Origin of the sequence: Mycobacterium sp. smrl_JER01, from assembly GCF_048513595.2 — a bacterium.
Lineage (GTDB): Bacteria > Actinomycetota > Actinomycetes > Mycobacteriales > Mycobacteriaceae > Mycobacterium.
Map to the genome: position 1 here is coordinate 115,344 of NZ_JBLXXK020000003.1, position 104,310 is coordinate 219,653.

The window sequence follows — 104,310 nt, forward strand, 5'->3', positions numbered from 1 at the left end:
ACGTGGCCGGGCTGCAGGTCGTCGGGTGCGACCACCGAGCCGATATCTGCACCGGGCTCGCCGATAGGGATCCCCAAGTCCTGTGCTGCTGCTCGCACCGATACGGGTGCTCCGTCCTCGGCGTTCTGCATCCGCTGAACGACCTCAGCGATCTTGGGGTCCTTGAAGTCAACAGGGCCGACACCTTCGACGTTGACCACCGCCGACGGCTCAGTCGTGGCGCCGATCTCGGCAATCTCCGGACCGGGCTCGTCAACCTTCACCACCGGTTCTGGCTGAGCTTTCGGCCGGGGACCTTCGTCGGGCTTCGGTTCCTGCGGGCCATCGTTGTCCGTGGTCTTCTGCTCATCGTCGGGCAGCACGTCGTCGCTGATTTCGCCGGCGTCGTCGGGCTTGGTGGGGGGCTCGGGAAGATTGGACATGATGTCGCTGAGCGGCTTGGGGCCCGCGGAGGGGCCGGCACCGCCGAATGGGTTGCCGGCCCCGCCCAGCGGTCCCATCCCCATCGGAGCCCCGCCTGGCCCGGCCAGAGGATTGTTGATGCCCTGCGGGGGCGTGAGGTCGGGCCCGGGAGGCGCAGTGTCGGCTGACGGTGACGTGGCGATCGGCGATGTCGGCTCAAGCAGCGCGGTGTCCTTCTCCTCGGAGTCCTTGTCGGGCTCGGGTGCTTTGCTCTCGGGAACGGGCAGCGAGGCACCGATTGGACCGGGCTCTGCGCGCACCGCAGCGGTACTCCAGTCGCGCACAGCGTCCGAGATGCGTTGATCTGCCTCAGCAACGCCTCGTGCGGCCTCCTCGATCGCAGGGATGTTGGCCGACAGGTTCTCCGCGCCGTAGCCGCCGCCGAGGAAGCCGAGGAACCGGCCATGGGAGTTGGCCAGCTGTTGTCGGGCCATCGCGTTACCTTCACGGACCCGCTGATACGCCTCATTTCCAGCTGCCGCAGCGGCAGACAATGCAGTCGCCATCGGCGCCCCGGCCTTCGGCCCGAAATCCGCGATCACCTGGGCCGCATCACTGCGCGCCGTCTTCAGCTTCTCGCCCCACTGCTCAGGCGCATTATTGAGCAGCGCAGTGTAGTTCGACGACACCTCTGCGGCTCGCGCAGTCGCCGCATTGAGCTTGGACACTGCACCGCTGAGGTTCGTCAGAGCGGGCACTTCGGAATCCTGCAGGTGCCACAATCGGCGGCTCCCGGGCTCGATACCGGAGATGTGCTCGTTGAGCGCAGCGAGTTTGGCATCAGCGGGACCGATATCGTTCTGCCGGTTGTCATCGGTGGCGGGTAGCCACGTCGTCGTCGGCGGCGCCGGTGGCTGGTTGGCGTCCAGCCCCGAGGCAAAGATGCCGGTGATCATGTTCCGCATCTGCTGATCGATGATCAACGAGCCGACCAGGAATCCCCCGGCGACGAGCCACCCCGGCCCGGGAATCGCGGCACCGACGGCCAGCGCCGCCGCCCGTAGACCCGCCTGCTTGGCAGCCAGCACCGCGCCCTTCTTCGCTGCCAACTGTGCAGCGCGACCGCCGATCTTGCGGCTCAGCGCGCTCTCGGCATCGGCGGCAGCTTTTCTCGCCGCCTTCTTCCCGGCGCGCGCCGCATCCTGTTGTACCGCCGGGTCCGAGGCCTTGTTGCCCGCCGCGCGCAGATGGTCGGCTACGGCGTCTTTGCGGGCCTGCTCGGCAACAGGTTTCACCGCGTTAGCGGTCTCCTGCTTCACCTTCGTGTCGAACGTGCCGTCTTTTTGGGCCTGCGCCCATTCCCGCGCGTCAACGCGGTCGGTTACAGCTTGCTGGTGGCGGTCTTGCATGCTTTGGGCGGCACGCTCTTTCAGATCTGTGAGCTTGCCCGTTCCGCCGCTGGCTTCGCGGGGGATGGCGGCCCATCCGCCGGCGGCCGTCGAGCCGGCCACAAACGCGAAGTCGGACACATCGGGTCCGGAGATGCCGTTGGGCCCGGACACATCTGATAGATCGCGTCCTGCGAACATCGGTTCAGTGGCCACTTGGATGCCGGTGCTGGAGGACACGACACCGGGGTCTGGCGAGGTCGTCGTGGGGGAAGTCATAGGTCACCGGCCCTTTCCGTCGCCGCCGACATCTGGCGGTCAATGCTGAGTACTGCGTGTGGAGGCGTCGTTGCGATCGTCATGACTCACATCTCCTGGGGCAGTCGAGCGGCGGCGGCACCGGCCGGGGCGTGGCCCACGTACTCGCTGTTGAGTGGATGCGGGTCGTAGCGCACCATTGCCGGATCCGGTACCCATTGGCCTGTCTGCTCGTCGCGCATGTCCAGGTTCACCACGTCGAGTTTGCCGATCTCCGAGGGTGTGAACAGTTCGAAGTCGATGAATCCCAGTTCGTTTCCGTCAGCCTCTTCGAGTTCTTGTTGCCGGTTGGACGGCTGGTCGAGCCGGAACCACATACGTGGATGAAGCCGCGTTATGCGGTCGGACACTGCAGACTTGAACTCGTTCCAGTTAGCCTGCCCATGTGGGTCTTTGGGGAATTCTTCACCGGGGGCGTATCCGTAGTAGCCCTGGAACTCTTTGATCGCGGTGGCACCGGAGTCGCTGTCGTATGCCGCGACCATTCCCCGGCCTCGAATTGAGTCGTCGAAGCCTGCGGCGACCCGCAGCACCTCGGGCTGGATGGATGGCTCGAATGCCTTCTTGACCTCACGTTCGGCCGGCTTGGCCAGGCACACCCTCAGCTGTGCGTTGTTCAGCCAAGAACCACGGATCGACTTGTCGTACAGGTCTTGGGTCGCCATCAACAGGTGGACTCGTGGTTGACGGCCCAACGCTCCGATCTGGTCGACACGGCTTTGGATGAAACGTTTTTCGTCGGCATCGAGATCGGAGTTGTCCCAGATGCCGAGCATCGACTTGAGCTCGTCGAGCACCAGCAACACTCTCGGGACATCCTCCCACGTCTCAGGGTTCGCCATCTTTCTACTTGGACCCAGGTCGAGACGTTGGTTCATGATGCGATGGGCAAGCTCGATCGATCCGAAGTAGGCCATGCCGTTTCCGCCGCGCGCGCCAACTGCGACCACATTCGGGCGGTTGCGGTAGGTCGGGTAGTCGGTGCCCTTCCCATCCCCGAGCAAGCCGATACCTCCTGCGGCGAGGAAGCGCTCGATGTTCGCTTTCACCAGGATCGACTTGCCTCCGCCGGTTGGGCTGAACACCACGCCGTGTGGGAACTTGTTGAGCGCGAGCTCCATGGGGCCGTCCGCGGATTCGCCAAGCCGCCACGATAGGTCGCGGCCGACGATGCCGGCCTCCTCGCGGCTGTTCACCACGTGCCACTTCGGCGGGTACACCATGCGGGGTATCTGCTCGACACCGGAGAACAGCAACCGGTCCGCGCCACTGTCGAGGCTCATTTTCCACAAGGCGGCGCCGGAGGGCACCGGCACCGCTTTGCGGATCGCGTTCTGCGCCCGGGTGGCCAGACCCGGAGAGGCCAGCCCTCCCGCGGTCACGCATCTGAGGCCGAACTCGACGACGTTGCCGCCTTCGCGTCGGACAGCGTTGACATCAAGGACCATGTGGTCACGCAACGCGCCCTGACAGACCGCCATGATCCGGCTGATCGTCGGATCGTGACGCAACTGTGCAGGCAAGACGATGCCCTCGGTCGCTACGGGCTCGGCGCCGGGCTGCGCCGCCGCTGTCGCAGGGTCGGGCGTTCTCTCTAGTCGCGATCCGATCCACCACATGAGCGCCCCGGCAGCCGCGGCGAAGAAGACTAGTTGCACGGGCACAGGTGACCCGGTCAGCAGTCCGGACACCCCGATCGCGGCGAAGCCCACCGCGATGATGTTGGCGGCTTTCGCTTTCCGCGCATTCTTGACGTACACCAGCGGCGCCATCAGTCATCGGCCCTCGACCAGGCGAGCCGAGGCCCAAGCCTGAACACGAATCCATGCCGCATTGCGTTCCACGGATCGGTCCCGTATCGACGACTTCGGCGACCGGGACAGTGTGATACCGGGGATCGCCATCAGGGCTGCCCGCTGGATACCGGATAGCTGCGCACTGTGTTGCGACTCAAGCCACTGACCCACGGCGAACCCGTGGTTCCTGGCTGCCGCCGCCGGCGGACCACCGTGGCGGCAGACGTAGGCGACGACCGCGGTGTAACCGGTGCACCAATCGCGGCTTTGGGCATCCAGCGCGCTTGCGGTAACACCGGCAAAGATCGACGACGCCCCGGACATGTCCCGGGCGTAGCTGTCGCTGTGCAATAGCTCCGCTGAGCTTTCCGCCCTGTCATGACGCTGCTCTCGCTCGGCTTCGCTGACCAGAGTTGCTTTGCTTGCCATAGATCACCTTGGTCTCTCCGAGCTGTCCCTGCGCTCGCCACGATTCTTCAGGTCGTCCCGAAGTCTAGGAGCGTTGCGCCCTTCCTACGTGCGACACACCTTTTGAGTTCTACGAGACGACTTCTCTTGCCGCTCAGCTCTACCCGGGACTCTGAGTGCAGAAAGGCCGCGCCCCCGGACTTGCTCCTGGGGCGCGGCCTGACGTGCGTGTGTTCGCCTTGCGTGGTTACCCGCCGGCGATCGCACTGCCGTACTGGGCGTCCATGTGAGTCATGTTGTCGCCGTAGTTCGACACATGCCCAGCCACCTGGGACGTGGTGTCCCTGACGGCCTGCGCTGTGCCCTGGATTCCTGCTGCCAGCTGATTGGCTCCCTCACCGGAGGAGCCAAGCAGGCCGTCGCCGGTGAGTTGATGCATGCTGTGCAGGACCTGCTCGCCGAGATCGAGAACAGTGGCGCCCTCTGCGTTCAGGTTGGACACCAAGTCCATTCCCTGCGAGGGGTCCCAGCTCGTCACATCAGACATGTTTTCTGTTTCCTTCCAAATGGTCTCGTGGATCGGTGGATCGTCAGATGAATTCGGGGATCTCTACCGAACTGACGTGACCAGCACCCTCGGAAGCGGTGTTCGCGCCGTGTTCGGTGACCTGGCGGATGCCGTCGACACGCTCACCGGCCTTCGCCTGCACTCGCTGGCCCGCGTCGGCGATCTGTTCGCCGTTGTTGATCAACGCCATCCGGGTCTCACCCTTGAGCGCCATGGTCTCCTGAATGTGACCCGAGTACCGCTGGGCGGCCTGCTGATACTGGTCGAGCAGGTCGTGCGCGTGCGAAACCGCCGGCAGCGTCTGAGTCGCGTCCTGCTGAGTGAGCTGCGGCACTGAATTCCTCCTTGAAAGTGGTACATGCTTTCTAAGCTGGTTCCAACGATACGGACCTAAACGCCGCTGTGCGGACGACTTTTCTGGCCACCTAGCCGAGGGTCAGCGGGTTGTGCCAGGCCTGCTTGAGCTGCGCTGACAGCTCGCTAGGGTCGGCCGCGGTCTCCGCGAACAACCCCGCGACAAGCTCGGTTAGATCACGGCTCGTAGCCGGGCGATAGTTCACCATGAGGTGCCCCGCTGCATCGCGTGACGGCCCCCTGGCCACCATCCCACCTCGCTCGTCGCCGAGCATCCACACCTCGACCGCCGACCCCATTGAGATGTCTTGGCCGGTCGCCGTCGTCCGCGCCGCCACCATGGACATCTGCGCAACCACAGGAGCTTTCACCAGATCTGCCAAGACTGCGACGGTCGCCCGGGGCACGCCAGATCGCTCTGCAACCCGCGCTACCGCCGCGGTGAAGTCCTTCTCCTCGCGAGAGCCGTCCTGGCGCCCCAGGACCGGGTCGTCGGCGAACACGTCAGCAGCGCTGCGCGGGATCCGTATTGCGGGAATCGTCCGCGCACCCCATTGCCCTGACGGATCGACCATGTGCAGTATCTCGCGGGCAAGACACACATCAGGAACATCGCCGGGATCACAGTTGAAGGTGTTGACCGACAACGCATCTGCGGTCGAAACAGCCGACGTCACGCGTTGCTGGTCGCACACCGTGACCATGAAAGGCACCCGCGGAACGATGTGCACAGTGCTCGACAGTCCCCACTCCTTGGCTTCGGCCGGGAAGTCAAAGGTGCGGTCGTGCGCCCGGGCAGGGAAAGTGACCTGACCAAAGACCGCGTGACTGTAGTTGCGTGTCAGATCTGCAAAGAGCGCGGCCGCATCGTCGAGGACGTCTCCGGTCGTCGGGTCGAGAATGTTCCAGGCCACCAGCTGCTCTTTGAGATCCTCTGGGTCGTGGACCATCGGCGGAAACGGTGCAAGCTGATGGGGGATCTGCGGAACCTTCTCGGCCCAGTGCAGATACTGCCAGTGCTCCATCGTGAATCGGTCAGGAAATGGCACGTCAGCAGGTAGTTGCAGACGCATGATCGGCGTGTTCGCGAGACCGTCTTCAGACACGTTCACGACCGTACCGGCGCCGCCTCGGCCGTGGGGCATACGCTCGGAGAGTCTCTTACACACAGGCATTCACCGCTTGTTCGAGCAGACGTCCCGCTTCCTGTTCGTCGCTGACGACGCGGATGGCACTCAGCCGTAGCATCACTGCCGCGGCCAACGCGTGAGTCGGTGTCAGATCGGATCCCGGGGCGAAGAACACCGATGCGGTCCCCAGGGCGGCGCCCTGGTCCGCGGGTGTCCCCAGCCGCAGCTGGGTGGTGATCGACACGAACCGCTGCCACGAATCCACACCGCCGTTGACGGCAGTGAGCACGAATGCGTACGTCTCGTAAAACACGGCGCCCCTCGGGATTGTGGCGATCACCGCCTCGATCTCGGGCAGCAGGGCCGCGGTGTTATCTGTGATCTGGATCGGCTGGCCATCCACGACTGCGGGTGCCGTCGCCGACGGTGGCTGGCCGCCTTCGTGCATGACCATGAGCGGAAGCGCAGTGGATCGCATGTCGGCGCTGGCTACACACCGCAGTGGGTTCTGCGGGTCAGACAGGATGTCGCGCCGGGCCTGCGCGGCCTCAGTGATATCGACAGCGACACCGGAGTGCGCATACGGCTGAAAGGCCATCACTGCCGCCGCCGGCGCACCATACAGACCTGCGAACACCGTCGTTGCAGCCAACACTGCCAGGGTGAGGCCAACGATGACCGCGAACAACACCGCACACACCAACGCGGTCGCTACCACGCTGCCGGCAAGCGAGCCCGGGATACGGCGTATCCATCCCGTGGTGGCACCGAGAAACGCTCTCAGGGATGGCTGGCGAGCCAACATCTCTGCATCCCGTCAGAAAAAGCGACGGAACTCGGTACCGGGGCTGACTTCATTGGTCAGTAGGAAAGTGCCCGACTTCTGGGCTTCAGCCACCATCCCATTGCCGATATAGACCTGTATGTGGGTGGGGGGTCGTGTCCCAGACGGGAATGCGGCGTCACCGACCTGTGGCGATGACACCGGCATGCCGGACGACCACAACGACTGTGATGTGCCATTGGCGATGTCTTCACCGGTGGCCGCGTAGGCCATCCACCGGTAGAAGCCCGAGCAATCCACGCCCATCTTGTTGTAGTCGCCGTTCTGGTCGGCCCAGCCCCCACCGTCCGATGTCCCCTGCGACGGCCCAGGCGCTCCGCCATGGCCACCGCCCCATGCGTACGGAATCGGCGGCTGTGAGTTCAGTGCGGCGTCGACCGCCGCCAGCAGCCGCTGCTGGGCTTCGGTATCCCCAACGCCGGTGTCGATGGCGTGGCGGCCTGCACGCGACCCCGGCAGCGAACCGTCGGCGAGACCGTCGCGCGCCGCGCTGCGAAGCGCGTCGCGGTTGGGCGCGTTGTTCATGTCGAACTGGCTGGCCATCGGCGGTGTGGGAAGCGCGCCGGGGCTGTAGGACGGCATTCCCATCTGAGGCATGCCCTGTCCCGCCATGCCGCCTAATGGGTTTGCGTTGACCGGGCCCTGCTGGGCGGCATCGGCAGACGTTGCTGTGCCCGGCTTGCCGTCCTTGAAGTCCTTGTCCACCTCATCGTCGACGGACTCCACGTCTCTGGCAGATTTCGTTGCTTCGTCCTCCCCGTCGCGGACGAAGCTGCGGCCCTGTTCGCTGGTCTTCTTGCCGCGCTCGATGAGATCTTTGGTCTGCTGGATGGAGGCATCGGTCGCCGCGATCGACGACGGGTCAATACCGTCGACGGGCATAGCCCCAGCGCCGGCCAGTCCGTCATGCGCGTTGCCGAAGCCAGCGCCAGTAGACAGCAGCCTACTGTCGAGCTCCTCGGAAATCTGAACCCTACCGGTCGTCACCAGAGCCCCCTTTGCCTAGATCGTGAAAAGCGTTTTGGTGCCAGAAATCTGAGCAGCCGACTCGGTTGCACCCTGTCGCACCTTCTCGGAGTACCGAAGCACAGATTCGGTGTCCTGCTTCATGTTCTTCTGATGCTTGACGATCTGCTCTTTGAGGTGCCCAATACCAGCTTTGGTGTGCTCGACGGTGTTCACGTATATCGGTGCGGGCGCTCCGCTTTCGGTGTACCGGGAGGTCTCCGCAATCACCTCGGCGACTGCCTCATCCAAGAGTTTCAACGCCTCGTCGAACTCGTCGTGAACCGAGTCCGATTTACGCGCCCACTCGGCAACCTCGTCATGGTCGATCTGGATCTGCTGATCACTCGTTGTCACGAAAACCATCGCCTTCCGTTGTGGGGGTGAACGCCTCAGCCCGGGACGTGGGACGCGGCGCAGGCTCCGCCCGCCGTCCGCTGGCCTGGCCGTCGTCGAGGGACACCTTGATGTCCCGGTGCTCGCCGACGTAGAAGGCGCAGCCAGCGACGAGCGCTCCGTACCCGAAGATCGCCACCAGTCCTGTCACGGTGATATGCAGCGCCGGGGAACCGCCATTGTCGAAAACCGCGAGATTCCACCCGGACGGGCGCGGCAGCGCCAGTCCGGCGCTGGCCACGAAGTCAGCAACTGCCACGCTGGCCGGCGCCACGACGAAAACCGCCAGGCACACCAACAGCAGGTACCCGGCAACTGCCACGCACGGAACAATCGTCGACCTACGCATCGGCTCGATCCTCACAGAGAACCGAGCACTCGTGGGCGACACACCGCACAGACGTTATGGCCGCCTCAGATGGTCCAGATCTGCTCGTTAACGTCGTGCTCACCCACTTTCGCGCCGTGTTCGTCGTCAATAAGGCCCGCGCTTTTCAGGAAGCCCTGCAAACTGTCCCTGATCTGCTCGGTCTGCTGCACGTAGTCGCGGGCCGCGGCCAGCATCTTGTCGTAAGCCCCACCAAGAGCTCCGGCAGTACCCCGGAAAGGCACAGCGACACTGGAAGATTCGTCGACAGCTTCGCCGTGGAGCTCAGCGATCCTCTGCTGGGGATGATTCACCGCGCTGAGCCGAGCATTCAGCACATCCAGGTAGGCCAGCAGCTGGCCGTGGCCCACTGAGGTCGGTGCAGGTTCACCGGTTGTCATAGAGTCACCAGCTCCTCGGCAGGGTCTCGGTCTCAATCACGGGAAACGGAAGGTCACGCTCTGGCGGGCCGGCGGCCCCACGGCGTTCATCGACGACTTGCTCGGCCGCGCCCACCTCATCCGGCTCCGCCGGCCTCACGTCCGGAGCCGGCTGAGGTGCGTCAATCGGCGCCGGCCCCGGCGCATCGTCGCCGCCACCCGCGGATCCTGCGGCAGCTGTGTCCAGCGAAGACCCCGCTCCTGCTCCGGGTCCGCCTGGGGCATCACCTTCAGGCAACTCCGGCAGGTCCAGGCGGAAGAACCCCGAATGCGGCGGGCGGAACTCGAAAACATCGACCAGCGGCTTCACCGATCCGTCCTGCATGAGGACCTGACCGCCCTCCAAATACATGCCGGTCCCTTTGCCGCCGGTCAGCACATCGCCGGTCTTGGCCGTCATGGGGTCATCAAGGAACTGCCCGTAGCCTGACAGCGGCATCTCCGCACGCGCCGCCGCATCCAGAACATCCACCGGAGCGTCGGGGGTGGCCGCGCCCAACGTGTTCATCATCTCCAGCAGCCTCGGATCGTCGATCGACACCGCGTGGGGAGCGCCACCGATCATGACGGCGGAGGCCACCCGATCCGGGGTGCCATCCTGGTCAAGGTCCATGTTGTTGCGCGTCGGCGCTATCGCGTCTGCATCCATCCGCCCATCACCGTCTTTGTCCAGCGGCTTCATATCTGCACCCAACTGACTGGGCCGCACTCGGTCGCCAGGGCGCAGCACCGCCGGTGAGGCCAAGGCCGCATCGGCGGCCCGTGCTTCGCCAGAGATTCGGCGGTCGGGCTGGTCCCTGCCCGGCTCCAGCGAGTCCTGCACAGGGCGCTCCGCGGGGGACCCCGCGGACAACCCAGTCTGCGGCCCCCCATCAGCAAACAGCGGAGGAACCGTCGGGCCGCTGGGCACCTGAGGCATCTGCGGCATGGCGGGCATCGGCGCCATCCCCGCCCCGGCGATCGGCGACAAAGCTTCCTGGACCGTAGGCCACGATGATCCCGGTTCCGTGCCAGCGATGGCGCCGCCGAACGATCCGCCGCCACCGCCACCTCTGGCGCTGCCCTGCGAACTGGGACCACCACCAACAGTGCCTGTGGCCCCAGGCAACGGCACCTCAACTGCGGTGCTGTCGGCCACCACCGCAGTGAACAACGCGCCCATGGCCTCGCCGGCAGCCACCGCTTGGGCGGCACCAGCAGCCACGCTGGTCTTGGGGTCACCCTCATCAAGCCCGACGTCGCCGGCGCCGATGAACCGCTGACCAAACTGGGGCCAGACCGCATTCTCCGGCCCCGCCAGATGGGCATGGCTAGAGCGAGCCGCGAACCGCGCGATGTCCTCCCGGTATCCGTCGACCACATCGCGGAATCCGCGGAACGCAGCTCGGGCCCCGGAGCCGGTGTCAACGACTGCTTGGCGCGCGGCGGCCGCGTCGGCAGACAGCGCTGCCACGTACTCGTCCAGCTTCGGGATACGTGCTTTCCCAATCTCGGCCAGACATTCCGACACGTGGTCTGCGCTGTAGAGCTCGCGGACACGGCCATGAATGGCGAGCACCCGGTCGACTGCGGATTTCAGCCGGTCCGCGGCGGCGACCAGGTCCGATACATCCTCGGCTGAACCACCCAGATGCGCTGAACGATAACCGATTTCACTCGGACGAACAGCGTTGGTCGCCTCGTTGACCCGCTGCAGTTCAGCGTCCTTGGACAGGATCCGTTCCCGGGTGTCGTCATCACCGATGAGCGGCAGGAAGCGAGTCTGTCCGTTGATATCGGGGTTCGCATGCAGCCACGCGTTGGCCAGATCGTCGACCCCCAGCTGATCGGGGCTGACGGCTCGACCGAATACGTCGACATGCGGGAGGAGGGGGTCGTCGGCGTGCGCGTAGCGCCGTGCCATCACCTCCAACTGCGCTGGGCTCAAGCTATTGGGGTCCCACCCCCACTCTTGAAGCTGCTGGGCGGCAGGCCGCGACGGGTCGAACTGAGCGGCAGTATCACCGCGTTCGACGGTTTCAAGTCCCTGACGATCGGCCTCTAGGCGCTCATCCGGCTCCACACTGGTCACGCCCAGCACCTCCATCCGCACGCCAGAACCGACATTGCTCAGTTTCAACACTAGCCAAAAACACGGCCCTGAACGGACGACATTCCAGCTGTACGTGCCCGCCTAGTTGTTGTGTAGGCTCCTCGTGAAGCAGTGCAGACCGGAGGCCCCGCGATGATCAGGATCGACGCGATTAAAACCGCAGTGTCCCAAGTGGATCTAGCATCTCATCTGCTGCCCGGAGAACCTTTCGTGTTGACCATTCCAACCACACTGGCCCACCATCCTCTCGTGAAGCACCCCACAGACCAAGAGGTCTATGCACTGCGCTCGGCAATCTTGGTCGGAGAAGTGTTTCCCTCGCTGTACGGCAAGCTTGAAGTCGACTTCATCCGCACCGCAGACACCGACGCAACAGACGGCAATGACACTGTCGAACGCATCCCCGCGCTGCAAATAACCTATATCCCCGAAGGGATTACAGACTCCCACGCCACCGTACGCCCGGTTAAGAACGCTGCGTTCCCCGAAGCCGTGCACAAAGCGATTGCACAGACCTCACACCGCCCCGAGCTCGCCCGTGCACTATGGGAAAAACGCTGGGCCGTCCGCCTGATCGCGCAGGCATTCGGGTGCTCAGTGTCACTCATACGCCGCGACATCGGCCGCACGACCCTCGACCTCGACCTTGTCACCACCTACGCCGACCAGCTTCCCAGCGCACCGATCACGCTGATCACCACCAGGCAGGGCATCCATGCACGCGATCGTGACCGCGAGTTCGAGTTCCGCAAAACAGTTGGCGAAGAACACCTCCGTGAGCTCAAGAGTCGCGTCGAGCAGTACACGTCCATGTGCCTAGAGCACAGCCGCGCAGACAAACGCACGCGCGCGTTCGCCAACCAACTGTGGCTCGATGTCGACGACACCATCAAGCAGCGCAGGGTTTCGGTGTCGCGGCTCGCAGTGGAGCTGGGCTACACGACATCGGGCTTACGCAACGCCATCGCACAGGCCCGCAAAGCGCAACAAACACCGTTCCCCGCCCCCACGGAAGGCGCCACCGGATGAACACTCAGTTCCTGCTCGCGCCACCACGTTCGACCACCCAGGCCCATGCCGCCGACCTGCTCGGGCGCTCAGCAGCAGCGGCAGCCATCCTCTGGAACACCCACGTCGCGCTCACCGGCCCAGAGCAGTTCCTGCGCGCGCTCACCACTGCACTGCGCGTACCAGCCGAGCGCCCCTCCCCTACCCCTGACGGGCTGCACTCTGGTGCCCTACTACGTTTGGCGACCCGCACTCACCGCCTGGCCGGCGACCTCACAGCTGCGGCCACGGCGCGGCGGCGAACACACACGAGCACGTGCCAAGCGCTGTACACCGAAGCCTTCAACGAGTACCTCAGCCGCCATCCGCGGCCACCGCGCCAATAGCTCAGGAGTGCGCCGACCACCATCGGTACAGCTGCTCGGGGCTACTGCCGCCGCGACCAGAACTGATCAGGGCGAACACTTTCTGCTCGTCGTCTGTCCACCCCATCACCGACTGGCTGGCTCGCTGGGCACAGAAGACGATGCCACCGACCTGCTGGGGCGCACCTCCGCGCCGCCAAGGCCCGGGTGACTGGATGCGCCCTGGACATACGCGCACGATGGAGGCATCCTGCGCTGACTGCAGCAGCTCGGCCAGCCTCGCGCTGTCGTCGGCCCGCTGATACACCGCCCGATCCGGGCCACCGACCCCGCGATAACGTCCACACTCGATCTGCGCCAGCACGCCGGCAGCCCCCGGTGCGACGGTCAGACACGAGCCTTCAGGGAATCCATCCGGGATGAGCGACCGCAGCTCGTCGGCGTCTCGCCCCTGCACCGCAGCCGCGCTCGCTGGCGAGTGCATCTGCCCGCCATCCATCTGATCAGACTGGCCCGCATCATCTTTCGCGCCGAGAACAACACTGGCAAACACGCCCGCCACCGCGATTGCGACCACAGCGATGAGCGCCGGCACCACCATCTTGCGCCCCGCCCTCGTAGGCGGGATGCCACTCAACGCCAAAGAGATCGACGGATCACCCAAGGCCCCTTGCCCTGACGCCAGCACGCCCTCCGATCCATGCTGGTCTCGATGCGACGCCTCCGAAGCGCTCACCCAGTCATCGCGCCGATCCTGCCACAGCGGTTCAGCCACCGACTCGACGCTCTGCTCAGGCACCGCCACAATTTCGGAGACCGCCGGGGCCTGCGGGCCAGCGTCGGTTCGTTGTGTCGTAGGAGCGTAGAGCTCAGCGAAGAACGCGTGCTTGCTCACCGGCAGACTGTGCAGCCCATCACCGTGAGGGTCGCCAGTCGGCACGACCGGTGGCAGCGGTGCCCGCTCGCCATCGTTCTCCTCACCTATGGCCCTGTTGCCCAACGTCTCTCACCCCTCTCTGCCTTCGGCCGCGATGCGCCACTGACCAACACGCCCGACCTAGGAGCCGACGTGAACGAAGCGGCGTTCATCCGCGGTGATCGACCAAGGCACCTTGACCTGATCGTGACCGGTTGTCGCCACCAAACTTCCCCTGCTCTCCACGACCGAAAACTCCGGCGCAACACCGAAATGCTGCGCACAAGCGATCGCCGTCGCCCCGGTCGCCGCCACACGATCGGCTTCCGAGCCAGGACACACCACGATGCCCGCACCACTTGCACCGCCGATGCTCAGCAGTGGGGAGTTGACCCGTTCCACGAACTCTTCCCAAGCACCCGCTGGATCATCGCGACGGCCGAAGTCGACACTGATATTGGCCGCAACCAGACTCATCCGTAACACCATGTGCTGGGCCATCAAATGCGATCCCACCAACCACAGCACCTTCCCGCTACCAGGATCCACCCGCAGAAAACAACGACCAAGCTCCGCTGAAGACCCCAGGTACATACCAGCACCGCCGGGCCGCGCCGCGGGCATGTCCTCACCCGCTACCGAGTACAGGGGAATCGCAGGTGCAGGAACAGCGGCGGGCGGCATGGTCTGAGCAAGGACACCCACCTGCTGACCCCGGGCCGCGCGCAGACCGGCGCCCTTGAGCGAACGCGCAATGCGATCCGACTGTGCGACATAGCTTGCCGTGTAGCCCGCTCGCAACAATCCGTTGCCTTCCCGGACAACAGCCAGATTCTCATAGATCCGGTGCGCGGGAATCTGCCGGGCCAGATGCTGCGATCGCGCCGACCACGAAGCACCCTGAGCAACCACGCTGAACACCTTGGGCGTAGACGCATCGCCCAGGTGAGTCGAGTGGATCCGCTCCAGAGCGGGCGCAACCTGCTTGACCTGCTCTCTGCCAAGGGCCCGCAACCCCTTTTCTGACAACAGCTTCGCGGTGAATCCTTGGGCTTCGAGCTCCACGCGCACCCGCGACGCGGCTTCCCATGCCACAGCCGGGATCCCGCCGTCCTTCGTTCGCGCCCGGACCGCCGAGAGCGCTCCCATGGTGGAGACGGTGACCACTGCGAAGGTGCGCCCACCGGTGTGCACCGGCACCGGCCCGATCGCGTCGCTGACCGCGGCCGAGGCCGCGTGCCCAATCGGCAGCGCAGTGCGATATCCGTGTGTGACCACCCTGATCGATTCGCATACGATGTCGCGCTGACGCATCTTCTTGGCCAACCGCTCCATGTCAATCGACGCACCGGAGATGGTGCCCGCCGACGAGACAGTGGTCAACGCAAAGCTCTGTCCCGGCGACACGTCCACCCATACACGCATCGCCGCGCCATCCCACACCCACCCAGCACCTTTGTGCGACCCATACTGGCCAAACACAATCGCTGTGCTGCCATCGCGCCGAATCCGGTTCCACTGCCACAAGGTGGCTCCGCGGTAGGTCACCACCACCGACAGAGCCGCACAAACCGCGACAGTCGCAATGATCAGAAACGGCACCTTGGAAACGTGCCCCAACGACATCACCGGAACCAACAGGATGACCGCACAGATAGCGAGACTTTGGGCCTTCCAACGAATCCCGAGCAGACTTCCGTACATCACCGATCCCCCTCATCGCCACGCAAACCCGCACGCAAGTACCCGTAAAGCCCCATACACAGCGCCACCAACAGCCCGACACCGAGCATGGACAACCCGACCACTTTCGCCTTATCCGCCGCCACCGGTATGACCGGTTCAGGCGCGGCAAAAGAATCCGGCACGGCCCTGGCGCGCTGCGCGCCGGCCTCCACAACCCCCGTCAATGCACGTACCGCGTCGACGTGGCCACTGCCGAAGACAGGATCCATCGTGCTGGCGGTACGACGCGTCGAGTTGACGATGATCTCGCTGACTTGCCGGGCGCTCAACGACGGATCAGCCTGCCGTATCAACGCGGCCAGGCCCGCAACGAGCGCCGAAGCGAACGACGTCCCCGACAGTGGGTTGGTGCCGTCCCTTGTGAGCTCGGCGTTCACCAGCCCGCCTTTCTCCCGGCCTTCAGGGTCGAGCGAGATGATGTTGATCGCCGGGGCTGTGACGTCAACCCAGGGGCCCCACAGCGTGTTGACGTACTGGTCGCCCTCCAGCGTCGATCCGCCCACGCTAAGCACGAAGTCTTCGACGATCGACGGGATGGACCAGGTGGCCAGCGAGTCCCAACCGCCACCAGAATCAGGCAGGTCCGGCCGTGGGTTCTGTTCGCAGTCCTCGGACCCAACATTGCCCGCGGGTGTCACGAGCACTACATCTTTCTCGACGGCCGCGTAGCGCATGGCCCCCCGCAGAGCGGCCATCTCCTCAATCTGCGTTCCGGCCGGAACACACGCCGTTATCGACATGTTGATGACCTGCACGTCCATATTCGCCAGGTGCACAATTGCTTTGGCGAGCAGATCCAATGATGAAGGCTCCGGATCGTAGTAGTTTGCTTTGCGGTACGCACCCGAGGTCTGGCGCACAGTCACGATCTCAGCGTCAGGTGCGACCCCCACGAACGAGTCCGTGTCTGACGGCGCCCCGGCTATCAAGCCCGCCACCAGCGTTCCATGGTGGTCGCAGTCAAAAGTTCCGTCGCTGTCTCCGATGTAGTCACCGCCAGGCTGCAAACGCGGCAACCGTATGTTCGGGTTGACTCCAGAGTCGATCACCCCGACACGGATTCCAGCACCCGTGGCGTACTTGTGCAGTTCATGCACATCGAAAACCCCTTTGCTCATCGCCGGAATCGTGGAGAACTGCGAGTCCGGCAACACAGCGGACGTCGCGCAGGTCACGGTCTGGCGCATCGGAACGGGTTTGCCGTCCACCGCCGACATCGGCGGACCGTCCGCCGGCACTGGATCCGAAGGTTCCCAGACCCCGGGGTGAGCTGGCGCGGCGTGCCCCAGCGCAGGGCTCAACACAGCCGCCGGCGCCGCGACGAGCAACACCGCAACCGCACAGGCCGCCGCACGCACTGCACGCACCGATCGATTCACTGCCCCAGCCCGCCCTCACGCCCCGATGTTGAGTTGCCGGATCCGCGTGTATCCGTCAACGAGGAAATAGAGCAGCACGATCGGCGGAATATAGAGCGCAGCTTCGAACAGCAACAGCTTGCGACGCACTGTCTCCGACATCTCGGGCGCCTGCCGCCAGGTGCGCGCACCGTAGATGAACATCAGCGCCGCCGTGGCGGCCAACGCACCGCCCATCATGATCGCAGTGGTGTGTTCCGACAGCAGCAACCCAACGACGCAGGCAAACCAGGACATCAGCCCCGCAGACATCACAGTCGTGCGCAGACCCTGGTCGACAGCCCAAGTGCCGAACAGATACAGCAGCACCGTGACCGTCGCAACGTAGGCGATCTGCAGCCACATGTGACCGCTGTCAACGAGCACGATCGACGCGAACCCCGAGAATGCCACCAAGATCGAAGAGCCACCGGCCACCGCAACCATCAGGTTGTGCATGGTGATCGCGCGAGCTTCCTGGTTGACCTCACTGGTAAGGCTTTGTCCCGACGATGCAGAGCGAGCCATTTCCACCACGTCCATAGCCCGTGTGAGCCGTAGACGCTCCCCCGGCGCCGGCATACCCGGCAACTTGACCCGCGCTCCCGACATCGCAGTCTTATCGCAGAAGTACACCGACACCGCGGCCAACAACATGATCTCCGACGCGACGATGTTGCCGCTCTCGGTCCATAGCAGGTTCACCAGCACCACAACCGTCACCACAGCGGCGGGCACCCCCACCCCATAGTGCAGCCACAGTGGATCGCGGATCGCTCCGGCCAGCAACAACGCGGCCAGGATCACGCAGACCGCCCCTGAGGCAATGTGCCACCGACCCGGCGCGCCGGGAACAATCAGGACACCGACGGTGAACGCACACACGTACGCGGTTATCGAGTAAGACAACAGGATCGACACCACGTTGCCGCGGGACAGGTTCTTCAGCGCGGCCATGATGAACACCGCCAGAATCAGCATTGCCCCTGCTGCGCCGACGAGAGGCCAACGCAGGTAGTCCTTCTCGCCGTACAGCACGCCGACCATCCCCACGCTCGCTGCCACCGCAGCGACCAACGGTGAGGCGACGCCATAGAACCGCTGTGCGGACTCGCTGGTCCACCGCGAGAAGAACTTTTCCTGTGTCGAGGCGACGGCGCCGGCCGGGTTCGACGTGAACTCCGGGTAGTACTCGTTACGGTCGGTCGAGGTCAAGACCAGGCTGTCGCCATCGAGGACCTTCATGCTCGCCAACGTCGCATCGGGAGGGAATGGCCTGCCGATCTCCGGTGTCAGCATCAGTTCCGCAGTGGGCTGCGCCAAGAACGGCAGCGCATACCCTTTTTTGTTGACGAAGTAGTCGGCAACCGAGTAGGCCAGCGACTTCACTGGCCGATTCAGCGGCAGCGAGACATCGACAACGATATCGCCCGCGTCGACGCTGACCAGAACCTTGTCTTTCTCCGCGGCTGCCATCAGTCGTCCAGATCCGCAGGCTTGATCTTCGAAACCACCGGCTTGAGCTTCTGCTTGCTACGCGGTGTCGAGAATCCCATCGCAGCAAGCAATTTGCGGGACACCAACCCTGAGGCGACCACCTTGTCGATGGCTTCGCCGTATCGCGCCCCGGCGGCAAACAGATCTCTACTCGCTGCTTCCACACGTTCGGTCAGACGTGCTTGCGCTTCGCTGATCTCAGCGTCCACGCGCCGCTGCACGTCGCGGACCTCGGTAAGGGCACGGCGGGTCACGTCATCGATCTCGGTCTGCACTTCATGCTCCACTCCCGCGAAGCGTTGCGCGGCCTCGTGCGCGGCCTGCTTACGTTCGTTGAGCTCCGCCGAGATCCGAGCGAGGTAGTCAGAGGCCTCTTCGACACTCGTCGGTGCCGGCGTACCTGCCTCGCTCCCAGCCCGTTCGCCGATCTCTGCAGCGTTATCCAATTCGGTATCAGTCATTCTGGTCGTCCAATCCTCTATACGGTCAGGCGGGCAACGGTGGCCGCAGCGATCGTGACGTACCGCTTGCGGGTGTCCTTGTCGACGAGCGTGTAGTCCACGGGACCGCCTTCGGCCAGGTGCTCGTCGTAGCGGGTGTACAGAACGCGCTTGAGTCCGGCTGCCGCGCCGCGATCATCACCGCGCTCGAAGAGCGGCTCTAGCTTCTTCTCGTCGATCAACGGATCAGCAGGACTGCGGTGATTGACCACAACCACCATTGAGGCCACCAAGTCGGGACGCCGCATCGGCCCCCGGATCGCATTGATGAGGCTCTGCGAGAGTTCCACCGAGTCTCGTTCAGGGGTCGTCACCAGCACGATGCTGTGCAGTCCGGCCAACAGCGGCTCGAACAGCGTGGTGTCGCGGTGCGGCATGTCGATCAGCCGCAGCGGACCTTCCTTGGGGAACTTGTTGAGAACCTCGACGAACTCACTCGGCGTCATTCTCTCGTCGTCAGTGTCGTTCGGATTTCCAATGACCATGAGGCCCTGCGGTGTTCGGGTGAACATCGACCCGAAGTGCTCGCCGCTGGCCGGGTTCCAGCGGTGCAGTGTCCGCGTCGACTTCGGTGAGTTCGTCCCCGATGCATCCAGCGTCCGCCGAAGCAGGCTTCCCCCGTAGTCGGCGTCGATCGCATACACCGGTTCACGCCGCTGATCGGTCAGCGTGTTGCCCACCATCTGCAGTACAGACGATGACCCCACGCCGCCCTTGGCGTGCAGCACTCCCACATACTTGATCGTCGGCACCGGCGCCTGAATGGAGCGGCGCTCCGCCTCGTATGCTTCCTCAGCCGCCGTCGGAGGCAACCTGGTACCCAGAAGCCGGTTGATCCTGCCACGGGCGCCGGTGGTGGCCTGTGGACGCCGCGCAACCCCGAACTCCAGGCCACGCGAGGAGGTCACCTCCGAATCGGCATCCCAGGACAAATCCGCGCCATTGCGCTGGGCGAACGCCGCTCCGTTGCGGTGCCGCCCTGGGCCAACCGGCTGCGGCGCCGACGGGCCAGAACCACCCAGTTCGGGCGAGCCCCACCGCTGTCCCCCAACACTGCCCTCGGCGGACTGCCGCAGTGGCGGCGCTTGCCGCGCAGGAACCGGCTGCTGAGGCCCTGGTGGCTGTTGAGGCGGCGGCTGATTCGACGGCGGGTTCTGGGACGTCCGATACAGCGCCCGATAGTCAACCTTGTCGGACATGACCCTCTCCTAACGAATTTCGACTCGGAATGCATCCTCCCGTGTCCCGCACCCCCATGGGCGGACACGCCGCAACGCTTATATCCGTGAACCCATCACATACTCGCCCTCAGCTGGATCAACGACATTGCGAGTTCCGTTGTTGTACATGAACACCCGCAAACCAGGATCATCATCAGCCGCGACCGGGACAGTGTTGTTCCCACTGGCCGCGAGCACATACCGCGCGCGGTCCCGTTTCGCAGCCGCCACCGCCGCGTCACGCGCGGCAGCCCGCCCCGTACGCACGACACCCGACTCCGAGGTGACACCGGATTCACGCACCCGCGACGGCGAAGGACTGTAGGAACGCACCATCGGTGCGATCACCTCATCCGCTGCGGCCTCGCCCTCGGCCGCGTCCCCAGATCCCGCACCGAGCGCGCCGAATGCGGCCGCACTTCGTTCCCGCACTCGCCGAGCGTTGTCGTCCGCGGTTTCGGTGAGCACCTGGCCGTCGCGGGAAACCCCACGCTGCTCGGCCGCCGGTGCCTGTGGGCCCTCAGCGGACGTAGGTTCCAATCGGTGCGGGCCCAGCCCTCCGAACACGACCGGACTGGAGACGTCCACGCTGGCGGCAGGTGCCGGCGTTTGCTTGCCCGCCTCGGCGTCTGGTCGCCTCTGGTCGTCGAGTTGTTGGCTGGCCTCGCTGGCTGGTCCCGCTTCCGGCGGACCTGAGTCCGCAGCGATCACCTCAGTGCGACCGGCTGAGGGCGCGGCTGGCTTTGGAGCCGGCGGCCACGTGACGGTGTGGGTGGTCTGCTGTCGGGCTGTGCCTACGGCGATCACGTCGATCGCGCCATCGACTGTTTCGCGGTCTTGTTCACTCAACCTGGGCACCGCCGATGCCTCTCCTTCTGCGTGTGCGCTGCCACCGCGCAGCCGGGTCTCCACGGCCGCCGCACCGGCCGCCAGGACCGCCGCGCCGGGGAACATCGACGCTGCTGCCGCTACCCGAGATGTGAGGCCTGCGACGTTGGCTGCTGTCTCGCGTTGCCGCGCATAGGCTTCGCTACCGAACATGGCCCGAGGCGCCACCACACGATTGATCACCGATCCTTGGTTGCCGTGCACGGCGCCCGTCTTGCGCAGTAGCCCACCGACGGCCTGCCGCGACACGAAGAACAGCAACACGATAAAGACGGTGTAGAGAATCACCGAGAACGTCGGATCACCATCGGTGAGTTCGTTGACGATGGCGATCACCAACGCGGGCCCGACGATCGCGAATATGTTCACCACCGCTGCCGCGCCCGTGTGCCCGGCCGCCACCATCACCTTGCGGCCCGGGACCGTGATGGCTTTCGCATCGAACAGCGACTTGCCCAGGTAGTACAGCAGCGACACCCACGACCAGGCGGCCATCGTCGCGTGGTAGAGGTACATCGCGAACAGGGCCAGCCCGTACATCAGCAGCACGAAGAAGAAGACACCCAGCGTGATAGCGGCTGCCAGGGCACCGGAGGGTGCCTCCGCGAGCGCGGGCGCACACGCCGGCGCATTTCCCCGGCTCATCGCACGAGAGAACTCGTGGACACACTCGCCGTCCAAGAGCCGCCCGTACATCAGGGATTGCGTCACTGGACGGACCACCGAGTCCATGAGGTAGCCGGCCACCCCGGCCCGGGAGCCATCGGTGTGGCCGGACCCAGTCGAGCCCTCGCCCACGAAGTCGACGACCAAATTTGGGATCGAAGTCAGCGCCTGGTCCATCAGGTAGAACGGGTTGCGCAGTAGCCACGAGAACGCCACCGCCACCACCACCGCAACCGCGATCCGGTTGCGGTCCTGCCCGAGGTCGCGAATATTTCTGCGCCGGTCGATCATTGACCACACCACGTAGATCATCAGCGCCAACGACATCACCGCGGCAGGCGGAACGATCTCGAAGAGCCGTCCGAACACACTTCGGTAGACGTCACCGAGAGCAGTGAGCACCGTGTTCGTCGACGACATCAGGGACAGAACCCCGAGCGCAGCACTGGCCAACCAGGTGTCGGCCTGGTTGTACACGACCATCACCGTGGCGTTGGTGGCTGAGCGCACGACTTTGAAACTCAGCAGCTCGGCGTAGAACACCCGGTACCGCGACAACGGTGTGCCATCGGAGTCTTGGAAGTCGAAGAACACGACGCGCCCTCTATCGCTGCCCTGCAGGCGTTTTGAGGTTCGCAGCGTTCGCGTCTGCCGCGTCGTAGCGTTGCATGCGAGCCGAGTCGGTGTCGGCTTTCTGCGCTCTGACCGCGATCACTTCGTTGAGCGACTTGATCCGCAGCTTCATCCCTCTCGTGGAGAAGTACCCCTCGCCTTCTCGGCCCCGGATCGGCTTGCGCTTGCGGTTCGGGTCCGGATCCAGAGGTGATGTGTCGGCCAGCAGCCGCTCAAGTAGCCGATCGGTGACCGGATAGTCAGCCCATTCGAATGCCGCGGTAGCGTTGACTGCAGTTTCCTGACGGTAGACCAGTTTGGTGTTGATCCGGCGGTAGTGCCGCTTGCTCAGCTCCTCGGTGAGCTGCGAGAACGCGTAGACCGCCTTGTTGAACTTTCGGCCCTCCTGATCGGGAGTCGCGATCAGATCCGACAACACATCCTGGTCGTCGTAGGAGGCCAGCTCATCGGCAAAGAACCTCGCCGGCCCCGGCATCTGGTCGAAGAAGTACTTCGTGATCCGGGCGACGGCAGTGTTCACCATGTACGTGTACCGCTCTTCGATGTCGAAATCCGCTCGCGCCTTCCCCGGCCGCGGCAACCGCAGGCCGCGCACCATGAACACGATGTTGCGCGCCTCGGGACTGAACACCCGGCCCGCGGCCAAGTCATCGGCGGTCGGAATCATGCACCGCAGCATCGGCGTGTTCAGCGCTTCCCGCGCCAGCGGCTGCAGGTCCTTCCACTCAAACTTGCTTCCCTGAACGATGTGGGTCAACACATCCCGCGACGTCCGGAGCCCGAAGTCGCGGCGATAGCTGCCTTGCGCGATCCGCGTCAGCTCCGAGGAAGCCGTGGTGCCAGGCCGCACTGAGAACAGCAGCGAGAACCACTCAATGAATGCACGCGCCGCGGTATCGGGGTCCTCGGCGAACACCAGGAGCGGATCACAGTAGGTATTGCCCCGCAGAAAGTCGACGATCTGATACGAGTCGTAGGCGGTGACGGCGACGGCCCATTCGCCTTGGGGGTCAAGGATGAACGCCGGGATCTTGAAGTCGTTGAGCCACGACAGGATCAGCTTGCCGGTGTGGGACTTACTGGAGCCCTGGGCGCCGGAGAACATCATCGACGCGTTGCCCCGCGTGGTCCCAGTAAGCACATCAAGATGAACGAACTTGCGCAGCGCGTTCTCGTCGGTGCGGAAGATTGGTGGTCCCATGCCATCGCCGGCAGCGATCCGCCGCACCGGCATGAAGCCGGCCAACCTGAACGCAGTGGTCGGCTTCTGCAGCGAACGGATCGTCGCGGTCTGCGGTGTGCACGGGAACATCGATTTGAACAGCGTCAGCTGCGCCCCAGGCACCGTCCGGACGACGAAACCACGCGCTCTGGCCTCTTTGGCGGTGGCGGAAACTTTGTCGTTGAGGTCGTTGAGGTCTGCGGATCCGAACGCGACCAACACCGTGACGCGCAAGCCACACGGGTCTTGCTCGTCATGCAAGGCGTTGGAGACATAGGACGCCAGTTCCTCGCGTTGCGCCTGATACAGGCTCGCGCGGATCTCGGTTCGCGAGTTCGCGATGTCGTAGACATTGATTTCGTCGAGTCGTTCCTCCAAGTTCTCGACGTCAGTATCTTCGGGCGCGGGCTGCACGTGGATCATGAAATCGCCGTCTGCGCCGCCGAGTTCGTTGACGATCTCGGTAAGGCCGTTCACTGTCGGGGTCAGCTTCCGCGGGAACTGCGTGAACGCGAGCACCTGCTGATACGACACCGTGCCATCGGGTGCCTCTGGCTGACGTGCCGCCGGCGGCATCACAGCCAACGCACCCCCAGCCCTCAATGTCTTGAAGTTTGTCCTGAACGATCGCTTGTACTGCTTGACCCGGTCCTCGAACTCGTCCTTGGGCAGCACCGCCCTCATATCGGCGAGAAACTGTGCATACAGCGCCCGGCTATCAGCAGCGTCGTCAACGATCATCGGCTCAAAGGAACGGCCCCCGGTGACGTACCCCGCGTACGGCTGCCGATCAAGAGAAGGATCCGTCGGAAGATCGAACACCGGCACGTCGATACCACGCAGCCGGTTCCGTTCGTACACCCACGTCAGGTCACTAGGCACAGTGCGCCACGGCATCATCGCCGCCGGGATCGCCGCTTCCACCGCCGCTCGAAACTCCAACACCTCCCGGTCTTTGACGTGCTCATGAGGGTTGGACTCGAAGAACCGCGACGCCAGACGATCGAAGAAGCTCACTGCGGTCCGCATCCGAACCGTCAACCAGAACACCCGGTCAATCTCAGCGTCACCGGACTGCTCCATGTCGCGCCGGAACACCTCCAGGTGGCGCCGCAACTCCGCATACTCGGCAGCCCCGTAATTCCTGAGCCCTTCGCCATCGACAATGCGATTCATGACGCACTGCGCCGATGTGCGGGTCTTGAACCCACCCAGCGTGAATTCCGGCGGATCCAGCGCAGCAATATCTGCGAACAGATCAGCGTTGAGCTGCTGGCACGCCGTTTGCATCGTCAGGTCGTAGGGGCTGAACATCGGCCCCAACAGCAGGTAGTTGAGATATACGCCGCCATCGTCGGTGTACACCACGTTCTCAGTTCGCCGAACGATCCGCGTTGGGTAGTCAGCCACGAGAAGTCAATCCTCCACAGTCGTATCGAGATTCGTCCACGTCCGGTTCCGCGCACCGGTGATGAGCGACCTGACGATCAGGGGCTCCGACAGTGTGTGATGCCGGTCTACTGCATGCAGCCAAAACGCCACCCACATGGTGACCATCAGCGACACCACCGCGATGCAGGCCGCCGTGATCGCCCCGATAGCCCCGGGCACGAGCAACCCGACAACGACAGCCGATGTCACACCTGCCCCCAGAACCGACAGGCTCACGCTGCCAAAACGCACACCGAGCAGAACCAACTCAACGGTGAACGTGTGTGTCCCGTTCCAAATCCGCGCTCGCACAGCTGAACTCCTCCGCAGCGTCGATTAGAAGGGGAGAAAATCCGACAGGAATGTGTTCGAGAACCCAAAAACATTCGGGATCTTCAAGCACAACAAGCCCAAGACCGAGCCGCACGCCATAATTCCCAGAATCTCTGGCATTGCCTGCTTGAACTTGCCCTTCTTCTCTCGGAAGGAATCGAACGAGTACCACATAGCCAGGCCCATCACACAGGTCGCAAGAACCGACGCCGCCACAGCAACGAGGTTCCCGATGACGTTGCTCGACGTCCCATCGTTGATACGCGCGGCAACGAACTGGGTCACCGCCGCATCGACGACCAACATTTCTAGACCCATCAGCAATCTCCATCCCGCAGTCCCGAAACCGGCATGCCCGGCGCACTGCACTGATCATCACCGCCGCAACGACTTCGTAGTTGCGACACACCCCCACCACTTGACGACTGCCTCCGCACCTATGCGCCCACAGGGCCACAACGACGCGCGCCACGAAACCGCCATCAGCGAGCACCCCGTATACGCCAAAGACCAGTTCAACCGGGCTCCCACTACGCCGGCCACACACATTGTTCCGCAACGATCCGCACCACAGAAGACGCAACAACCGCCACCCCAGGCACTGGCACGAAGCACTCCCCCGCACCGACAACAACTTTCGCTACGCGGCCGACCATGACTGCGAAATCTACCCGCGTCATGGGTTGCCGGCGGCGCGGGAACAGGCGCCTTCAATCAGCCGCGCATACGACTTGCCCCACCGATCGACTCGCTGCTCAGACCGCTCGATACCGGCGGAAAACCACCCTCAAAGAACCCACTCCGTGCGCTCCAGTCCGCCATGAACCATCAGGCTGGCACGGCGCATCGGCACCAGCTGTCCGGCGAACTAGTCGCATCCCGCCCGACTGCTCCCCCGCGCTCCGCGCACACGAAACTTCCTGCCCAAGCGTCGATCCGGACGTTCATCCGACCGCGTCCTCCACGATCCCCAGCGACTCTTCCACCGCCCCCTGCGTAGCAGCGACGATCTTCTTCAAGATCTCGTGCGCCTGGGTTTGCGCGTACTGCTCGGACCGATTCCGCAGTTCCCGGAAGAACGCAATGTGTTCCTCAGTGAACGTGATCGCGTACTTGTCGATGTTGTCGGAAACGAACTGTTTGCGGTCATCGGAGTATCCATACGTCAGCAACGCGACACCGTTGATCATCGCATGCGCCTGCTGCACCGGATTCCTCGTCGCGTGCTCCGGGGCCGTGTAGTGGTTGAGATCCACCACAGTGAACGGATCGAACGTGTACGTACCACCGTGCCCCGCAATGTGATTCGAGTTCGCGACGATCCCAACCGTGGCATCTGGATCCGGGTGGGAAAGCACGATCGTCGAATGCACCTCATCAAACCCGGGAACGTTACCGATGTAATACGTCGCCTCCGGCGAGGTCACCGACAACGCCGAAGTACGCGCATACTTCGCAGCCACACGGGTCAGCCGAAACCACCCCGGATACACACTTCGATGCATCCGCACGTGCGTCGACTTCTCTGCCAACACCCACATCCCCAACTCGGGAAGATCACTATTGATCCACACCGTGGAGTCATACGGCAAGAACCCTTTGAGGTGCATCTCCACAACCCTGCTCAACGACTCGCCCAGAGCCACGTGTGCCAGCGGCGAATTCGCATCGGCCCGCACGTAAATGATCATGCCGCGGCCCCCTTCCTGAGGTACGTGCCCGCACATTCGGCAACGTCGTCGCACTGACCATGGCGACCGGTGTCGTCAATCGTGTAGAGCCTGTCGTGGTCGGAAGTGTAGCCACCTTCGTGGCGTCATAGGCCGCGACACGGCACCCAATCTGGCGGTCTAAAACACCAGGCAGCGACCAATTTCACTGGGATCATCGCGATTAGCCATGAGGACGCAGTACCCGCGATCCGTGGCGCAAGTCGTTGCGCGCATAACGGAACCTTCAGGAATCGCCGCGGCCGCCAGAAGCGGCCACCCACAGCTAACCTGACCGAGCGCACCGGGTGATCGAGCCGCCTACCACCGCGCACGCGAATCAGCACAGGTCACTGCCCGACGGTCCACAACCGGGCATCGAGCAAGCTCATCCGCCCGGCCGACTTGCTTTCGGCCCACTCACCCGTGGTAGGTCTAGCTTGTGTCTTCGACCATCCGGGCGACGGGAACAGCCCACGCGAGTAAATCCGTCACGCCCGCCCAAGAAGTCACAATCACCACGCAACGCGCGGCCGCGCGCATCGCAGGCGTCAGCGCGACGACCATCGGCGGCTGGCTGCGACGCGGACTCCTCGGACCAAAACCGTGGACCGCCCGCGAGATCCTCAAGGCCAGATCGCTTGCCCCATCCCGCGGAATCCTCAGCCCCCACGGCACGACCTCACGGTGGCGAGTCGGATGCGACTGCCCCCGGTGCACTCACGCCCACGCCGCGGAAGCACGGCACCTCCGACAGCTCGGAAACCCAGTCTGCTGGGACCTCATCGAGATGAGTCTCCTCGATGCCCTCGCCAACGGAACGTCTTACCGGCAAGCCCTCGATGACGCCGGCGTCACCGCCCAGGCATTCTCCCAGAAGCGCCGCCGCGATCCCGCGTTCGGCCGAGCCGCCAATGCTGCCCTGATGGCCGGCCGGAATCCGAACTTGCACCACGGCCGCGACAGCGCATGGAAAGCGGGCTGCCGCTGCCCGGACTGCACGGACTACCACGGCCGGACTCGTAAACCGAAGGCGTAAGCCTCCCCCAGGCCCATAGCCCGCATTTCGTACCGTGACGCAACAGTGCCTGCAGGCAGGCTTTGCCGCAGATATGTTCGCGGCGCGCGACACGCCCACAACAACTCGCTGACCACCAGTCACTCGGATACGGGCGGCCGTACGCGCAGCGCGACGCTACTTCGTTGGCCGCACAGGATGCACCCGCAACAGCGCCTCATCGATCCCGCGATCTGAGGATGCCACCGTCTTCACCTCCGACACCGAGGCGCCGAACACTTCGGCTGCAACCTTGGCCGCCTGCACCCCGTCGCCCCGAGAGAACAGCTTCAACGTCCGCCCGTCGTCTTGAACATGAACGTCCCAGCTGTCGGCCCAGAACTCGGTATACACACCGTCTTTCTCCACCACCAGCCGCGTCACGTCAACCAGGGCAACACGCGCATCCCTCGACCGTGCTCCCGCAATTCCACTGCGCTCCAAAGTAATTACCTTCGTTTCAGGATCCGGGCTGCACCGATGCCACAGAGGTGCCGTGGTTGGCGGTAGGCAGTGGAGTTCCCTGGCTCGGCCCTGCCGGCGCACCCGAACCATGAGCCGCGCTCTGCGTACCGACACGAGTCGTGTCCGCAGCCACCTCCGGCGTCGACTCCGCTTCGCTGTCACTCAGCGGCACAGACGCGCCCCGGCTTGCCTCGTCGTCGAGGGGAGTGCCCTGGCTACCGCCCGGCACCGACACCTCAGCGCCTACCCCGTCGACGGCCGACTCGTTCTCGTCCCCGGCCTCAGCCGACTCGGCACTGGCATCTTCAGCCGCGCCAGACGATCCCGCGCCCGACCCCGCGGACACACCGGAACTCGGCGCCGACCGCGCCGGCGCCGGCGGCGGCTGAACCCACACCGCGAGATCGGTACCACCTGCGCTGTACACCACGCTCTCCGGCGCTTCACCGGTCACATCGAAATACACCTTGCCCGTGGCCTTTTCACCCTGCCCCAGAACCGACGGATTCACACCCTCCGGCGTCGCGGCACCCCACAACACGCGATAGGTCTGCCCATTGCGCGCCCGGGCGTTGAAGTTCGGCACCATCGGGACCACCGAACCCTGCACCGCAGTATCCGTCGCAGCCGCCTCCCACAGCGTGCCGACCACCCGATGCGGAATGGCGTCCTCGCTCGGCCTGAGACCACTGATCGTCCACTCCTGAACAACGCTGCCGTTGACAATCTCTGCGGCACTACCGAAGTGATGAATCGTCGAATCCTCAGCACTAGCGACCGGGGCCACCGCCACGCCGACAACAGCGCCGCCAGCCAGCGCGACCAAAACTTTCCCGAAGGGCGTCATCACAATTCAACTTTCGCTCGCAGCCAACTCCTGCCCACAGACGGCCTCCGCCTGCCGCCGAGCGCTGTCCACTCGGCGGCATCATCATCACCGGACCCACACCGCCACGGTTACGACACGCCGCCATCAATTGACCGCTGCAGGTCGGGTGGCCTCAGCGCCCCTCGACGCCCGCCGTCGGAACACACGACCGCCCACGCGCCGGCCCGTAGGTCACATCACCGCACTGCTGGCACGCCCACGTAGTGTGCCGAACCCCGCACAAGCACGCCGTCGTGCCAACGAGCACCTGGCTGCCACCAAGCCGGTGGCCCTGCGCGCATTGTCTCGGAGCAACCAGCACCCACCTGCCTCCGCGCCGCTCAAGATCACCAACGCTCGACGAAGCCGACAGCAAACGCGCTCCTTCCCCAGCCAGATTCGTTACCGCCAATCGTAGGCGCGCCTCGCTGCGCGGCGGTCCTGGCGTCCCTGCCTCCCCAGACGTTTGCACAAAGCCGATTGTGGCGCTATCAACTCGCCGCGGCCGCAGGCACCCTCGCCATCGGGGCACCCATCCCCCGCTGCACCGGCGAGAAAGTGGTGCTTCACCTCATCTTGCGCAACGCCGCCATCGCCGCCGGCTGCCCGACCGATCGGATTCACGACTGGCCCGAGGATCCGACCAGTGGCGGCGATGGCCGGGGCGACCTCCTGGACACTTCTTGGCATCATCAACGGTTGCCGCGCTATAGTGGCGATTGAGCTGGTGCATTGCGGTGTCATCAGAAGTGGACCCCAGGAGTTCCTGCCGGAAGACAGGGCCTGGGGTTCCGCGTTTTTTCAGGGCTGGATTTCGAGCATAGTCACTCTGGATTGGATCAGTGCGTAATTTCCGGGGGCGCCACAGCGGAGCTGGGTGACAGCCCCGCAGCATGAATCCGCGACCCAGAGTATCGGCTCGGCAGGGCCGCCGACGTGGTCAAGGTGTAGCCGGCCGCCGAGCGCATGCTTTCGGCGCAGGTTGTCGAGAGTCTGGTGGTCTTTTTTGTCGTCTTTGCGGCCGCGCGATTCGATGATCGCTTGTTCGACGCCCATGGCGACCAGTTCAGGCAGTAGGCGTTCCATGCACAGTCGGCGCTGCCGCTCGGGATGGTCAGTGATGGTGGCCTCGGAGCGCACCACGACTAGGTGCTCGACGTCGAGGTCGGCGATTCTGGTTGCGATTGCGTGCTGTCGTTTGGCGTCTGTTGACCGTCTCTGCTCATGACGACCACGGGGATTGGATTCGTCATCGGCGGTGACGACCGGGGGTTGGTCTTGCGGGGTTCATCGGCACCGTCAGCGCGACGACGAACGTGGCCGCCGCTGCTCGAAGCTGTTGGCCGGGGTCGTGGTGGGCGACACGGTGACGGCGACCTGGTGGTCGTCAACGACAGTGACGGCGGCCGGGCGAGACCGGTTGAGACCAACACGAATTGAGCACTCCCGCCGATCGGTGTGGTAGGCAACCCTGGTGATCGATGACGACAACCCGGCTATGCTGTGATCGTTGCCCGCACCGCGGAGCTGGCCGAGGAGTACCTCGACGCCGACACGATGATCTGCTCCCAGTGTCGCGGCCGGCTGATCCGGTGGGGATACGGCCGAACGCGCACGATCCGCTCCCACGGGCGCACCACGGTCACGGTGCGCCCGCGCCGGGTGCGCTGCACCGACTGTCACAACACCCATATCGTCTTGCCAGCCGCGTTCACGGCGCGGCGCGCCGACACCACGGCAGTCATCGGAGAAGCCCTGTCGCACAAGGCGAATGGGATCGGATACAGGCGTATCGCAGAGTTACTGGACCGCCCCGCTGCTACGGTGCGGCGCTGGCTGGCCCGGGCAACCCCGCATCATCTGCGCTGGATGTGGCAACAAGGCGTGTCTCGGCTGATCATGGTCAACCGCAAGGCGTACAGCGGGCTGGCGTTCAGCGCTGACGGCGTTCGTAACGCCCTGCTGGCGCTGTGCGCGGCCGCGTACTGGGACCGCCACCGGTTCGGCTTCCCGGAGTCGCCATGGACACTGATCGGCATCTACACCCGCGGCAGGCTCCTGGCACCGCCCCGCTGAACCAGCCACGTCACGACCCCGCTGTCCGCGCCCCGACCGGCGGCGGTAATCCACCGATGCCCGGCGCCCCTCGGGCCGTTTCTCGTCACCACCGGTGACGAGCCACTGACATCACCATGCCCACGATCCCGTCACCACGCCGATCACCCCGTCACCATGACGACCAACCGCCGAAAACACGTCGTCAAAATCAATGACGCTGTCATCGTCATCCTCAGCGACGGCGAACACGCGTCTTCGTTGCGCCAATGCAGCTTGCGATGACCGGATTCTTGGGCGCAAGCCTCGGACTTTAGCCTCGATCCACTGATGAATTGGCTGGTCAGTGAGTGTCGGAACGAGGAAAGTGCCCCTTGAGCTGGGATGATTGGTGTTCTCTAGGCATCAATCAGACCGGTTCAGAAAGGCACTTCCAGTGCAAGTGTCCCATAGGTTCGCCGTGTCCTCGGCAGTGTTCGACGATGCCCATCTCGTGTCGTGCGCTGGGCTTGTGCCGGTGATGACCTTGGCGGAGCAGTGCGGACTGACGGCGCTGCTGGAACGCAAGGTTCGGTTCACCTGCGAGCGGATCAAATCTGGTGCGGCCAATCCGTCACCCAAGCTGAGCACGCTGATCGCCGGGATGTGCGCCGGTGCAGACAGCATCGATGACCTCGACATCGTGCGCTGCGGCGGGATGAAAACGCTCTTCGACAGTGTGTATGCGCCATCCACGATCGGAACTTTGCTGCGGGAGTTCACCTTCGGTCACGCTCGCCAACTCGATGGTGTGCTGGGAGAACACCTGGGCGCACTCTGCGAGCGAGTGCCACTGCTGCCCGGTGCTCACGAACGGGCATACATCGACATCGACTCGCTGCTGCGCCCGGTCTATGGTCACGCCAAACAGGGCGCTTCCTACGGACACACCAAGATCGCCGGGAAACAGATCTTGCGCAAAGGTCTCTCACCGTTGGTGACCACCCTGAGCACCGACCACGGCGCTCCGGTGATCACCGGAGCCCGACTGCGGGCCGGAAAGACCAACTCTGGCAAGGGCGCAGCGAGCATGATCGCTGCGGCCGTGGCGACCGCCCGCGGGGCCGGAGTCAGTGGCCAGATCCTGGTCCGCGGCGACTCCGCCTACGGCACCAGCACCGTGGCCGCGGCCGCCCGCCGCGCCGGAGCCCGGTTCTCGCTGGTGCTGAACAAAACAACAACCGTGGCTGCGGCGATCGAGTCGATCCCCGAGAACGCCTGGACCCCCGTGTCCTACCCGGGTGCGGTCCGCGACCCCGACACCGGTGTCTGGATCTCCGATGCCGAAGTCGCCGAAATCGGCTACACCGCCTTCAGTTCCACCGAAACCCCGATCACCGCCCGCCTGATCGTGCGCCGCGTCAAAGACGCCCGCTACCCCGACGCGTTGTTCCCGGTGTGGCGGTATCACCCGTTCTTCACCGACTCCGACGAACCCATCGATGCCGCTGATATCACTCACCGCCGCCACGCGATCATCGAGACCGTGTTCTCAGATCTGATCGACGGACCCCTGGCCCACATGCCCTCAGGACACTTCGCCGCGAACTCAGCATGGATCCTGTGCGCGGCTATCGCCCACAACCTGCTGCGCGCCGCCGGCGTACTCGCCGGAGGAACCCACGCGGTGGCCCGCGGGGCCACCTTGCGCCGCACAATCGTCAACGTCGCGGCCCGGCTGGCCCGGCCCCAACGCCGACCGATCTTGCACCTACCAACACATTGGCCGTGGACAGACCAGTGGCTGGCACTGTGGCGCAACACCATCGGCTACAGCCCACCAGCAGCCACCCCCGCCTGACCACCGCCGAGAGGCCCGACCAGAAAACCACAGGAAAAGCTGGACAGACCAGCGACTACCTCGTGCTCACACCCCTGCAGACCGAAAAACAGCCACAACAGACACATCAACCACTTCAGTCCACGGATCGAGGTTTAGTCCGGGGCGAGCCCGTCCTGTTTGTCGCCGGGCGTAGCCCGGCGGTCAGAGCGGTCGGGCTTGGCCGTCGATGTATTGCTTGATGATCGATAGTGGTGCGCCGCCGCAGGAGACGGCGAAATAGGACGGCGACCAGAGGTGCCCGCGCATTCGCGCACGGACACACGCGCCGGTGAATTCGCGGCGCACGGCGTACGCGGTGCGGCCTTTGAGGCGCTGGACCAGAGTCGAGATCGCCAGCGTGGGCGGGTAGGCGGCGATCAGGTGCACGTGGTCAGCTTCGCCATTGAACTCGACCAGATCGGCGCCGAGCTCGTCGCACACGCCGCGCATGGTGTGTTCGGTGAAGGTGAGCATGTCATCGGTGAACACCGCACGGCGGTATTTGGTCACGAACACCAGGTGGGCGTGCAGCAGCGACACCCTGTGTCGGGCGCAGCGATAGGCCGGTGTTGTCATAGGTGCGCCTTACAGTCGTGGGTATGCAGATGCGCTATCGGTACCGCATCGAACCGACACCCGGCCAGCAGGCGATGCTGGCGCGGGTGTTCGGCTGCTGCCGGGTGGTGTTCAACGACGCGCTGCGGATCCGGGATGAGGCGTATCGGGCCGGGGTGAAGCTGTCCGACAGCGAGATTCAGCGCCGGGTGATCACCGCCGCCAAGACGACCGAGGAACGGGGCTGGCTGGCTGAGGTGCCCAGTGTCGCGTTGGTGCAGTCGGTCAACGATTCCCGGCGGGCGTGGCGTAATTTCTTCGACTCGACCAGCGGGAAACGCAAGGGCCGCAGGGTGGGGCGCCCACGGTTCAAATCCCGCAAGGACCATCGCCAGTCGTTTCGGCTCACCCGCAACGGCTTCTCGATCCGCGACAACGGCCGGCTCTTTGTGGCCAAGGTCGGAGAGGTTGCGGTGCGCTGGTCGCGCGAGCTGCCGTCGACGCCCTCTTCGGTCACGATCATCCGGGAACCGGACGGGCACTTCTACGCCAGCTTCGTCGTCGACGTCGCGGCCGCACCGCTGCCGGTTGTCGACCGGGAGGCCGGCGTGGATGTCGGTGTCGCTCGGTTGGCCACGGTCGCGACCACCGACGGCCATCGGATCGATGTCGAGAATCCGAAGCATCTCGGGCACAAACTGCGTAAATTGCGTCGGTTGGAGCGGGAGAAGTCCCGCCGGCAGAAAGGATCAGCCAACAGGGCCAAGACGCGGCGCAAGGTCGCCATCGCGCACAACGAGGTTGCTCGTGCTCGGCGGGACTATCACCACAAGCAGGCTTTGGCGTTGGTTCGCGACAATCAAGTGATCCACGTCGAGGACCTCAACATCGCTGGGATGGTCCGCAATCGCCGGCTGGCACGTGCAATCAGTGATGCCGGGTGGGGCCAGTTCGTGCGGATCATCGGCGAGAAAGCCGACCACCACGGGCGCACCGTGCACACGGTGTCGCGGTGGTTGGCGTCGAGCAAAACCTGCTCCACCCCCGACTGTGATCATCGGCTCGACGATCTTCCGCTACAGATCCGCACGTGGACATGCCCGCAGTGCCAGGCGGTCCACGACCGCGACCACAACGCCGCCAAAGTCATTCTCGCTGCCGGGCGGGCAGAGAGACTAAACGCCTGTGGAGCCCATGTAAGACCGCAACCCGTTGCGGCAGTGGGCGATGAAACAGGAAGCACCCCAACAGCGGCGTGAGCCGCCAGCGGGAATCCCCGGACTTTCAGTCCGGGGAGCACGTCAACCTTTCCGATCAGCAAAGCGCGCATGGCCTCGCGAACTGACTCCACGTGCGCATGCTCGCAGATTGCAGCACTGAGGATGTAGGTGCCGGGGTCTGCCTGCTGGCTTGAGCCCGACTCATCAATCCAGGCCGCAAACGGCGTCACGCGGCGCTCCTCCGGAGGTAGCGATTGGCAGTGGCGGCAGTCCGCGCCGAATGATTCGATACCAGCCGGGCTGGCGTCCGCACGTCGAGCCACCGCCAGCCCGCGGTCCCTTTCCCACAGAGGCCGCGGCCGCCGTAATAGAGATTGACCCCGTCGATGTACATGCCTACTCACATGGGTGCCGACGCTAACGGTCCACCGTGCAGGGACGCCGGGATCACCGATCGTGGCGCACCCCTAATTTCGCCGCGCTGTGCGTTGAACATCCAAGGCCGGACGGGTCGACACCACGGCTTCACAGGCTTGAGCGCCAGATGACAATGCCGGCCAGCTCGGCGACGAGGGCGTGACCGATGTCGGCCAGACCGGCGGTGCTGCCGGTCTGATGGATCCCATAGGCGCACACCTGACGCGCTCGCCGGGGCCCGCCGCGCTACGTTTCCCATCATCGAAAGCGCCTCACTGCGCGGCCGGGCGCTTGGAGATCAAACACGTGGGCCAGATCCGGTGGATACCATCTCGGGATGGACGAGCTGACCGAGTTGGTGGGCGAGGTCGGCGAGGACCGACGCCCACGCATCGCGCAGGCTGCAAAAGCACTCGCTGAAGCCATCCGCGCCGAAGCTGACACTCTAGGCACCGCCGCGATCGCCTACGGCAATCAGAACGCCGTCCCGGTCCTGGCGTCTCTGCCCCCACAGACGTTTACGCAGAGCCGCTTCTGGCGCTACCAACTTGCCACGGCCGCGGACAACCTCGCCGCCGATACCGACACCATCGGGGCTCCCATCCCCCGCTGCACCGGCGAAGAGATGATGCTCCACCTCATCTTGCGCAACGCCGCCATCGCCTCCGGCTGCCCGCCCGATCGGATTCACGACTGGCCCGAGGATCCAACCAGTTGCGACGATGGCTGGGGCGACCTCTACGAATACCTCTTCGAAGATCACGACGTGCTGATGCTCTACGAAGCCGCCAGCCACGACATGAACGGTCTCGGTGCTCTCAACATGGAACCCGGACAATGGTTCTCTGAGTTCATCCCCGCTGTACCAGTCCCCGACCGACCCGCCTCAGCCACCCCAGGCCACAAGGCCGGTGGCACCCACGACTGAGCTGGCGCCGAAATCGAGATCGGCGTCATCGCTAAGGAGCGCACACCGATCCGACCCAGGTCGGGTCTTAGCTGATCTTGAAGCAGCGCGTTGCGTCCCAGGATTCCTGCCCGAGCGGATTCTCCCTCATTGAAGGCACCACGCGAAGCGCCGATCCGGGCGAGCCAAGGGCGTAGTCGGACGGAACTTCGTGGTTGCGCTCCCAGTTGATCCGGTCAATGGCGGCCAATGCACGTTGCCGCGCGGCAGCGCGCTCCGCCGCGGAGTCGTAGCAGTGGACTCCGGCGCTGAGTAGCTGGTCTAGGGTGGCGTCCCGGTCGGTCGGCGCTGCTTCAGAGTCGGGCCAGATCGAGGTGACTAAGACCAGGATTAGGGCGAGCGCAGCAGTCCCGGCGATCGCCCAAGTGAGTTGCGTGGAGTCCCGATCCAGCCCCTCGATTCTCGTCTCCGCTGCGTGCAGTCGATCCTCAACGCTCAACTGTTCCTCTGCCACTTCCCCAGACTCGGTGCTCATACCTGGGACTCTATGGGGCCCAGGTCAAATGCGAGGCGGCACACCGAGCGAAAGTTCAGCGCTTCTACGAATCTCCGACAATGCGCGATCAACGGCTGCAGATTTGCTGACTGCTCCGCTGCTGACACGGCCGACTGCCGGCAACACTTCTGCGTCGACCTCCTCTGTGCACGCCTCAACGGCGTCACAAATCCCGTCGTCCCGTTCGAACGTAGGCATTGCTATACCACCAGTGATCGTCGATTCGTAGCATTGGCTGTGCCCCCCTTCATTTTCCTAGTCGTTGCAGTTATCGTGGCATATGAGGTTGTGGCATTCGTTGTGGGCTCGCGTCTCGCCATGCAACGCGGCACTCTGGTTGAAAACACAGTGTTCAAACTAGCTTTTTTACAAGCACAACACTCTGCGCTGCCCCACTGCCGGGAACCCTGTTCGTTGTGGTGCCCGTTGCGCATGTTTTCGACATAGAGGGCAGCGGCTCACCGGCGCAAGAACGTGGCCCTGCCCCCAGTCCGTATCGCCTGTTTGCAGTTAGCCAGACACAATGGCCCAACCGTCATGAGCCTTCGCCACCCGACGCTTCCACCACTTCGGCACCTGAACACAGCCTGCGTCCCACGTTCCGCCCTCCCAACCACCTGACCATGTTCGCTCCCCAGCGCGAACTGAGGTCGTAGCAAGCCGCAGCAATAGCCGAACCACGCCCCGATTGTCAGCGACGGACGGCGTAGCGGCCATTACGAATCAGCGGCGCTCCAGAGGGACTGAGGAATGAACGTTTGAGATCAGCAACAGGCCAGCCGAGAAGGTGTGACAGCGGCACCAAGGCCAGCAGACTCAGCACAGGATCCGGCGCCGCAGCAACCGGTCGACCGTCACTCTGAGTGAGAGTGCGGTAGCCGCGCACCATCTCACTGAGCCGGTAACCAGCCGCGAGATCCGCCGCGGTGTAGCGAAGTTCGAGAAACGGAAGATCCAAGTCTTCACGAATGTCGTCTGCAAACAAGCCGACCAAGTACTGCCCCAACACGGCGACCTCAGCAACGAACAACAGCAACTGTTCAGCGTCGCCGTCAAAACTCTGCGTCAGTTCAAAGCGGTCTGACCCGCGCCGGCGAACGAAATAGCGCGTGGGTGCGCCGACCTCGGAACGGAACTGCAGATCACCATTTTCGGCGCTCACGGGGACATAGCGCGCAACGCGCGACCAGCCCAGGACGTCAGCACTCAGCATCGGCGAGCCTCAGCGGCCGTCAGCGTTGGCGGATGATTTCGATGTTGGCGGTGAGTCCGTCGGCAGTGGTGGTGACTTGACCGATGCTGTATCCACCGGCGGAGAACATGCCGTTGAGACGTTTGCGACGAATGTTGATTTCGGCGGCAAGGTCTTTGGGGCGCGTGACGGTGACGGTTTCCCATCGGACGTGTTCGAAGCGGCCACCGGTGGCGGTTGTCGTCGGTGGTGCGGCAGCTGGCGGCGTTGAGGGCGTGAAGAACTTGTAAGCGATGACCGCGAGGATCGCGAGGACGACGAGAGCTTCCATGGGGCATGTGCTTTCTAGTTTGGTGCGCAGCCGCAGACTTGGAGGTTGAGAGTTTCGAGGAGCGGCGCGATCCAGAAGAACTCTGTGGTCTCGTCTCCGGAGTCAACGCTTGAAGTCAGGCCAATGATATCGACGGTTCCGTCGTTGTTCTTGCGGTAGAGGGCTGATCCAGAATCACCTTCGATCGCGCGTACCTTCGCGGTGATCGTGTACTTCGACGCGACTTGGATGGGGCCGCAGGTCTCGCCTGTGCGCATGCCGTACTTGCAGACCTCGGTGCCGTATGGGAGGTCGGCGCGGTCGGTGACGACGCCGCGCACCGGGTAGACGGCGGCGATCTTGAACGACGAGATCGGTGTGCGGTCCTGGATCTCGATCACTCCGGCATCGGTGTAGAGCGGCAGCTCGTCTCCCCGTCCGACAGTGTCGCCATCCGTGTCGCGGGAGGCGATGTAGGTGCCCAGCGGGCGAGCGACGTCGGGGCTGTTCGCCTCGGTGTAAAGCACGGTCTGTCCTTTGGTGTCGCTGTGGTCGCAGTGGCCGGCTGTCAGTGCGTAGAGCCGGTGGGTGTCCGGGTCACCGGCGATGACCCCCAACGTGCACGCGTAGTAATCGTCTTCACCGATCTGGGCGATGGTGGCGCCGGGTGCGATGCCTCCGGGGAATGACGTCCATTCCGAGTCTTGGGCACCCGCGGTCGCCGGCGGGGGTGCGATCACCGCCGCGACGAAGATCGCCGCGGCTCCGAGGACTGCTCTACCACTTCTCATCGTCTCGGGGTTCCCCTGGGTACTGCGCCGGCGCGAAGCCAATCGGGCGCGGCGGTGGCGGTGGCGGCACGTTCATCAGCACTGGCGCGGCGGCCGGAATATCGGGCAGTACGGGCGATTCCGGATCATCGCTACTCGCCGCGCGGGCATGGCGCTCATCGGGCAGTAGCTCGGCCAGCGCGGCGCTGCTGTCGACGTATTCTTCGGCGATCGGGTCATCGTCGCGCAGGATGTGCGACACAAACGCCTTGTCCCGGGCTTCCTCGCCGGTGAGGATCCGCTCGGAAGCGCGGTCGCGTTTGGGCTGTGGCATGGCGGTGCGCGCGCCGGCTCCATTGCCGCCCATGCCGCCACCCAGGGGCATGCCGCCCATGCCGCCCATCATTCCGGTCGGCGCGGAGGGCCCCATTTTCAGAGGCGCTGCGCCTGATGACGGTGATGTCGACGCGGTGCGTCCTGAGATCTGGGCGGGGTCGACGCGGCCGCCCGTGACGCTGGGGTTGCCGGCAGTGCCCACCGGGGCGGCTACCAGGCCGCCGCCGGCCAGCGATGTTCCGTCAGTGCGTTCGTCGCGTCGCCGCGGCGGCTGCGGCGACGTTCCTGCGAGGGAGCCGCCACCGGGGCTGAATGCGGCTGGCGCCATGGCCGGTCCCCCGCCGCCGGCGGCTGCGGGGCCCGCAACCGGTGCTTGCGGGGCCATCGCGGCGGGCTGCATTGGGGCACCTGCCATCGGGCCCTGGCCGGCGGCCGGCGCGGTGGCCGGCGCTGCGGGGGCGTCGGCGGACGTGCGGGTGCGCGGCGGCAGCCCATCAGCACCGGCACGGGCCTCCGGCTCCGGGCGCTCATCGTCAGTGATACCACTCCGACCGCCACCGACACCTACCGGCGTTTTCTCCAGGGGGACGATTTCGGGCACTGACTTGTATGCGGCTGACGACCGCTCCAACGCCGACTGCACCTCCGGGTCCGCCGCAGTCCCCACCCGAATCGGTGGCGCCGCATCCTTCGCCGCTTCCCCGATCGTGCGCAGGCCATCAGCCATCTTCAACATCCGGCCGCGCAGCTTGTTGATCCGCTCCTCTGCCTGCACGATCGTTGCCCCCGACCCGACGTCGGACGGGAACTCGATCAGCTCGGTGTCATGCTCCAACTGCGCAGCCAGATCAATGCAGAACTGGTGCTTTTCGTCATTGATCAGGGCGTCACCGTCGTAGCGGACCGCGCCCGGGCCGCCGCGCGCCAGCGAGCCCAGAACGTTGTCGTAATTGGTGGCCATGATCACCCCTACCTGCTGGAAGTTCCTTTGCTTGACGAGTCTATGTGTCGGCTTGGACACCAGCTTTTGCCAGCCGAGGAGCGCTTCAGGCCTCGTTTTGCCAGTCGAGCCAGGTGTTGGGGTGGCGGTCGAGGATCTTGGTGGCGAGCGCGAGGTACCAGCTGTGCTGTTTCGTTGCCGGGAGCTATGTCGCCATCATCGAGTAGCGTCCGCGCCATGGACGATCCCGACATCGCAGCAAAGGCCGTCACGCTGTTGTGCCTCATTGTTTTCGGCGGCTTCGCCGCCTGGTGGACCGGAACATGGCTACGAGATCTGTGGCGTGCGGCCCGATTCGACACCAAGGCGCTGTACTCCGAGTTTGACCGGCTGATCAACGCCACCAACGAGGACAATGAGCTCCGCATCGACCTTCTCAATCTCGGGTTCACCGAGGATGACCTGCAAATCCACCACATGGTGGTCGGCCATCGCGGGGTCTACACGATTCCCCGTGGGTACTTCGTTGAACAGGTCAGGCAGGCCGCGCATTTGCATAGCCGCATCCTGCTCGGGCTTGGCGGTCAGCGACATTCGGGTCAAACCCAACTGACCAATTGAAGCAACTTCGCACTTAACTCCAGAGCCCTCTGTCTAGCCAACAAGACGGAGCACTATGACCTTCACGTTTTTGTGCACGACCGCGTAGACGATGAGTCCGGCTCCCCCGCCGAATTCGGTGGTCCACTGGTCGCTGGCCTTGTCGTAGTCGCCGTATCTTTCGGGGTCGTCGAGCAGCAGGTCGAGCTTGAGGTCGATCTGACGCTGAACAGATTCGGGGAAGGCTTCGTACTGTGCCCGCGCGATCTCCAACCACATCGGCGAATACCTCGCCATCAGTGCCGTTTCCAGCCCGCGTCGGTGCGTGTCAATAGGCCGGCGGTGTCACCTGCAGCAGCGCGGGCTACCGCGTCGCGTTCAGCGTCGGTAGGAGGGTGCAGCCGTAGATGGGCGCGACCCCACCACTTGGTGATGACGGCTTCGACGCGGCGGAGGTCGAGGTCGTCATCGGCTTCTGCCAGGGCGATGCGGAATTCGGCTTCGAACTCCACTAAATCTTCGGGGGCGTGTTCCGCTAGGACGGCGCGGATCGCCGGGCCCGTTCTCTCTAGACCGACAGTCACGGCTTCGAGTGTGGCACAGATGCCGACGCATGCGTGGGCGACACAGTGCCCGTTCTGGGGCTGCCAATATGTTTGCTGCCGGATCGGGTGATCCAGTTCGTCGCAACGGTTGTGGGATAGTTCGTCGTGGTTTGCATGGTATTAGGTGTGGCATTGCCTGTGGTGCGTTTCATAGCGCTATTGACGGTCAGCTGCGGCACACGATTGAGGACACGATACCCAGTGTTCTGGCTACTTTTCTGACATGTCGACTATCTCGCCCCACTGTCCGCTGAGCGGCCGGGTTCGTTGCGCAGTTCGTTGCGGCATCGAAGGCGGAGGCCGCCTTGGGTGCGGAGCCACGGTCCACGCCGGTGCCTGGTTTGCCATCTTTCCGGCATTGACTTAGCTGGGCATTGGCGCGAGAACCTCGGTGACCGCATAGCGGCCCAATCGCGCGGGCCTCGTGTTACTGCGGGGGCTGGATGATTCGGATCTGCCTGCGGGCGGGGATCTGGGCGATGGTCAGTCCGGCTTGCTGGCATGCTTCGATTCCGGTGATCGGGTGTTGATCGTCCGGCCAATCATGTTGGCCGGCTTCGCCGAAGAGTGCTACCGCATTCGGCCGGGGGCTGGTGGTGAAGCGGGTTTGGTAGCGCAGGCCGGCGAAGTGGTGGTCGTGGAATGCGGCGGCCCATGCTTGCGGTGCGGCGTAGCTGGCGCAGGTCCCGAGCTCTCTGGTGACACCGTGTGTGGCGGCGTCGTCGTGGCAGACGTTGGCAAGCCATCGGCCCTTGGGGACCTGCAGTCGCGAAACCTGAGTGTTCTGGGCCGCTTTCCAGGTGACGACGCCTTGCTCGACGAGGTCGTGTCCGAACCGTTCTCGTAGAGCGGTGGTGATGTCGGTGGCGAGGTAGCAGGTTCCGGAGGGGCCGACCAGATCGAACCGTCCGGAGAGATCTGAGGAGAACCACCACGGTGACATCCCGGCGCGGTGCGCGCGGGTGAGGGCGAAGCTGGGGCGTAGTCGCCATCTGGGAAAGCCGGTGAGGTCGGGCGGCGGATTCCCGATCGCGGGTTCTTGCCGTGGTCGGATCACCGTTTCCAGCTTTCGGCGGTGTCGCGGGCCATGTCGAGGACTCGTTGCGGATCGCGGCCGTTGCGGAGCCAGCTGCTCGGCCGGTGATCGTCGAGAAGTTCCGAGGGGGCTTGCAGCCATAGCGCGGTCATCCACGGGTCGTCGTCCGCTTCGCGCAGGATGGTGAGGACTTCTGTGAGTGCGGGCAGGGCGGTGCCGTTGGGTAGGAATTGCCAGGCCGGGTAGACGGTTCCGCCGTCGGCGAGTGGGCAGGCCAGGATGGCGTGCTTGGCGGCTTTCTGGTGGAGGGCTTGGCGTGTGATTCCGAGCCAGCGGGTGAGTCCGGCGGTGTCGTAGAACGGGCCTGCGATCTCGTCGAAGACGTGGCTGTGAGGCAGCGCGGAGACCATGGCTTCGGCGAGGTCCTCGGGATCGCCGAATGTTGTTGCCAGGTCGACATCAGCTGCGCTGGCCCTGGCCAGGTGAGCGTGCAGCCTGGCATTGACTGCTCGCATCACTCGGCGTTCGTAGGACGCGATGTCAGTCATGTCTGCTCCTCTCCCCGTGGCTATGCTCAACGTACAATTGACGTCAAGCTCGTCAAGCATTTTTCGTCAAGTACGTCAATCTTACTTGAGCGCCGGCAGGGGTCTCGCGGCAAGCTCGGCGGCAGACAGGTCAGAGTTGCCAGGAGGCTGCAGCGTCAGGGTTCCGTTGCGGTTACTGTGGCGAGGTTCGTGCTACCTAGCGTTGTGCATGTCGTGGCGTGCTTCGTAGCAGAAGTCGTTGTGCGTCTCTCACTTGTGGCGCGAAGTTCGACATAAGCCATAGATGCACTGGATAAGCTAGGTTTCTAGGATTGCCTCCAGGCTTCGCATCATCGCGCCCCACGGCTTCGTTCGTTGCGGTGTTCGTTTCGCAGCTCACATCCTCTGATTGTGTGCGTTGGACGGTCGTTCACATCGGATATGGCCGCTTGCACTTTGGGTATGAGAGGTTAGCTGTGAAGGTCCGGCTTGAGGGCTCCACGGACTGCCGCCGCGAACCTTAGCTTGGCAGCGCAGACTCGCTGACAGCCAGTTATTTGAGACCTTGGGCCGGAATCCACCAGCCTGCGGTGGTATCGGCACCAGCTCCTGGACACCCCCAGCAGCAGCAGGGTAGGTGCGCTGGGACGTCGAAGGTGGCCGGCTCCTCCGCAGACGCGAAAACCGCCCTCAGCCGCATGGGCTGAAGGCGGTCTCGCTGCCCGTTAGTTACTACGCAGCTGCGCCGGTCGACTTGTTCTTTCCGCCGCCCTCGTTGCCGCCGCTTGTGCTCGACGTCGAGGTCTGCCCGCGGTCCTTCTTGCCGGTGACCTTGTCGACGCCGTTGCGGATGTCCTTGCCGAGTCGATCGACGCGCTTCTGGACGTTCTTCCCAGCTTCCTGCGCTGCTCCGCCGATGTCACCCTTGGAGAGCTTGTCGGTGACGGCCTTGGTCTCGGCGGCCCGCTTGTCGAGGCTGCGTTGCGTCTTGGCGACCCGCTCATCGGCGGCGTCACGCAACGCCTCGCGCTGCTTCTTCAGCGACGTCGCTACCGACTTGGCGTCCTTGGCGATGCCCTCGTCCTTGAGCAGGTCGACATCCGGAGCCAGATCGGACAGCGATGGCGCGGCCGGCGGCTCCTGCTCGGTGACATCATCGGCCGCGTCGAGCTGTTCGGCCTGCTTCTCGGTGACCTGCTTCTCGACGACAGGGGCCTCGGTCGTTGACATCAGTCGGGCCTGAGTGCCCGATGTGGTGACCGGCGCCGGGTTGGGTGCCGGGTCGAGTTTGTCGACCTGCATCGCGTCGTCGATGGCGCCCTCGGCCTGCGCGTTGAGCTGGTCGGCGATGTCGAGCATCGGCTTGAGGGCGTCGCGCAGCGCGGTGAAGCCCTCGTTGGCCAGATCCTGTCCGGCGTCGAGTGCCTCGTTGATGAACTGCGAGACGGCCATGAAGACGGCGTTCTGGATGATCGCCTTGGCCGCATCGTTGAACCCGGCCTGGCCGACGATGCTCGGTGTCCACGCGACCGGGTTGAGCAGGTTCTCCTGGATCCCGTCGAGCAGGGTGTTGCTGATCGTCCAGCCCGCGTCGAACTGCTGGCTCGGGGTCAGTGCCGAACGCCAGATCAGCGCCTGGTCGCCCGCCATGTCGAAGCCCCGCTCAAGGGTGACGGGGTCAACGTCCTGGTATCCGGCGTTGATCGCCATCCGCAGCGCGTCTTCGATCGAATTGTGGAACGGCTGCGGCACATTCACCCCGGCGAGCCCGAGCAGGCGCGGCAACAGGTCCAGTGGCTCGAGGATCGGCAGGTTGCCGGAGTCGTAGGTGACGAAGTAGGACTGTCCCTCGGGGAGTCGAAGTTCGTCGGAGATCAGGTTGAGGGCGCCGGCGAGAAGATCGCCGACGATGGGCACATCATCGATGACGTTCACCAGCTGTGCCCACTGGGGTACGGCATCCAACCCTTGCCCGCCCGTCGGGTCGAGCATCACGATCCCACCGTTGGTGACTGCGGCGAGCAGTATCGGAATCTGGTTGCCCGGCTTCAAGACGCCGAGCGGATCGATGTTGGTGTTCGCGAGGTTGAGGCCGTCCGGGATCAGGTAGGTGATGAGGAAGCCACCGGCCGCAGCGTTGGCCCACGCCAAAGGATTCAACGTGGTGGGGGCGTCCGACCAGATGTTGTAGGCCGCGGTGATGTCGAGCACCGAGGTGTTGAGAATCTTGGTGATCTGGCCGTTGGAGTCCTCGTTCGTGTAGCTACCGCCGGCCGGGGTGGAGAGGTTGAGCCCGAACAGATTCGTGAACGGGGTGAACAACGCCGCCAGCCCACCGCCCGGCCGACTCGGGTTGTTGACGAAGATCAGCCACTGCCCGGTGACGCCCTCGCCCCAGTCCGGGTTGTTCTCGGTGACCGCCTTGATCATGTCCCGGTAGGCCAACGACGTGGTGATGCCGCCGAATCCCTCCGACAGGATGATCGCTCGGCGCTGGTTCAAGAGCGGAGTGACCCCGACGATCGCCTGCAGCGTCTCGTCGACGGTGGTGTTCCATTCCACGTCCGCGCCCGGGAAAATACCGTTGATCAGGCCAGGCAGCAGCGAAAGTGGCGTGAGCCCGAGTGGCCTATCCAGGACACCTAGATTGAGAAAATCGACGGCCTCGATGACCTCGCGAGCAATGCCCAGAATCAGATCACCGCTGTACTCCAAACCATTGACGGAGTCATACACGTCACCGGGCAGCGGACCCGGGGCGCCGGTCTCCACCGCCAACCCGAGGAGATCAAACACCCCCTGCACTGCCTGTTGCGCTTCCTCACCCAGGACCCCGGCCAGCGCGAGGACCGCTTTCTCCGGCGTGAGCCCGAGAGCGTTGGCGACCCAGAAGATCGGTCCGACACCGTAGAACCCCGCGACGGCGGTCAGGTCGACGTCGGCGTTGACGACCTGCGCGGCGGCGATCTCCTGATCGGGGCGCGCGTGGATCGTCGGCGAAGTAACCCCGAAGGTGAGCGCCGCGGTGGTGGCCATCGCTGCGGCGGTGACGGCGGCGGCTTTCGCTTTGCGGAGCTTGGGAGGGGTGGGAGGGGTGGGCTGTTCGTACATGGGCACTCCCAGAGGTCGGCTGCAACGTGATCTGAGTTACACGTCGCCGACACCGTAGCAGATGCCTCTCAGGTCAATCTCAGCTTTGCCAAAGCACTCACCGGCAACTGGCCATCAACCCGAGAACCCCCCCTCTGAACAGGCAACCAGACACTCGACCCGGTTTGCCGACAAGCCTGCTCGTCCTCGCTACCATCGAACTATGCAGTCCCCCAGCCCAGAGAAACCTAAGAGACTCTGCGCGAAATGCGACAAAACTGAGAGCTACAAGGGCCTCTGCTCGAAGCACTTCAGAGAAGCCAACGGCCTCAGCGGCGCGAGTCGACGCCAGCTCACCGAGGAAGAAGTTCGGGAGATCCGCCGCCTGGCCGCCGACGGTGTGAATCGGTGGGATCTCGCGTTCAAGTTCGGCGTGACGGCGGGCACCATCACCACGATCACGTCTCGCAGGTCATGGAAGCACGTCAACTAAGCACCCATTTCGTTTCTCGCTTGCTCGCCAAGCGCCTCGTTCAGCGCTCCCCTACTGATGCTGCGCTCGACCGCGACTGCGCGGGTGGCTAGCCCGGAGTGGTCGCCGGCCGCCGCAAGGTGCCGCCACACACAAAGCGGCGGCTTTGCCACCGGCAAGCATGGACATGCGGAAGGGGTTCTGCGGGCGGGGAAAGACCGCCGCGTTGAGTGCCTTGCCCCGGGGGAGCGCATCGACGCGGCGGGGCGGCAATTCGGGCAGTGTTGGCGGCCCGCCGGAAATCAGACACGTGAAAAGAAAAGGCCCCCCGAAGCCATATGGCCGCGGAGGGTACCTTCAGTTTTCGCAAGGTCCAAGCCCTCGCCTCTAATACCTAGACTAGCAAGGAGACGCCCCGTGCTTCAAGGTCCGAAGCTCACGGCCGTCACCGATCACATCACCAACGCCCGATTGACGCCGTACTTGCTCGCCACCAGCTCTGACCTGGGCGCTGCACTCAATCTGTACTCCTGGAACATCGAACTGGCCGGAGCGATGTATGAAGCACTTGGCGTTGCCGAAATATTCCTACGCAATGCCATCGACACGCAGTTGAGAAGCTGGAACGCGGGACAGCCGCACCACCCGACTCGTGGGATCACCTACAACCATGAATGGGTCAAAACCCCGGCCACACCGCTGTGGGGTGTACTCAATCCACGTAGGCGCGGAGCTCCCGGAAATCACTCAACTTACGGCGACGCATTGCGCCGCGCGGAGAAAGACCGCGATGCGCGCGCGCCGGGACACCGCCGCCACGGTCATGCGGTCGATCACGACGATGTCGTTGCGCACCTGACGTTTGGTACGTGGAACGTGCTGTTGCCCCGCAAGGACCCCTCCACCACTCCGGCTGGGTTGAAACCGGCTCCCCAGGCCCGCTTATGGAACGAGGCGCTACACCAAGCGTTTCCGCATCACCCCGACCCTGCGGTGGTGAAGTTCTGGGTCGAGCGGTTGCACAGCATCCGCAATCGGGTAGCGCACATGGAACCGTTGCTCGACATCGACGCCATGGGATACCACCGGACGGTGGCACGACTACTCAAAGCCATCGACCCCGCACTGACCGACTGGTATACCGCCAACAGTCGTGTACCAGGGGTGTGGCGACGACGACCAGCCCGCTGACTCGATTCTCGAGAAACGAGGCAGCGCACGCGACCAACGCTACGGTCGCATAGCACCAGGTCGCGGTGTCTCATTTGTAGTCTCACGCAGCAGATCCGCGATGTCAGATGCTCGTCACCCCGGCCGGTGCCACGCCTCGGTGCGTGGGTCGGCGGGACGCACCTTCTCGGCGAGTTCGCAGCGGCCTGTTTATCGCAGCAGGTGATGCAGTCGCACCTGCACTGAGGCGGGTTCTGTGTCGCCGGCCTCGGCCAGGCGGCGGGGATTCGATGCGGCTGGCATCTATGAGTTCGATAGGTCGAGCAGGCCGCGGACGTCGCAGCGGGTCCGTGGGTTAGGCATCGGAGTCGTCGACCACATCACCCTCACTGATGGGCTGCGGCGCGTCTCCCGCAAAGGAAGTCGATCGCGAATCGGCGGCTCGACTACCATGGTCGATGTAACGCCCCGGCGACTATTCAAGCTTCACGGCTTGGACTCCCGGGGCAACAGTCTTTTGGGGGCTGCGTGGATGCGGCTGCGGGCATCGATGGCCTTTCAGAGCGAGGCAGACCTTAGCTCGACAACCTGCCCTAACGGCTATAAGCTAACGTTAGTTTCCGTTAAGGAGGTGTGGGATGGTTTTGAATCTTGAACTTGATCAACTGCTGCACGACCGATTCGACATCGGCACCGCTGACTTTGTGGCAGCGCTAAAGGCGCTCCCGGCGTTGCGGCCGTGGGCTGCCTCCCTCACCGAGGAAGAGGCCCGGTTGCTCGATGACGCCGGTTTCGCCGAGGACCGCGAAGCGTTGCTCGCTGCCGGCGCCGAGATCGCCGGCCACGTCGCGCACCTTGCTGTCACTGCGTTCACCGCAGAAGAAGTCGCGACCGGGTTGGGCGTCAGCGCGTCGCGGGTGCGGCAGAAGAGGCTGGCCGGGGAGCTGTGGGCCATCCCTGATGGCCAGACGTGGGTGTTTCCGGTGTTGCAGTTCGAAACCGGCACCGACGGTGGTCCATCCCGTCAGATCCGTGGGCTCGACCAGGTGCTCAAAGCGTTGCCTGATGGCATGCATCCTGTTGCCGTGGCCGGGTTTCTGCGCTCCCCGCAGCCGGACCTCTATCTCGATCGTGCGCTGACCCCGGTGGAGTGGCTGCGCAGCGGCGGCGACGTCGCCCAGGCGGTCGCCGCGGCCGGCAACATCGTCTGGTACACCGTGTGAGCGTTCGCCTCCCAGGGCCGCCGCCCGTTGGTGAGCTTCGAACGCTCGGCATCCGTGATGTCGAGTACTGCCTCGTCTTGACTTCTGAGTTGTGGTGGCGCGTTCACCGCACGACTGGGACTCATGTGCTGGCGTGGAATGGCTTCCGTGAGCATGGCCCTCATTTGAGATTCGATCCCCATCCCCCACCGGCGCGCGAGCATCCAGGTGTTGGTGTCTGGTACGGCGCTTCGGCACCCACGCCGGCCCTGGCTGAAGCTTTCCAAACCACGCGCGCGATCGACCGCCATCACGGCGGCCCGTACCTGACAGGTCTGCGATTCACCCGGGAGCTGCGGCTGCTCGACTTGTCGATGGACAGCACGGGGGCCTGGCCCACCAGAGCTGGCGGCACCTTCGCGTTGTCGACGGGGCCCCACTCGATCACGCAGCGTTGGGCCCGGCGGATCTGTGAGGCATTCCCAGATCTGGACGGTTTGCGGTACAACAGTCGCTTCGCCGGCCAACCCTGCGTTGCGCTGTTCGCGCCAGCCAAGGCTGCCATGCCAGCTCGTCCTGTGTTGTCGCTGCCGCTGAGCCATCCAGGGCTTGCCCTGCGGGTAGGTGCCGCCGCACAGCGGCTCGGCTATCTGGTCCTCTGAGGGACCTTCGGCTGCTGACGCTGAGGTCCGGCAGCCTTGCAGGCAGGTGGACGCGCTGCGGTGATCGTGTCCCATGTGGGGGTTTGCGGCCGGGACGTGCGGTGCGTGTGTTGGTTTGTGATCGCGTGGGCTGCGGGCTCGCTTCGCCGACCATGTTCTCGGCTGTCGTGGTGGCACGGCGCGTCGTGGTTCGTGTGTTGCTGTCACTCGGTTCGGCGCTGGTTCGTCGCGTGGATCATTGCGGGACGGCTGCTGGTCTCTGTGGCGGCTATTGTGGCGGTCTTCGTTGTTGCATTCATTGCGCAGTCGGGCGTGCCTCCTGACGTCAAAGGCATGGCGATAAATATGCATGTCGGACTAGTTTTCGGGCACAGCCCAGCGATCAGCGCGGCACTGACGCTGGTGGGTGGTTTCGTGGCGAGTTTCGTTGCGCCCATGTTCTCGACCTGCTGGGCACCAGACGAGTCCGTCAGGCACCACTCCACTAGTTGCGTCAACAAGGGCATTGACATTTGCTGGGTTCTCCGGGGTTCCGAAGTACCTCCCGCGGACCTACCTGTGGGCTCGAACGCCGGTGCACACCGACAGCACAGCTGAGCTGGGCGTGACAGGTCGGTTGCCAACTGTTCGCCAGGACAGGTCGCATCGGGGAACTCTAGACACCCGTAGACAGAGATCCGGCCCGCTCCCAGCTGCCTGGTGCGGGCCGAACGATAGTTCCCGGTATACCCAGGCTGGGGGTCGTGTCGATTGCGCACCGCGCCACGCGCTGCGTCTGCGACAGGCTGTCGCGTTAGTTCTTTTTGCGATTCTTTCGCGTATGGTTGTGTCATGTCACCGATGCGCATGGGAAGTGCCACTCTTGTTCGGTGGTCGGCCAACGCTGGCGCACTGGTCGCGAACCAGACACCCGCCACCGCCCTTCGGTGTTTCGGTGCATACCGCCACGAGAGGACCTCGTCATGATCAGGACACTTGCAGTCACGTTCGCCGCCTCAGCGTCGATCGCCTTTTCGATGGCCGCGGCTGCGGCAGCCTCCCCCGCTGTTCAAGCCCAGGAGGACCAGCCTGGCTGGGACTGCCGCACGATGGGGAACCACGAGTGCGGTCCCGCCAACTCCCAGGGTGTCCCGGCCGGCCGCTACGAAGGTGGCGTGCTGGTGCAGGCGTGGGACACCGACCGATGAGGACGCAGAACCCGCACGGTGCGCTCACGTGGCGCACCATGGGCACCGATCCTTCGTGCGACGAGCTGCGCATCGAGGTCTCGTGGGGTGCGTGGCCCTACAGGATCGTCGCTTATGCCAACGACGCTCTGGTGGAGCGCTATGTACCCGATGCCCCGCGCCGGCACCACTTCATCGAGCGCGGCGATCGTGCGTTCGAGTCCATGCTGAGCGAAGCGAGAGCCATCGCCGAGCGCTGGGATGCCGAAGTTCAGGTCGGCGCCGCGCGTCAAGGGTTCCCTGTGTCTCGGTGAGCAGAAACGGCGGCCGCGGCGTTCAGCGCCGACTCGAAAGCGTGGCCGTGGCGATTCCGCCCGCCATCGGTGTTGAGCAACCGGGGTGGGGGCCGTTCAACGGTGGCGGTGGGTATGTGATGAGGAAGCCCTTGGTGGTGTTCCACCGGCGCGGGTTCGGTATCGGTGCGGCGGCCGTATGCCGTCCGGGCGGGGGCGCCGCTCAGGGTGATGCTGACACTCTCAATGGCGGTGGATTGTGAGCGTCTCGCGGCTGCTGGGGTACGCACGTGTTTCGCGTGGACACCCGGCGTCGGTGCAGCACGATGCGCTGCTTCTGGCTGGCGTTGAGGTGGACCTGGTGTACACCGACGAGCTCGACGGCATCGGCCGGGATTCGCGGTCTGCGATGGCGGCGTTGCTCGACGATGCCCGTGCCGGGGACATTCTTGTGGTGGTCGGCATGGATCGGCTGGGCCGCTCCCCCGCTGAGGTGCTGGAGACGCTCGTCGACGTTGGCGACAGGGGTTTGGCGTTGCGGTCGCTGCGCGAGGATCTCGACACCAGCACGGCGGTTGGCCATGTGGTTGTCGGCGTGTTGGCGTCCCTGGGCGTGCTGGAGCGGGAAGCGCGGCGGGAGCGACGGGCGGGCCCGGCACGTCGGCGGCGGGAGCGTGGTCAGCATGTAGGCCGGCCGCGGGCTCTGACGGCCGAGCAGCAGACCGAAGTTGCCCGCCGCTACGCCGATGGCGAGTCTGTCGCGAGCTTGGCCGAAGCGTTTGGCGTGAGTCGGGACACCGTGTACCGGGCTTTGGCGCGCGAGGACTGAGGCCCGGCGCGGGCTGCGATGGGCCTTGGGGCCGCTGCGATGCATGCGCGTTCGCGGCGCGTGGTGGCCCTGATGCTTGCGGCGGGTGCGGGTGTCGTCCGTTCACGCGGCGCCTTATTTGGCTGGACCTGTCGACGTGCGGCTCTCGGCGCGCGTAGTGACCTCGGAGAATGCGCTGGACGGCCCCCTGGCTGCTGAACGTGCGCAATGTAGGGGTTTGGGTGCTGATCGGGGGTCGAGTGCCTCTGCGGCCACGTTGGGGCCTTTTGCGGCCTTGCGGCATTTCGGGGCGTTCATGCCGTTTTGCATTTCTGCAGGTCAGCGGTCTGGACGCGGGTTGAGCGCACTCCCCTGCCTCGCGTTCGCCTGTCGGGTGTCCGCGTCTTGATTTGACCGGAAGCTGCCTCGTTTGCCCCTTGCGGTGCGCATCCGCGTAGTGCAGGGAAGCCGTTTGCTTGCAGCGACCTTGAGTAGGTAGGTCTGCGTTTCCCACAGGGGTGGGATCGAGGCTGTGGTGCTGGCGTTACGCCGAGTGCTCGCCATGCTGGGGCTTCGTGTTCTTGTGGTGGATGCAATCACTGCGTTCATGCCAGGTTCATTCTGCGCCCCCGGACAAGCGACCGGCACCTGGTGGTGAGCCGAACTCCGGCCGAGCGGCCAGCGCACCGACCGGCGACTGTGGCCCGGCGAGCGTGCCCTGTTGGCTGCGACCTATCCCAAGGGTTGGCGCGCAGTTTGGCGGGCGGCGATGGGCCGCAAACGGCCCCTGCGCGCCCTGCAATAGGGAGGGGCGTTTCGCTAGGGGTGATAGCAGATTCGCCGACCACTGGGCACACCCCACATCTACGACGATCGTCCCTGCCATGTCGTCATACTCAGCGCCCGGCGGAGTAGCCAATCAGTAGTCATGCACAGTTGCGCACCGAATCGCTGGTCTCCAGTTATCCTGGACAGGTGCGCCACTCCCCCGCATGGAGGGCACTGGCGGACGACGGGACTTGTGTACGTGATTGGAGAGCTATGGCCGGTGTTTCTGCTGGTAGATGCATTGCATCGCGCTCTCTGTCGCGCTTGTCTGTCGCTTCATACTGCGCTCTTAGTCGCGCATCATTGCGCGCGTTTACGACGCGGTGTATCGCGCGGGTCTATGCGCTCTCATATGCGCTGTGTATCCCGCTTTGGTTAGCGCCCTTGTCCACGCTGTTACTGACGCGCATGCACCGCGCTTCACTCCGCCTGCACGAACGCGTCTATGTCTGCCCGTTTATCCGCGTTGCATCCCGCTGGCTCCCCCGCGTTGCTGTCGCGGCTCTTGCCGCGTTGCATCACGCGGCTCTAACGCGTCCTGCTGCGCGTTGGCATCCGCGTTTTTCTCCGCGCCTTAGTCCGCGTTTTCCGTCGCGTAGTCATGCGCGTGGTAACCGCCCAGCCACACGCGTTCTACTCCGCGTAGATAACGCGCGTCTTGCCGCGTTTCACCCCGCCCTGGCATGGGCGCTTATTCGCGCTGAGTGACGGGCGTTATAGAGGCGTTACGTGTCGCGTAGTGCCGCGCGCGTGTTTCCGCGCTAGTATCAGCGTCAATCACGCGTGATCATCCGCTCGTCGCTCAGCGACATATCGCGCGCGATACACCGCTACACATGTCGCGGGTTATTGGGCGTAACGCCTTGGGAGGGCAAGGAAATGATGACCGAGACAACCGCACCAACTCATCCGCTGGCCGCAGTGGTACCGACGCCGTGGCAGGTGATCGCACTGGCCAACGGCAAGGGGGGAGTGGGCAAGACCAGCATCACCGCCAACCTGGCGGGGCTCTACGGCCAGGGCGGATTCAAGGTGCTCTTGGTGGAGTTGGACCCGCAGGGCAACCTGGCTCGCGATTTCGGCTTGCCGGTCGCCGAGTACGAGTCCATCAATGACCTCATCGACTCCAACGGCTCTCAGCACGCCGCAGCTCTCATGCTGACCAACGACAGCGCACAACCGCCGCTCTATGAGAATGTTCGGCCCAACGTCGACTTGATCGCCGGTGGCGGCGAGCTGCAACGCATCTTCAACTACTTCGGCTCCAACCCGAGGGAGAGCCTGGCTGCAGCCATACGGCGCGAGATTCTTAGGCTCAATCGAGCCTATGACCTGGTGCTCATTGACGCGCCACCGATCGATCTGACGGCCCTTGAGGCAATTCTGCAGGTGGCCGGCACCGTGATCATTCCGGTGCGCGCTGACGACGCCAGCATCGACGGTCTGTCGACGATTGCCGGGCAGTTCGGGCCGGCGCAGCTTGAGAACCCTGCACTGCGACTTGGGGGAGTGGTCCGGTTCGGGCTGGGGAGCCGGTCCACGCGTGTCGCCGAACGGGTGCAGTCCACGATCGAGGAGATCTTGGGCGGTGTGGCGCCGATCTTCGATTCGATCGTGCGGCATTCAGACTCCGGCGGTTATGAGGCGCGGCGCCATGGGCTGCTTGCTCACGAGTTGGAGTCGGCCAGCAGTGAGGCCAAGGGGAAGAGGCTTGCTGCGTTGAAGACAGGGGCCAAGCTCAGTGGCGACGTTGTTGGGACAGGTACGGGAACGAGTAGGGGTCTCGCTGAGGACTACGAAAACCTGGCGGCCGAGGTGCTGTCCCGGGTGAACGAACTGATCAGCGAGAACAGCTAGAAGGGGAGTGGCAGCGATGGCCTCGAATGCAAAGCACAAGAATCTGGCTAGCTCATTCGGCACGCCGGCACCGGAGCGAGGGAGCAAGCTGCAGGGAATGCTGAAGTCGCCTGGTCGGGCCGCAGCGCCCGCGGTCGCGCCGGCAGCGGAGCCTGTGCCTGACGTTGACGTCGTTGCGGCGCCGGCTTCCGAGCTGGCGCCGCCGCCGGTGCCGGTTCAGGCGGATAGGCGTGGAGCAGCAACCTCGGCCGGTATTGAGGAGAAGCCGACCCAGGTGCATCGCAAGCGTGCCGGGGAGGGGCGTGGGTCGGCGTCGTCGGTGTATCTGTCCGCCGAGACGTACAAGGCGCTGACAGTCACCAAGTCGCGCAAGATCAAGGGCTACGCACAGATTGTTCAGGATGCGTTCGCTCAGGTAGCGCGGGAAGCCGCTGAGCAGAAGAAGTCACCTGAGGAAGTGCTGGAGGCGCTGTTTGAGGTGCCCGAGGATCACGACGGGTGGCTGATGCCGTCGTCGACGGCGCGGTCGAAGTCGGCCACCCCGTTGACCGAGGCACGCATCTCCCTCAGCGCGCAGCAGCGGGCATGGATCGAAGAGAAGATGGCGGTAGTCGGTCGGTCGGTGACGTTCTCGGAGTTCGTTGCGCGGGTCCTCGATCATCATCTGTTGCCGGCGAAGCGCCGGTAGCTGAGGGCGGCCGCGCGGTCTGGATTTGTTGTCAATCCTGCGAATTGACGCGGGTTGGTCTCCGCCGTGTGGTGGCCTAGATTCGCCAGCAGCGTACGACTGTCAGCGGCCTGGTTGTTTCTCACCCGCTGGGGATTCGGTGGATGCGCCGTATCGCGCGTCGGTGTCGAGGGTGTTGACGACCCATTGTTGTTGGTCGGTGTAGAGCATTTCTAGTGGCAGTGTCACGGTGTTGAAGGCGTTGCCGCTGATGGTTGCTTTGATGCTGGCCAGGACATGGATCCTTGTTCCCGGGTCGGGTTGTGCCGGTGGGATGTCGCTGGCGTAGATGGCGAGGGTTTCGGTGTTCTCGTAGGGGGAGGCCTGGGCGGGTGCGCCGCGGAAGTCGCCCGATACGGTGCGGCCGAGGCTGGCGTTGTCGCCTTTGCGGAGGTAGGCGTCGGCGAAGTCGCTGGCGGCTTTTCCGAGTGTGCTGGTGGGGTCGATGTTTTCGGGGTAGCCGGTTTCGACGCGGAAGGGGGTGGCGGTGGCGTTGATGGGTAGTGGTGTGCGGGTGGCGCGGTAGGAGACTCCGTGTTGGACGAATTGGACGCTGTAGCGGCGTTTCTGGGGTGCGAGGTCGCCGGGGGCGGTGCCGATTACGTCGTACTCGAAGATCCAGTTTCGGTCGCCGTCGGGTTCTTGGGTGTATTTCTCAGGCCCGAGGTCTTTTACTTCGGTGATGCTGAACGATGTGGCGGGAAGGGTGATTCCGCCGGGGATGCTGGAGATCTCGTCGATGCGGGCTTGCAGTGCCTTGTCGTTGGGACCTGCTGCGCCGGCCAGCCAGAGGATCAGGAAATCGCGGCCGAAGGTGGATGCTTTGGCCACGAGGGCGGTTTCTGTGGGGATGTCGACGGGGTTGGGTGCGGGGATGTCGTTGACGCGTTCGTTGACGATGAGGCAGAACAGAAGTGCGATGGGTCCGCAGAGGTAGCCGAGGATGTAGAGGCGTTTTTGGGTTTTGCGGTTGAGCTTGCGGATTCTGTCGAGAACGCTCACTGTGCCTCTCCTTGCGCATCTGGCTGGCGGTCTTTGCATGATTGCGGGGTCGTGGCGTGTGTGGTGGGGACACGCCACCGAAGTTGGGCAGCGCGTGGTTGTCGGCGCACGGATGGGACACAACGAACCTGTGGGGTGCGTCGCGCCTGCAGGCGTCTGTGCGGGTGGTTTGACCTGGTGTTCTCATCGGTTGCCGGGCATACGTGGGCGCGACGGTGGGCACAACGAGGCACGCCACGGTGCGTGCTCTAGTGGTGGCTACCGGGCGACGGGTAGTGGTGGCGTTGGGCCGACACGCCGCTGTGGCCCACGGGAATCGTGGTCACCGCAGATACTGACTGCGGAGTGCCCATGAGTGACTTTGGCGATCGTTGGAGGTCTGGAGCGTTGGATGCCAGCGAGCTCGACGCTCACTACTCACGTGTGCTGAGTGAGGCTCGGGAGTCGATTGGTCGGTCGGCAGCGTTGACCGAGGACCAGCGGGTGGCAGTCGCGTCTAAGTTGGGCACTCTCAAGGAGATTGTCGATCGTGGTTCGGTTGGGACGCTGATCGAGAGCTTGGCGATCAATGCAGATCGCAGGTCCGCGCGGGGCCGCCATGACGACTCGGTGGCAACGGTGGCGATCGTCGATGACGAGCAGGAGCACCAGCGCCGGGTGGCGCACGAGGCGCGGCGTCAGGATGTTTTCGCCAGTGAGTCGGTCGCTGATGCAGTGGCAACGATCACCCACAGTGAGGGGCATGTTGACTCCGCTGTTCTTCCGGTTCTAGAGGGGCAGGAGCAGGAGCCGGTGAGTGAGTCCGGGCAGCAGGCTTCGGCGGGGTTCGCCCCGTACGAGGCGACTCCGATCGTTGCGCCGGCGCCGCCGCCGGTGCCTGATGCAGATCCCGGGCCGGGGCCGGCGATGCAGTATCCGTCGGGGGCGGGAGTCGGGGATGCTGGCGTGCCGCTGGACGACGTCGGTGATGTCTTTGAGCGTGACGCTAAGCCGATGCCCGGGTTTGTGCGTGTGCCAGCGGAGTTGGCGCAAAAGGCATGGGCGCGGTTTCGGCGGGCGCCGCTGCCGGTCCAGGTTGTCGCCGCGGTGTTGGTGGCGGTCTTGGTCGTCGTGGGCCTGTTCGGTCGTGGCAGTTCCCCCGCTGAGCAGATCGTGGATACTGCTGGGCCGCCGACCATTGTGAATCCGAACGGTAACGTGCCGGTGGTCGATGGGGACCTGGTGGAGCTTCAGCCGACTGGTGGTGTGGGCTCTCGCTGTGAGTTGCGGGGTTTCGAGGCTGCCCGTGCGTTCGGCAAGAATGAGGGCGACGCATGGGTGTGCCGTCGGGCCCGCAACATCGATGCCGCGTTCATGGAGGTCGATTTCGGCCATCCGGTGACGCTGGTCAGCGTCGATTTCATTCCTGGGTTCTGGTTTCCGCACGCTGGTGGAACCAACGAGTGGTATCTGCATCGGTTGCCGACGCTGGTGAAGATCCTGGTTCCCCAGGGCCAACCGCAACCTGATCCGATTCGGATCGAGGCGCCGGGACCCAAGCCGGTGACGGTGAAGTTCGCCAAGCCCTTCACTGCCACACGTATCAGTCTGATCGTGCAGGCCACCCAGCGGCCGGAGAATCCTGATCAGACAGGCCTTGGGGCACCGGGGGACAGCGACGATATCGACGAGACGTTCGCGCTGTCCGGCCTCAAATTTATGGGGTACGACGATGCCCGCCGATGACCGCCGGTTTCACGTTGTCGTGTTCGTCCAGAGGTAGGGAGTTCTTTAGATGCAAGCGTCCGTTTCGATCCCTCGTGTGATGGTCCGCCAGTATGCGGATGCGTTGGAGAAATGGGTTGAGTCGTTGCGGTGCAATGCGGCGGGGGAGGCGTCGCGGGCGCGCGAGGCAGCTACTGAGGCAGCTGATCGGTTCGACTACATTGCCCAGCAGCTCACCGTTGGTGGGGGCGAGGGTGATCCGCATCCCGATGCGGTGATCGCGCAGTACGCGATCCGTGAGTACATGACGCCTGATGCGGCCGTGGAGATCAGTACCGATGAGTTGGAGGCGCTGAACCGTAATCGAAATCTGGTTGGCACGTTGTATCAGCATGGCGCGGAGTTCTATTCGCAGCGCAATGGTGGTCAGCCTGTAGAGCGGCCGTATGCGACGTTCGGGTGGAAAGACACCGGGACTCGGTGGGCACTCAACAGTCCCGCAGAGGCCCGCGCCGCGCTGGCGTTGCGCTACATCGAGACCGGTGACTTCGCCAAAGCCAACGACCTACTCGGTCGGTTCGATTCGAATCTGTGCCCTGGCATGGACGGTGCGCACATGATTCTGCTGGCGCAGGCCGGTCTTTGGGACACGCTGATCGACGTCGCCGGCCTGGTGGGCACTCGCTACAGTCATGAACGTACGCGGTCGTTGCTGCCCGGCGATCCGGACGCGCTCGGACATACGATGCGGCTCCACACGTGGTACTTGGCGACCTACTTTCAGGCTCTGGCTTATGCCTCACTAGGTGAGTTCGGCACTGCGGACCCGATTTTCACCGAAGTTGAGCGTGCGGAGTCTTTGCCGGTGTTGGTGTCGCTGTCGTCGTTCAACCATGCCCGGATGGCCAAGGCGCAGGGCCGTGACAGTGTGGCCTCGGAGTGGTTGCGTCCAGCAGCGTGGTGTACGAGTCGGACCTGATCAGCGGTACCGGCGTGTCGTAGCCGAATGATTGAGGGTCATCGCGTGATTCTTCGAGGGACCGTCCAAAGTCACTCGAGCAAAGGAATCAACGCGATGACCACTGCCCACAATATCGACCTGCCTGCCGTGCTGGCCGAACGACTCACCACCGCCCATCCCGACGTGCTGCGTGAGCTGCTGGCCACGTTCATCCACACCCTGATGGGTGCCGAAGCCGACGCACTGTGCGGTGCCGGCTACGGCCAGCGCAGCTCCGACCGGACGAACTCGCGCAACGGGTATCGTCACCGCGAGTTCGACACCCGTGCAGGCACATTGGATCTGGCGATTCCCAAGCTTCGGCAGGGCTCGTACTTCCCGGATTGGCTGCTGGAACGCCGTAAACGCGCCGAGCGGGCCCTGACCACGGTGGTGGCGACGTGTTACTTGCTCGGGGTCTCGACGCGGCGGATGGACAAGCTGGTGGAGACCCTGGGCATCACCAGCTTGTCGAAGTCGCAGGTGTCGGTGATGGCCAAGGAACTCGACACCGCCGTCGAGGCCTTCCGGACCCGCCCGCTCGATGCCGGCCCGTACACGTTCGTCGCCGCTGACGCGCTGGTCCTCAAGGTCCGAGAAGGCGGCCGAGTGGTCAACGTGCACGCCCTGATCGCGACCGGCGTCAACGCCGAGGGCCACCGCGAGATCCTGGGCATCGACGTCACCACCGCCGAGGACGGGGCCGGCTGGCTGACGTTCTGGCGGTCGCTGACCGCCCGAGGCCTCTCCGGGGTCAAACTGGTCACCAGCGACGCTCATGCCGGGCTGGTGGCCGCGATCGGCGCCACGCTGCCCGGGGCAGCCTGGCAGCGCTGCCGCACCCACTACACGACGAACCTGATGGCGATCACCCCGAAATCGTCGTGGCCGTGGGTCCGCACCTTGTTGCACTCGGTGTTCGACCAGCCCGATGCGGAATCAGTTGCGGCGCAATATGATCGGATCGTCGATGCACTTTCCGATAAGCTACCCACGGTCGCCGATCACCTGGAGGAGGCGCGGCCAGATCTGTTGGCGTTCACCGCGTTCCCCAAGCAGATCTGGCGCCAAATCTGGTCGAACAACCCCCAGGAACGGCTCAATCGGGAAATCCGCCGCCGGACCGACGTCGTGGGCATCTTCCCCGACCGCAACGCCCTCATTCGCCTCGTCGGGGCCGTGCTGGCCGAACAACACGACGAATGGGCCGAATCCCGCCGCTACCTCGGCCTCGACGTTCTCAGCAAATCACGTACCGTCAACGACACCCCAAAAGAACAGGAGGCCAACCCGGCGGCACTGACCGCCTGAACCATCACCTCGAAGAATCACACGACGACGTCGTACACCACGTCCGTGGACTTGACCCTCGGAGTTGCTGTCGGAGTCGCTGCGTATTCATCCAACGCAGCGGGCGCGGGCGGCGATGAATACCGGGATTCTGCCTTTGCGGGTGACCAGTTCGGATCTGATTGCGCGGCGCGCCGACCGCTGGGATCCCGATACCGAGCCGGATCCGGAGCTGGAGCGCAAGCAGCAGCGTAGATCTGAGCAGAGCCAGATGCTGGCGCAGGCCGAGTTGAAGTTGCAGGAAATTGTGGGGATGAAGCCGCTGAAGGCCGAGATGCAGGAGTTGGCCTACGCCGTCGCTGAGGAAGGTGTGCAGCGGTCACGGGGAACCTCGGCCAGGCGCTCGAATTTCAACTCGATGTTCCTCGGGCACCCCGGCACCGGGAAGACGACGATCACCGAGTATCTGGCATTGGTGTTCTGCGCTCACGGTCTGGTCGATGAGCCGGAGCCGGTGGTGTTGTTCCGTGCTGATCTGGTGGCTGGATTTCAAGGGCAGTCGGCGGCGAAGACCCGGGAGTTGCTCACGAAGAACATCGGGCGTCTGATTCTGCTCGACGAGGCTTACGCGATCGCGCAGCAGCCGGACAGCAACGGCCAGGTCGATCCTTTCGGGGTCGAGGCTTTGGACACGATTGTCGCGATGTCTGAGTCGCTGTACGAGAAGAACACGGTGATGGTGATGGCCGGCTACCCGGACAAGATGCGGGGACTGCTGGAGGTCAACCCGGGTCTGGGAGGTCGCTTCCCGCTGCGCTACGAGTTCGCGTCGTACTCCAATGAAGAACTCTACGAGATCTTGGCGATCCGGGCGGCGGAGAGAGGCAAGGTTCTCGATGCTGATGTCAAGGATCTGTTCGGCGGCGACGAGTTTTCCATTTTGCAGCGTGAGGTGACCCCTGGCACCTTGTTTGCCGACAAGCTGAACAATGCCCGATTCATGCGAGATCTGATCGAGCTGGCCAGCCGGATCGGTTCGACGCGGCGCGGCCGCAGCGGAAAGGACGTGTATTCGTTCACCGATGCGGAGATCGCGCAGGTGACTGCCGAAGATGTTCGTGCGGCGTTCTGGCGGCTGGTGGAACCCAAGCGCTACTTGCTCTCCGGGTAACCGGGCAACTGCTCCAGACCGGGACCGTGGGGCGCGAGATCATCGCTGAGACACTGGCTTTAGCAGTCGCCGCAGATCTTGAGGTTCAGTCCGTCGATGATGGGCCGTAGGTAGTAGGCCCGCGCGACGCCTGGGTCATGGGAGAGGTGTCCCGACAAGATTCCAACGGCGGTGATGGTGGTGGGTGCTGTCTTGATGTAAACCGGCGAGCCCGAGTCGCCGGGTATGAGATGCATCCGCACGTGGAGTTGTTCGGGACCGGCGTAGACCACCGGGCCGCACGTCTCGCCGGTGCGTGCTCCGAATTTGCAAACTTCGGTGTTTGTGGGCAGCGGTGGCTCTGTGGGCAACACGTTGTCGATGCGGTAGTGGGCGGCCACCCTGTAGGACAGGATCGGGGCGCTTGAGGTGAGGTCGATGATGCCGGCGTCGGTGTATGACGGCAGTCCTACTGACGAGGTTCCGGTGGCGGCGCCGCGGTCGATGGATCTGCTGTATGTGCCGAGGGGGCGGGCTTTGTCAGGGTTCGACGACTCGCTGTGAATGACGGTTGGTTGCCCGTCGGCGGTGCGGTCGCAGTGACCGGCGGTGATGCCCTTCTTGGAGTAGGTGGTGTTGTCACGGGCAATGAAGGCCAGTGTGCACCTGACCAATCCACGGCCGTCGAGCAGCCGTTGCGCGATGGTGGTTCCTGGGACCACACCGGAGAACGCCGTCCATTCGTTGGGTGTGGCGGCCGCGGTCGGCAATGCCCTGGCCAGTAGGGCGATCGCAGTGGCTGTCGCGAACAGGGCGGTGAGGGCGTGGCGGCCGCGCTCCCGGTTGCGGGTTGGCGCGCGGCGGTGTTGTCCAAGCCGCATAGCAGGATGCAGTGGTGTCACCGCGTGGTTGCGGTGTCGTGCGCACCGGCCGGCGGCGGCCGGCGGCTGTTCTCGGTCAAGGCAAGTGCTGGCCGCGCTGGTGCCGGGCCCTCTGCCATCTCCGCTGTTACTTTCCTATAAGTCATCTTGTGCACACACTATAGGGCATCGTTTGCCCGCCGGTGCGCCCTGACGTCGCGCGGTGCACACAGCCGCTGTCGCATCCCACCGGCCTCTTTCGGCGTTTCTGCACGTAATCACGCTTTCAGGGGTGTTTCTCGTCGCTGCATTCGTGGTTGTGTCCAAGCCGTCTTGTAGCGTTTTTTGCACACGAGATTGAGGTACTGCTATTAGCCGGAGGGGGCTATATGTACACAATGAGTGACGGTTCCGAATGCGCTGTTGATAGGACGTTCGGTGAGGCATCTCGGGGCTCTGGGCAGTTGGCGCTGTCGCTGGTCCCGCCTCGGCCCGGCGATGAGGTTCGCACGCCGGGCCGAGGTGTTCGGTGCGTTGATGGGTTGGATCATCCTGATGAGGCCGAGCATGCCCGTCGCGTCGCTGTGGGATATGGGGTGCTGGGGGAGGTCGCGTTGGCGGAGAAGGCGATCCGCAGCGCCTACCGACGTCAGGGTGGTCGGCGCCTGACGACGCTGCCGCATCGCCACCCCGATGTCGCCGGGTCTCGGTCGAAATGCGCAGTGTGTGCGGTGTACGGGTCGTCGAGCACGCTGATGGCCAAGTTGGCGATCAGCAAGCTGGAGTCGGTTCCGCGTGTTCATATGGGCAAGGACGCGACGCTGTACCGCAAGAGCGTCGCCGATACGTACTTGGCGACCGGGCAGGAGTCGCTGGGGCCTGAGGACCTGTTCACGATGTTCGGCGACTACTGGTGGGACACCGTGTCTTTCGCGGTTGGGGTGTCGAAGCTGGTGCCGCGTGATCTGGCGGAGTTGGCGCTGCTGCTGCCGGCGGGGCCTTCTCCGTTCAGTGGTGCGCCGGCGTCGTTGGCGGTGCGCTGGCTTGCTGATGCTGCGTTGGTTCGGCTGCGTGGGCTTATCGCGAAGCGTAGCGACTGGGCCGCTATTCACGCCCGTATCGTCGCCGAGGTCGATCAGCGGTCCCGTGGCAGTCAGTTTGGCGCTCCGCCGGAGACCCTTGAGCTTGAGTTCTGGCGGATGAAGAACCCGACGCTGGCGCGCCGTGAATTGATCGCGCTCCGGCCGGTTGATCAGCTGTCTCTGCAGCAGGAGTTGGTGGCCTTGTGAGCAGCCGTGATCGTCGCGCGTTACCGCCGACCCAGCCGTTGGGTTCGGGCTTCGTCATGGATCGAGCGGCTGACCTGTGGGACGTTGTTCTGGCCGGAATTGCTTCTGCTACGGGCAGTCTCGATGATGCATCGCAGGCGTGGTCGGGTGTGAACTGGCTTCGCAGCTGTGGTCGTGCGTTCCCGCTGCCGCTGTGGTGGGCTGCGGCCGCGCGTTCGGATGAGGTTGAGCATTTGGTGCTTCCTCCCTCGCTGACGGAAGCGCCGGCGGCGGGGGAGGTCGCGGCGCACACGGTGGCGTGCCTGTCAGCAGCGGGGCTGATGAATGTCGAGGACGCTGCGCGGTGGCAGCGGTGGGGCAGTCCGCTGGCGGGGTTCGCCGCTGATGTTGCGGCGTCGCAAGTTCGCGGTGGCGCGGTGGAGCTGCTGGGTACGACCGCCGGCGAGCAGCTTGAAGACATGGCGGTCAAGTTGGGGCGGCTGAACATTGGTGTGCGGGTGGGTGCTGAGCCGCCCGGGTTCAGTGAGCGTTATCTTCTGGCGGTCGCTGGGGTGACCGAGAGTTTGCAGTATGTGGCTTCTGGCCTGGCGCGGGCACTCGGTCAGATCAGTGAGGCGTTGGCCTCCGGTGGGGAGGGGGAGTCTTCTACTGGCGAAGTTCCTCACGATCTGCGCACCAGCGTCAGTGCCGAGATCCACCTTGGGTTCGTGCAAGCGGCAACCCGGATCCAGCTGGGAGGCGTCCCGGCACAATGACGGCTGGATCAGATGTTCGGTTGGCGCTTGCTGCGGCGACGCCGCCGGCATGGGATTGGCCGTGGCGTGACGATTCGTCCTGGTCAAAGGTGTTCGGCAGCAGAAATTTTGCTCCGCAGCGGCGGGATCTGGCCGATACCATTGAGTTAGCCGTATCGGCGTTCTGTTGATGTGAGAGGAGCTTTACGTGGCGCTACCTACTGGTGTGCTCAGCTACGGGACTACTGCCGGAATCCAGTCAGCGTTGTCGAGTTTGAACATGGAGCTCGCGGCGATGTCGGGGTCGACGATGGCCGCTTCGTCAACGATTGAGCCGATGGGGTCTGAGGGCGCCTCGATCGTGGCGTCGGTGCAGCAGCTGGCCAATCAGTCCGTCTGGGAAGCGATGTTCACGACGGGCTTGGGCTTCATGCAGGTGGACACCATCGCCAACATCGTTCATGTCGCTGAGGTCCAGGCCGCCGACGGTGTGTCGCAGGCTGTCGTGGCCGCCGTCGACCTCGGCGCGACCGCGTTGGTTTAGCTGGCTTCGCGTTCCAGCTGTGGGGCGTTCGGGTGCACCAGATCTGGGTGGTTGTGCGCCAGGCATCTCACGATGATCTCGGCCAGTTGAGGGCCGTTGACATGCGGCAGGTGCGGCATGTCCACCATGGGGATGCCACCGAAGTCGAACGTCCTGATTACCGGAAGTCCCGCGTTGTCAGCCATGGCCGTGATCGTATCGGCGCTCACAGCTTTGTTGTTCTGGAGCGTATCGGCGTGGCGCACATGGGCGTTGCAGACGCCGATAGGGTTTTAACACGTAACCGCAGCATGAGGGGACAGTGATATGGGCAGCGACGTCACGCAGCCGTCGGGGACCGAGGGTGCCGATCTGGTGGCCCCGCATTGGCCGGAGTGGAGCGAGTCGGCCTACGTCGATGGGTCGAAAGTTGCTCTTGCTCGGGGCACCGAGGCGGGCCGTGGGTCTGCGGCAGGGTTCACTGGCGCTGAGGCTGTCCCGTTGTCTGATGGTGCGGGTATAGCAGCTGATTCGTTGGTCACGACGTACACCAGCATCGGCACTAATCTTGAGGGATTGGCGGCCCAGCACACCGCCGAGGCGCAGGGGTTTGCACTCAATGGTTCCAATCATCATGCGACGAAGACGATCCTTGCCAGCCTGGCTGAGGATCATGATCGTGCGCGGGAAGCGTTGATCGCGGCAGGGATGACTGCTGGTGTGCCGCAACCGAAGATGCAGGAGGTCCTTGATGAGCTCAAGGAGGCGACGACTACCGCTGCGTCGAATGTGGGGCAAGCCAATCAGGAGACCCACCGGACTTTGACTGAATCCATCAACACCGGCGCTGCGTTGAGTGCGCCGCCGTCCAGCATGCCGGGCGGGGCTGGCCTTCCAGCCGATGTCCCTTCTGCGTTGGCGCCTTTGCTGCAGATGGGCACCCAGGGGCCGCAGATGGCTTCTGGTGCTGCGGGGCAGCTTGTTTCGAGTCTGTCGGGAATGACGGGTGCGTTTGTCGATCCGATTGGCCAGTTGGTGTCCGGCATAGCCCAAAGCGCGGCGCCGGCAGCCGAGGGCATCGTCGACGTCGCCGCTGAGGGTGGCACGGGTGCCGATGTCGCTGATACTCAGCTGGCATCTGAGCGCAGCGACGACAAAGACAGTCGAGAGTTGGCGCGCGAGATCTCCGAGAAGGAGGAGGAACCCGCGCGGGATGAGCCCCGAGATCTTCGGCCGGGGCCTGCTGAGGGCCCGGCCGGTGGTCGCGACCAGGTTGCGACCACGCATCTGGCGTCCTCGGGCAATACTGTGCAGCTGGGGAGCGCGACCACGCATGTTTCTGCGGGATCTATGGTTGCCGATGCGCCTATCGGGGCGCCGGCACAGGCTGGGCCGGCTCAGGCTGTCGGCGGCGCGGCCGGTGGCACGGCCGGTGGCGCTGGGGCTATGGGTGGTCCGCTTGCCGGTGCTATGGGCGGTTCGTTGGGGTTCGGTGCGCCGGCTGGTGCGCCGTCGGCGGCGGCGGCGCGAGCTGGAGGTCCAGGTGGTGGGGGTGACCGCCGCGATGGTGATCAGTCCGAGGTTGCAGGTGCGGCTTCGGCCGCTGCGCTGGCTGTGGCGGTGCCGGACTTGTTCGGAGGCGGAGACGGCGCGCTGCGCGCCGAGGCGATTTTCGGCACCCGAATTCTGGCTCATCTAGTGCATCAGGATCCGCGTTTGAACGCCGCGGCTGTTGCGGTGTTTCCGATGGATTTGGGTGTGTATGCGGTGACATGCACTCCGGATGCTTTGGGAACGTTGCGGGGTGGCGTTGTCGCGCCCCATGCAACTATGCCGTTGGCGTCACTGACGTCGATCCCGGGGGAGTTCCGCACAGCCTGGGTGGGGATGGCGGATCCGGTTGTTCCGTTGTGTGATGCCCTCAAGCGTGGGTTTTTGGCTCGGCCTGAGGTGGTCGTCGCGTTGCGGCCTTCGGGTGCTCCTGTGGTCGATTCCGATGGTGTTGTGGTCGTGGACGTTTCTATGGAGCAGCTGCTGGCCACTGATCCGGTCGACGATGCAGCGACGGTGGCCGAACAGCTCGTTGCCTACGAGCACATCGCTCCGATCATCGAACAGATGGCTGTCGAGTGGTCGGTGCCTTCCGACATGGATCTCGCTACGGCGTTTAGGTCCATGCAATCTCGTGCGTGGTATCAGCATCGCGATCCTGAGTACGTGTATGCGATGGCGTGGTGGATGGTGATCGAAGCGCGTACCGCGCTCGCTGGCGGCGATGCAGACCACGCTGCGGCGTTGGCGTGGCAGTTGGTGGCACTTCCGCCGGCCGAGGCTCTGGTGACGTGAGGAAGTGGGTATGAACGCGGCCCGTACCGAGATGGAGGTAGTCGCTATGTCTGTGGCAGTTACGGATTCGGTGATCCAATCAGCATTGGCTCTGATTCCTCCGATGTTCGGTGAGTCCTGGGTTGTCGGTCGCAGCGGTCACGGCGGTGACGTCTCGTGGGTGCAGGCAGTGATCCCGCGCGGCAGCGTGTCGACTCCTGATCATGTGCTGCTGTTTCATCGCGGCGTGTATGTCGGTACCGCGACTGAAGCGCCCGTCCCGTACACGCGAGTGCTTGACGTGGCCGACGATGGGATCACGGTGGAGTACCGGTGGATTATCGGGGAGGAGCCGTCGGCCGCTCCGGCTGGTGTGGGCACAGTTCGCTATCTGGTGAGCGCGCAGGGTGTGGGTCCGATCGACCCGCCGCAGTGGTGGAGCGCCGCTGGCCTCTCAGGTGTCGTTGAAGGCTGAGCGCAGGGCAGCGATCTTGATGTGCCGCGTTGTTTCGCAGAGCTGTCGAGTACGTCGAGGGCTGTGACGCCGATCCAGTACTGGGGCCGGACGTTGTTAGGTTGAGGCGTTGAACGTTGGCATCGGCAAGCTGTGCGGGCTGCGGATCGGCAGTGAAATCCCATTTTCCCGAGCGGATTTCAATGTGCAGATGAATATTTCAGTGAGGACCTGGGCGTCGTCGAGCGCGTCGTGGGGTCGGCGCTGGGTGACGCCGTAGTACTGGGCGAGCGCGCCGAGCTTGAGGCTGGGGACGCCGAGGCCGAGGCGGCTGGCCAGCTCCACGGTGCACATCACGGTCTCGGTGGGCAGATCCGTGTGCGCGCGGTCGGCTTCTGCGGCGAGAAAGCTGTGGTCGAAGGCCACGTTGTGCGCGACGAGCGTTCGGCCGCGTAGTAGTCCAGTGAGGTCGGCGGCAATGTCTTTGAAGGTTGGCTTTCCAGTGAGCATTTCGCGTGTGAGTCCGTGAATGTGGGTCGGGCCGGGGTCGGTGCCGGGGTTGAGCAGACTGATCACTGAGTCGGTGATGACGCCGGCGTCGGTGACCGCCAGTGCGGCGATGCTTATCACTCGACAGGTTGCGGGGTCGGTGCCCGATGTCTCCACGTCGACGACAGCCCAATTGGCGTTGCTCATAGGTCAATGTTGGCATGCGCCACCGACATTGGGTGGCCGCAGAGTTATTCGTCGCGTTCGGCTGGGGGCAGCTTTTCCAGTTCGCGCACGTTGTCAATGATGGCCCTTAGGCTTGTCAGGGACTGCTCCGACAGGCCTGATGCTCGGGTGGCGATAGCGCGGATCTTCTCGTCACGCAGCAGTCGCAGGAAGCTGAGTTGAGCTTCGATGTCTTCTTGTGGGCCGCGTTCGATCAGGTAGCTTGCGGTGACGCCGAAGTGCTCGGCCAAGGCGCGCAGTGTGTTGGCGTCGACGTTGGTCTTCTTGCCGGCTCGGATCTGCCCGAGGTACTGGGGGGTGATCCTGACGCCGCGTTCGGCTAGGGATGCGACGACTTTCTCGTTGGAGTCGGGCTTCTTACCGTCGGCGTGCATGGTCGCGAACAGTTTGTTCAGCTTCGCGGCGAGGTCGGGATCGCCGACCTCGCCAGCGTTCGGCGCTTCGCCCATGGCGCAAAACTCCAGTTTCAGAGGCCTGTTTTCATCTAAACTGACCTTACAGTATCGAGCGGTATCGCAGCTAGAGGTTGTGAGAACGCTTATCCAAAGTTTGCTGGAAACCGACACTCCTCAGTTTCGGTTGACTCATCACGATGAAACTGATATTTCTTAGCGGTGCTTGACCTCCAAACTTGCCAGCCCAAGGGCGGTGACGGGCGGTCCGACGGGCAGCTCCGACCGCGGCCTCACGCTCCCGGCGGGTGTGCTGACACCAGCCCCTCGCGTTGTTCAGCACGTTCGGAGGTGCCGGCTTTGCGTAGAACTGACAGCTCGGACCCAGGCGGAAGGAACGGCGCCGCGCCCTCCCACCCAGGACACTTCCGCCGCGGCGACGCGCCCGCAGGGCACCTGTGCCGAAGCTACGACCCCGAGATCTGGCACACGCCCGAGCTGGTCGACCATGGCCGTGCGATCTGCGCGCAATGTCCAGTGGTCCGCAGGTGCGCTGCCTACGCCCTGGAAATTTCAGCCGTCACCGCATACCGGCTCAGCGGCCTTTGGGCCGGCGTCGATATTCCTGATGCGCTGACGCGCAGCGCCTACCGCAATCGGCTCAATCGGCTCCGCCATGTCGCAGCCACCGGAACACAACTACCAGTGCGCCGTCGAGCGCCCCGCGTCGCGGTCTAACCGGCGGGAGACAGCCCAGTGCTCACAGAACCGTCACACCGGCTCACCAGGAGGCCGAACCAAGGCCCGTCGCCAGGCGGCTCGATACTCTTCCGGGGCGGTCTCCAACAACTGCGCCAGCACTTCCACCTGCGCGTCAGTGGGCTCAGTTTCTCCACACTCAATCCGCTGCAGCCTGGCCGTCGCAATGCTCGCCGACGCGGCCAGTTGCGGTTGTGTCAACCCACAAAGCACTCGCCAGTCCCCGGGGTAGCGCTCGTCGACGGGGATCCCTACGACGTACTCGATCGGGTGACCGAGGACCCTCATCACAGCCGCCAGCTTGTCCACCTGCGGCGTGTAAGTTCCTGCCTCCCAGGCATAAATGGTCGAAGAGGTCACACCCGACAACCGCGCCAGATCCGACATCGTCATGGTGGACTTCCGCAGCTGCTTGAAGCGGTGCCGATCGAATCCGCGCAGAACGCGTCGACTCACACGACCACTTCCAGGCTCACGGTTCTCAACCATCATGCACACCTCCCGCAAGACGTTAATTCAATGGGTATAGACAGTGAATCTATTCCAGACTATTCTACGTTCCGATGCATAGCCGAGAGCCTTAAGGGGAGGTGTGGCGTGAGCCCAGCCAACATTGAGTCGCGGGCCGGCGGCGCGGATCCGAGTGCCGGGTCGGGTGCTCATCGATGAGCAGCGGTAGCGGCGTGGCGGTCGACGACGACGGTGCGGCGGTCGAGTCGGACTTCATCATCGAGTACGAGTGGCTACGCAGCTTCGGCAAGACCGATGCCGCCATCGCTCACGCACTGGGGCTCTCGCATGCAGGGTTCGTGAAGCGGCTGCAACGGGCCGGGGTGCGACGCGCGGAGCTTTCCGCCGACTCCGAGATCGACGCGCGGCTGCGGTCCTTGATCGCCTCGGGGGCGCCGTTTGATTCGTGGTCGTTTCCGTTCGCGTGCGATCCGGGCCAGGTATCGGCGGCGCTGTCGTCGGCTGTGCGGCGCGGGTTGGTCGTGCGGGTCGGTGGCCGCCTTGGTGGCTCGTGTCGAGCGGGTCGGTTCATGGGAGTGCACGCCGCACCTACGGAGGTGACGTGGGATGTTGCCTGACATGCGTCTCGTGGCTGTCGGTTTCTGTATTGGCTTGCATCACTGAGGTTTTCCGCGACGGCGGGTCGGCCCTGTGATTGTCCGGGTCTCAAGTTTTGGTCGAATGAGGGGAGTGGCAGATGACGGTACGGATGGGTGAGGTTTCCCGGTCGCGTCGAGGATGGGACGTCACCGCGACGCTGTCTGGGCCTGGTCGCGGTGTTGTGGGGGTAGACGGTGACGCTGCTATTTGAACCTGCTGGCGAACTGATGCCGAGAACACGACTCAAGCTGGCTGCTATTGCGGCCAATCTTTCGCGGGCCGAGGAGGTTGGGCGTGTGCAGGCCGACCGCGCCCGGCGTGCGGTGCTGGTGTTGCGTGCCGCCGATGATCGCTGCCATGAGCGGTGGATCGAGGCGCTGCAGCATCGCGTGGATCATCCGACGTTCACGTTGCGTCAGTGTGGCGAGACGATGACGCCGCCGATGTCCAAGCATCAGTATTCGGCGCTGTTGCGGCGGGCGCTGCTGGCGGCCCAGGCGTTGGAGGACGGGGGTTCTGCTGGGGCTGTGGCGCTGGTGCGGTCGGCTGCGCCGACCTGGCCTGCTTTGGCCGCTGCTGACTTCGCGCTCGACGATGATGAGGCAGAGCGCGTGTGGCCGTTCATCGAGGAACAGGCCAGTGGCTGTGTGGTCGGGTACGGACATTGGGATCCTGCTCAGTTCGCGGCTGCGGTCAGTGAGTACTGCCAATCGATACCTGGTCACGCCGGGTATTCGGTGGGCGATGTCGATCATGTGTGGGCTGTTGTCGTTGATCCGGATCTGCGACGTCTGGCTTGGTTCGGGGTCACGGCTGAAATGCCGAATGCGTTCGCTGTGACGGTGATTCATGGCGCTGTTCGAGGTAGGTGCTGATGCTCACGTTGCAGGTGGGTGGGCCGGCTATCGGGTCTTCCGGTGGTGCGGGGGCCGTGGGCAGGTTGCGCCTGGCGATCAAGTTGGACTGCCCCTTGTGCGGGCAGGCGCCAGCAGAGCCGGTCCGTGTTGATGGTCGGGTCGTGTGCCGGTCGTGTGCCGCGACATGTTTGGTGTGCGGGTGTGCGTGTTTGCCGGGGGGTGAGGTGTGCGGGGAATGTGTTCGCCACTTGGCAGGGTCTTGTGAGGTGGTGTTGGCGTGAGGACACCACATTTGATTGCCGCGGCCTATGTGGCGGGCGACCGTGGCGCCGGGTACCGCCATGCCGAGTTGGCGGTGTGGGATGAGCTGCAGGCCAGCCGCGAGATGTTCGCGGCGCCGTGGCTGTCGCCGGAAGAGGGTGCCATGGTCCTGGCAGAGGAGCTTGACGAACTGTGGGATGAGATCCGCGGTAATCGTGTGGGCCTTGCTCGGGCGGAGGCTGCCCAGGCCGGAGCGATGGCACTGCGGTTCAATGCTGATCTCTACGAGGTTGGCGGTTCTGCGCTGGACAGGGACCGTCTTGCTGCTGGTGCTGCGGTGGCGGTGCGGCGTGGGGTAGGTCCGCAGGGCCGGGTGTTGGCGTCAAGCCACGAGGGCTTCGGGTTTCTTCGTCGGGAGTTCGATGCATTGTGGTCGGCGATCCGCTTCGATGATCCGCCGAGTCTTCCGGCGGCACGGGTGGCCGCCATGTCGGTGCGTTTCATCGCTGAAATTGGTTCTGTGGCAGCGGAGTCGAGGGTGGCATCGTGAGCGAGGGCTGGTCGTCTGATTGGCGGCACAAGGCGTTGTGCGCGAAGAGCGGGATACCGGCCGCGGTGTGGACTGCTGATCGGCGGCCGCGGGTCGCGGTGCGCCGGCAGATGGAGGCGGTGTGCCGGCTCTGCGCGGTGCGCACTGAGTGCGCGGCCAATGCGCTGGTGAGCGGTATGGAAAGCGCGATGGTGTCTGGGGTGTGGGTTCCGCTGGACATCAGTGCGAATGAGCGCAGATCTGCTGAGGTCAGGCGTCAGTTGACGGTTATCGCCGGGGACGCGTTGGAGGCATTCGGGCGGGCCTACGTCGATTCGGATGCCCGGGAGGAAAGCGCAGTGATTGATCTGATCCGAGCTCGTGCTGGCGGCGGTGAGGGCGATCAGCCGCTGCAGTGGGGTCCTGGTGACGGCGAGCGTCTTGGTGCGGCCGTATGAGCACCAAGCGTAAGAGCCGTGCGCGTTCGTCGGTTCCAGCCTCGGCGACCGCTGAGCATCGGCCCGCCGTTCGACCGCGCCGTTTCAAGCACGACGACCTGGTGGCCGTCGACTTGTTCTCTGGATTCGGAGGTCTCACCCAGGGCATCAAGCAGGCTGGGTTCACGACGATCATGGCGGCGAATCACAATCGCTACAAGATCGAGGTCCATGAGGCCAACCACCCTGAGGCTGAGCATTGGATCGCTGACCTGGTGAACCGTGAGGCGTCGGATTACCACTCTGCGCGGGAGCTGCCGGCGGCTGACCTGCTCGCCGCCGGGATCTCGTGTGTGAACCATACGATCGCGAATTCGAAAAAGGCGTATCAGCAGGGTCTTTCGCTGTTCGACTTGGATGATCCTGAGTTTGAAGAGCGTGTGACACGTTCGGAGCGTGACCGTGCGACCGCGAACTGTGTTCTGGCGTATGCGGCGACGCATCATCCGCGGTTGATTCTCGTCGAGTGCACCACCGAGTTGCAGTCCTGGGGCCCGCAGGTGCCGGGGAAGAAGTACGGCGACGGGTCGACGTATCGGTGGTGGCTCAAGCAGTTCGATCTGCTCGGCTACAAGTACCGTGTCCTGTATCTGAACAGCATGTTCTTCGGGGTGCCGCAGTCACGAGATCGGCTGTATGTGGCGTTGTGGGACCGTCGGATCCCGACGCCGGACCTGGATCATCGGCCGCGGTCGTGGTGTGGGGGCTGTGATCGTGTCATCGAGGCAGTGTGGACGTGGAAGACCGGGGTGCCGCCGACCGGTTCGGTGCGCTACGGCAAGCAGTACGAGTACCGGTGCCCGTCGTGCCGCGGTGTGGTTGTGCCGCCGTTCGCGCCGTCGCTGGCCGCGCTGGACCTGCGTGATCTGGGTACCAAGATCGGGGATCGCAAGAAACCCCTAGCGGCGGCGACGATGGCGCGGGCCGAGCGCTGCCGGCAACGGTTCGCTGAGTTCCCCGCGGTGCTGATGCCGGCCAAAGCGTTGCGCGGCAGCGAGAAGCATCCGTGGCAGCCGATGGCCACCCAGACCAGCCAACAGGAAACCGGGGTGCTTTCCACTGGTGCGATCATGGCTGCCGCCGGTAACACGTTCGAGCGGGCTGGGTCGGACTGCCGTAGCCGGGACCTCAGCGAAGCGTTGTGGGCGCAGACCTCCACGAACGCCACCGGCATCGTGACGCCTCCGGTAGCGGTCACGGGACAGGTGATGGCCGCACACCGGCACAACGGCGACGGTAAGCACTTCACCCGGCCGATGGATACCGTGACCAGCACTCCGGAGAAGGCGGTGCTGGTGGGTGTGCTGCCGTACCGGAAAGGCACCGCGGCGCGCGGGGCTGATGAGGTGCTGCCGACGCAAGCGGGCGGCGAGTCTGTCGGGTTGCTGTCCACGGGTGTGGTGCCGTTTCGGCGGAACACGGTTCCCACTGTGCACGCCGAGTCGATGCCTACTGTGACCACCGAGCAGATCCCTGGGCTGCTGACTGCGGCCGGGATGATCAAGAACAACGGGTCGATTGACGAAGCCGGATACCGATCGCACCCAGTCAGCAGTCCGTTGGGCTCGGTGGTCAGCTCTCCCACCCAGTCGTTGCTGTTCTCGGGATGGTCCGAGCAGAACGGCGTGACAGCGGCTCAGTTCCCGCAGTCGCGCCCGCTCTTTGATTCCCGCGGTGCTGAGTCCGATGCCGGCATGTTGGGCGCTCAGTGGCAAGACATGCTCGCCGACCTGGCGCTGGAGGACTGCTACTTCCGCATGATGAAGGCTCACGAGATCGGGCGTGGCTGTGGCTTCGATGTGACCTTCGCTGAGCACATCGGCTCGTTCACCGTGTGGGGCAGTGCCCGCGACCAAACCGACGGGTACGGCAACGCGGTGTCTCCGCCGGTCGGGCAGTGGTTGGGGCTGCGCCTTCGTGCTGCCCTGCATAGCGAGTCAGCCGCTTGAGTGCCACATCGCGGTGCGCGCGGCGTCAGCGCACAGACATTCTGGGGAGGGCTGCGATGACCGATGCCGAGGTGTGGGTCTTGGACGCGCTGCAGCACGGTTTCGACGGCCGGCCGTGGCTGCGGCCGATGGATATCGGTCGTCCGAGTTCGTTCGTCTGCCGTGGGCTCACCGGCCTGGAGAAAAGGGGCTTCGTCGAGTCGAAGCGCCGCGGCGCATCCACCGCGAAGCTCTACAGACTGACCGAAGGCGCGGCGTCGTGAAGACCACGTTGTCGTTTCCTGAGCAGTACCGGGAGCTCAAAGGCGATATGGCGCTTCCGGATTGGCAGATCGCCAGGAAACTTGGTCTCAGGCTGGAGGCGTTGGAGCGCAAGCTGCGCCGGTACAAGCTGCCGGTGTCTCGTGCGTTGTCGGAGATGGTGGATGACGAGCGCGTTCGCCGCCGCGAACTCAAGGCCGCGTCATGACCGCCGCGTCGCCCACAGCACCGCCGTTGGCCTACTACGGCGGTAAGACCCGCATCGCAGCGAAGATCGCGTCGCTGCTTCCTGGACACGATCATTACGTTGAGCCGTTTGCCGGGTCGCTGGCAGTCTTGTTGGCCAAGGCGCCCAGCCGTATGGAGACCGTCAACGATCTCGACGGACAGTTGATGGCTTTTTGGAGGGTGCTGCGTGACCGGCCGGATGAGCTGGCTCGTGTGTGTGCGCTGACACCTCATTCGCGAGCTGACTATGAGGCGGCCCAGGGCGTTGACCTCGACGACGTGGACGACCTTGAGCGGGCTCGGCTGGTGTGGTTGCAGATCGCGCAGGGTCGCGGCGGAACGCTGCGGAATACAGGATGGCGTTACTATGTCGACCCCGCTGGATCGAATTCCGGTATGCCGCACTATATCGAGGCGTACGTGGATCGGATGGCGGCCGCCGCGGAGAGATTGCATCGCGTCAGCTTGGAGCATCGCCCGTGGCAGGACATGATCAAGGCCTACGGTCAGCACCCGAGGTGCTGCCTTTATGTCGATCCACCGTATCTGGGTAGCACGCGCTCGCGCGGTGGTGGTGGATACCGGCTGGAGATGCGCGACCCCGACACTCATCTGACGTTGCTGTGGGCGTTGACGAACTGTGCTGCTTCGGTACTGGTCTCGGGTTATTCCTCTGAGCTGTATGAGACGGCGCTGCAGGGTTGGTCGCGGGTGGAGATTCCGACGATGACAGGTCAGGCGGGATCGAATCACGCTCGTACTGAGGTTATTTGGTCGAATCGGCCGATCAATGATCAGCCGTCGTTGTTTGAGGAGCACAACTGATGCGCGTTCAGGGCGCGGTGCGCCGGCCTTCCTCTCGTGACATCGCCGACGGATTTTTGCTGCGATCGATTCGACAGGACTGGCGCGTCGCTTTCTCTGCAGCGGCCACCCCGCGGGCGCAAGACGATTGGGATTTCTGATGCGTGTACATCTGGGCGACTGGTGGACCGGCGATGACGCCGGCAAAACCCCGGCGCATCGTGTAGGCGCGGTGTTCCCGGACCTTCGTCGCGAGACATTCGGCGATGGGCGACCACGGCAGGCTGTGATGCTTGACTACGACCACAGCCGTTGGATTCCGTTGTGTAAGTGTGGGATTCCTACGCCAGCGGGCGGGCGTGGCGAGTATCCCGCAATGTTCTCCACTTACATGCCGTGGGCCGACCACGAGCGGTGCTCGACGTGTGAAGTACTGAGCCCGGCATTTGACTCCTGGCTACTCGACGGGCAATCCAGGAGCAACCGATGATCACCACGTGGATTGAATGGCTACCAACGGTGAGGCATCCCACAGCGGGCTGCTACCGGATCTCGCGCGGCTGCTCCTCGCCCCACGCCCTAGCGACGGTGGCCGACGTGGCGGCCAAGTGGAGGTGCAGCGATGAAATCCGGTGAGCTAGCGAAGCGTAGTGGGACGTGCCGCGTGTGTGAAGGCCCGATTACCTATTACCCGCGGCGCAGCGAGGACGTAGTACCTCGCAGTTGTGCCGTTGATGAGGCGGATCGATGGTCGCACGACGTTCTTGAGGACTGGATTACGCGGCCGCACCGGGCGCGGCCGCGCGGTGCGGTTGCGGCGGGCGCTTCGGGCAGCGGCAGTTCGGCACTCTCGGTAGCGGGAGGGAGACGGTCGTGATTGTGGGATGCTTCGCGCCGACTGGCTCAAATTGCAGAAATTGTTGCCTTTTCACCGGCGTGTCGCAACCATCTAATTTCTGCAATTCGGCAGAGTGTCTGAGTATGACAACTATGCAAGCGGGTACGAGGCGGCGACGGCACCGTCCTGGTGCTGGACGGCCCTCAAAGGGGGCTCGGATCGGCACCTATGCGCTGCTACCGAATCACCGGGTTCACGAATGGGTCACGAAGGTCTCCAGGGCCTACAACAATGCGCCGCTATCTCAGGTCGTGGCGGACTTGGTGTCCAAGGCGGCTGGGCATCCGGAGCTCGTGCGCGACCTGAATTCGGGCAGCCTGGCACTCGTTTTGCCTGGTGACGAGCATGAACTCGCATTAGATCTGGGGTCTGACGTTGCAGCCGGCGATCCCACAGAAGTCGAGATTTTTACCCGTCTTCCTGAAGTAGTTTGGGAGTGGGTGTGCGATATGGCTGACGCGCATGACACGTCGCTGAAGCAGATTGTCGGCGATGTCGTCTCCATCGCCGCCGGAGAACTTGAGTGTGTCCGCAAGCTCAACCAGGAGCCACAGAAGGAGGCGTTACCACTGGCCATCTGATTCTGAGGGGCCGCCGGCCCAACACGGAAATCTGAATATTGGCTGGTTGTGGTTGATCCACCCGGAACAGACAAAGGCCCCGCCGGAGGGGGCGGGGCCAAAGTCTGGACGGTTCGGAACCGAGTTGGCGCTCGGTCCCACGGTTCGCCCATAACCGGTATCCCCGAAGGGACTTAGTGCTGTTGACAAGCAAGTCTCACGGTAGCGCAGAAGCACCGCAATTTCCAGGTAGCGCACCGTCACAAATACGTATATCGCCGCAGGTCGACAAACGCGTGTCGTTTTTTGGACGTCCGCGGGTGGGTCTTCGATGACCTCCCCGGCACCCGACGATTCCGCCGTACCTGGCCCCGGAGCCGGTGAATGCGCTGATCACACGCGCATCGCCGGTACCTACCCATCTGAGCGTGCGGTGCCCCTTGAACGTCTACTCGCTGCGGCCATCAGCGCGACCCACTGCGACACGCCGGAGCCGGCTCGCGCTCGCTCATTGCCGTGCACCGCACACCTCCGCCTGACCGGTCGCGCTGGGCGCCATGGCCTTCGGGCGGCGGAATCACACACAGACGCACGGCAGTCTCATACCCCATCGGTGCACGCTCATCGGCGGCCGCGCACATGCATTGCTACCCACCGCCGCCCGGCATTCGGGACACAACAGCCGCCGGCAGTCACGATGTCCGCGCCTCGCGCGGACATCGTGTGGATGGTGTCCGATCCGGATGAAAACCCCTCTGCCGCATGGGAGGTGATCTCCGGCTGATCCGATGACCGCCGCCAGGCGGGACTGACAACTGGATAGCGGGATCGAACAGGACAAGCGCCCAGAGCGTGCGGACTGGAGAAGTAACTCAGACGGTCGGGAGGCCACTCTCCACCGAACTGAACAGAGACCCCCGAAGGGGTTCTGAACAGGATTCCTGAGTGCTGATCCTCGGAGGGCCAACTCCGAGGCCGCGATGAGAGCCAAGGGCCAACTTGATCTCTCGGTCCCCGTGATACGAGGAGAACACCATTGCTAGGTAGTTCTCAGGGTAGCTCCTACCCTGGACACAGTTCAAGACTTATAGGAAAGTCGTCACCGAACCGCCCGCTGAGCAGCGGAAATACCGGTGCGTCACCGGCGTGGCGTCCCAGCAATCCTCCTTCTGAGGGAAGTTGCCGGAATCACGCATACCGGTCGGGTTCCGCTGCCGCCGCCACGGCGAGCGCGGCCCCACAGCGTGCGGCCGCGCGCCGCCAACCGCGCGGCTCCAGGGTGCAACGCACGGCGTTCGCTGATACCGAGATCACCCTGGAGTACGCCTGCGCCCGGTCGGCTCGTGCTGAAGTACGTGCAGCTCGACGTCAATGGACCGAGCAGGCAGGCCAGGTCCCCCCAGAGATGCCTATGTGGACCAGCCGTGACGGTTGGGTCTCGGAACTGTCGGGGTGGCTGGCCGCCGATGACGGTCTTGATCACTGCCAACGGTTGCACATCAAGCCGGAGCTTGTGCTGCGGGTGGCAATGACGCTGGCGGCGCACGCCGATCACGGCACTGGTCGGCACTGCGCGGTCACCAACGCCACTGTGGCCCGCGGTGCGGGCTGCTCGGAGCGCACCGTGACCACCGTGCGCAAGGTGCTTGGTGCGTCCGGTTTGGCGGTTCTGATTCAGCAGGGACACGGGTCGCCGACCAGCGCACGTATCGGTTGGCGGCCCTCGATCTGGCATCTTGTCAGCCGGCGTCAGCCTGTGGATAACCCTGCTCGTCACGGTGGTATTTGCGACCTACCGCCATCCCGTAGGGATAGGCGGTTGAGTCACCTTAGAGATCAATCACCAAACGCGCGTACCCGCGCGTCGAAGATCAAATCTCATCGGTCGGCCAAGCGATCGCCGCGGCGCGGTCGCTGCGCGCCGCGGCCGCTGGCCATTCAACGGCTCGCTGATGAACTGGTCGGCAACAGCTACGGACGAGATCCGCTGTTGCGGGGCCTTCACCGGGGTCATATCGGCGCCATCTGCAATGCGCTCATGGTTTCGGGCATCGACCCAGCCGTGTGGTCAGCCACCCAGATCAGAAACGCTCTCAACGAGGACATGCGAACTCGGCGCAGTTCATGGCCCGACCGCATCGAGCGGCCGGCGGCCTTCCTCGCTTCACGTCTTCGGCGGCTGCCGCCGCGCCCTACGGGCGCACCGCGCGGCGGCCTAGACAGCAGGAAGGCACCAGCTGAGCGTGAAGGCTCCAGTCAGGCGCAGGCGGCGGCGCACGCGGACGTGCAGCGCTGGTATGCCGAGGTGAGCGCGGTGACCACCGCGCAGCAGCGCCGGACGGTGCTGCGCGCACACTCGGAGAAGTTCGAGGGATCGCGGGCCGCGACTGATCCGTTTGCAGCACTGGCCAACGCTGGCCGCCGCGCCGCTCGGCTCTTCCCGGATATCGCGTTGGTCGACGGCATGATGCGCTGGGCTCACCAGGTGCTGGGCGAGGAGTGTGACACCGCTGGGCTCGAACTTGGTTCGGCGCCAACGACGCTGGCTGATGACTTTGTGGCGAGGTTGGCGATCGGCGCGTGTGACTGCGTGCAGTGCGGTGCACCCAACGCTGTTGAGCGGCCGGAATTGCCGCTCAAGGCCATGTCGATGGTGTGTGACAAGTGCTGGCCGGAGATTGCTTCCGAACTTGGGTTGGCTAGCGAGGCAGAACGGGGGTAGCGGGCATGACGGATCTGCATGACGCGCCCACGCAGACGCGACGAACCGCACCCCACGGTGAGGCAGCTGGTGATGGCCGCCAGCCGCCGCAGGATCTCGGCGCCGAGCAGTCGGTGCTCGGCGGGATGTTGCTGAGCAAGGACGCGATCGCCGACGTACTGGCCCGGTTGCGGCCCGGGGACTTCTACCGGCCTCACCACCAAAGCATCTACGAGGCGGTCCTGGACCTGTACGGCAGAGGGGAACCCGCTGATGCGGTGACTGTGGCCGCCGAGCTGGATCGCCGCGGGGCTCTGCAGAGAGTCGGCGGCGCCCCGTATCTGCACACCCTGCTTGCGACAGTGCCGACAGCGGCCAATGCCGGCTACTACGCGGGCATCGTCGCGGAGAAGGCGTTGCTGCGCAGGTTGGTGCAGGCCGGAACCCGCGTGGTGCAGTACGGCTACGCCGGCGCCGAAGGGGCCGACATCGACGAGGTCGTCGACCGGGCGCAGGCCGAGGTGTACGCGGTGAATGAACGCCGCGCATCCGAAGATTTCTTCGTCCTGGATGACCTGCTGCAAAACACCATGGATGAGATCGACGCCATCCAATCCGGATCCGCGCTTTCCCAGGGTGTCCCTACCGGGTTCGCTGAACTCGACGAGCTCACCACCGGCCTACACGGTGGGCAAATGGTCATTGTCGCAGGACGTCCTGGGCACGGAAAATCTACCCTTGCACTCGATTTCATGCGGTCCTGCTCGATCAAGCATGGTATGGCCAGCATCATCTTCTCGTTGGAGATGAGCAAGTCGGAGATCGTGATGCGCCTGCTGTCCGCGGAGGCCCGGATCAAGCTCGCCGACATGCGCGCAGGGCAACTCAGCGACGATGACTGGGCCAAGATGGCGCGCCGGATGAGCGAGATCAGCCAAGCCCCGCTCTACATCGACGACTCGGCCAACCTCACCATGATGGAGATACGGGCAAAAGCCCGCCGGCTCAAACAGAAGACCGACCTGAAGATGGTGGTGGTCGACTACCTACAGCTGATGACATCCGGTAAACGCGTCGAGTCCCGACAAGCCGAAGTGGGCGAGTTCTCCCGAAGCCTCAAACTGCTCGCAAAAGAACTGAACGTCCCAGTGATCGCCCTGAGTCAGCTCAACCGCGGACCCGAGCAGCGAGTCGACAAAATGCCCCAGCTCTCTGAACCGTCCCGGGTTTCATGCACCCTCAGGTTTCTGTGATCCGGCCGGTCTACCGGTCACGAGTTGGGAATAGTAGCGGGCTTCGGCTTCGGCCGGCGGAATGCGTCCGAGGCGGTGCATCAGGCGCTGCTGGTTGTACCAGGCGACGTAGTCGGCGGTGATGTATTCGACGTCGCCCACGGTGTTCAGTGGGCCGCGGCGAAACGGGGAATCCGCCCGGACACATTCGTTCTTGTACAGGCCGATGGTCGTCTCAGCCAGCGCGTTGTCGAAGGCATCCCCAACACTGCCCACAGACGGGCGAATTCCCGAAAGGCTCAGTGTCTCACCGAATCTCACACTCGTGTACTGCGAGCCGGCGTCGCTGTGATGGATTGCGCCGTCGACGGGATGGCCTTGGCGGGCACGCAGTGCAGCGGCCTGACGCAGCGCGGATTCGACGAAGCGGGTGTGCTTGGACGCCGAGGCTTCCCAGCCCACGATCGACCCGGCGTAGACGTCGATGACGAACGCGACGTAGACGAACACGCCGGTGACGAGCTTGACGTAGGTGAAGTCGGCCACGAGCAGCACGTTGGGTGCGGCCACCCCGAACTGGCGGTCCACCAGGTCCGGCGGTCGCACCGCCTCCGGGTCGGGGATCGTGGTGCGGACCCTCTTCTGGCGGCGCACGCCTTGCCAGCCGTTCTTGCGCATCAGGCGTTCCACGGTGGACTTGGCCACCGGGATGCCCTCACGCTGCAGATGGGCCCACATCTTCAGCGACCCGTACAGCGACTCGGGCCTGCGGCGTCCGTGCTCATCAGGCTCGTAGTAGCCGGCTAGGATCTCGGTGATCGTGGCGTCCCACAGGGCCCGTTTCGAGGGCGCCCGCACCGCCCAGGCATGAAATGTCCGCGGGGCGATCGGCACGGCGTGCTCGGTGAGCACGCGGCAGATCGGAGCGACCCCGAAACGGTCCCGGTGGGCGGCGATGAACTCGCAGACCGTAGCGGTCAGCGGCGGTTGCGCGAGTCGCTCTCCCGCACGAAGAAAGACGTTGCCGCCTTGAGGATTTCGATAGTCTGCTCCAGCTCGGCGTTACGCCGTTTCAACGCCCGGATCTCCGCAGCCGCCTCCGAAGAGACCCCGTCTCGATCACCGTCATCGACCTGTTGCTGGCGAATCCAATTACGCAGCGTCTCGGCGTTCATCCCCAACCGTTTGGACACCGCGGTAATCGCCGCCCACTCGCTCGGATAGTCCTCCCGGTGCTCGCGCACCAGACGGACCGCCTTCGCTCGGGTCTCCGGGTCGTACTTGCTCGGCATGACATGCACCTTCCCAAGGAAGGAGGTGCGCATCAAACGCGGGATGGTTCACTCTGACCTACGTGAGAGCGGCAATTTGGAACAGGACTGCGACCTCGCGATCCTCGTCCATCGCCCCGACGTCTACGACCCAGACAGCCCCAGAGCAGGAGAAGCAGACCTCATGATCGCCAAGAATAGGCACGGAAGAACCCAAACCTGCACCGTCGCAGCGACATTGCACATGTCATCGTTCCGAGATCTGGCACGCGGGCACTGACAGTTTTGTAGGTTCTCAATTTTGGCTGCACTTTCTCAAGTTCGGCTGCACCACCGCTGCATTTGTGCAGTGAGCGTGAGACACGATGAGGTCGCGCTAGGCCTCTTTCAACGCGCTGTCGCGGTGCGCCCATAGGCTGGACACCACTATGGCTCTTGACCTTGTTACGTCGGCTCCGTTGCGGTCAGTGCAGAGCTTGACCGCGCTGGTGGAGGCAATTCGTCGCGCCGATCCAGGAACCCAGGAAACGCATTGGCTGGAATGGAAGAGCACGCTGGGTTTCGGAACCAAAGCTGATCGGTTCGCCGCGGCACGCGCCATCATCGCCTTCGCCAACCGCGATCCGGTCAGCGCGGCACGTGAGTGCGGCGGGGAAGCCTATCTCGTGGTCGGGGCGGCCCCCGGCCACGTTTCCGGCGTCGCCGAGGTACTCGACGCTGCGGCGTTGCACGACAAACTGCGGCCCTATGTGGATGGCCCGAACTGGTCGGTGGACTACGTCGAGGTCGACGACCGCAGCGTGGCGGTCTTCACGGTAGCCGCGCCGCGCCCCGGAGACCGGATCCACTCACTGGTCACCACCTATGAGAACAACCGGTCGGGCACGGTGTTTCACCGCGGCGTGGCCAGCTCGGCTCCGGCGACCCATCGCGAGCTGGTGATGCTGCAGGACCGGTTGCTGCAGGATCCGCCGCAACCGCTCGGCGAGCAGTTTCGTGACGCGGTTGGCCAGGGCAATCCGTTGGTGGTCGACCGGATGATGCGCTCCACGGTTCAGAACCTGCAGACCGAACGTGCCGACGCGCAGATGTTCCCTCCGACGTTCAACAGCCGCGTCCCCGTGGAGCAGCTGCGCCAGTATTTGGCAATGGCGCAGCGCTACGAGCAGCTCTCCGCCCCCATGCTGGATCAGCTCATCACCGGCTGTGCGTGGCCCAACGCTGATCACGAGCGGATCTGGACGGAGACGATGGCCGCGCTGGCCCAACCGACACCGCTGCCTGACACGGTGACCGGGCGTTTGCGTGTCGGCGGCACCCAAGCCTTGATCGTGGAAGGCCGCGATGAGCGTCTTGAGGCGTTGGCGATGCTGCCGGCCACGCTGGCGCTCTACGCCGGCGCGATCGCGGCGGTGCAGGGGCGCAACTTCGGCGCCCTGCGGGCGCTGACCACCGATGCCGCGGTCCCGTGGTCGATCACCCACCCCAACTTGCGGGTGACGGTGATCGAGAAGGTGGGCCCGTGGGAAGCGCTGTCGCGCGACGAAAGCTTGGCGTTGACGCTGCGGGCAGCCCAAATCTCGGGCGACGCTGCGGAATTGGAGCGCCGCCTGGGCGAGATCAGCCAACGGCGATGGCGCAAGCCGCCGTTTGTCTGCTCGTCGTATCTGTTCGACGCACTGCGGCCGCACTTCGCCGACCTCTACGGTCTGACGCGCTACACCGAACTGTTTCACGAGGCCGAGATCATGTTCTCCCTCGTCGTGGCCGACCAGATGGCCCAGGACCGCGTGTTCACCGAGCCGTGGTTGGGGTTGTTCGTCACCGACGCCGGCCAGACGGCCCGCCTGCAGGACAGCCGCTACGGCGCGGTGTTGGCCACGATGGAGGCCGCGGGCGCGCAGTGGCCACCGTTGCAGGCGGGCATGTTCAGTGGGGCACGCGACCGGCTGACCGCCGCCGCTCAGCGGATCACCGAATATACCGAGCAGATGCGCCACCGCGTCCCCTGAACGATTAGGGCATCAGCGCCGGCGTGGTGGTCGCGGGCGCAGCCGGTGTGACCGCACCGGCTGCGGGGCCGGCGCTATGCGACCGCGATGTGGGGTCGCGGGGGTTGTCTGGCTTCTCTAGAAACGGGACTTGTTCGGCGATGGTGGTCTAATCGCGGGTATGTCTGAGCTGTTTTTTGCGGATAACTCGTCGGGAGCGCTGGAGGCCGGGCAGTCTCGGGCGGTCAGCCCGCTGACTCGCATCATCGTGCCGCGGCCCGGTGAGCCCCTCGACGTTCGCAAGCTCTATATAGAGGAATCGGAGACCAACGCCCGGCGTGCCCACGCGCCCAACCGCACGACGCTACAGATCGGCGCGGAGTCCGAGGTCTCGTTCGCGACGTACTTCAACGCGTTCCCTGCCAGCTATTGGCGGCGCTGGTCGATCCTGGAATCGGTCGTGCTGCGTGTCGAGCTCGCCGGCAGTGCCCGCGTCGATGTGTACCGCTCCAAGTCCACCGGCGCCCGGATCACCATCGGCGGCGCGCCGATCCACAGCGCCACGGGATCCGACTTCGACGAACCCGCGGCGCTGGAGTTCGAGATCGAGCTGGCCCCGTTCGAGGATGGCGGCTGGATCTGGTTCGACATCACCACTGATGCCAAGTCCACGTTGCACCACGCCGGCTGGTACGCGCCGATCGCCGCGCCCGGCAGGGCGAGCATCGCTGTCGGCATCCCCACGTTCAACCGTCCGTCGGACTGTGTGAACGCCCTGGCCGCGTTGACCTCGGATCCGGTGGTAGACGAAGTGATCAGCGCGGTCATCGTCTCCGACCAGGGCACCAACAAGGCTAAGGACCATCCCGGGTTCGATGCCGCCGCGGCCGCGCTGGGCAATCGGCTGACCATCCACAACCAGCCCAACCTGGGTGGTTCCGGTGGCTACAGCCGGGTGATGTACGAGGCGCTGAAGAACACCGACTGCGAACAGATCCTGTTCATGGACGACGACATCGGCATCGAGCCGGACTCGATCCTGCGGGCGTTGGCGCTCAACCGGTTCGCGAAGGTCCCGACGCTCGTCGGCGGTCAGATGCTGAACCTGCAGGAGCCTTCGCACCTGCATGTGATGGGTGAGGTGGTCGACTCCGAGAACTTCATGTGGTCGGGAGCGGTCAACACGGAGTACGACCATAACTTCGCGAAGTACCGGCTCAGTGACGAGGAGGAGTACCGCAGCCGGCTGCTGCACCGTCGTATTGACGTCGACTTCAACGGCTGGTGGATGTGCATGATTCCGCGCCAGGTGGCCGAGGAGTTGGGTCAGCCGCTGCCGTTGTTCATTAAGTGGGACGACGTCGAATACGGGCTGCGTGCCGGTGAGCACGGCTATCCGATGGTGACGCTGCCGGGCGCGGCGATCTGGCACATGGCCTGGAGTGACAAGGACGACGCGATCGACTGGCAGGCGTACTTCCACTTGCGTAACCGGCTTGTCGTCGCGGCGATGCACTGGGACGGTAACATTCGCGGTCTAGTGGCCAGCCATCTCAAGGCGACGATCAAACACCTTATCTGCCTTGAGTATTCGACTGTCGCCATCCAGAACAAGGCGATGGACGATTTCCTGGCCGGACCCGATCACATCTTCTCGATCCTGGAGTCCGCGCTGCCCGACGTCCGCAAGCTGCGTCAGGAGTATCCGGACGCGGTGGTGCTGGAAAGTGCGACGGCGCTGCCTGCGCCGTCGGACAAGAAGTGGCGCAGGAAGGTCGTCATCCCGACCAATCCGCTGGCGATCTCGATCCGGTTGGGCCGCGGTGTCATGCACCAGCTCAAGCCGCACGACCCCGTCCATCACCGGCGTCCGCAGATCAACGTCGCGACGCAGGACGCGCGGTGGTTCTTGCTGTGCAAGGTCGACGGGGTGACCGTGACCACCGCGGACGGACGGGGTGTGGTCTACCGTCAGCGCGACCGCGCCAAGATGTTCGCCCTGCTGCGCGAATCAGTCGGGCTCAGCATCCGTGTCAGCACCGCATTTCCAGGAATGCGCCGCACCTACCGCCACGCCCGACCTCGCCTCACAAGCCCCAGTACTTGGCAGCAGATTTTTGAGGCCAGCAAGCCCGTTTAGCTGAGACAGAATCTGAGACGTCTTCATTCACCACAAAAGAGACAGCACGGTCAGTTCGGAATGGCGGAGCTTGGAATGGTCCGCGCGAATGGCCACGATGGAGCGCGTGGGGTCAGCCCCGTCAGCACGCGCCGAAGCTATTCCACGCTTCGTGTGCATCGAAAAGGTGACGCCATCGTCGGCGATTTCAGTGCGCCAACCGCAGGCAGAGACCGAGACGCCTAGGTTACGGACCCAGGATGTGGCGGATCATGCTGTCGAGGTCGCGGGCGTCCGCGACCACGGGGGTGCCCTGCATGAACGTGGTCATCACGCCGCTGATGAATGTCATGACCATGACCGCGCGCTGCTCGATGAGGTCGTCGGGTGTGGACGGATCACTCCCATACCACTGCGCGATCACCTCGCGCGCGAGCGCAACGAACTGCTCGGTGCCGCGGCGCATCGTCGAGGCGAGGTCATCGTCGCCGCGGGCGGCGAGCAGGATCTCGAAGCGGGCCCGCGTCCGGGTGAGATAGGGCTCAGCTCCCGACAGCATGACCAGACGTGCCAGACCGAGCGTCCCTGAGTAGCCGGTGGACTCGTCGTGAGCGAGCTCGGACATCAGGGACAGGTCGGCGAGGTCGAGTTCGGCGATGCGGCTAGCGGTGGCGTGGAGAAGCGCTTGCCGGGTACGGAAGTAGAACGAGGTCGTTCCGTCGGGCACCCCGGCGTGCTTATCGACCTTGGGGTGGCTCAGGCCGCGGGCGCCGTTGGTGCCGAGCAGGTCGATCGCAGCGTCGGCAAGGTCTCGGCGGCGCTGCGGAGCGTTGTACTTACGGCGGCTGGCGATACCGGTAATGCTATCGAGCGGTGTGACTCTCGGCGGGGATCACTCACCCGGTCGACGGACGGCGGAGAGGTGCCGGCACCGAGCGCGCGCCATTTTCTCTAGAAAATTAGAGAAAAGTCTTCCGTTTGCTTCACCAGATTGTTACTTTCGGGCGGTGATCAGGACTGGCGCGGGGCTGCTCGTTATGGCGGCTTTCTTAGCTGTCGGCATGGTGCTCACCCTTGGGAGCGTTCGGGCAGGCGCCGATGACTGGTACCCGTTCTACAACGAGGACGAGTACACCGCGTTCTACACCCAACCGAATCCGGTGCCGGACGCCGCGCCCGGGGACCTGATCCGCACCGAGCCGTCACGGCTGGTCCTTGAGCCCTCCGGTCAACTGGGGACTATTCAGGCCACTGGGACACGGATCATGTACCGCAGCACCGACGCCCACGGCACACCGAACGTGGTGACGGGCACCTACTTCGAGCCGTTCACCCCCTGGCCTGGGGAGGGGCCTCGGCCGTTGATCGTCTACGGCCCTGGCACTCAAGGCCAAGGTGACCAGTGCGCGCCGTCGCGGCAGTTCAACCAGGGCATCCACTGGTCTCCGTACCTGGACATCATGCTGAACTACGAGATGGGTTTCGTCGAGACTCTTGTCCGGCGCGGGTTCGCCATCGTGATGACCGACTATGAGGGTCTGGGGACCATCGGTGTGACGCACACCTACGTCAACCGACTCTCCCAGGGCCAGGCCATGCTCGACGCGGCTCGGGCGGCTCGGCACTTGCCGGACACGTCGCTCATTCCCGATGGCCCGGTTGCGTTCTGGGGATACTCCCAAGGCGGTGGTGCCGCGGCATCGGCTGCCGAACTGGCACCGGCCTACGCCCCCGAACTCGACATCGTGGGGACCTACGCTGGTGCGCCGCCAGCTGATCTGGCCGAGCTGTTGCCCTACGCAGACGGCAGTGCCCTGGTGGGGGTGATTGGCTACGCGCTCAACGGTGTCATGCAGTCTTACCCGGAGGCCGAGCCGAAGATCCGGGCCCTGCTCACCCCGCGCGGTCAGGACTTCGTCGACAAGACCAAGAACCAGTGTGTCGGGGAATCGGTCATCAAGTTCATGTTCCGGCACCTGCAGCCCTACTTCAACCAGCCGATCCCGGAGTTGCTGGCCGATCCGCAGTTCCGGGGACTGCTCGACCTGCAGAAGCTCGGCACCCTGAAACCCAATGCGCCCGTGCTGATCAACAGCAACCGTTACGATCCTTTGGTGCCCTACGGGCCCGCCGTTCAACTAGGTCGGGATTGGTGCGCGAAAGGTAGCGATGTCGAGTTCCGCACCAACGAAGGGCCGCCGATATTCAACAAGCTGGTCATCAACCACGCGTTGCCGATGGTCGTCGACGGGGAACCGGCCATGCAATGGATCGCTGACCGGTTCAACGGAGTAGCGACTACACCCAACTGCGGCCAGTTCTAGGGGCGTGTATCGAAAGTGCTGGTCGTCGGCGTGGCGCCGCCGAGAATGACGTGCAGTCTTCGCCCGGTCGTGCTGGGATCAATTCCTGTGAATGATTACTTTCTCGATGAAGCCGACTTGGCGGACAGGATGGAGCGGAACCTGGCGGAACACGCCTGCCATCTGCACCGGAGTATGTTCGGTGCGACCGTCGCGGAGGCCGGTGATCTCCTGGTCGCGGACAGCGGTCTGGACGATGACACGTTCAACATCGTCGCAGCGGCTCGCTTCACCGCCGGCGACGCTGCGGCCCGTATCTCCGAGACCGTCGGGTCGCTGGCCGGCACCGGCCGCGGTTTCTCCTGGTGGGTGGGACCTGCCTCGACACCGACAGATCTCACCGCCCGCCTGACCGCGGCCGGTCTACCGGTGTCCGAGCGTGAGACGGCGATGTGGGCCGAGCTGGACGACACCCTACCGATTCCCTCTGTCCCGGGTCTGGACATCCGAACGGTGACCACGCCCGAGCAGCTCGCCGATTACGCTACGGTGCTTGCCGCGAACTGGAATCCACCCGCTGAAACCGTCTGTGATTTCTTCGCTCAGGCTGCTTCCCAGGCGCTGGCCGCTACCTGCCCGGCCCGGTACCTGGTGGGCTACGTGGAGAACCGTCCGGTCTGCTCCGCCGAGGTGTTCCACCACGCTGGAGTCGCCGGCATCTACAACATCTCCACCCTGGACGCCCACCGCCGACGCGGCTACGGCGGAGCCATCACGCTCGCGACCCTTCACGCTGCCCGCGAGCGAGACCATGGCATCGCGGTCCTGCAGGCGTCGGCCGACGGCGAGCCTGTGTACCGGCGCCTGGGGTTCCGCGCCTGCGGCCAGTTCGTCGAACATGCCATCAGCACCTGAACTTCCACAACTCCACGGACATCCTTCGTCGCCCTTGATCGAGCTGGTCACAGCTATTCATTGATGGCCGCTACGAGGACAGTGGCCTCGTAGCGGCCCGCGCGCTTGTCGTATCTCGTGGCCACGGCTCGATTCCTGTTCAGGCGGTTGATGCCGCGCTCGACGGCATGCCGAGGCTTGTAGTCCTCGGCGTTGAATCCGGGCGGCCGGCCACCGAGGGAACCGAGCGTCTTGCGGTTGCGTGCCTGGACGGCCTTGTCCGGAATGGTGCAGCGGATCGAGGACCAATCCCGGCGTCGCTTGGTTTTGATCGCTGATTCGGGAGTCGTTTGATCACGGATTTGGGGGTCACCTGGGGCAACTGAATGCCGGGTTGGTCCTGCTTGATGAGCGGGTAGTGCTTTGATCGCGCTCACGGATAATTGAGGAATGTTGCTACGTTGGGATGACCAGGAAGTGCACGTCAACGATGCTGAAGAGCTGGAGTCTCGGCTTGAGTCATTGGCGAAACCAGGGTCTGCGCCGGTGTTGGTGAGCATGGCTGGCTCGGCAGGAGCTTTGTCGCTTGGGCTCGGGCATCAAAGCGGCGGGCTGCTGCTGTTTGCCGACAATGATCGATCCCAACCGCCGCTTCACAGTGTGGGAGTTGGTGATGCCGGCGGCGATGAAGTCGAGTTCGCCCGCGGCGACGCCACGTTCAGCTTCTTTCCTCGGTGTTTGGTCGACCACGGTGTGATGGTTCAGGCGGCTCGCGAGTTCTTCGATACTGGGACACTGCCCACGTGCGTTGTCTGGGAGGCTGAACCGTCGCCAGCGACCGGGAATGCTGCCGTGCTCGGCACCTAACCGTGAGATGCATCTATGCTCCTCGCGTGGCGATGAGTTCAGCCGACCGAGAGCGCGTGTTCGCCGCCGTGGCGTGTGGACGGCGAGCAATCGCAGAGGTGATCGAAGGCCTGGGCCCCGAGCAGTTGGCGACACCGAGTTTGTGTGTCGGATGGGATGTCAAAACTGTTGCAGCGCACTTGGTCAGTGACTTTGAAGATGGATTCTGGGGCTTTGTCGCGAGCGGGATTCGTCACGGCGGTATGGACCGTGGCATCGACGCCTTGGCGCGCCGTCGTGCTGACGCTCCTGTCGCCGACATCGCTGCTGCGCTTCGCCAGGGGGCCGACCATAGAATTAGCCCACCAGTCACGGGGCCTCTGACCGGACTCACGGATGTGTTGGTCCACGCCGCTGATATACACATACCGTTAGCCATTCCGCGCACCGTGGATCCAGAACACGTGACGTGGGTGCTCGACTTCCTTACCAGCCGAAGGCAACTGGGGTTTTTCCCGCGCGGACGCTTGCGCGGGATCTCCCTTGTTGATGAGGTTACGGGCTGCACGTGGGGGACCGGACAGCCTGTTGTGGGCCCGAGGGAATCGTTGATGCTCGCGGTGTGTGGTCGCATTGCAGCGTTTGACCGGCTATCCGGGCCGGCCGTGCCGGTGCTGCGCGCCAGGCTCATGTGAACGCGACCCTCACCGTCGGCGAGGGTCGCGCGGTGGGTCGGTGACTGTCGAATTAATAATCAACAACCGCCGTTGTGGGTGCGATGGGTGCTGGACCAACTAGAAACGAGCCAGTTTCGGACGTTGGCCCTGTGTTGGGCCGTCGTTAGGGTTGGTTGCACGTGGTCGAGACTCGACAGGTGGGGGTTTGTGGATGGCGCGGGTCCGGGCGATCGGCCGCAGACGTCTCGGGCCTGCTGCGCGTAGGGCGTTGATCCCCGGGTCTGGCCTGGTGTTGCTCAGCTCAGCGACCGGCGGCATGCACGGCGACATCTTCCAACTCTATGTCGTCGACACGCTGGGCTACAGTCCGAGTCTGGTCAGCGTTATCGCACTCGGCATGATCGTCAGCATTCCCGTCCAGTTGTTGGCGCCTGGCATCGTCAGCCGCTTCGGACATCGCACCGTGATGGTGGCGGGCTCCCTCACGCTGGCCCCTGCACTGCTGCTGTTGTTCTCGGCAGGCTTGATCATCGACGGATCGCGGATCGCCGCCGCCGCGGTTCTATTCGCGGGGGCCACCGTGGCCGGGGTGGGGATCTCGATTTGCTTCGGCGCGGCCTGGACTGCGTGGTACGTGGAGTTTGCCGAACCTGCCGATCGGCCGTTGTTCCTAGCCATGTTCAGCTTCGCCGCCCAAGGGACGGTCATCATGGCCTTCTTGGTGCAGACGGTCTGCTTCGACGGTGCGGTCACCGAGGTCTTTTACCGCGGCGTGGTGATCTACTGCCTGATCTATCTGCTCGGGTCGATCATCGTGTACCGCCATCTCCCAGAAACGACGGTGCGCGAGCCGATTTCGACGTTTGGTAAGGGCGGATGGCGCGAAGCCCTGCGTGACCACCGCGGCCGGTTGGTCGTGTTCGGGTCGGCGGCGCAGTTCGTGATCGGTGTGCCGCTGCTGGCGGTCTACGCGTTGACCGTGCTCGATCTCCCCGCCGCGGCAATCGGGGTGATGCTCATCGTTCGCTCGGCGGCATCTTTTGTGTTCGCACCGGTGGCCGGCTGGTTCATCGGCCGGATCGGCACGACCACCTCGATCCGGGTCCTCGGCGTAGCACTGGCCGCCCAGATGGTCCTGTGGACACTCCTGCCCAGAGTCGGTCACCACCTCGCGGCCATCGCCGCCTTCACCGTGCTGGTCGTGCTGTCACAGGTGTCGCGCTACGCCTTCGGCTTAGCGATGTCGGCCATCGCCTTCGATGTCGTAGAGCCAGAGCACCGAGTCCGAACTTTCGCTCTGGTCGACGCGGTCTCGTCGGCGGCGATGCACCTGAACCTTGCCGCTGGCGGCGCCCTAGTCGCTGCCAGTTCGACGGCCGCGTTGCTCGACACATCATGGATCCGACTGGATCCCGTCAAGATCGTCACCGCGGCCGGCACCGTGATCATCGCGTATCTGACGGTCGCGTTTCACCGTATGGCAACAGGTTTCGTCAAGCAGTCACTACCTGATGAGACTACCCAGAAGCAGCGCACAATCCGAGACGAAATGTGAGGTGTCCACATTCCCTAGAAGTGAGACAGCATGCTGGGACAGCGACCTCGGCCGCTTTGCGGCCATGGAGGTCCTTCGGCGTGCTGCGGGGTTTCGTCCTAGGACTGTCTGCGAGGCTGCCGATGTGGCTAGTTGGCGTTAGGGCGGTGAGATGCGGCTATCTGAGATCCGACGACACCACTGAGTTGGGCCTACCTGCGGTGCACGCGGAGTCGTAGGTTGTCTGGTTTGAGGGTGAGGGTTTCTGAGACTTGCAGTTTGTAGTCACGTTCGGGTTCGAGGGTGAATTGGTGCAGCGTGGCAGCCAGGGTCAGCATGATTTCGTGGAGGGCGAACTGGCGGCCAATGCAGGCGCGGGCCCCGGTGCCGAAGGGCTTGTAGATGTGCGGTGGCAGGGCGCGGATGGTGTCGGGCAGGAAGCGGTCGGGGCGAAACTGATCGGCGTCGTCGCCCCAGGTGGCGGTGTCGCGGTGTGCGGCGAGCAGAAGAACGAAAACCCAGTCGCCCTTCTCGAATTGGTACTTGCCGTCGCCGATGGCGGTGGTTGTTTTGGCTTGCCGGAAGTAGCCGGGTGCGACAGGCCACAGGCGCAGCGTTTCGTCGACGATGCGGCGCAGGAAGCGCAGACGGGCTACGTCGTCGAAGGCGATGTCGGGGAACGAGCGCTCGGGCCAGCGCTGATCGATCTCAGCCTGGGCGGCGGCGAGAACGTCGGGGTTGTTAGCCAGGTAGTGCAGGGCGAAGCTGATGGCGTTGGCGGAGGTTTCGCTGCCGGCCACGAGCAAGGTCAGGATCTGGTTGGCGATGTTGGCGTCGTCGAGGTATTCGCCGGTAGAGGGATCAGCGGTGTTGAGCATGAAGTCGAGCATGTCCTGGGGCCCGGCGTGTGCGCCGGCGCGGCGGCGGGCGTCGATGATGGTTGCGACTTGCTCGCGCAGCCACACCTTGTCCTGTTGGTGCTGACGCCGCTGTCCCTTCCCGAACAGCGTCTCGTAGAAGGGGATTGCGTCGGTGCGTCGGTTGGCGTACTTGAGTTCGCGGAGCACCGTGGTGATGAAAGGGTCATCGCTGGTGTCGCCGAGCTTGTTGAAGGAGTGGCCTATGCCGGCGCGGGCGACGATCTCGGTGGTGAGTCGGTTCGCTTCGGCGGGCACGTCGATCCAGGATGTGGTGTCGGCGCGGGCGCTCCAGGCGTCGATGAGTTCGGCGACGGTTGCGGCCATGGTGGGGTGGTAGGACGCCATGGCGGTCTTGGTGAAGGCCGGCATGAGGATGGCGTGTGCTTTGGCCCAGTTGGGCTCGTGGTTGTAGGCGGTGAAGAGGCCGTCGCCGGCGACGGGCCGCAGCTTGCGTAGTGAGTGGCCGACGTGCTTCTCCCAGGTGGCTTCGTCGTTGACCTCGTTGATGAGTCCGGTGTCGGACAGCACAATGACGGGGAAGTTGAATATGCGTTGCTCGACGATGCCGCCGTGTGCGGTGATGTCGCGGGCAAGGCCCTGGGTGGGTTTGGCCATGTCGATGGTGAGAAGGTCGCCGAGGATCGGTAGGCGCCATCGGGGGTGCGGCAGGGACGCGCTGGAGGTGCTGGTCATGAAGTGTCGCTCATCTCGTGTTGTGGGTTGGCTGCGGCTTCAGCGTGCGGCCACCAACGGGCAAGGCGGAGCAGCTCGTCGGTCTCCTCGTCGAGGTTGGTGGAGCGCGTGCTGAGCACGGTACTGACGTCGAGGGGAGTCGGCTCTTCGCCAGCGTATTTGGCCTGGACCGCGAGGGCGAGCTGCAGCGCGTCGATCGCGTCTTGGCGGAGGCGGACCGACACCATCTGTGTGGTGAGGAATCGTTCCGCGACGGTAGTGGGTACGTCGCGGAAGTACGGGCGGAGCTGCAGAATGGCGTCGCGAATCTGCACGGTGGCTTGGTGGAGTTCGAGCGGGCTCCTACGGCGGGAGGTGCTGGGTGTCCGCAACTCGAACGCGGCTTCAGGGACGGCGGCGAGCATGGCGTCCCGTAGCGGCTGGAGCCGGCGCCAACGACGGCTGGTTAGGTCGAAGCCCGCCTTGGCGAAGATGGCGAGAGCGAATGGGATGGAGGCCAGGACGTTGGCCCCGACTGATTCGGAAAAGAAGATGAACCCATGCAATGCGAGTCGGTAGTCCTGGCTGTAGAGCCAACCCAGTTCTTCGAAGGCCGCCAGGATGGGCGCCTCGATGCTGCTTACTCCGATGGACAGTCCGATTGTCAAACCGCCGACAGCGATAAGGCGCTCTTGGCGGCGGGCGTTGGGGCGCCGCAGTTCTCGGAAAGACAGCACGGTGAGTTGAACTCCGAGGATGCACAGCAGGAGGACGTAGAGGCTCCACGCCAGCACGCTGCTCCACCCGCCGTAGGCTTCCAGAGTTTCGCCGGCCGATCGTGCGGGCGTGGCGGCGAGCCAGAACGCGGCGGCCAGCAGTGTTGCGGCGAAGCGGTGGAAGCGTTGTCGGCGGCGAACGGCTTCCGGGGATAGCCGGGTCCACATGGTGATGAAGCCCATGAATTCTGCCGCTGTGAAGATCATGAGCACGAGCGAGAGCTGCTGGGTCGCCGTGACTGGCAGGATGCCGGCAGCAGCGAGAGGGTCTTGAACGGCGCGTTCGCGTATGAGGTTGACGACGAGCATTCCGGCCAGAGTGTGGTTGAGGTAGCGCTCCCACAGGCTGTTGTTGAAGAAGAGGTATCGGAGAGCGACTACGACAGCCATGAAGGCCAAGAGGGGCCAGGCGATGTGGCCCGGAATGGTGGCGGTCATCGTCTCCGGAGGAAGACGCCGCCCATCACCGACTGTTCATCGGCGGCCTCTGCTGCGGCGATCATCAGAATGTTGGCGAACATTTCTGCGTCACGTTCTTGGGTGGAGTCGAAGTTCGAGCGGCCGAGTACGGCTTGAATGGTACGAGGGTCGATCGCGGGCAGGATCTTGCGGCACAAGTCGTACTCGCGGTCGCGGTTCTGGCCGAACGCCGGTGCGCGGTCGTGGCCCAGCATCATATGGCCGACCTCGTGGCAAATTATCTGATCGGCGTGGTACGGACTCGTACCGATTTCGTGGGCGATCACGTCTTCGTGTTCGCGGGTAAGCCAGAGCCCGCAGGGGCTGCCGGCCATTGCTGTGGTATCGGTGGGGACCAGCCGGATCGGGCGACCGCGAAGCTCGGAGAGGTTGGCAATAAATGCCTCTCGGTCCCAGGGAACGGGAATGGGCAGCTCACGGGCCATCGCGAGCATGTCTTCGTTTGAAACGGCCATCTTGATTCTTCCCCGTGTGCACATACAGGCGGTAGCCGCTGCGGATACCGCGCGTAATGACCATAACCCGCTTTCAGCTAAGCGGTCTGAATCACAAAGCGAAGCCACGAGGTCAGTTGTGTTGTCGGCGCTTGAGGTCGGTCCGTGCGCCCTGCCGTGGCCGTTGCCAGTTGGCACCAGTTTCCGGTAGTCAGCCGGGGTTGGCTGCGGACCTGAGCGTGTCCCAGCCACACGCGATGAGCCCGGTGCACGATGGCAGCAGAGCCCACGGTGGGAATCAGCAACGTGCAATACCACGCGACCGGATTGGATCGACGATGAGCAACGCCGCACTGATCACGACCTTGGCTGCGGTCATCCGCGACGTCGACGGTGCGCATCGCCTGGGGGCGGCCGAACTTGCCGAAGCGTTGGTCAGCCGCGGCGTGACGATCACCGACCCCGCAGAGCAGCTCTACGCAACCGCAGTCGACGCCGGCGACGGAACCGTGCAACCTGTCTCGACGCCGTCCCGAACGTCAACCGAGGCCGAAGATGACCTGGCAACGCTGCTCGGCGACGACTACTACCGAGACCGCCGACCGTTCATCGCAACGGCCCCGCGGCAAATCTGGAGTCCCATCGCGCCGGCCGACGGTTCCCATGGGTGAGCAGTTCTACGGCCTGCCCGTAGCCGGCCAGGACGGCACGCAACTATCCGGAGAGCGCCGCGGGCGCGAGGACCGGCCGAGGCCGCGGCGCCAGTGCGCTTACTGCTACATCAACCGCTTGGCGAATCGGAGCCGCGACCCCAGGTGCTGCGAGGTGCGCCCGCAGGAAATGCTGCGACCAGCGCACCGTGAGGGGTGTGACCAACGGCTGAGAGAACGTGACCAAGCGCAGGCCGCGGTTGTTGAGCCGTCAGGCGGACAGCGGGGCGGCGGTGGGCAGATCAGGATCAGCGTTACCAGCTGCAGCAGGGTGGCGCGGTGCGCCAATGGTGCGATGCGTGCGGTGGTCGTCTCGTGAAGGGCACTCAGAGCGCCGTTATCGAGATTGCCGCCGGTGTGCAGCTGCCACTTGAAGTTGTCACCTCGACGATCGCGATCCTGGCCAACCGAGGTGGCGGAAAGTCAGCGTTAGCGCACTTGTTGGTCGAGCGCATGTATGAGGCCGGATTGCCGATCGCTGTCGTTGATGTCAAAGGTGACTGGTGGGGGATCCGGTCGAGCGCTGACGGGAAGGGTCCTGGGTTGCCCTTTGTGATCTTCGGCGGGGATCACGGGGATGTGCCGTTGGAGTCAACGGCAGGCGAGCTGCTGGCCGACCTGATCGTTGACGACCGGATTCCGGCGGTCCTTGACCTGTCCGACATGTCCAAGACTGCTCAACGGCAGTTTGCGACGGCGTTTGCAGAACGGCTGTACCGCCGCAACCGGGATCCGTTGATGGTAGTCATTGAGGAGGCTGACGTCCTGATCCCGCAACGGGTCTCGGCGGACAACGCTCGGCTGATCGGGGCGATGGAAGACCTGGCCAAACGTGGCCGAAGCCGCGGTATCGGCATGCTGACAGTCAGCCAGCGTCCCCAGGAGGCCGCCAAGGCGGTACTGGATTTAATGGAAACCGTTGTCCTGCTGAGGATGACGGGTCCCCGGTCGATCAAAGCTGTGCGTGAGTGGATCAGCGTCAACTCCGACCAAGACGACGAGGATGTACGCGACATCATCGGGTCGCTGCCGTCTTTGGCGGTCGGCGAAGGCTGGGTGTGGAGTCCCGGATTTCTCTGGCTGTGCAAGCGTGCACAGTTTCCCCTGTTCTCGACGTTCGACTCACACGCCACACCGGCGCCCGGGCGGATTCGCGTTGTCCCGAAGGCCCGCGCGGAGATCGACCTGGATCGACTCGGGGCAGAGATAGCCGCCACCCGTGAACGTGCCCGCGAGTCCGATCCGAGCGCGCTGCGAGCTGAAGCCAAAGGTTTGCGCAATACCCTTGAGGATGCTCAAGCCCAGATGGGGGCGGCGACCGCCGCAGAAGCCCAGCTGCGCCAGCAGCTCGTGGAGCGTGACGCTGACATCGCTGCTCTGCGTCGTCGGGTCGCCGAGCTTGAGGCCGGTGCCAATACGCCGGAGGCTGTTGAGGCGCTGAGTGCGGCAAGCGAGCTCATAAGCACCGCGCTGTCAGCCTTGATGCCCTGCCGGGGTGAAGGATTCACCGACGGTGAAGCCGGCGCGTCAGCGCGGGCATCTCGGGCGGGCCCGGAGGTGGGCCGTGTGCCGCCGATCGCGGCCGAGCGTGCGGGGGGGCGTAGGCGGCCGACGACGATCGACGCGGGCTCGCAGAAGTTTCGCAAGGGTGCGCATCGGATGATCGAAGCGCTCGCACGTATGGACCCACTTCGTCTGACTAAGGCGCAATGGAGCACGGTGGCCGGTATCCGGCACACCGGTGGCACCTGGTCGACCTACCTTGGTGAACTGCGCCGCGCCGGATTCCTCGATGAGACCAGCGCCGGATTCAGGCTGGCCGAGGCGGGATGGGACTACTTGGGTGTGAGGCCGGAACCCATGTCCGCGGCCGAGCTGCAGCAGCACTACCTGAGCATTCTTCGTGCGGGTGCGAGCAGGATGCTGCGGGCCTGCGTGGATGCCTATCCCGAAGGCCTTACCAAGCAGCGGCTGGCAGAACTCGCCGAGGTCGCCTCCAGCGGAGGAACGTTCTCGACCTACCTCGGTGAACTGCGCCGAAACGGCCTCGTTGAACAGCGCGGAAACCGCGTGATCGCAACAGAAATCTTGATGTATGGCGCCGAGGCGCAGAGATAGCCAATCAATTCAGCGAAGGGAACGTGGCATACATGGGTGCGGTGGATGACGGCAGCGCCCGGCGCGGGGCGAAGGGAGTCAGGGCCGCTGCAGATGTGGAAAGTGCTGTTGCTGTGCACCGGGGCGACGCCGGCGTGGATGCAGGCGAACAACTCGGACTGGAGCTGTGGGCCCGCGAATACGATCTTCCGCCGCGCTGGGACGGCCTGATCGCTGAGTGGGGCGATTGGGACGACACCGGCCGAATGTTCATCTGCCCTGCGCCCAAGAAGGCGTCTCGGTGCGCGCAATGCGGTAGCTTCCGGGCCGCCCTGATCTGTACAGGCAGGTTGTGGACGGATCCGAAGGCTGCGCCGCGTGCAATCGGTCGAGCGCGAATGCGCGGAGGTCGGCACCTGGTCGGCCTCATTTCTGCACTGCGCTGTCCTGACTGCGAGCACGACACCGTGACTGACCCCAACGGCCAGGAGTGGGACCTCGACGAAACCGACTACACCGCAGCGGGTTCCGTCGCGCCCTGAGCAGTTTCCGGGCCGCGTGGTGGGCAGAGAGGTTATGGCCGCAAACGCTGGCGATCAATCTAGTTGCGTAGATAGATTGAGGGGTGTTAATGTTGGGATGCAAGGTCGCGGACGGCCACAATCGAGGGGAGGGCCCGGGTGAAGCGCATCCGGCGCATAGTGCTTGTACTGGTCATTGCCGTAGGTGTGTCTGCGTCGTGGGACCGCTCGGCCATGACGGAGGCCTTCACCTCGGTGGTCGATGCGGTCCGGACGAGTGTCGAAGGTGTCGTTGCGGCACCGATCGCGCCGCTGCCGCCCTCTGCGGCTGGCGACAAGATCGCCGTCCTGTTGCGCGACGTGCACGTGCTTTCTCAGTTGCCGGATGTGCGCGGATACGAACGCGGATGCAAACGCCACGAGGCGTGCTCGTTCGGGCCGGCGTGGAATGATCCCCAGGATCATTCAGGCTGTGACACGAGGTCCAGAATCCTCAAAGCGCAACTCGCTGATGTCGTGATCAAGCCGAAAACGCAGAACTGCAAGGTTCTTTCGGGAACCTTGCACGACCCCTACACGGGATCAACCGTCTTTTTTGATGCCGTGGCCGATCCGTCTGGCGTTCAGATCGACCATGTGTTCGCGCTCGGGCGTTCCTGGGATGCCGGTGCATGGACGTGGGATCAGCAGACCCGTGTGAAGTTTGCCAACGACCCAGAGAATCTGATTGCCGTGCCTGGAGCGGTGAACCGCGAAAAATCCGATTCCGGGCTGGCGTGGCTGCCGCCGAACCGGGACTTCCAGTGCACGTACATCGCGCGGTACCTTGCGATCGCCGTCAAGTACGGACTAAGCATCAGTGCGCAGGACCGCGACGTCGCCGCCGGCCGGTGCCCGCCCGTGTCACAAGGGGCCTGATGAACCACGAGCTGCCCATGTGCGTGCGTAGATTGAGGGGATGTCAGGCGCGGATGGCAGGGGAGTGGGCTCATGTCGGAATCGAAGCGAAGTCGGATCGAGCGACGCAATTACTCGGTTCGACGCGCCGAGCGCACCGCGTCGACGGCGGTGCGGCGCGGTCAGCGTTGGTCGATCCCGGATGCCCGGATCGCTCTGGATCTGTCGCTGAGCGTGCCCGAGGCGGCCCTGCAGGTAGGTCGTACGGCTGCCGCGGTGGAGAACCTGCGTCGGAAATGGCGGCTCGGACAGCTTGCCTCCGGACTGGCCGACCAGGTTCCGCCTCCGCCCAGGGCGCCCGAACCAGGAAAGGACTCTGATCGATGAGCGTGTACCGCATCACCCGCGACGGACAGACCTGGCAGTTGGGGGCCGACGACGGTGGCGAGTCAGCCGACATCCTGGACTGGATCATCGAAGAACGATGCACGCCCGCACCTCCGCTGGTGGGACTGTCGCGCCAACAGGTCGTCTCACGGCTGGGCAGGGGCATCCCAGCTGACTTTCCTGAGCCCGATGTGACCGCAGGTGACACAGATCAGGGAGGGGTGCGCATCTGGTGGGACTCCACGGTGCAGGACTACCTCGCCGGCGTACGAAGCGTGCCGGAAATGGAGGGCGAGGAGCCCGCTGACACGCAACCGCAAGCCAAGCCCGGCGCCTGGGTCAAGGGTTCCCGGCAGTGGCAAGACGTGGAGTACTCCGGCGCGGATGACCGCGTGCTGATCGTGACCAGCTACGGCATAGTCAACCCCGCTGGCACCGTGGTCAAGCCAGCACTCGGAGAGCCGGGCAATCTGCTGAAACTAGCAGTCAAGTACCCCTGGGCACGAAGCGACGGCGAACCTGATCCGCAGATATGGATCACAGGGCAAGCGTTGAGGGACTTGGAGTTCCCCGTGCCGGGGCCGGATTCTGGCGCCAAGATCGAAGATGTTGTTGGAGATTTCTTCGGGTGTGAGGTCACCTACCAGAAGTCGGGATACTTCACCTGCCTGTTCCCGACGCCGGACCCCACGCAATGGGAGGACCGCAAAGTCGATGTCGTGATCATGCCGTACACGCATTCCGATCCGGCACGGTCACGCCCCGACGATCGCGGCGTTCTGGGGATCATGGGCACCTCGACAATCCTGCCTGCCGACGAGACCGATGCCGCGCACCTGCTGGCCGACCGGATCGCGTGGCTCTACAGTCTCGACGGGACCCTGCCCGGGCCGCGGTGGTCGCGGGTCGGAGCACGAATCGCCAGAGCCCGGATGAGCAAAGCGCGGCCCACGGTCCCTGCCGGCATGGATCCCAAGCCCAAGCTCGTGCCCTGCCCGCTGCCCTCGCGCATCGCCAAGAGCGGCAAGCTGCCCAACGCGTGGTGGACCGCCGACAGCTGGGATCGCAAGCACCGCGCTATGGGTGAGGGTATCGACATTCAGGTCGACCAACAGGCCGCCTACCTGCCCTCGGCTGAAGGGCTGTATCTGGGCTGGGGCACACCGGAGTTCATCGACCCCAATCCGGAATGGTTCCACGAGGCGCGGCCGCCGTTCATGGTCGCCCAGATCACGGTCCCGGCCGGCAAGGATTGTGATGGGCTCTCGCCGCAGCTTCCCGTGCCACACCCCGGCATGGCCTGGCGTAAAGAGTCGACATTCTCCGCCACCACGGTCGATATTCAGCAGCTGCTGGCCCCGGTGGAAAATGGTGGCGCGGGCCTGGCCGTCGAGGAGATCGAGTTCCACGTGGCCTACGTATGGCCCGTACAGCACCAGTGGCTCAAACAGTTCTCCGCGCTCCTGCGCACCAAACTGGCCGAAGCCAGAGCCACCGACCGGCTGGACTACCAGCAGATGTGCCAAGCGCTGTACAAGAGCGTGTTCGGCCGCTGCTCGTCGGTCGGCGAGAACGCCTGGGCATACCCATACACGCAGCTGCAGCAACCAGCCTGGTCGGCGGCCATCGAGGGCATGACTCGGTGGCGGGCCATGCGCTACGCGTGCCGCATCGCCCGTGACCACAACCTGTACCCCACCGAAGCGATGGTCGATGCGTGGTTCTACCGGGTGCCCGAGGGGTTTGATCCCCACAAGCTGGAGGATCCGCTCGACGAGAAGACGGGCCTGCGCCGAAACGGCAGCTACCGGCTCAAGGACCTGACCGATCCCGAGGGCGGCGACGACGGTCCACCTGATGGCGACGACTCATGAGCATGGAGTTCTGGGATCTGCCCGGAACGGGCAGCGCCCAGCAGCAGGACGAAACATCACCTCTGCGTGAAGCTTTGGATGCGCTTACCCAACGTCGCCTCACCGAGCTCGGCGCGGGCTGGCGTGCAGCGCCGCAGCGCACCCAGCTTGCCGAAGCGGGCCGGCGGGCCCGTCGTGAACTCGCCAGACGTATCGGACGCCACACCGGAAAGAAAGCGGTGTCAGAACAGACGATCGCCCGGCGGGCTCGCCAAGCCACCTTGCCGCCAGGAGTGGAGAAGTTCTGGCTGGACAGATGGGCCGCGATCGACCGAGCCGGCGGTATCGCCAAGCTCGCTCAGCAGATCGGCGCCGGCATCAGCCAGGTCCGGCGATGGCGCGACTCCCCGGATCCCGACGCCAAAATGCCGATCAGGCGCGGCCGCGCTGTCCGCATCCCAGTATCGATGACGGTGATCAGGATCAAAGTCACCGGATCGGTGGTGATCAACGCCAAAGAATACCCCCGCGATATCCCGACCGACCCCAACATCGACTACGACACCATCGAGGTCGACCCGGGCGGCGATCTCCTGCAAGCCTTCTACGACGGCGACGACGAACAGCTCAAAGACGAACTGGGCGAACAGATCGCGATGCAAATCATCACAGCGACATGGGACAACCTACCGAGTACATACCAGATCGGATACCTCGTCGACGAAGTCGTACTTTTCGAACCCGAGGATTGAAGCCCGAACGAATAATGACCGCGGCGAACCTTAAGGAAAGGAGAAAGCGAAGTGGACAGTCTTGATCAGGCGGGAATGATTCTCTACGCGCTCAAAGAGATTCTGCGTGAGCGGCAGAAAGAACATGGTCGGCCGTGGCCAACCGACAGCGAATGGCAGACCATCAACGACGCGATAACAGCCACAGGGTTCGAGATCGACGCGCCATTTTCACGCGCAGGGATGCAGGAGTGGCAATCGAGTCTCGAAGCCGGACTACGCGCCCCAGCAGGCTGACCCGTACGCGCGCCTGGTAGCGCGAAGATCCAACGCGGCCGGTATTTAGCCGGCTATGACGCGCCAACGCCGCCGCACCACCACCCCACCCGATGCCCGGGTGGGGTGGTGGTGCGGCGATTGGATCGGGGCCACGACGTCTCTCTTTTTGTCGGTGGTCGTCAGTAGTGTCAGGGGTGTCGAGCAAGCCGTTGGGGCGGGCTCA

Annotated in this window: 100 protein-coding genes and 3 pseudogenes (1 of these 103 cut by a window edge); 55 read left to right on the plus strand and 48 right to left on the minus strand. The window is 64.3% G+C overall.

Annotated elements, in window-relative coordinates; genetic code table 11:
- From ACNUDN_RS29970 to ACNUDN_RS30025, 12 genes are all read right to left on the minus strand, one after another.
- A protein-coding gene (locus tag ACNUDN_RS29970; RefSeq protein ID WP_419125460.1) for a hypothetical protein crosses the window boundary here: on the minus strand, positions 1-2,030 show its 5' portion. 364 nt of this gene lie to the left of the window's left edge; only the first 2,030 of its 2,394 coding nucleotides appear in the window; it begins with the start codon at positions 2,028-2,030; its stop codon lies off the left edge, out of view.
- 125 nt (positions 2,031-2,155) lie between these two features.
- Complete coding sequence (locus ACNUDN_RS29975) at positions 2,156-3,880, minus strand: P-loop NTPase family protein (RefSeq protein WP_419125461.1); 1,725 nt, start codon at positions 3,878-3,880, stop codon at positions 2,156-2,158.
- 3 nt (positions 3,881-3,883) lie between these two features.
- The gene (locus ACNUDN_RS29980) at positions 3,884-4,333 is read right to left on the minus strand and encodes a helicase associated domain-containing protein (RefSeq protein WP_419125462.1); all 450 of its coding nucleotides are present in this window, start codon (positions 4,331-4,333) and stop codon (positions 3,884-3,886) included.
- Positions 4,334-4,559: 226 nt separating this feature from the next.
- The gene (locus tag ACNUDN_RS29985) at positions 4,560-4,859 is read right to left on the minus strand and encodes a hypothetical protein (protein ID WP_419125463.1); all 300 of its coding nucleotides are present in this window, start codon (positions 4,857-4,859) and stop codon (positions 4,560-4,562) included.
- A 43-nt stretch (positions 4,860-4,902) separates the two neighbouring features.
- Complete coding sequence (locus ACNUDN_RS29990; protein ID WP_419125464.1) at positions 4,903-5,214, minus strand: hypothetical protein; 312 nt, start codon at positions 5,212-5,214, stop codon at positions 4,903-4,905.
- Between the two features lie 91 nt (positions 5,215-5,305).
- Positions 5,306-6,340, minus strand: a complete 1,035-nt coding sequence (locus ACNUDN_RS29995) for a hypothetical protein (protein ID WP_419125465.1) — start codon at positions 6,338-6,340, stop codon at positions 5,306-5,308.
- 55 nt (positions 6,341-6,395) lie between these two features.
- Positions 6,396-7,169 carry a hypothetical protein gene (locus ACNUDN_RS30000; RefSeq protein ID WP_419125466.1) on the minus strand — a complete coding sequence of 258 codons (774 nt, stop codon included), beginning with the start codon at positions 7,167-7,169 and terminating at the stop codon, positions 6,396-6,398.
- 12 nt (positions 7,170-7,181) lie between these two features.
- On the minus strand, positions 7,182-8,195 hold the full coding sequence (locus ACNUDN_RS30005; RefSeq protein WP_419125467.1) for an NlpC/P60 family protein: 1,014 nt from the start codon (positions 8,193-8,195) through the stop codon (positions 7,182-7,184).
- 15 nt (positions 8,196-8,210) lie between these two features.
- Complete coding sequence (locus tag ACNUDN_RS30010; protein WP_419125468.1) at positions 8,211-8,570, minus strand: hypothetical protein; 360 nt, start codon at positions 8,568-8,570, stop codon at positions 8,211-8,213.
- On the minus strand, positions 8,557-8,931 hold the full coding sequence (locus ACNUDN_RS30015) for a hypothetical protein (RefSeq protein WP_419125469.1): 375 nt from the start codon (positions 8,929-8,931) through the stop codon (positions 8,557-8,559). The genes ACNUDN_RS30010 and ACNUDN_RS30015 overlap by 14 nt, the downstream gene beginning before the upstream one ends.
- Positions 8,932-9,023: 92 nt before the next feature.
- A complete protein-coding gene (locus ACNUDN_RS30020) occupies positions 9,024-9,377 on the minus strand; it encodes a hypothetical protein (RefSeq protein WP_419125470.1) in 354 nt (117 codons plus the stop codon).
- Positions 9,378-9,381: 4 nt separating this feature from the next.
- Positions 9,382-11,487, minus strand: coding sequence for a hypothetical protein (locus tag ACNUDN_RS30025; protein ID WP_419125471.1), 2,106 nt, complete (start codon positions 11,485-11,487; stop codon positions 9,382-9,384).
- A gap of 153 nt (positions 11,488-11,640) precedes the next feature.
- Between ACNUDN_RS30025 and ACNUDN_RS30030 the strand changes: the two genes are divergently transcribed.
- Both ACNUDN_RS30030 and ACNUDN_RS30035 read left to right on the plus strand, forming a co-directional pair.
- A complete protein-coding gene (locus ACNUDN_RS30030) occupies positions 11,641-12,537 on the plus strand; it encodes a hypothetical protein (RefSeq protein WP_419125472.1) in 897 nt (298 codons plus the stop codon).
- Entirely contained in the window at positions 12,534-12,902 is a 369-nt protein-coding gene (locus ACNUDN_RS30035; RefSeq protein ID WP_419125473.1) for a hypothetical protein, read from the plus strand. Before ACNUDN_RS30030 ends, ACNUDN_RS30035 begins: the two co-directional genes overlap by 4 nt.
- Before the next feature lies 1 nt (position 12,903).
- Here the strand turns inward: ACNUDN_RS30035 and ACNUDN_RS30040 are convergent, their stop codons facing one another.
- Positions 12,904-13,776: a hypothetical protein gene (locus tag ACNUDN_RS30040; RefSeq protein ID WP_419125474.1), complete on the minus strand. Its 873-nt coding sequence runs from the start codon at positions 13,774-13,776 to the stop codon at positions 12,904-12,906.
- A 162-nt stretch (positions 13,777-13,938) separates the two neighbouring features.
- Positions 13,939-14,946, minus strand: a complete 1,008-nt coding sequence (locus ACNUDN_RS30045) for a type VII secretion protein EccE (RefSeq protein ID WP_419125475.1) — start codon at positions 14,944-14,946, stop codon at positions 13,939-13,941.
- A gap of 10 nt (positions 14,947-14,956) precedes the next feature.
- Here ACNUDN_RS30045 and ACNUDN_RS30050 point away from each other — a divergent pair, with 10 nt between their 5' ends.
- Positions 14,957-15,106 carry a hypothetical protein gene (locus ACNUDN_RS30050; protein ID WP_419125476.1) on the plus strand — a complete coding sequence of 50 codons (150 nt, stop codon included), beginning with the start codon at positions 14,957-14,959 and terminating at the stop codon, positions 15,104-15,106.
- 394 nt (positions 15,107-15,500) lie between these two features.
- On the opposite strand, the gene mycP is transcribed toward ACNUDN_RS30050, so the two are convergent.
- From mycP to ACNUDN_RS30095, 9 genes are all read right to left on the minus strand, one after another.
- Positions 15,501-16,760 (minus strand): type VII secretion-associated serine protease mycosin, encoded by a 1,260-nt coding sequence (gene mycP / locus ACNUDN_RS30055; protein ID WP_419125477.1) that lies wholly within the window; start codon positions 16,758-16,760, stop codon positions 15,501-15,503.
- Positions 16,761-16,937: 177 nt separating this feature from the next.
- Positions 16,938-18,416: a type VII secretion integral membrane protein EccD gene (eccD, locus tag ACNUDN_RS30060; RefSeq protein ID WP_419125478.1), complete on the minus strand. Its 1,479-nt coding sequence runs from the start codon at positions 18,414-18,416 to the stop codon at positions 16,938-16,940.
- On the minus strand, positions 18,416-18,898 hold the full coding sequence (locus tag ACNUDN_RS30065) for a hypothetical protein (RefSeq protein WP_419125479.1): 483 nt from the start codon (positions 18,896-18,898) through the stop codon (positions 18,416-18,418). Before ACNUDN_RS30065 ends, eccD begins: the two co-directional genes overlap by 1 nt.
- Before the next feature lie 17 nt (positions 18,899-18,915).
- On the minus strand, positions 18,916-20,136 hold the full coding sequence (locus tag ACNUDN_RS30070; RefSeq protein ID WP_419125480.1) for a CpaE/TadZ family protein: 1,221 nt from the start codon (positions 20,134-20,136) through the stop codon (positions 18,916-18,918).
- 78 nt (positions 20,137-20,214) lie between these two features.
- Positions 20,215-22,305 (minus strand): hypothetical protein, encoded by a 2,091-nt coding sequence (locus tag ACNUDN_RS30075; protein WP_419125481.1) that lies wholly within the window; start codon positions 22,303-22,305, stop codon positions 20,215-20,217.
- A gap of 10 nt (positions 22,306-22,315) precedes the next feature.
- Positions 22,316-24,931: an ATP-binding protein gene (locus tag ACNUDN_RS30080; RefSeq protein WP_431961377.1), complete on the minus strand. Its 2,616-nt coding sequence runs from the start codon at positions 24,929-24,931 to the stop codon at positions 22,316-22,318.
- A 51-nt stretch (positions 24,932-24,982) separates the two neighbouring features.
- A complete protein-coding gene (locus tag ACNUDN_RS30085) occupies positions 24,983-25,264 on the minus strand; it encodes a hypothetical protein (RefSeq protein ID WP_419125483.1) in 282 nt (93 codons plus the stop codon).
- 69 nt (positions 25,265-25,333) lie between these two features.
- On the minus strand, positions 25,334-25,648 hold the full coding sequence (locus ACNUDN_RS30090) for a hypothetical protein (protein ID WP_419125484.1): 315 nt from the start codon (positions 25,646-25,648) through the stop codon (positions 25,334-25,336).
- A gap of 626 nt (positions 25,649-26,274) precedes the next feature.
- A complete protein-coding gene (locus ACNUDN_RS30095) occupies positions 26,275-27,021 on the minus strand; it encodes a hypothetical protein (protein ID WP_419125485.1) in 747 nt (248 codons plus the stop codon).
- A gap of 808 nt (positions 27,022-27,829) precedes the next feature.
- Between ACNUDN_RS30095 and ACNUDN_RS30100 the strand changes: the two genes are divergently transcribed.
- The gene (locus ACNUDN_RS30100) at positions 27,830-28,078 is read left to right on the plus strand and encodes a hypothetical protein (protein WP_419125486.1); all 249 of its coding nucleotides are present in this window, start codon (positions 27,830-27,832) and stop codon (positions 28,076-28,078) included.
- A 156-nt stretch (positions 28,079-28,234) separates the two neighbouring features.
- Here ACNUDN_RS30100 and ACNUDN_RS30105 read toward each other — a convergent pair whose 3' ends face one another.
- The 3 genes from ACNUDN_RS30105 to ACNUDN_RS30115 all read right to left on the minus strand — a co-directional run bounded on the left by ACNUDN_RS30105 (position 28,235) and on the right by ACNUDN_RS30115 (position 30,572).
- Positions 28,235-28,480: a hypothetical protein gene (locus tag ACNUDN_RS30105; RefSeq protein ID WP_419125487.1), complete on the minus strand. Its 246-nt coding sequence runs from the start codon at positions 28,478-28,480 to the stop codon at positions 28,235-28,237.
- Positions 28,481-28,556: 76 nt separating this feature from the next.
- The gene (locus ACNUDN_RS30110) at positions 28,557-29,408 is read right to left on the minus strand and encodes an MPT63 family protein (RefSeq protein WP_419125488.1); all 852 of its coding nucleotides are present in this window, start codon (positions 29,406-29,408) and stop codon (positions 28,557-28,559) included.
- 822 nt (positions 29,409-30,230) lie between these two features.
- Complete coding sequence (locus ACNUDN_RS30115; RefSeq protein ID WP_419125489.1) at positions 30,231-30,572, minus strand: hypothetical protein; 342 nt, start codon at positions 30,570-30,572, stop codon at positions 30,231-30,233.
- Positions 30,573-30,932: 360 nt separating this feature from the next.
- Between ACNUDN_RS30115 and ACNUDN_RS30120 the strand changes: the two genes are divergently transcribed.
- Positions 30,933-31,505, plus strand: a complete 573-nt coding sequence (locus tag ACNUDN_RS30120) for a DUF6431 domain-containing protein (RefSeq protein ID WP_419124378.1) — start codon at positions 30,933-30,935, stop codon at positions 31,503-31,505.
- A gap of 415 nt (positions 31,506-31,920) precedes the next feature.
- Positions 31,921-33,324, plus strand: a complete 1,404-nt coding sequence (locus tag ACNUDN_RS30125; protein WP_419120488.1) for an IS1380 family transposase — start codon at positions 31,921-31,923, stop codon at positions 33,322-33,324.
- Positions 33,325-33,507: 183 nt separating this feature from the next.
- Here the strand turns inward: ACNUDN_RS30125 and tnpA are convergent, their stop codons facing one another.
- The gene (tnpA, locus tag ACNUDN_RS30130; protein ID WP_419125490.1) at positions 33,508-33,921 is read right to left on the minus strand and encodes an IS200/IS605 family transposase; all 414 of its coding nucleotides are present in this window, start codon (positions 33,919-33,921) and stop codon (positions 33,508-33,510) included.
- A gap of 23 nt (positions 33,922-33,944) precedes the next feature.
- Here tnpA and ACNUDN_RS30135 point away from each other — a divergent pair, with 23 nt between their 5' ends.
- Positions 33,945-35,159 carry an RNA-guided endonuclease InsQ/TnpB family protein gene (locus tag ACNUDN_RS30135; RefSeq protein WP_419125491.1) on the plus strand — a complete coding sequence of 405 codons (1,215 nt, stop codon included), beginning with the start codon at positions 33,945-33,947 and terminating at the stop codon, positions 35,157-35,159.
- 715 nt (positions 35,160-35,874) lie between these two features.
- Positions 35,875-36,465 carry a hypothetical protein gene (locus tag ACNUDN_RS30140; protein WP_419125492.1) on the plus strand — a complete coding sequence of 197 codons (591 nt, stop codon included), beginning with the start codon at positions 35,875-35,877 and terminating at the stop codon, positions 36,463-36,465.
- A gap of 67 nt (positions 36,466-36,532) precedes the next feature.
- On the opposite strand, the gene ACNUDN_RS30145 is transcribed toward ACNUDN_RS30140, so the two are convergent.
- The 5 genes from ACNUDN_RS30145 to ACNUDN_RS30165 all read right to left on the minus strand — a co-directional run bounded on the left by ACNUDN_RS30145 (position 36,533) and on the right by ACNUDN_RS30165 (position 40,569).
- A complete protein-coding gene (locus ACNUDN_RS30145) occupies positions 36,533-36,979 on the minus strand; it encodes a hypothetical protein (protein WP_431961378.1) in 447 nt (148 codons plus the stop codon).
- A 712-nt stretch (positions 36,980-37,691) separates the two neighbouring features.
- The gene (locus ACNUDN_RS30150) at positions 37,692-38,213 is read right to left on the minus strand and encodes an Imm61 family immunity protein (RefSeq protein WP_498450178.1); all 522 of its coding nucleotides are present in this window, start codon (positions 38,211-38,213) and stop codon (positions 37,692-37,694) included.
- A gap of 19 nt (positions 38,214-38,232) precedes the next feature.
- Positions 38,233-38,523, minus strand: coding sequence for a hypothetical protein (locus tag ACNUDN_RS30155; RefSeq protein WP_419125495.1), 291 nt, complete (start codon positions 38,521-38,523; stop codon positions 38,233-38,235).
- A 14-nt stretch (positions 38,524-38,537) separates the two neighbouring features.
- The gene (locus tag ACNUDN_RS30160; protein ID WP_419125496.1) at positions 38,538-39,293 is read right to left on the minus strand and encodes a chymotrypsin family serine protease; all 756 of its coding nucleotides are present in this window, start codon (positions 39,291-39,293) and stop codon (positions 38,538-38,540) included.
- Positions 39,280-40,569 carry a hypothetical protein gene (locus ACNUDN_RS30165; protein WP_431961379.1) on the minus strand — a complete coding sequence of 430 codons (1,290 nt, stop codon included), beginning with the start codon at positions 40,567-40,569 and terminating at the stop codon, positions 39,280-39,282. Before ACNUDN_RS30165 ends, ACNUDN_RS30160 begins: the two co-directional genes overlap by 14 nt.
- Positions 40,570-40,785: 216 nt before the next feature.
- Here ACNUDN_RS30165 and ACNUDN_RS30170 point away from each other — a divergent pair, with 216 nt between their 5' ends.
- Complete coding sequence (locus ACNUDN_RS30170; protein ID WP_419125498.1) at positions 40,786-41,169, plus strand: hypothetical protein; 384 nt, start codon at positions 40,786-40,788, stop codon at positions 41,167-41,169.
- Positions 41,170-41,202: 33 nt separating this feature from the next.
- Here ACNUDN_RS30170 and ACNUDN_RS30175 read toward each other — a convergent pair whose 3' ends face one another.
- The 5 genes from ACNUDN_RS30175 to ACNUDN_RS30195 all read right to left on the minus strand — a co-directional run bounded on the left by ACNUDN_RS30175 (position 41,203) and on the right by ACNUDN_RS30195 (position 46,427).
- The gene (locus ACNUDN_RS30175; protein WP_419125499.1) at positions 41,203-41,427 is read right to left on the minus strand and encodes a hypothetical protein; all 225 of its coding nucleotides are present in this window, start codon (positions 41,425-41,427) and stop codon (positions 41,203-41,205) included.
- Positions 41,428-41,444: 17 nt separating this feature from the next.
- On the minus strand, positions 41,445-41,732 hold the full coding sequence (locus ACNUDN_RS30180; protein WP_419125500.1) for a DUF6247 family protein: 288 nt from the start codon (positions 41,730-41,732) through the stop codon (positions 41,445-41,447).
- Positions 41,733-42,180: 448 nt separating this feature from the next.
- The gene (locus tag ACNUDN_RS30185; protein WP_419125501.1) at positions 42,181-42,810 is read right to left on the minus strand and encodes an RES domain-containing protein; all 630 of its coding nucleotides are present in this window, start codon (positions 42,808-42,810) and stop codon (positions 42,181-42,183) included.
- The gene (locus ACNUDN_RS30190) at positions 42,807-43,337 is read right to left on the minus strand and encodes a hypothetical protein (RefSeq protein ID WP_419125502.1); all 531 of its coding nucleotides are present in this window, start codon (positions 43,335-43,337) and stop codon (positions 42,807-42,809) included. The genes ACNUDN_RS30185 and ACNUDN_RS30190 overlap by 4 nt, the downstream gene beginning before the upstream one ends.
- Before the next feature lie 711 nt (positions 43,338-44,048).
- The gene (locus ACNUDN_RS30195; protein ID WP_431961382.1) at positions 44,049-46,427 is read right to left on the minus strand and encodes an alpha/beta hydrolase family protein; all 2,379 of its coding nucleotides are present in this window, start codon (positions 46,425-46,427) and stop codon (positions 44,049-44,051) included.
- A 202-nt stretch (positions 46,428-46,629) separates the two neighbouring features.
- On the opposite strand from ACNUDN_RS30195, the gene ACNUDN_RS30200 reads away from it, so the two are divergent.
- The 9 genes from ACNUDN_RS30200 to ACNUDN_RS30240 all read left to right on the plus strand — a co-directional run bounded on the left by ACNUDN_RS30200 (position 46,630) and on the right by ACNUDN_RS30240 (position 55,552).
- Complete coding sequence (locus ACNUDN_RS30200; RefSeq protein WP_419125504.1) at positions 46,630-46,899, plus strand: hypothetical protein; 270 nt, start codon at positions 46,630-46,632, stop codon at positions 46,897-46,899.
- A 396-nt stretch (positions 46,900-47,295) separates the two neighbouring features.
- The gene (locus tag ACNUDN_RS30205; protein WP_419125505.1) at positions 47,296-48,069 is read left to right on the plus strand and encodes a hypothetical protein; all 774 of its coding nucleotides are present in this window, start codon (positions 47,296-47,298) and stop codon (positions 48,067-48,069) included.
- Positions 48,070-48,686: 617 nt separating this feature from the next.
- Complete coding sequence (locus tag ACNUDN_RS30210; RefSeq protein WP_419125506.1) at positions 48,687-49,271, plus strand: hypothetical protein; 585 nt, start codon at positions 48,687-48,689, stop codon at positions 49,269-49,271.
- On the plus strand, positions 49,268-49,912 hold the full coding sequence (locus ACNUDN_RS30215) for an RES family NAD+ phosphorylase (protein ID WP_419125507.1): 645 nt from the start codon (positions 49,268-49,270) through the stop codon (positions 49,910-49,912). The genes ACNUDN_RS30210 and ACNUDN_RS30215 overlap by 4 nt, the downstream gene beginning before the upstream one ends.
- A 962-nt stretch (positions 49,913-50,874) precedes the next feature.
- Complete coding sequence (locus tag ACNUDN_RS30220) at positions 50,875-51,099, plus strand: hypothetical protein (protein ID WP_419125508.1); 225 nt, start codon at positions 50,875-50,877, stop codon at positions 51,097-51,099.
- The gene (locus tag ACNUDN_RS30225) at positions 51,096-51,392 is read left to right on the plus strand and encodes a hypothetical protein (RefSeq protein ID WP_419125509.1); all 297 of its coding nucleotides are present in this window, start codon (positions 51,096-51,098) and stop codon (positions 51,390-51,392) included. The genes ACNUDN_RS30220 and ACNUDN_RS30225 overlap by 4 nt, the downstream gene beginning before the upstream one ends.
- A gap of 238 nt (positions 51,393-51,630) precedes the next feature.
- Complete coding sequence (locus tag ACNUDN_RS30230; protein WP_419125510.1) at positions 51,631-52,200, plus strand: recombinase family protein; 570 nt, start codon at positions 51,631-51,633, stop codon at positions 52,198-52,200.
- 1,590 nt (positions 52,201-53,790) lie between these two features.
- The gene (locus tag ACNUDN_RS30235; protein WP_419125511.1) at positions 53,791-54,864 is read left to right on the plus strand and encodes a ParA family protein; all 1,074 of its coding nucleotides are present in this window, start codon (positions 53,791-53,793) and stop codon (positions 54,862-54,864) included.
- Between the two features lie 97 nt (positions 54,865-54,961).
- Complete coding sequence (locus tag ACNUDN_RS30240) at positions 54,962-55,552, plus strand: hypothetical protein (protein ID WP_419125512.1); 591 nt, start codon at positions 54,962-54,964, stop codon at positions 55,550-55,552.
- A gap of 102 nt (positions 55,553-55,654) precedes the next feature.
- On the opposite strand, the gene ACNUDN_RS30245 is transcribed toward ACNUDN_RS30240, so the two are convergent.
- Positions 55,655-56,593: a hypothetical protein gene (locus tag ACNUDN_RS30245; protein ID WP_419125513.1), complete on the minus strand. Its 939-nt coding sequence runs from the start codon at positions 56,591-56,593 to the stop codon at positions 55,655-55,657.
- 483 nt (positions 56,594-57,076) lie between these two features.
- Here ACNUDN_RS30245 and ACNUDN_RS30250 point away from each other — a divergent pair, with 483 nt between their 5' ends.
- The 4 genes from ACNUDN_RS30250 to ACNUDN_RS30265 all read left to right on the plus strand — a co-directional run bounded on the left by ACNUDN_RS30250 (position 57,077) and on the right by ACNUDN_RS30265 (position 61,758).
- Positions 57,077-58,318 carry a hypothetical protein gene (locus ACNUDN_RS30250; protein WP_419125514.1) on the plus strand — a complete coding sequence of 414 codons (1,242 nt, stop codon included), beginning with the start codon at positions 57,077-57,079 and terminating at the stop codon, positions 58,316-58,318.
- Between the two features lie 49 nt (positions 58,319-58,367).
- Positions 58,368-59,276: a hypothetical protein gene (locus tag ACNUDN_RS30255; RefSeq protein ID WP_419125515.1), complete on the plus strand. Its 909-nt coding sequence runs from the start codon at positions 58,368-58,370 to the stop codon at positions 59,274-59,276.
- Positions 59,277-59,372: 96 nt separating this feature from the next.
- On the plus strand, positions 59,373-60,608 hold the full coding sequence (locus tag ACNUDN_RS30260) for an IS256 family transposase (RefSeq protein ID WP_419122949.1): 1,236 nt from the start codon (positions 59,373-59,375) through the stop codon (positions 60,606-60,608).
- Between the two features lie 142 nt (positions 60,609-60,750).
- Positions 60,751-61,758, plus strand: coding sequence for an AAA family ATPase (locus tag ACNUDN_RS30265; RefSeq protein ID WP_419125516.1), 1,008 nt, complete (start codon positions 60,751-60,753; stop codon positions 61,756-61,758).
- Positions 61,759-61,817: 59 nt separating this feature from the next.
- Here the strand turns inward: ACNUDN_RS30265 and ACNUDN_RS30270 are convergent, their stop codons facing one another.
- Positions 61,818-62,618: a chymotrypsin family serine protease gene (locus tag ACNUDN_RS30270; protein WP_419125517.1), complete on the minus strand. Its 801-nt coding sequence runs from the start codon at positions 62,616-62,618 to the stop codon at positions 61,818-61,820.
- Positions 62,619-63,139: 521 nt separating this feature from the next.
- Between ACNUDN_RS30270 and ACNUDN_RS30275 the strand changes: the two genes are divergently transcribed.
- The 3 genes from ACNUDN_RS30275 (at position 63,140) to ACNUDN_RS30285 (ending at position 65,164) form a co-directional block, all read left to right on the plus strand.
- Positions 63,140-63,886 carry a hypothetical protein gene (locus ACNUDN_RS30275; protein ID WP_419125518.1) on the plus strand — a complete coding sequence of 249 codons (747 nt, stop codon included), beginning with the start codon at positions 63,140-63,142 and terminating at the stop codon, positions 63,884-63,886.
- A gap of 233 nt (positions 63,887-64,119) precedes the next feature.
- Entirely contained in the window at positions 64,120-64,641 is a 522-nt protein-coding gene (locus ACNUDN_RS30280; RefSeq protein WP_419125519.1) for a hypothetical protein, read from the plus strand.
- A gap of 187 nt (positions 64,642-64,828) precedes the next feature.
- Entirely contained in the window at positions 64,829-65,164 is a 336-nt protein-coding gene (locus tag ACNUDN_RS30285) for a hypothetical protein (RefSeq protein WP_419125520.1), read from the plus strand.
- Here ACNUDN_RS30285 and ACNUDN_RS30290 read toward each other — a convergent pair.
- Positions 65,161-65,349, minus strand: coding sequence for a hypothetical protein (locus tag ACNUDN_RS30290; protein WP_419125521.1), 189 nt, complete (start codon positions 65,347-65,349; stop codon positions 65,161-65,163). The two genes, ACNUDN_RS30285 and ACNUDN_RS30290, sit on opposite strands and share 4 nt — an antisense overlap.
- A gap of 121 nt (positions 65,350-65,470) precedes the next feature.
- On the opposite strand from ACNUDN_RS30290, the gene ACNUDN_RS30295 reads away from it, so the two are divergent.
- Complete coding sequence (locus ACNUDN_RS30295; protein ID WP_419125522.1) at positions 65,471-67,489, plus strand: hypothetical protein; 2,019 nt, start codon at positions 65,471-65,473, stop codon at positions 67,487-67,489.
- 46 nt (positions 67,490-67,535) lie between these two features.
- Complete coding sequence (locus tag ACNUDN_RS30300; RefSeq protein WP_419125523.1) at positions 67,536-67,943, plus strand: LppP/LprE family lipoprotein; 408 nt, start codon at positions 67,536-67,538, stop codon at positions 67,941-67,943.
- Positions 67,944-68,084: 141 nt separating this feature from the next.
- On the opposite strand, the pseudogene ACNUDN_RS30305 reads toward ACNUDN_RS30300, so the two are convergent.
- Both ACNUDN_RS30305 and ACNUDN_RS30310 read right to left on the minus strand, forming a co-directional pair.
- A pseudogene (locus tag ACNUDN_RS30305) lies at positions 68,085-68,618 on the minus strand (exonuclease domain-containing protein); the annotation flags it as partial.
- Between the two features lie 44 nt (positions 68,619-68,662).
- A complete protein-coding gene (locus ACNUDN_RS30310; RefSeq protein ID WP_419125524.1) occupies positions 68,663-69,106 on the minus strand; it encodes a helix-turn-helix domain-containing protein in 444 nt (147 codons plus the stop codon).
- A gap of 294 nt (positions 69,107-69,400) precedes the next feature.
- Here ACNUDN_RS30310 and ACNUDN_RS30315 point away from each other — a divergent pair, with 294 nt between their 5' ends.
- On the plus strand, positions 69,401-69,787 hold the full coding sequence (locus ACNUDN_RS30315; protein WP_419125525.1) for a WhiB family transcriptional regulator: 387 nt from the start codon (positions 69,401-69,403) through the stop codon (positions 69,785-69,787).
- 33 nt (positions 69,788-69,820) lie between these two features.
- Here the strand turns inward: ACNUDN_RS30315 and ACNUDN_RS30320 are convergent, their stop codons facing one another.
- Positions 69,821-70,300 carry a helix-turn-helix domain-containing protein gene (locus ACNUDN_RS30320; RefSeq protein WP_419125526.1) on the minus strand — a complete coding sequence of 160 codons (480 nt, stop codon included), beginning with the start codon at positions 70,298-70,300 and terminating at the stop codon, positions 69,821-69,823.
- A gap of 173 nt (positions 70,301-70,473) precedes the next feature.
- Between ACNUDN_RS30320 and ACNUDN_RS30325 the strand changes: the two genes are divergently transcribed.
- The 11 genes and pseudogenes from ACNUDN_RS30325 to dnaB all read left to right on the plus strand — a co-directional run.
- Positions 70,474-70,896, plus strand: a complete 423-nt coding sequence (locus tag ACNUDN_RS30325; RefSeq protein ID WP_419125527.1) for a hypothetical protein — start codon at positions 70,474-70,476, stop codon at positions 70,894-70,896.
- A gap of 318 nt (positions 70,897-71,214) precedes the next feature.
- Positions 71,215-71,793: a hypothetical protein gene (locus tag ACNUDN_RS30330; RefSeq protein WP_419125528.1), complete on the plus strand. Its 579-nt coding sequence runs from the start codon at positions 71,215-71,217 to the stop codon at positions 71,791-71,793.
- Positions 71,794-72,052: 259 nt separating this feature from the next.
- Positions 72,053-72,586, plus strand: a complete 534-nt coding sequence (locus ACNUDN_RS30335) for a hypothetical protein (RefSeq protein WP_419125529.1) — start codon at positions 72,053-72,055, stop codon at positions 72,584-72,586.
- Positions 72,583-73,023, plus strand: coding sequence for a WhiB family transcriptional regulator (locus ACNUDN_RS30340; RefSeq protein WP_419125530.1), 441 nt, complete (start codon positions 72,583-72,585; stop codon positions 73,021-73,023). The genes ACNUDN_RS30335 and ACNUDN_RS30340 overlap by 4 nt, the downstream gene beginning before the upstream one ends.
- The gene (locus tag ACNUDN_RS30345) at positions 73,020-75,011 is read left to right on the plus strand and encodes a DNA cytosine methyltransferase (RefSeq protein WP_419125531.1); all 1,992 of its coding nucleotides are present in this window, start codon (positions 73,020-73,022) and stop codon (positions 75,009-75,011) included. The genes ACNUDN_RS30340 and ACNUDN_RS30345 overlap by 4 nt, the downstream gene beginning before the upstream one ends.
- Positions 75,012-75,067: 56 nt before the next feature.
- Positions 75,068-75,274 carry a hypothetical protein gene (locus ACNUDN_RS30350; RefSeq protein ID WP_419125532.1) on the plus strand — a complete coding sequence of 69 codons (207 nt, stop codon included), beginning with the start codon at positions 75,068-75,070 and terminating at the stop codon, positions 75,272-75,274.
- Positions 75,271-75,480 carry a hypothetical protein gene (locus ACNUDN_RS30355; protein ID WP_419125533.1) on the plus strand — a complete coding sequence of 70 codons (210 nt, stop codon included), beginning with the start codon at positions 75,271-75,273 and terminating at the stop codon, positions 75,478-75,480. The genes ACNUDN_RS30350 and ACNUDN_RS30355 overlap by 4 nt, the downstream gene beginning before the upstream one ends.
- On the plus strand, positions 75,477-76,325 hold the full coding sequence (locus ACNUDN_RS30360; protein ID WP_419125534.1) for a DNA adenine methylase: 849 nt from the start codon (positions 75,477-75,479) through the stop codon (positions 76,323-76,325). The genes ACNUDN_RS30355 and ACNUDN_RS30360 overlap by 4 nt, the downstream gene beginning before the upstream one ends.
- 1,128 nt (positions 76,326-77,453) lie before the next feature.
- Complete coding sequence (locus ACNUDN_RS30365; RefSeq protein ID WP_419125535.1) at positions 77,454-77,783, plus strand: hypothetical protein; 330 nt, start codon at positions 77,454-77,456, stop codon at positions 77,781-77,783.
- 1,390 nt (positions 77,784-79,173) lie between these two features.
- Positions 79,174-80,484 (plus strand): rep protein, encoded by a 1,311-nt coding sequence (locus ACNUDN_RS30370; protein WP_431961396.1) that lies wholly within the window; start codon positions 79,174-79,176, stop codon positions 80,482-80,484.
- 14 nt (positions 80,485-80,498) lie between these two features.
- Positions 80,499-81,698: pseudogene (gene dnaB / locus ACNUDN_RS30375) on the plus strand (replicative DNA helicase); the annotation flags it as partial.
- On the opposite strand, the gene ACNUDN_RS30380 reads toward dnaB, so the two are convergent.
- A protein-coding gene (locus ACNUDN_RS30380) for an IS3-like element ISMysp3 family transposase (RefSeq protein ID WP_419122764.1) occupies positions 81,693-82,987 on the minus strand; the annotation gives its coding sequence in 2 pieces (ribosomal slippage) (positions 81,693-82,714 and positions 82,714-82,987; 1,296 coding nt in all). The pseudogene dnaB and the gene ACNUDN_RS30380 sit on opposite strands and share 6 nt — an antisense overlap.
- A gap of 34 nt (positions 82,988-83,021) precedes the next feature.
- Between ACNUDN_RS30380 and ACNUDN_RS30385 the strand changes: the two are divergent.
- The 3 genes and pseudogenes from ACNUDN_RS30385 to ACNUDN_RS30395 all read left to right on the plus strand — a co-directional run.
- A pseudogene (locus ACNUDN_RS30385) lies at positions 83,022-83,246 on the plus strand (DnaB-like helicase C-terminal domain-containing protein); the annotation flags it as partial.
- A 148-nt stretch (positions 83,247-83,394) separates the two neighbouring features.
- On the plus strand, positions 83,395-84,978 hold the full coding sequence (locus ACNUDN_RS30390) for an RNA-binding domain-containing protein (RefSeq protein ID WP_419125537.1): 1,584 nt from the start codon (positions 83,395-83,397) through the stop codon (positions 84,976-84,978).
- 160 nt (positions 84,979-85,138) lie between these two features.
- Positions 85,139-87,097 (plus strand): glycosyltransferase, encoded by a 1,959-nt coding sequence (locus tag ACNUDN_RS30395; RefSeq protein WP_419125538.1) that lies wholly within the window; start codon positions 85,139-85,141, stop codon positions 87,095-87,097.
- A gap of 226 nt (positions 87,098-87,323) precedes the next feature.
- Here the strand turns inward: ACNUDN_RS30395 and ACNUDN_RS30400 are convergent, their stop codons facing one another.
- A complete protein-coding gene (locus ACNUDN_RS30400) occupies positions 87,324-87,938 on the minus strand; it encodes a TetR/AcrR family transcriptional regulator (protein WP_419125558.1) in 615 nt (204 codons plus the stop codon).
- 175 nt (positions 87,939-88,113) lie between these two features.
- Between ACNUDN_RS30400 and ACNUDN_RS30405 the strand changes: the two genes are divergently transcribed.
- The 5 genes from ACNUDN_RS30405 to ACNUDN_RS30425 all read left to right on the plus strand — a co-directional run bounded on the left by ACNUDN_RS30405 (position 88,114) and on the right by ACNUDN_RS30425 (position 93,351).
- Entirely contained in the window at positions 88,114-89,400 is a 1,287-nt protein-coding gene (locus tag ACNUDN_RS30405; RefSeq protein ID WP_419125559.1) for a lipase family protein, read from the plus strand.
- A 174-nt stretch (positions 89,401-89,574) separates the two neighbouring features.
- A complete protein-coding gene (locus ACNUDN_RS30410) occupies positions 89,575-90,294 on the plus strand; it encodes a GNAT family N-acetyltransferase (RefSeq protein ID WP_431961400.1) in 720 nt (239 codons plus the stop codon).
- A 429-nt stretch (positions 90,295-90,723) separates the two neighbouring features.
- Positions 90,724-91,140, plus strand: coding sequence for an Imm1 family immunity protein (locus ACNUDN_RS30415; protein ID WP_419125540.1), 417 nt, complete (start codon positions 90,724-90,726; stop codon positions 91,138-91,140).
- Between the two features lie 32 nt (positions 91,141-91,172).
- Positions 91,173-91,814 carry a maleylpyruvate isomerase family mycothiol-dependent enzyme gene (locus ACNUDN_RS30420; RefSeq protein ID WP_419125560.1) on the plus strand — a complete coding sequence of 214 codons (642 nt, stop codon included), beginning with the start codon at positions 91,173-91,175 and terminating at the stop codon, positions 91,812-91,814.
- A 193-nt stretch (positions 91,815-92,007) separates the two neighbouring features.
- Positions 92,008-93,351 carry an MFS transporter gene (locus ACNUDN_RS30425; protein ID WP_419125541.1) on the plus strand — a complete coding sequence of 448 codons (1,344 nt, stop codon included), beginning with the start codon at positions 92,008-92,010 and terminating at the stop codon, positions 93,349-93,351.
- Positions 93,352-93,542: 191 nt separating this feature from the next.
- Here the strand turns inward: ACNUDN_RS30425 and ACNUDN_RS30430 are convergent, their stop codons facing one another.
- The 3 genes from ACNUDN_RS30430 to ACNUDN_RS30440 are packed head-to-tail and all read right to left on the minus strand — an operon-like array spanning position 93,543 to position 96,633.
- Positions 93,543-94,943 (minus strand): cytochrome P450, encoded by a 1,401-nt coding sequence (locus ACNUDN_RS30430; protein WP_419125542.1) that lies wholly within the window; start codon positions 94,941-94,943, stop codon positions 93,543-93,545.
- A complete protein-coding gene (locus ACNUDN_RS30435) occupies positions 94,940-96,088 on the minus strand; it encodes a DUF6545 domain-containing protein (protein ID WP_419125543.1) in 1,149 nt (382 codons plus the stop codon). The genes ACNUDN_RS30430 and ACNUDN_RS30435 overlap by 4 nt, the downstream gene beginning before the upstream one ends.
- A 44-nt stretch (positions 96,089-96,132) precedes the next feature.
- Entirely contained in the window at positions 96,133-96,633 is a 501-nt protein-coding gene (locus tag ACNUDN_RS30440) for a hypothetical protein (protein WP_419125544.1), read from the minus strand.
- 317 nt (positions 96,634-96,950) lie between these two features.
- Here ACNUDN_RS30440 and ACNUDN_RS30445 point away from each other — a divergent pair, with 317 nt between their 5' ends.
- From ACNUDN_RS30445 to ACNUDN_RS30480, 8 genes are all read left to right on the plus strand, one after another.
- Positions 96,951-97,283 (plus strand): hypothetical protein, encoded by a 333-nt coding sequence (locus ACNUDN_RS30445; RefSeq protein WP_419125545.1) that lies wholly within the window; start codon positions 96,951-96,953, stop codon positions 97,281-97,283.
- 354 nt (positions 97,284-97,637) lie between these two features.
- Positions 97,638-99,440 (plus strand): helicase HerA domain-containing protein, encoded by a 1,803-nt coding sequence (locus tag ACNUDN_RS30450; protein ID WP_419125546.1) that lies wholly within the window; start codon positions 97,638-97,640, stop codon positions 99,438-99,440.
- 32 nt (positions 99,441-99,472) lie between these two features.
- Entirely contained in the window at positions 99,473-99,961 is a 489-nt protein-coding gene (locus ACNUDN_RS30455) for a hypothetical protein (protein WP_419125547.1), read from the plus strand.
- Positions 99,962-100,099: 138 nt separating this feature from the next.
- Positions 100,100-100,858, plus strand: a complete 759-nt coding sequence (locus tag ACNUDN_RS30460; RefSeq protein ID WP_419125548.1) for an HNH endonuclease family protein — start codon at positions 100,100-100,102, stop codon at positions 100,856-100,858.
- A gap of 72 nt (positions 100,859-100,930) precedes the next feature.
- Positions 100,931-101,224, plus strand: a complete 294-nt coding sequence (locus ACNUDN_RS30465; protein WP_419125549.1) for a hypothetical protein — start codon at positions 100,931-100,933, stop codon at positions 101,222-101,224.
- Complete coding sequence (locus ACNUDN_RS30470; protein WP_419125550.1) at positions 101,221-103,098, plus strand: hypothetical protein; 1,878 nt, start codon at positions 101,221-101,223, stop codon at positions 103,096-103,098. Before ACNUDN_RS30465 ends, ACNUDN_RS30470 begins: the two co-directional genes overlap by 4 nt.
- The gene (locus tag ACNUDN_RS30475; RefSeq protein ID WP_431961409.1) at positions 103,095-103,829 is read left to right on the plus strand and encodes a hypothetical protein; all 735 of its coding nucleotides are present in this window, start codon (positions 103,095-103,097) and stop codon (positions 103,827-103,829) included. Before ACNUDN_RS30470 ends, ACNUDN_RS30475 begins: the two co-directional genes overlap by 4 nt.
- Positions 103,830-103,880: 51 nt before the next feature.
- Entirely contained in the window at positions 103,881-104,105 is a 225-nt protein-coding gene (locus tag ACNUDN_RS30480) for a hypothetical protein (RefSeq protein ID WP_419125553.1), read from the plus strand.
- The last annotated feature ends 205 nt before the right edge of the window (positions 104,106-104,310 follow it).

Bases quoted from the DNA above. Each gene is read 5' to 3' on its own strand.
- ACNUDN_RS29975 (WP_419125461.1), bottom strand. From the start codon at position 3,880: ATGGCGCCGCTGGTGTACGTCAAGAATGCGCGGAAAGCGAAAGCCGCC.
- ACNUDN_RS29980 (WP_419125462.1), bottom strand. From the start codon at position 4,333: ATGGCAAGCAAAGCAACTCTGGTCAGCGAAGCCGAGCGAGAGCAGCGT.
- ACNUDN_RS29985 (WP_419125463.1), bottom strand. From the start codon at position 4,859: ATGTCTGATGTGACGAGCTGGGACCCCTCGCAGGGAATGGACTTGGTG.
- ACNUDN_RS30000 (WP_419125466.1), bottom strand. From the start codon at position 7,169: ATGTTGGCTCGCCAGCCATCCCTGAGAGCGTTTCTCGGTGCCACCACG.
- ACNUDN_RS30020 (WP_419125470.1), bottom strand. From the start codon at position 9,377: ATGACAACCGGTGAACCTGCACCGACCTCAGTGGGCCACGGCCAGCTG.
- ACNUDN_RS30030 (WP_419125472.1), top strand. From the start codon at position 11,641: ATGATCAGGATCGACGCGATTAAAACCGCAGTGTCCCAAGTGGATCTA.
- ACNUDN_RS30035 (WP_419125473.1), top strand. From the start codon at position 12,534: ATGAACACTCAGTTCCTGCTCGCGCCACCACGTTCGACCACCCAGGCC.
- ACNUDN_RS30045 (WP_419125475.1), bottom strand. From the start codon at position 14,946: ATGGGAGCGCTCTCGGCGGTCCGGGCGCGAACGAAGGACGGCGGGATC.
- mycP (WP_419125477.1), bottom strand. From the start codon at position 16,760: ATGTCGGCGGTGGACGGCAAACCCGTTCCGATGCGCCAGACCGTGACC.
- eccD (WP_419125478.1), bottom strand. From the start codon at position 18,416: ATGGCAGCCGCGGAGAAAGACAAGGTTCTGGTCAGCGTCGACGCGGGC.
- ACNUDN_RS30065 (WP_419125479.1), bottom strand. From the start codon at position 18,898: ATGACTGATACCGAATTGGATAACGCTGCAGAGATCGGCGAACGGGCT.
- ACNUDN_RS30070 (WP_419125480.1), bottom strand. From the start codon at position 20,136: ATGTCCGACAAGGTTGACTATCGGGCGCTGTATCGGACGTCCCAGAAC.
- ACNUDN_RS30090 (WP_419125484.1), bottom strand. From the start codon at position 25,648: ATGGGTCTAGAAATGTTGGTCGTCGATGCGGCGGTGACCCAGTTCGTT.
- ACNUDN_RS30095 (WP_419125485.1), bottom strand. From the start codon at position 27,021: ATGATCATTTACGTGCGGGCCGATGCGAATTCGCCGCTGGCACACGTG.
- ACNUDN_RS30100 (WP_419125486.1), top strand. From the start codon at position 27,830: ATGAGTCTCCTCGATGCCCTCGCCAACGGAACGTCTTACCGGCAAGCC.
- ACNUDN_RS30110 (WP_419125488.1), bottom strand. From the start codon at position 29,408: ATGACGCCCTTCGGGAAAGTTTTGGTCGCGCTGGCTGGCGGCGCTGTT.
- tnpA (WP_419125490.1), bottom strand. From the start codon at position 33,921: ATGACAACACCGGCCTATCGCTGCGCCCGACACAGGGTGTCGCTGCTG.
- ACNUDN_RS30135 (WP_419125491.1), top strand. From the start codon at position 33,945: ATGCAGATGCGCTATCGGTACCGCATCGAACCGACACCCGGCCAGCAG.
- ACNUDN_RS30140 (WP_419125492.1), top strand. From the start codon at position 35,875: ATGGACGAGCTGACCGAGTTGGTGGGCGAGGTCGGCGAGGACCGACGC.
- ACNUDN_RS30145 (WP_431961378.1), bottom strand. From the start codon at position 36,979: ATGAGCACCGAGTCTGGGGAAGTGGCAGAGGAACAGTTGAGCGTTGAG.
- ACNUDN_RS30150 (WP_498450178.1), bottom strand. From the start codon at position 38,213: ATGCTGAGTGCTGACGTCCTGGGCTGGTCGCGCGTTGCGCGCTATGTC.
- ACNUDN_RS30155 (WP_419125495.1), bottom strand. From the start codon at position 38,523: ATGGAAGCTCTCGTCGTCCTCGCGATCCTCGCGGTCATCGCTTACAAG.
- ACNUDN_RS30160 (WP_419125496.1), bottom strand. From the start codon at position 39,293: ATGAGAAGTGGTAGAGCAGTCCTCGGAGCCGCGGCGATCTTCGTCGCG.
- ACNUDN_RS30165 (WP_431961379.1), bottom strand. From the start codon at position 40,569: ATGGCCACCAATTACGACAACGTTCTGGGCTCGCTGGCGCGCGGCGGC.
- ACNUDN_RS30170 (WP_419125498.1), top strand. From the start codon at position 40,786: ATGGACGATCCCGACATCGCAGCAAAGGCCGTCACGCTGTTGTGCCTC.
- ACNUDN_RS30175 (WP_419125499.1), bottom strand. From the start codon at position 41,427: ATGTGGTTGGAGATCGCGCGGGCACAGTACGAAGCCTTCCCCGAATCT.
- ACNUDN_RS30190 (WP_419125502.1), bottom strand. From the start codon at position 43,337: ATGACTGACATCGCGTCCTACGAACGCCGAGTGATGCGAGCAGTCAAT.
- ACNUDN_RS30195 (WP_431961382.1), bottom strand. From the start codon at position 46,427: ATGTACGAACAGCCCACCCCTCCCACCCCTCCCAAGCTCCGCAAAGCG.
- ACNUDN_RS30200 (WP_419125504.1), top strand. From the start codon at position 46,630: ATGCAGTCCCCCAGCCCAGAGAAACCTAAGAGACTCTGCGCGAAATGC.
- ACNUDN_RS30210 (WP_419125506.1), top strand. From the start codon at position 48,687: ATGGTTTTGAATCTTGAACTTGATCAACTGCTGCACGACCGATTCGAC.
- ACNUDN_RS30220 (WP_419125508.1), top strand. From the start codon at position 50,875: ATGATCAGGACACTTGCAGTCACGTTCGCCGCCTCAGCGTCGATCGCC.
- ACNUDN_RS30225 (WP_419125509.1), top strand. From the start codon at position 51,096: ATGAGGACGCAGAACCCGCACGGTGCGCTCACGTGGCGCACCATGGGC.
- ACNUDN_RS30240 (WP_419125512.1), top strand. From the start codon at position 54,962: ATGCTGAAGTCGCCTGGTCGGGCCGCAGCGCCCGCGGTCGCGCCGGCA.
- ACNUDN_RS30255 (WP_419125515.1), top strand. From the start codon at position 58,368: ATGCAAGCGTCCGTTTCGATCCCTCGTGTGATGGTCCGCCAGTATGCG.
- ACNUDN_RS30260 (WP_419122949.1), top strand. From the start codon at position 59,373: ATGACCACTGCCCACAATATCGACCTGCCTGCCGTGCTGGCCGAACGA.
- ACNUDN_RS30270 (WP_419125517.1), bottom strand. From the start codon at position 62,618: ATGCGGCTTGGACAACACCGCCGCGCGCCAACCCGCAACCGGGAGCGC.
- ACNUDN_RS30290 (WP_419125521.1), bottom strand. From the start codon at position 65,349: ATGGCTGACAACGCGGGACTTCCGGTAATCAGGACGTTCGACTTCGGT.
- ACNUDN_RS30295 (WP_419125522.1), top strand. From the start codon at position 65,471: ATGGGCAGCGACGTCACGCAGCCGTCGGGGACCGAGGGTGCCGATCTG.
- ACNUDN_RS30300 (WP_419125523.1), top strand. From the start codon at position 67,536: ATGTCTGTGGCAGTTACGGATTCGGTGATCCAATCAGCATTGGCTCTG.
- ACNUDN_RS30310 (WP_419125524.1), bottom strand. From the start codon at position 69,106: ATGGGCGAAGCGCCGAACGCTGGCGAGGTCGGCGATCCCGACCTCGCC.
- ACNUDN_RS30320 (WP_419125526.1), bottom strand. From the start codon at position 70,300: ATGATGGTTGAGAACCGTGAGCCTGGAAGTGGTCGTGTGAGTCGACGC.
- ACNUDN_RS30325 (WP_419125527.1), top strand. From the start codon at position 70,474: ATGAGCAGCGGTAGCGGCGTGGCGGTCGACGACGACGGTGCGGCGGTC.
- ACNUDN_RS30345 (WP_419125531.1), top strand. From the start codon at position 73,020: ATGAGCACCAAGCGTAAGAGCCGTGCGCGTTCGTCGGTTCCAGCCTCG.
- ACNUDN_RS30350 (WP_419125532.1), top strand. From the start codon at position 75,068: ATGACCGATGCCGAGGTGTGGGTCTTGGACGCGCTGCAGCACGGTTTC.
- ACNUDN_RS30360 (WP_419125534.1), top strand. From the start codon at position 75,477: ATGACCGCCGCGTCGCCCACAGCACCGCCGTTGGCCTACTACGGCGGT.
- ACNUDN_RS30370 (WP_431961396.1), top strand. From the start codon at position 79,174: ATGTGGACCAGCCGTGACGGTTGGGTCTCGGAACTGTCGGGGTGGCTG.
- ACNUDN_RS30390 (WP_419125537.1), top strand. From the start codon at position 83,395: ATGGCTCTTGACCTTGTTACGTCGGCTCCGTTGCGGTCAGTGCAGAGC.
- ACNUDN_RS30395 (WP_419125538.1), top strand. From the start codon at position 85,139: ATGTCTGAGCTGTTTTTTGCGGATAACTCGTCGGGAGCGCTGGAGGCC.
- ACNUDN_RS30405 (WP_419125559.1), top strand. From the start codon at position 88,114: ATGGCGGCTTTCTTAGCTGTCGGCATGGTGCTCACCCTTGGGAGCGTT.
- ACNUDN_RS30410 (WP_431961400.1), top strand. From the start codon at position 89,575: ATGTTCGGTGCGACCGTCGCGGAGGCCGGTGATCTCCTGGTCGCGGAC.
- ACNUDN_RS30415 (WP_419125540.1), top strand. From the start codon at position 90,724: ATGTTGCTACGTTGGGATGACCAGGAAGTGCACGTCAACGATGCTGAA.
- ACNUDN_RS30420 (WP_419125560.1), top strand. From the start codon at position 91,173: ATGAGTTCAGCCGACCGAGAGCGCGTGTTCGCCGCCGTGGCGTGTGGA.
- ACNUDN_RS30425 (WP_419125541.1), top strand. From the start codon at position 92,008: ATGGCGCGGGTCCGGGCGATCGGCCGCAGACGTCTCGGGCCTGCTGCG.
- ACNUDN_RS30430 (WP_419125542.1), bottom strand. From the start codon at position 94,943: ATGACCAGCACCTCCAGCGCGTCCCTGCCGCACCCCCGATGGCGCCTA.
- ACNUDN_RS30435 (WP_419125543.1), bottom strand. From the start codon at position 96,088: ATGGCTGTCGTAGTCGCTCTCCGATACCTCTTCTTCAACAACAGCCTG.
- ACNUDN_RS30440 (WP_419125544.1), bottom strand. From the start codon at position 96,633: ATGGCCGTTTCAAACGAAGACATGCTCGCGATGGCCCGTGAGCTGCCC.
- ACNUDN_RS30445 (WP_419125545.1), top strand. From the start codon at position 96,951: ATGAGCAACGCCGCACTGATCACGACCTTGGCTGCGGTCATCCGCGAC.
- ACNUDN_RS30455 (WP_419125547.1), top strand. From the start codon at position 99,473: ATGGGTGCGGTGGATGACGGCAGCGCCCGGCGCGGGGCGAAGGGAGTC.
- ACNUDN_RS30465 (WP_419125549.1), top strand. From the start codon at position 100,931: ATGTCGGAATCGAAGCGAAGTCGGATCGAGCGACGCAATTACTCGGTT.
- ACNUDN_RS30470 (WP_419125550.1), top strand. From the start codon at position 101,221: ATGAGCGTGTACCGCATCACCCGCGACGGACAGACCTGGCAGTTGGGG.
- ACNUDN_RS30475 (WP_431961409.1), top strand. From the start codon at position 103,095: ATGAGCATGGAGTTCTGGGATCTGCCCGGAACGGGCAGCGCCCAGCAG.